Source organism: Porphyrobacter sp. HT-58-2, from assembly GCF_002952215.1.
Taxonomy (GTDB): Bacteria; Pseudomonadota; Alphaproteobacteria; order Sphingomonadales; family Sphingomonadaceae; genus Erythrobacter.
Map to the genome: position 1 here is coordinate 2,198,223 of NZ_CP022600.1, position 112,432 is coordinate 2,310,654.

110 protein-coding genes, 2 tRNA genes and 3 pseudogenes (2 of these 115 only partly in view) are annotated in these 112,432 nt (G+C 64.1%); 44 read left to right on the forward strand and 71 right to left on the reverse strand.

The features are described from left to right. Positions 1-875, forward strand: partial view of a bile acid:sodium symporter family protein gene (locus tag CHX26_RS10325; RefSeq protein ID WP_104942287.1) — the 3' portion only. It extends 103 nt beyond the left edge of the window; 875 of the gene's 978 nt are visible here — the last part of the coding sequence; the start codon falls outside the window, past its left edge; it ends in the stop codon at positions 873-875. On the opposite strand, the gene panB is transcribed toward CHX26_RS10325, so the two are convergent. Further along, a complete protein-coding gene (panB, locus tag CHX26_RS10330) occupies positions 872-1,744 on the reverse strand; it encodes a 3-methyl-2-oxobutanoate hydroxymethyltransferase (RefSeq protein WP_104942288.1) in 873 nt (290 codons plus the stop codon). The two genes, CHX26_RS10325 and panB, sit on opposite strands and share 4 nt — an antisense overlap. Positions 1,745-1,881: 137 nt before the next feature. Between panB and CHX26_RS10335 the strand changes: the two genes are divergently transcribed. From CHX26_RS10335 to CHX26_RS10365, 8 genes are all read left to right on the forward strand, one after another. Next, a complete protein-coding gene (locus CHX26_RS10335; protein ID WP_104943377.1) occupies positions 1,882-3,459 on the forward strand; it encodes an amino acid permease in 1,578 nt (525 codons plus the stop codon). Positions 3,460-3,583: 124 nt separating this feature from the next. Continuing rightward, positions 3,584-3,958 (forward strand): hypothetical protein, encoded by a 375-nt coding sequence (locus CHX26_RS16100; protein ID WP_233997119.1) that lies wholly within the window; start codon positions 3,584-3,586, stop codon positions 3,956-3,958. Then, positions 3,955-4,338 (forward strand): hypothetical protein, encoded by a 384-nt coding sequence (locus CHX26_RS16105; protein ID WP_233997120.1) that lies wholly within the window; start codon positions 3,955-3,957, stop codon positions 4,336-4,338. The genes CHX26_RS16100 and CHX26_RS16105 overlap by 4 nt, the downstream gene beginning before the upstream one ends. Then, complete coding sequence (locus CHX26_RS10345) at positions 4,253-5,845, forward strand: Y-family DNA polymerase (protein ID WP_104942289.1); 1,593 nt, start codon at positions 4,253-4,255, stop codon at positions 5,843-5,845. Before CHX26_RS16105 ends, CHX26_RS10345 begins: the two co-directional genes overlap by 86 nt. Positions 5,846-5,900: 55 nt before the next feature. Then, complete coding sequence (locus CHX26_RS10350) at positions 5,901-6,233, forward strand: PilZ domain-containing protein (protein WP_104942290.1); 333 nt, start codon at positions 5,901-5,903, stop codon at positions 6,231-6,233. A gap of 70 nt (positions 6,234-6,303) precedes the next feature. Then, entirely contained in the window at positions 6,304-7,557 is a 1,254-nt protein-coding gene (locus tag CHX26_RS10355) for a putative DNA modification/repair radical SAM protein (protein WP_104942291.1), read from the forward strand. Next, a complete protein-coding gene (locus CHX26_RS10360; protein ID WP_172449786.1) occupies positions 7,557-8,999 on the forward strand; it encodes a UdgX family uracil-DNA binding protein in 1,443 nt (480 codons plus the stop codon). The genes CHX26_RS10355 and CHX26_RS10360 overlap by 1 nt, the downstream gene beginning before the upstream one ends. Next, positions 8,999-12,460 carry an error-prone DNA polymerase gene (locus tag CHX26_RS10365; protein WP_104942292.1) on the forward strand — a complete coding sequence of 1,154 codons (3,462 nt, stop codon included), beginning with the start codon at positions 8,999-9,001 and terminating at the stop codon, positions 12,458-12,460. Before CHX26_RS10360 ends, CHX26_RS10365 begins: the two co-directional genes overlap by 1 nt. A gap of 16 nt (positions 12,461-12,476) precedes the next feature. Here CHX26_RS10365 and phoB read toward each other — a convergent pair whose 3' ends face one another. The 8 genes from phoB to recJ form a co-directional block, all read right to left on the reverse strand. Next, entirely contained in the window at positions 12,477-13,166 is a 690-nt protein-coding gene (phoB, locus tag CHX26_RS10370; protein ID WP_104942293.1) for a phosphate regulon transcriptional regulator PhoB, read from the reverse strand. Positions 13,167-13,407: 241 nt separating this feature from the next. Then, positions 13,408-14,076 (reverse strand): phosphate signaling complex protein PhoU, encoded by a 669-nt coding sequence (gene phoU / locus CHX26_RS10375; RefSeq protein WP_172449787.1) that lies wholly within the window; start codon positions 14,074-14,076, stop codon positions 13,408-13,410. Then, the gene (pstB, locus tag CHX26_RS10380; protein ID WP_104943379.1) at positions 14,076-14,843 is read right to left on the reverse strand and encodes a phosphate ABC transporter ATP-binding protein PstB; all 768 of its coding nucleotides are present in this window, start codon (positions 14,841-14,843) and stop codon (positions 14,076-14,078) included. Before pstB ends, phoU begins: the two co-directional genes overlap by 1 nt. 17 nt (positions 14,844-14,860) lie before the next feature. After that, complete coding sequence (gene pstA / locus CHX26_RS10385) at positions 14,861-16,135, reverse strand: phosphate ABC transporter permease PstA (protein ID WP_104942295.1); 1,275 nt, start codon at positions 16,133-16,135, stop codon at positions 14,861-14,863. Further along, complete coding sequence (gene pstC / locus CHX26_RS10390) at positions 16,132-17,517, reverse strand: phosphate ABC transporter permease subunit PstC (protein ID WP_104942296.1); 1,386 nt, start codon at positions 17,515-17,517, stop codon at positions 16,132-16,134. Before pstC ends, pstA begins: the two co-directional genes overlap by 4 nt. Positions 17,518-17,627: 110 nt before the next feature. Next, positions 17,628-18,869: a sensor histidine kinase gene (locus CHX26_RS10395; protein ID WP_104942297.1), complete on the reverse strand. Its 1,242-nt coding sequence runs from the start codon at positions 18,867-18,869 to the stop codon at positions 17,628-17,630. Positions 18,870-18,987: 118 nt separating this feature from the next. Further along, positions 18,988-19,062 (reverse strand) — tRNA-Glu (locus CHX26_RS10400). Positions 19,063-19,154: 92 nt separating this feature from the next. After that, complete coding sequence (recJ, locus tag CHX26_RS10405; RefSeq protein WP_104942298.1) at positions 19,155-20,954, reverse strand: single-stranded-DNA-specific exonuclease RecJ; 1,800 nt, start codon at positions 20,952-20,954, stop codon at positions 19,155-19,157. 152 nt (positions 20,955-21,106) lie between these two features. Between recJ and CHX26_RS10410 the strand changes: the two genes are divergently transcribed. The 3 genes from CHX26_RS10410 to CHX26_RS10420 all read left to right on the forward strand — a co-directional run bounded on the left by CHX26_RS10410 (position 21,107) and on the right by CHX26_RS10420 (position 22,953). Beyond that, entirely contained in the window at positions 21,107-21,535 is a 429-nt protein-coding gene (locus CHX26_RS10410; RefSeq protein ID WP_104943380.1) for a flavodoxin family protein, read from the forward strand. A gap of 158 nt (positions 21,536-21,693) precedes the next feature. Then, positions 21,694-22,434, forward strand: a complete 741-nt coding sequence (locus CHX26_RS10415; protein WP_104942299.1) for a hypothetical protein — start codon at positions 21,694-21,696, stop codon at positions 22,432-22,434. Next, positions 22,435-22,953: an AHH domain-containing protein gene (locus CHX26_RS10420; protein ID WP_104942300.1), complete on the forward strand. Its 519-nt coding sequence runs from the start codon at positions 22,435-22,437 to the stop codon at positions 22,951-22,953. It begins immediately after the preceding gene. Between the two features lie 7 nt (positions 22,954-22,960). Here CHX26_RS10420 and CHX26_RS10425 read toward each other — a convergent pair whose 3' ends face one another. From CHX26_RS10425 to CHX26_RS10435, 3 genes are all read right to left on the reverse strand, one after another. Continuing rightward, entirely contained in the window at positions 22,961-23,965 is a 1,005-nt protein-coding gene (locus tag CHX26_RS10425; protein WP_104942301.1) for an NAD(P)H-dependent flavin oxidoreductase, read from the reverse strand. 170 nt (positions 23,966-24,135) lie between these two features. Continuing rightward, a complete protein-coding gene (locus CHX26_RS10430; RefSeq protein ID WP_104942302.1) occupies positions 24,136-25,182 on the reverse strand; it encodes an amidohydrolase family protein in 1,047 nt (348 codons plus the stop codon). A gap of 59 nt (positions 25,183-25,241) precedes the next feature. Continuing rightward, positions 25,242-26,051 (reverse strand): DUF2189 domain-containing protein, encoded by an 810-nt coding sequence (locus CHX26_RS10435; protein WP_233997121.1) that lies wholly within the window; start codon positions 26,049-26,051, stop codon positions 25,242-25,244. A 156-nt stretch (positions 26,052-26,207) separates the two neighbouring features. Here CHX26_RS10435 and CHX26_RS10440 point away from each other — a divergent pair, with 156 nt between their 5' ends. Further along, a complete protein-coding gene (locus tag CHX26_RS10440; RefSeq protein ID WP_104942303.1) occupies positions 26,208-27,065 on the forward strand; it encodes a CPBP family intramembrane glutamic endopeptidase in 858 nt (285 codons plus the stop codon). Here CHX26_RS10440 and leuA read toward each other — a convergent pair. From leuA to miaA, 8 genes are all read right to left on the reverse strand, one after another. Then, entirely contained in the window at positions 27,062-28,741 is a 1,680-nt protein-coding gene (gene leuA / locus CHX26_RS10445; RefSeq protein ID WP_104942304.1) for a 2-isopropylmalate synthase, read from the reverse strand. The genes CHX26_RS10440 and leuA overlap by 4 nt on opposite strands. Before the next feature lie 207 nt (positions 28,742-28,948). Beyond that, a complete protein-coding gene (locus CHX26_RS10450) occupies positions 28,949-29,440 on the reverse strand; it encodes a hypothetical protein (RefSeq protein ID WP_104942305.1) in 492 nt (163 codons plus the stop codon). A gap of 70 nt (positions 29,441-29,510) precedes the next feature. Further along, entirely contained in the window at positions 29,511-30,662 is a 1,152-nt protein-coding gene (locus CHX26_RS10455; RefSeq protein ID WP_104942306.1) for an alpha-hydroxy acid oxidase, read from the reverse strand. 46 nt (positions 30,663-30,708) lie between these two features. Next, a complete protein-coding gene (locus CHX26_RS10460) occupies positions 30,709-31,368 on the reverse strand; it encodes a YceI family protein (RefSeq protein ID WP_104942307.1) in 660 nt (219 codons plus the stop codon). 69 nt (positions 31,369-31,437) lie between these two features. Beyond that, positions 31,438-32,457 carry a ketol-acid reductoisomerase gene (ilvC, locus tag CHX26_RS10465; RefSeq protein ID WP_104942308.1) on the reverse strand — a complete coding sequence of 340 codons (1,020 nt, stop codon included), beginning with the start codon at positions 32,455-32,457 and terminating at the stop codon, positions 31,438-31,440. Positions 32,458-32,558: 101 nt separating this feature from the next. Then, positions 32,559-33,074, reverse strand: a complete 516-nt coding sequence (ilvN, locus tag CHX26_RS10470; protein WP_104942309.1) for an acetolactate synthase small subunit — start codon at positions 33,072-33,074, stop codon at positions 32,559-32,561. A 17-nt stretch (positions 33,075-33,091) separates the two neighbouring features. Then, a complete protein-coding gene (ilvB, locus tag CHX26_RS10475; RefSeq protein ID WP_104943382.1) occupies positions 33,092-34,837 on the reverse strand; it encodes a biosynthetic-type acetolactate synthase large subunit in 1,746 nt (581 codons plus the stop codon). 194 nt (positions 34,838-35,031) lie between these two features. Beyond that, entirely contained in the window at positions 35,032-35,988 is a 957-nt protein-coding gene (gene miaA / locus CHX26_RS10480) for a tRNA (adenosine(37)-N6)-dimethylallyltransferase MiaA (protein WP_104942310.1), read from the reverse strand. Here miaA and serB point away from each other — a divergent pair. Then, positions 35,975-36,865 (forward strand): phosphoserine phosphatase SerB, encoded by an 891-nt coding sequence (serB, locus tag CHX26_RS10485; RefSeq protein WP_442956909.1) that lies wholly within the window; start codon positions 35,975-35,977, stop codon positions 36,863-36,865. The two genes, miaA and serB, sit on opposite strands and share 14 nt — an antisense overlap. Positions 36,866-36,983: 118 nt before the next feature. After that, positions 36,984-37,829 (forward strand): Coq4 family protein, encoded by an 846-nt coding sequence (locus tag CHX26_RS10490; protein ID WP_104942311.1) that lies wholly within the window; start codon positions 36,984-36,986, stop codon positions 37,827-37,829. A 10-nt stretch (positions 37,830-37,839) separates the two neighbouring features. Here CHX26_RS10490 and CHX26_RS10495 read toward each other — a convergent pair whose 3' ends face one another. Continuing rightward, positions 37,840-38,526, reverse strand: a complete 687-nt coding sequence (locus CHX26_RS10495; RefSeq protein WP_104942312.1) for a nitroreductase family protein — start codon at positions 38,524-38,526, stop codon at positions 37,840-37,842. A gap of 101 nt (positions 38,527-38,627) precedes the next feature. Between CHX26_RS10495 and CHX26_RS10500 the strand changes: the two genes are divergently transcribed. Further along, the gene (locus CHX26_RS10500; protein WP_104942313.1) at positions 38,628-39,425 is read left to right on the forward strand and encodes a Coq4 family protein; all 798 of its coding nucleotides are present in this window, start codon (positions 38,628-38,630) and stop codon (positions 39,423-39,425) included. A 6-nt stretch (positions 39,426-39,431) separates the two neighbouring features. Here the strand turns inward: CHX26_RS10500 and purL are convergent, their stop codons facing one another. Genes purL through CHX26_RS10515 form a run of 3 tightly spaced genes read right to left on the reverse strand, consistent with a single transcriptional unit; the run spans position 39,432 to position 42,805 of the window. Beyond that, a complete protein-coding gene (gene purL, locus CHX26_RS10505) occupies positions 39,432-41,678 on the reverse strand; it encodes a phosphoribosylformylglycinamidine synthase subunit PurL (RefSeq protein WP_104942314.1) in 2,247 nt (748 codons plus the stop codon). A 31-nt stretch (positions 41,679-41,709) separates the two neighbouring features. Next, a complete protein-coding gene (locus CHX26_RS10510) occupies positions 41,710-42,384 on the reverse strand; it encodes a hypothetical protein (protein WP_104942315.1) in 675 nt (224 codons plus the stop codon). 1 nt (position 42,385) lies between these two features. Continuing rightward, positions 42,386-42,805: a DUF2177 family protein gene (locus CHX26_RS10515; protein ID WP_104942316.1), complete on the reverse strand. Its 420-nt coding sequence runs from the start codon at positions 42,803-42,805 to the stop codon at positions 42,386-42,388. 84 nt (positions 42,806-42,889) lie between these two features. Between CHX26_RS10515 and CHX26_RS10520 the strand changes: the two genes are divergently transcribed. From CHX26_RS10520 to CHX26_RS10565, 10 genes are all read left to right on the forward strand, one after another. Continuing rightward, positions 42,890-43,162: an exodeoxyribonuclease VII small subunit gene (locus CHX26_RS10520; RefSeq protein ID WP_104942317.1), complete on the forward strand. Its 273-nt coding sequence runs from the start codon at positions 42,890-42,892 to the stop codon at positions 43,160-43,162. A gap of 5 nt (positions 43,163-43,167) precedes the next feature. Then, a complete protein-coding gene (locus CHX26_RS10525; RefSeq protein WP_104942318.1) occupies positions 43,168-44,079 on the forward strand; it encodes a polyprenyl synthetase family protein in 912 nt (303 codons plus the stop codon). A 47-nt stretch (positions 44,080-44,126) separates the two neighbouring features. Next, on the forward strand, positions 44,127-44,639 hold the full coding sequence (gene coaD, locus CHX26_RS10530; protein ID WP_104942319.1) for a pantetheine-phosphate adenylyltransferase: 513 nt from the start codon (positions 44,127-44,129) through the stop codon (positions 44,637-44,639). Between the two features lie 85 nt (positions 44,640-44,724). Beyond that, positions 44,725-45,441: a peptidylprolyl isomerase gene (locus tag CHX26_RS10535; RefSeq protein WP_233997122.1), complete on the forward strand. Its 717-nt coding sequence runs from the start codon at positions 44,725-44,727 to the stop codon at positions 45,439-45,441. Positions 45,442-45,500: 59 nt separating this feature from the next. Then, positions 45,501-46,538, forward strand: a complete 1,038-nt coding sequence (gene queA / locus CHX26_RS10540) for a tRNA preQ1(34) S-adenosylmethionine ribosyltransferase-isomerase QueA (protein ID WP_104942321.1) — start codon at positions 45,501-45,503, stop codon at positions 46,536-46,538. A 9-nt stretch (positions 46,539-46,547) separates the two neighbouring features. Further along, entirely contained in the window at positions 46,548-47,492 is a 945-nt protein-coding gene (locus CHX26_RS10545; protein ID WP_104942322.1) for an ABC transporter ATP-binding protein, read from the forward strand. After that, the gene (locus CHX26_RS10550) at positions 47,492-48,259 is read left to right on the forward strand and encodes an ABC transporter permease (RefSeq protein WP_172449788.1); all 768 of its coding nucleotides are present in this window, start codon (positions 47,492-47,494) and stop codon (positions 48,257-48,259) included. The genes CHX26_RS10545 and CHX26_RS10550 overlap by 1 nt, the downstream gene beginning before the upstream one ends. A gap of 162 nt (positions 48,260-48,421) precedes the next feature. Beyond that, positions 48,422-48,961 (forward strand): outer membrane protein, encoded by a 540-nt coding sequence (locus CHX26_RS10555; protein ID WP_104942324.1) that lies wholly within the window; start codon positions 48,422-48,424, stop codon positions 48,959-48,961. 112 nt (positions 48,962-49,073) lie between these two features. Beyond that, positions 49,074-50,210 (forward strand): tRNA guanosine(34) transglycosylase Tgt, encoded by a 1,137-nt coding sequence (gene tgt / locus CHX26_RS10560; protein WP_104942325.1) that lies wholly within the window; start codon positions 49,074-49,076, stop codon positions 50,208-50,210. Continuing rightward, positions 50,210-50,512: a chorismate mutase gene (locus tag CHX26_RS10565; protein ID WP_104942326.1), complete on the forward strand. Its 303-nt coding sequence runs from the start codon at positions 50,210-50,212 to the stop codon at positions 50,510-50,512. The genes tgt and CHX26_RS10565 overlap by 1 nt, the downstream gene beginning before the upstream one ends. On the opposite strand, the gene CHX26_RS10570 is transcribed toward CHX26_RS10565, so the two are convergent. The 11 genes from CHX26_RS10570 to CHX26_RS10620 all read right to left on the reverse strand — a co-directional run bounded on the left by CHX26_RS10570 (position 50,502) and on the right by CHX26_RS10620 (position 60,277). Then, positions 50,502-51,143 carry an NAD(P)H-dependent oxidoreductase gene (locus tag CHX26_RS10570; RefSeq protein WP_104942327.1) on the reverse strand — a complete coding sequence of 214 codons (642 nt, stop codon included), beginning with the start codon at positions 51,141-51,143 and terminating at the stop codon, positions 50,502-50,504. The genes CHX26_RS10565 and CHX26_RS10570 overlap by 11 nt on opposite strands. Positions 51,144-51,247: 104 nt before the next feature. Further along, positions 51,248-51,862 (reverse strand): 30S ribosomal protein S4, encoded by a 615-nt coding sequence (gene rpsD / locus CHX26_RS10575; RefSeq protein WP_104942328.1) that lies wholly within the window; start codon positions 51,860-51,862, stop codon positions 51,248-51,250. A 166-nt stretch (positions 51,863-52,028) separates the two neighbouring features. Further along, positions 52,029-52,775: an RNA methyltransferase gene (locus CHX26_RS10580; protein ID WP_104942329.1), complete on the reverse strand. Its 747-nt coding sequence runs from the start codon at positions 52,773-52,775 to the stop codon at positions 52,029-52,031. 7 nt (positions 52,776-52,782) lie between these two features. Then, positions 52,783-53,244, reverse strand: a complete 462-nt coding sequence (gene nrdR, locus CHX26_RS10585; protein ID WP_104942330.1) for a transcriptional regulator NrdR — start codon at positions 53,242-53,244, stop codon at positions 52,783-52,785. A gap of 8 nt (positions 53,245-53,252) precedes the next feature. Beyond that, positions 53,253-53,471 carry a hypothetical protein gene (locus tag CHX26_RS10590; RefSeq protein ID WP_104942331.1) on the reverse strand — a complete coding sequence of 73 codons (219 nt, stop codon included), beginning with the start codon at positions 53,469-53,471 and terminating at the stop codon, positions 53,253-53,255. A gap of 10 nt (positions 53,472-53,481) precedes the next feature. Beyond that, the gene (gene glyA, locus CHX26_RS10595) at positions 53,482-54,804 is read right to left on the reverse strand and encodes a serine hydroxymethyltransferase (protein ID WP_269467230.1); all 1,323 of its coding nucleotides are present in this window, start codon (positions 54,802-54,804) and stop codon (positions 53,482-53,484) included. Next, the gene (rpiB, locus tag CHX26_RS10600) at positions 54,801-55,280 is read right to left on the reverse strand and encodes a ribose 5-phosphate isomerase B (protein WP_104942332.1); all 480 of its coding nucleotides are present in this window, start codon (positions 55,278-55,280) and stop codon (positions 54,801-54,803) included. Before rpiB ends, glyA begins: the two co-directional genes overlap by 4 nt. Positions 55,281-55,389: 109 nt before the next feature. Then, entirely contained in the window at positions 55,390-57,420 is a 2,031-nt protein-coding gene (gene rpoD / locus CHX26_RS10605) for an RNA polymerase sigma factor RpoD (RefSeq protein ID WP_104942333.1), read from the reverse strand. Between the two features lie 81 nt (positions 57,421-57,501). Further along, positions 57,502-59,364, reverse strand: a complete 1,863-nt coding sequence (gene dnaG / locus CHX26_RS10610) for a DNA primase (RefSeq protein ID WP_104942334.1) — start codon at positions 59,362-59,364, stop codon at positions 57,502-57,504. A gap of 6 nt (positions 59,365-59,370) precedes the next feature. Further along, positions 59,371-59,721 carry a GIY-YIG nuclease family protein gene (locus CHX26_RS10615; RefSeq protein WP_104942335.1) on the reverse strand — a complete coding sequence of 117 codons (351 nt, stop codon included), beginning with the start codon at positions 59,719-59,721 and terminating at the stop codon, positions 59,371-59,373. A gap of 100 nt (positions 59,722-59,821) precedes the next feature. Beyond that, positions 59,822-60,277, reverse strand: coding sequence for a GatB/YqeY domain-containing protein (locus tag CHX26_RS10620; RefSeq protein ID WP_104942336.1), 456 nt, complete (start codon positions 60,275-60,277; stop codon positions 59,822-59,824). A 145-nt stretch (positions 60,278-60,422) separates the two neighbouring features. Here CHX26_RS10620 and carA point away from each other — a divergent pair, with 145 nt between their 5' ends. From carA to CHX26_RS10640, 4 genes are all read left to right on the forward strand, one after another. Continuing rightward, a complete protein-coding gene (gene carA, locus CHX26_RS10625) occupies positions 60,423-61,688 on the forward strand; it encodes a glutamine-hydrolyzing carbamoyl-phosphate synthase small subunit (RefSeq protein WP_104942337.1) in 1,266 nt (421 codons plus the stop codon). Positions 61,689-61,915: 227 nt separating this feature from the next. Continuing rightward, on the forward strand, positions 61,916-65,242 hold the full coding sequence (gene carB, locus CHX26_RS10630) for a carbamoyl-phosphate synthase large subunit (RefSeq protein WP_104942338.1): 3,327 nt from the start codon (positions 61,916-61,918) through the stop codon (positions 65,240-65,242). A 128-nt stretch (positions 65,243-65,370) separates the two neighbouring features. Next, entirely contained in the window at positions 65,371-65,847 is a 477-nt protein-coding gene (gene greA, locus CHX26_RS10635) for a transcription elongation factor GreA (protein WP_104942339.1), read from the forward strand. 11 nt (positions 65,848-65,858) lie between these two features. Then, complete coding sequence (locus tag CHX26_RS10640) at positions 65,859-66,146, forward strand: hypothetical protein (protein WP_146107719.1); 288 nt, start codon at positions 65,859-65,861, stop codon at positions 66,144-66,146. A gap of 111 nt (positions 66,147-66,257) precedes the next feature. On the opposite strand, the gene CHX26_RS10645 is transcribed toward CHX26_RS10640, so the two are convergent. The 5 genes from CHX26_RS10645 to CHX26_RS10665 form a co-directional block, all read right to left on the reverse strand. Continuing rightward, a complete protein-coding gene (locus CHX26_RS10645; RefSeq protein ID WP_086735430.1) occupies positions 66,258-66,488 on the reverse strand; it encodes a DUF4170 domain-containing protein in 231 nt (76 codons plus the stop codon). A gap of 83 nt (positions 66,489-66,571) precedes the next feature. Next, positions 66,572-67,135, reverse strand: coding sequence for a hypothetical protein (locus CHX26_RS10650; protein WP_104942341.1), 564 nt, complete (start codon positions 67,133-67,135; stop codon positions 66,572-66,574). Then, positions 67,132-67,506 (reverse strand): hypothetical protein, encoded by a 375-nt coding sequence (locus tag CHX26_RS10655; RefSeq protein ID WP_104942342.1) that lies wholly within the window; start codon positions 67,504-67,506, stop codon positions 67,132-67,134. The genes CHX26_RS10650 and CHX26_RS10655 overlap by 4 nt, the downstream gene beginning before the upstream one ends. Continuing rightward, positions 67,503-67,916, reverse strand: coding sequence for a hypothetical protein (locus CHX26_RS10660; RefSeq protein ID WP_104942343.1), 414 nt, complete (start codon positions 67,914-67,916; stop codon positions 67,503-67,505). Before CHX26_RS10660 ends, CHX26_RS10655 begins: the two co-directional genes overlap by 4 nt. A gap of 23 nt (positions 67,917-67,939) precedes the next feature. Beyond that, positions 67,940-68,566 (reverse strand): hypothetical protein, encoded by a 627-nt coding sequence (locus tag CHX26_RS10665; RefSeq protein WP_104942344.1) that lies wholly within the window; start codon positions 68,564-68,566, stop codon positions 67,940-67,942. A gap of 189 nt (positions 68,567-68,755) precedes the next feature. On the opposite strand from CHX26_RS10665, the gene eno reads away from it, so the two are divergent. Continuing rightward, complete coding sequence (gene eno / locus CHX26_RS10670; protein WP_104942345.1) at positions 68,756-70,042, forward strand: phosphopyruvate hydratase; 1,287 nt, start codon at positions 68,756-68,758, stop codon at positions 70,040-70,042. Positions 70,043-70,075: 33 nt separating this feature from the next. Here the strand turns inward: eno and CHX26_RS10675 are convergent, their stop codons facing one another. The 10 genes and pseudogenes from CHX26_RS10675 to CHX26_RS10715 all read right to left on the reverse strand — a co-directional run bounded on the left by CHX26_RS10675 (position 70,076) and on the right by CHX26_RS10715 (position 78,968). Next, a complete protein-coding gene (locus CHX26_RS10675) occupies positions 70,076-70,615 on the reverse strand; it encodes a MarR family winged helix-turn-helix transcriptional regulator (protein WP_199797827.1) in 540 nt (179 codons plus the stop codon). A gap of 154 nt (positions 70,616-70,769) precedes the next feature. Continuing rightward, positions 70,770-70,934 (reverse strand): hypothetical protein, encoded by a 165-nt coding sequence (locus tag CHX26_RS15900; RefSeq protein WP_172449789.1) that lies wholly within the window; start codon positions 70,932-70,934, stop codon positions 70,770-70,772. 163 nt (positions 70,935-71,097) lie between these two features. Continuing rightward, entirely contained in the window at positions 71,098-71,520 is a 423-nt protein-coding gene (gene ribH / locus CHX26_RS10680) for a 6,7-dimethyl-8-ribityllumazine synthase (RefSeq protein ID WP_104942346.1), read from the reverse strand. Positions 71,521-71,525: 5 nt separating this feature from the next. After that, positions 71,526-72,773 (reverse strand): 3,4-dihydroxy-2-butanone-4-phosphate synthase, encoded by a 1,248-nt coding sequence (gene ribB, locus CHX26_RS10685; RefSeq protein ID WP_104942347.1) that lies wholly within the window; start codon positions 72,771-72,773, stop codon positions 71,526-71,528. Positions 72,774-72,889: 116 nt separating this feature from the next. Then, positions 72,890-72,965: transfer RNA gene (locus CHX26_RS10690), tRNA-Lys, on the reverse strand. Positions 72,966-73,084: 119 nt separating this feature from the next. Then, positions 73,085-74,220: pseudogene (gene rodA, locus CHX26_RS10695) on the reverse strand (rod shape-determining protein RodA). Further along, positions 74,217-76,385, reverse strand: coding sequence for a penicillin-binding protein 2 (gene mrdA, locus CHX26_RS10700; RefSeq protein WP_104942348.1), 2,169 nt, complete (start codon positions 76,383-76,385; stop codon positions 74,217-74,219). The pseudogene rodA and the gene mrdA overlap by 4 nt, the downstream one beginning before the upstream one ends. Continuing rightward, positions 76,385-76,942: a rod shape-determining protein MreD gene (gene mreD, locus CHX26_RS10705; protein ID WP_233997123.1), complete on the reverse strand. Its 558-nt coding sequence runs from the start codon at positions 76,940-76,942 to the stop codon at positions 76,385-76,387. Before mreD ends, mrdA begins: the two co-directional genes overlap by 1 nt. After that, the gene (gene mreC / locus CHX26_RS10710) at positions 76,939-77,889 is read right to left on the reverse strand and encodes a rod shape-determining protein MreC (RefSeq protein WP_104942350.1); all 951 of its coding nucleotides are present in this window, start codon (positions 77,887-77,889) and stop codon (positions 76,939-76,941) included. Before mreC ends, mreD begins: the two co-directional genes overlap by 4 nt. Before the next feature lie 35 nt (positions 77,890-77,924). Further along, positions 77,925-78,968, reverse strand: a complete 1,044-nt coding sequence (locus CHX26_RS10715) for a rod shape-determining protein (RefSeq protein WP_104942351.1) — start codon at positions 78,966-78,968, stop codon at positions 77,925-77,927. 204 nt (positions 78,969-79,172) lie between these two features. On the opposite strand from CHX26_RS10715, the gene mutL reads away from it, so the two are divergent. Further along, positions 79,173-81,029, forward strand: a complete 1,857-nt coding sequence (mutL, locus tag CHX26_RS10720; protein ID WP_104942352.1) for a DNA mismatch repair endonuclease MutL — start codon at positions 79,173-79,175, stop codon at positions 81,027-81,029. Positions 81,030-81,032: 3 nt separating this feature from the next. Then, the gene (locus tag CHX26_RS10725; protein WP_104942353.1) at positions 81,033-81,488 is read left to right on the forward strand and encodes a hypothetical protein; all 456 of its coding nucleotides are present in this window, start codon (positions 81,033-81,035) and stop codon (positions 81,486-81,488) included. A 6-nt stretch (positions 81,489-81,494) separates the two neighbouring features. Here the strand turns inward: CHX26_RS10725 and ychF are convergent, their stop codons facing one another. The 11 genes and pseudogenes from ychF to CHX26_RS16135 all read right to left on the reverse strand — a co-directional run. Further along, positions 81,495-82,595 carry a redox-regulated ATPase YchF gene (gene ychF, locus CHX26_RS10730; RefSeq protein WP_104942354.1) on the reverse strand — a complete coding sequence of 367 codons (1,101 nt, stop codon included), beginning with the start codon at positions 82,593-82,595 and terminating at the stop codon, positions 81,495-81,497. Between the two features lie 67 nt (positions 82,596-82,662). Then, positions 82,663-83,655, reverse strand: a complete 993-nt coding sequence (locus CHX26_RS10735; RefSeq protein WP_104942355.1) for an SDR family oxidoreductase — start codon at positions 83,653-83,655, stop codon at positions 82,663-82,665. 73 nt (positions 83,656-83,728) lie between these two features. Next, the gene (locus tag CHX26_RS10740) at positions 83,729-84,250 is read right to left on the reverse strand and encodes a hypothetical protein (protein WP_172449790.1); all 522 of its coding nucleotides are present in this window, start codon (positions 84,248-84,250) and stop codon (positions 83,729-83,731) included. A 4-nt stretch (positions 84,251-84,254) separates the two neighbouring features. Next, entirely contained in the window at positions 84,255-84,824 is a 570-nt protein-coding gene (pth, locus tag CHX26_RS10745; protein ID WP_104942357.1) for an aminoacyl-tRNA hydrolase, read from the reverse strand. 91 nt (positions 84,825-84,915) lie between these two features. After that, on the reverse strand, positions 84,916-85,533 hold the full coding sequence (locus CHX26_RS10750; protein WP_104942358.1) for a 50S ribosomal protein L25/general stress protein Ctc: 618 nt from the start codon (positions 85,531-85,533) through the stop codon (positions 84,916-84,918). A 120-nt stretch (positions 85,534-85,653) separates the two neighbouring features. Next, complete coding sequence (locus tag CHX26_RS10755) at positions 85,654-86,562, reverse strand: TraB/GumN family protein (protein WP_172449792.1); 909 nt, start codon at positions 86,560-86,562, stop codon at positions 85,654-85,656. A gap of 36 nt (positions 86,563-86,598) precedes the next feature. Further along, on the reverse strand, positions 86,599-87,507 hold the full coding sequence (locus tag CHX26_RS10760) for a TraB/GumN family protein (protein ID WP_104942360.1): 909 nt from the start codon (positions 87,505-87,507) through the stop codon (positions 86,599-86,601). 77 nt (positions 87,508-87,584) lie between these two features. Beyond that, positions 87,585-88,052, reverse strand: a complete 468-nt coding sequence (locus CHX26_RS10765) for a hypothetical protein (RefSeq protein ID WP_104942361.1) — start codon at positions 88,050-88,052, stop codon at positions 87,585-87,587. Then, a complete protein-coding gene (locus tag CHX26_RS10770) occupies positions 88,027-88,233 on the reverse strand; it encodes a helix-turn-helix transcriptional regulator (RefSeq protein ID WP_104942362.1) in 207 nt (68 codons plus the stop codon). Before CHX26_RS10770 ends, CHX26_RS10765 begins: the two co-directional genes overlap by 26 nt. A 248-nt stretch (positions 88,234-88,481) precedes the next feature. After that, on the reverse strand, positions 88,482-89,006 hold the full coding sequence (locus CHX26_RS16130; RefSeq protein ID WP_104942363.1) for a TraB/GumN family protein: 525 nt from the start codon (positions 89,004-89,006) through the stop codon (positions 88,482-88,484). A 46-nt stretch (positions 89,007-89,052) separates the two neighbouring features. Beyond that, positions 89,053-89,616, reverse strand: a pseudogene (locus CHX26_RS16135) (TraB/GumN family protein); the annotation flags it as partial. 36 nt (positions 89,617-89,652) lie between these two features. Here CHX26_RS16135 and CHX26_RS10785 point away from each other — a divergent pair. The 3 genes from CHX26_RS10785 (at position 89,653) to ppdK (ending at position 95,770) form a co-directional block, all read left to right on the forward strand. Beyond that, a complete protein-coding gene (locus CHX26_RS10785; protein ID WP_104942365.1) occupies positions 89,653-90,621 on the forward strand; it encodes a glycine--tRNA ligase subunit alpha in 969 nt (322 codons plus the stop codon). After that, positions 90,621-92,975: a glycine--tRNA ligase subunit beta gene (gene glyS, locus CHX26_RS10790; RefSeq protein ID WP_104942366.1), complete on the forward strand. Its 2,355-nt coding sequence runs from the start codon at positions 90,621-90,623 to the stop codon at positions 92,973-92,975. The genes CHX26_RS10785 and glyS overlap by 1 nt, the downstream gene beginning before the upstream one ends. A gap of 122 nt (positions 92,976-93,097) precedes the next feature. Continuing rightward, the gene (ppdK, locus tag CHX26_RS10795; protein ID WP_104942367.1) at positions 93,098-95,770 is read left to right on the forward strand and encodes a pyruvate, phosphate dikinase; all 2,673 of its coding nucleotides are present in this window, start codon (positions 93,098-93,100) and stop codon (positions 95,768-95,770) included. On the opposite strand, the gene CHX26_RS10800 is transcribed toward ppdK, so the two are convergent. Further along, entirely contained in the window at positions 95,767-96,534 is a 768-nt protein-coding gene (locus CHX26_RS10800) for a methyltransferase (protein ID WP_104942368.1), read from the reverse strand. The two genes, ppdK and CHX26_RS10800, sit on opposite strands and share 4 nt — an antisense overlap. A gap of 18 nt (positions 96,535-96,552) precedes the next feature. Between CHX26_RS10800 and CHX26_RS10805 the strand changes: the two genes are divergently transcribed. From CHX26_RS10805 to CHX26_RS10820, 4 genes and pseudogenes are all read left to right on the forward strand, one after another. Then, positions 96,553-97,311, forward strand: coding sequence for a ComF family protein (locus CHX26_RS10805; protein ID WP_233997124.1), 759 nt, complete (start codon positions 96,553-96,555; stop codon positions 97,309-97,311). Positions 97,312-97,672: 361 nt separating this feature from the next. Further along, positions 97,673-98,068: a phosphoribosyl-AMP cyclohydrolase gene (gene hisI, locus CHX26_RS10810; RefSeq protein ID WP_233997125.1), complete on the forward strand. Its 396-nt coding sequence runs from the start codon at positions 97,673-97,675 to the stop codon at positions 98,066-98,068. A gap of 31 nt (positions 98,069-98,099) precedes the next feature. Beyond that, a complete protein-coding gene (locus tag CHX26_RS10815; RefSeq protein ID WP_104942371.1) occupies positions 98,100-98,561 on the forward strand; it encodes a MerR family transcriptional regulator in 462 nt (153 codons plus the stop codon). A gap of 46 nt (positions 98,562-98,607) precedes the next feature. After that, positions 98,608-100,412: pseudogene (locus tag CHX26_RS10820) on the forward strand (acyl-CoA dehydrogenase C-terminal domain-containing protein). A gap of 78 nt (positions 100,413-100,490) precedes the next feature. Here the strand turns inward: CHX26_RS10820 and CHX26_RS10825 are convergent. The 5 genes from CHX26_RS10825 to tyrS form a co-directional block, all read right to left on the reverse strand. After that, positions 100,491-101,081, reverse strand: a complete 591-nt coding sequence (locus CHX26_RS10825; protein ID WP_104942372.1) for a hypothetical protein — start codon at positions 101,079-101,081, stop codon at positions 100,491-100,493. Between the two features lie 78 nt (positions 101,082-101,159). Next, a complete protein-coding gene (gene cysK / locus CHX26_RS10830; RefSeq protein ID WP_104942373.1) occupies positions 101,160-102,080 on the reverse strand; it encodes a cysteine synthase A in 921 nt (306 codons plus the stop codon). Further along, a complete protein-coding gene (locus CHX26_RS10835) occupies positions 102,077-103,357 on the reverse strand; it encodes an MFS transporter (protein ID WP_104942374.1) in 1,281 nt (426 codons plus the stop codon). Before CHX26_RS10835 ends, cysK begins: the two co-directional genes overlap by 4 nt. 67 nt (positions 103,358-103,424) lie before the next feature. Then, the gene (locus CHX26_RS10840; protein WP_172449794.1) at positions 103,425-103,763 is read right to left on the reverse strand and encodes a PilZ domain-containing protein; all 339 of its coding nucleotides are present in this window, start codon (positions 103,761-103,763) and stop codon (positions 103,425-103,427) included. A gap of 135 nt (positions 103,764-103,898) precedes the next feature. Continuing rightward, on the reverse strand, positions 103,899-105,128 hold the full coding sequence (tyrS, locus tag CHX26_RS10845) for a tyrosine--tRNA ligase (RefSeq protein ID WP_104942376.1): 1,230 nt from the start codon (positions 105,126-105,128) through the stop codon (positions 103,899-103,901). A 91-nt stretch (positions 105,129-105,219) separates the two neighbouring features. On the opposite strand from tyrS, the gene CHX26_RS10850 reads away from it, so the two are divergent. Beyond that, on the forward strand, positions 105,220-105,735 hold the full coding sequence (locus CHX26_RS10850; protein ID WP_104942377.1) for a DOMON-like domain-containing protein: 516 nt from the start codon (positions 105,220-105,222) through the stop codon (positions 105,733-105,735). Here CHX26_RS10850 and CHX26_RS10855 read toward each other — a convergent pair. Continuing rightward, positions 105,732-106,208 (reverse strand): TspO/MBR family protein, encoded by a 477-nt coding sequence (locus CHX26_RS10855; RefSeq protein ID WP_104942378.1) that lies wholly within the window; start codon positions 106,206-106,208, stop codon positions 105,732-105,734. The genes CHX26_RS10850 and CHX26_RS10855 overlap by 4 nt on opposite strands. A gap of 71 nt (positions 106,209-106,279) precedes the next feature. On the opposite strand from CHX26_RS10855, the gene CHX26_RS10860 reads away from it, so the two are divergent. Then, positions 106,280-107,479, forward strand: a complete 1,200-nt coding sequence (locus tag CHX26_RS10860; RefSeq protein ID WP_104942379.1) for an exo-beta-N-acetylmuramidase NamZ family protein — start codon at positions 106,280-106,282, stop codon at positions 107,477-107,479. A gap of 69 nt (positions 107,480-107,548) precedes the next feature. Beyond that, complete coding sequence (locus CHX26_RS10865; RefSeq protein ID WP_104943385.1) at positions 107,549-108,841, forward strand: spinster family MFS transporter; 1,293 nt, start codon at positions 107,549-107,551, stop codon at positions 108,839-108,841. 10 nt (positions 108,842-108,851) lie between these two features. Here the strand turns inward: CHX26_RS10865 and CHX26_RS10870 are convergent, their stop codons facing one another. Next, entirely contained in the window at positions 108,852-110,036 is a 1,185-nt protein-coding gene (locus CHX26_RS10870; protein WP_104942380.1) for a vWA domain-containing protein, read from the reverse strand. A gap of 131 nt (positions 110,037-110,167) precedes the next feature. Between CHX26_RS10870 and CHX26_RS10875 the strand changes: the two genes are divergently transcribed. Then, complete coding sequence (locus tag CHX26_RS10875; RefSeq protein ID WP_104942381.1) at positions 110,168-111,568, forward strand: methyl-accepting chemotaxis protein; 1,401 nt, start codon at positions 110,168-110,170, stop codon at positions 111,566-111,568. Between the two features lie 159 nt (positions 111,569-111,727). On the opposite strand, the gene CHX26_RS10880 is transcribed toward CHX26_RS10875, so the two are convergent. Together CHX26_RS10880 and CHX26_RS10885 are read right to left on the reverse strand one after the other, a co-directional pair. Next, positions 111,728-112,210, reverse strand: coding sequence for a TM2 domain-containing protein (locus CHX26_RS10880; protein ID WP_104942382.1), 483 nt, complete (start codon positions 112,208-112,210; stop codon positions 111,728-111,730). Positions 112,211-112,273: 63 nt separating this feature from the next. Then, positions 112,274-112,432 carry the final stretch of an AAA family ATPase gene (locus CHX26_RS10885; protein ID WP_104942383.1) on the reverse strand. 702 nt of this gene lie beyond the right edge of the window, so the window shows 159 of its 861 coding nt (coding positions 703-861); the start codon falls outside the window, past its right edge; it ends in the stop codon at positions 112,274-112,276.

Genomic DNA, 112,432 nt, shown 5'->3' on the forward strand with positions numbered 1-112,432 from the left:
GAGAGGCGCGCGGAATTGCCGGGCTGGTTTCGAACATCGGGATCTTCGTGCTGTTCCTCGTCAACGGGATGCGCATTCGCCGGTCCGAGATTGCACGGGGCCTGACCAACTGGCGCTATTTCGGGCCGCTGATGCTGTTCGTTTTCGGAGGCATGGCACTGACAGGCCTCGGTTTTGCGAGCCTTGCAGAGCATATGCTGCCGCCGCTCGTCGCGCTCGGTTTCATTTATCTTGGCTGCCTGCCTTCCACGGTGCAATCGGCAACCTCCTATACCAGCCTTGCCAACGGCAATGTCGCCCTCGCTGTGGTGGGCGCCGCGTTGATCAATATCGCGGGCGTATTCGTCAGTGCACCGCTATTCGCGGCTTTGGGCGGGAGCGCGGCGGGGGAGATCGGTAGCGAAGCGATCATTCGCATCGGCCTCATTCTCATTCTGCCTTTCGTCGTCGGGCAGGCGGTGCAGGATCGGGTAATCGACCGCGTGGCCAAGCACCGTTCGCGGATTGCCTGGCTTGATCGGGCGGTGATCGGAATTGCAGTCTATGTCGCTTTCTCGGGCGCGGTGGAGCAGGGGCTTGCGACAATGTTCGCGCCGGGCGATTGGGCGGTGCTCGCAGGCCTGGTGCTAGCGATGCTGGCGCTCGCCTTGGGGGCAGCTTGGGGCGTCAGCGCTGTCATGGGATTGCCACGGTCTGACCGCATCGCGTTTCTCTTCGCCGGGTCACAGAAAAGCGTGGCCATCGGCGCTCCGCTGGCCGCGATCCTGTTTCCGCCTTCCAGTGCGGGCTTCGTGATCGCGCCGCTGCTGCTCTACCACCTTGCGCAATTGGTGCTGGCCGCGCCGCTGGCGCTGAGGCTCGCAAGGAACGTCTAGGCCTTGGGCTGATAGGTCTGGTCCGCTGTGGGGAAGCTGCGGGCGCGCACTTCTTCCGCATAGCGGGCCACGGTGCGGTCAATCACGCCGGCGATGTCCTCGTAACGCTTCACGAAGCGCGGCACGCGTTCGAACATGCCGAGCATGTCTTCGGTCACCAGCACCTGCCCGTCGCACTGGGCCGAGGCGCCGATGCCGATGGTGGGGCAGGCCACAGCCTTGGTCGCCGCGATGGCGATGGGTTCAACCACGCCTTCGATGACGATCGCGAAAGCCCCCGCCTCGTCCAGCGCCTTTGCGTCTGAGACGATCTTCTCCGCCTCGGCATCCGAACGCCCGCGTGCGCCATAGCCGCCAAGCACGTTCACCGCCTGCGGGGTAAGGCCGACATGGCCCATCACCGGAATGCCGCGCTGGGAAAGGAAGGCAACGGTCGGCGCCATCGCCGCCCCACCTTCAAGCTTCACCGCCGCAGCGCCGGTCTGCTTGAGCAGATAGGCCGCGCTTTCGAAGGCCTGTTCGGGCGAGGCCTCATAGCTGCCGAAAGGCATGTCAACCACCACCACCGAATGGTAGGAGCCGCGCACCACCGCCGCGCCGTGATTGGCCATCATCTCCAGCGTCACCGGCACGGTCGAAGGCAAGCCGTAGATCACCTGCCCGAGCGAGTCCCCCACCAGCAGCAGGTCGCAATGCGCATCGAGCAACTGCGCCTGCCGCGCCGTGTAGGCGGTGAGCATCACCAAAGGCTCGCCCGTCACCCCGTCGGTCTTGCGGGCGCGGATCGCGGGCACAGTCAGCCGCTTCATTGGCGCCGGGGTCGGGTTGGCGCGACTGGTGGAGGTGTCGAGCTGGAAGGTCGTGGACATGGGCCGGGGTGTAGCGCCTGTGCGCTTCGGGGGAAAGCCCGCGCTTTGGCGCTTGTTTTGCGAGCCTGTTGCGCTAGCGTTGGACAGTGATGATTGCGCCGGGGATTGTCGCGCGATCAATGGGAGACCAATTCCAGATGTTTCTTGATCGGGTAAAGCCGCTCGATGCGATCCTCGCAACAGCGGAAAAGAAATCGCTGCATCGCTCGCTTGGAGCGGTGCAGCTGACCTTGTTCGGCATCGGCTGCATCATCGGCACTGGCATCTTCGTGCTGACGTCTGCCGGGGCGCAGAAGGCCGGGCCGGGATTGATGCTGGCCTTCATCATCGCCGGACTTGTCTGTATCGTGGCTGCGCTCTGCTATGCTGAGATTGCTGCAATGGTGCCGGTGGCAGGCTCTGCCTATACCTATACCTATGCTACAATGGGCGAGTTGCTTGCCTGGACTGTGGGCTGGGCGCTGGTGCTCGAATATGCGATCGCGGCTTCAGCCGTTTCGGTCGGTTGGTCGGGCTATTTCGCAGGGACGATCCTCAACGAGTTTTTCGGGCTCAGTCTGCCAGCCTGGCTCAGCGCCGGGCCGCTGGCGCTCGGCGGGTCGGAAGGCGGACTGATCAACTTGCCCGCCCTCGTCATTGCCTTGCTGGTCACGTGGCTGCTGATGATCGGCACCACTGAAAGCGCGCGGGTCAATGCCGTGCTGGTGGCGATCAAGATCACTGCGCTGACTGCCTTCATCGGCCTCACCCTGACGAGCGCCTATTTCGATCCCGACAAGTTCAATCCTTTTCTGCCGGCCGGGATTTTCGGCGGCTTCGGCAGCGGGGTGGGCGCAGTTGGCGCGGCGGCGACGATTTTCTTTGCCTACGTGGGCTTTGACGCGGTCTCGACCGCGGCGGAAGAGACCAAGAACCCGCAGCGCAACGTGCCTATCGGTCTGGTCGGGTCGCTGCTGATCTGCACGATCTTCTACATCCTCGTGGCGGCAGGCGCGATCGGGACCATCGGCGGGCAGCCGATCATGGGGCCGAACGGCATGCCTTTCCCCGCGGGGTCGGAAGAACTTGCTCGTCAGTGCCTGATGCCTGAACACCGCGATGCGCTGGTGTGTTCGAACGAGGCGCTGGCCCATGTGTTGCGCCAGATCGGCTTTTCCGGCATCGGCAATGTGCTGGGCATCGCGGCGTTCCTTGCGCTGCCTTCGGTGATCCTGATCCTGTTGTTCGGTCAGACCCGCATCTTCTTCGTGATGGCGCGCGACGGGCTGTTCCCGGAGAAGCTCGCCGAGGTGCATCCCAAGTGGAAGACGCCCTATATCGTGACCGGTCTGACCGGCCTGCTGGTCGCGGTCGCCGCGGCCTTCCTTCCGGTGGGGCAGCTGGCCGATATCGCCAATGCCGGGACGCTTTACGCTTTCTTCATGGTGGCTATCGCTGTGATGCTGCTGCGCAAGCAGGCTCCTGATCGCGAGCGTCCCTTTACGGTGCCGGCGCTGTGGCTGGTCGGGCCGCTCACGATTGGCGGTTGCCTTTTCCTGTTCCTCAATCTGCCGACTGAGGCGATGCTGGTGCTGCCGGGCTGGACCATCATCGGCTTTATCATCTACTTCGCCTATAGCCGCCGCAGCAGCCATCTTGGCCGCGGTGTTGTGGTCGTGGTTGACGACATCGAGGGTGAGGAAAAGATGGTGCCGATCGACACCTCGGAGAATTGATCGGGCGAGGTGTTTGAAGAGACGAAGGGCCGCCAGTTTTGGCGGCCCTTCTGCTTTGGGGGAGGGGGATGATTGCCAAGCTGGAAATCTTGGAACATAATGAGAACATATGAGTCGTTCGTCCATGCCTTTCCAACCTTCCAGACCCTCTCCCGCGCGTCTCCTGCCCGCCCGTTTATCCGACGTGCGCTGGCAGCCGGGCCTCACCGCGCAACCGTTCCATTCCGAAATCTTCGCTCCTGCCACCGAGGCGAGCGGGGCAGGGCTGGCGCTTGCGCTGGCGCGTGACGCCTTGACGTCAGTTGAGGCGGGGAGCGACGACACCCGCCAGGTGCTGTGGGTGCAGGATCGCGCGGCGATCCGGCTCGGCGGGCGGCCGTGTCTTGCGGGCCTGCCGCCTGATCTGCGTCATCGCCTGATCCACGTCGCAGCCCACACCCCGAAGACGCGCTGTTCGCGCTGGAGGAGGGGCTCAAGTGCCGTGACCTCGCCTGCGTGATCGGCGAGATCGCGGGCAACCCGCGCGCGCTTTCCTTCACCGCATCACGCCGCTTGAGCCTCACGGCGGAACGCCACGAGGTCAGGCTGTGGCTGGTGCGGCTCGATGCCGTGCCGGACCTCTCCTCCGCCCGGATGCGCTGGCAGGTGCGCGCGGCCCCGTCGCCGCGCCCGCGCTGGAACCTCGCCGCCCCCGGCACTGCCAGCTGGCACGCCGAACTGTTCCGCGCGCGGGCCCATGCTCCGGGTGAATGGATGCTTTGCGATGACGACGGAAACTTGCGCATCTACCGCGATGCCGACCGTGCGGCCGCGACGGATCCTGTCCGTCTGGTTCGCCCGACTGTCGGTCGATCGTTGGCGGCGCGCGTTCGCGCCTGACGCGCCCGAAACCTGCGCGCCCACCGCGCTGATCATCGACACCGCGCATGGCCCGCGCATCATAGCGGCCAATGATGCCGGGCTGGAGGCAGGGGCGAGGGCTGGCATGTTGCTGGCCGACGCGCGCGCGCTGTGCCCTGATCTTGTCGCTGTCCCGGCCGATCCGGCGGGCGATCTGGCAACGCTCGAAAAGCTGGCCCTGTGGGCGCAGCGCTGGGGGCCGTGGAGCGCGCTCGATCCGCCTGACGGGTTGCTGGTCGATGTCACCGGCGCGGCGCATCTGTTTGGAGGTGAGGAGCGGCTGCTGGCCGATGTCGCGCGGGCTTTTGCTGCCCGCGGGCTTGCCACCCGCGCGGCGCTTGCACCGACGGCAGGCGCGGCCTGGGCGCTCGCTCGGTATGGCCCGCCTGCCAGCATCCTTCACCCCGGTGACGACCCGCTCTGCCAGCTCGGCGATCTGCCGGTCGCGGCGCTGCGGCTCGACGATGACGTGCTCACCGTGCTGCGCCGTCTGGGCATCAAGCGGCTCGGCGAACTCGCCGGGGTGAGCGGTACCAGCGACGATCCGGAGGCCGAGGCCGCCGCGCGCGACGCGCTACGCCGCCGGTTTCGCAATCACCGCTCGCCTGCCGCCAACCCGCTGCTGCGATTGGACCAATTGCTGGGCCGCTTGCCCGAACCGCTGCTCCCGGTGATCGATCGGCCCATGCCGATGGTGCAGCGCCGGCTGATGGAGCCCTTGCGTCACCGCGCATCGCTCGACCGGGTGGTGGGCGATCTCGCACAGGACATGGTGCGTGCGCTCGAAGCGCGGGGGGAAGGCGCGCGGCGGCTCGAACTGGCCTTGTGGCGGGTCGATGGCGAGGTGCTGATGCGCCGGATCGAACTCGCCGCTGCAACCCGCGAGCCAGAGCATATGCTGCGGCTGTTCGCGCGGCGGCTTGACGATGTCAACGCGGGGTTCGGGATCGAGATGCTGCAATTGCGCGCCAGCTGGAGCGAGCCGCTGGCGCTGTCGCAGGCCGATCTCGATGCTGCGGCAGAACAGCACGGCACATCGCTGGCAGCCTGCGTTGACCGGCTGACTGTGCGCCTCGGCCAGCAGGCCGTGACCCGCCCAGTCGTGCGTGCCAGTCACATTCCCGAGCGCGCGCAGGGCTGGCAGCCACCGCTCGCCCCGGTACCGCCAATGCAAAGCCAACTCGCTTTCAACACCCGCCCGCTCAAGCTGCTCGACCAGGCCGAGCCGATCGCGGTGCTCTATGCCTCGCCCGATGGCTTCCCCCAGCGTTTCCGCTGGCGCGGTGCGGTACGCGAGGTGGTGCGTGTGGAAGGGCCGGAGCGGATTGCCCCCGAATGGTGGCGCGAGCGATCCAGCGTGCGATTGCGCGACTATTACCGGATCGAGGACGAAGCCGGACGGCGCTACTGGATCTATCGTCAGGGGAGTGTGGGCGATGGGCGCGGGGGGACACCGGACTGGTTCCTGCAAGGGCTTTATACCTGATGTGGTGCCCCCCAGCGCTCAGCATTCCTTTACCGAATTGTGAGAGACTTCACTCATGCACCTCGATTCGATCCCGCGCGCATCCGAACGTCGGCCCATGCATCTCACGGTGAAAAGCCGGGTGCGTTCGCGTGTGGTGTTTGTCGATCTGCTCGACCTGTCCGAAGGCGGCTGCAAGATTCGCGCGAAGGCCGGCTTTGCCGAGGTAGGCGACCGCGTGACGATGAAGGTCAACGGAATCAATACGCCGCTCGGCTCGATCGCCTGGGTGGACGGCGGGTTGGCTGGTGTTGCCTTTGAAGGCGCGATGCATCCGGCTGTAATTGATTATCTGTTCCAGCAGCACGAAGTGCGGGAAAGCCTTCCCAGCTTCCGCCGCATCGTCTGATCGATCTTGCAAGCTTTGCATTTGGCAACAAGAATTGCGGAACATATAAGGAACATCAAAAGGTGTTCCGATGGTTCAGCAGCCCCTCAGAAAGCGCGACTTACGCCAGAAGCTTGAAATCCTTGCCGATGCGGCGAAATATGACGCGTCCTGCGCCTCGTCCGGCACAGCGAAGAAGAATTCGCTGGGCGGGAAGGGAGTGGGTTCGACTGAGGGGATGGGCATCTGCCATGCCTATGCGCCGGACGGGCGCTGTATCTCGCTGCTCAAGATCCTGCTGACCAATCACTGCATCTTCGATTGCCACTACTGCATCAACCGCAAGAGCTCGAACGCCCCCCGCGCGCGGTTCACCCCGCAGGAGGTGGTCGACCTGACGCTGAGCTTCTACCGGCGCAACTACATCGAAGGGCTGTTCCTGTCCTCAGGGATCGTGAAGAGCGCCAATCATACGATGGAGCAGCTGGTCGAGGTCGCCCGCATCCTGCGCGAGGAGCACGATTTTCGCGGCTATATCCACCTCAAGACCATCCCCGAGGCCGATACCGAGATCATCCATCAGGCGGGCCTCTATGCCGACCGCGTCTCGATTAATGTCGAACTGCCAACCGATCAGGGCCTGACCCGGCTCGCGCCCGACAAGAACGCCCGCCAGATCGAGGGCGCGATGGGGCGCACAAAGGAGCGCATCCTCACCGCGAAGGATGAGCGCAAGCGTTTCCGCCATGCGCCGCGCTTTGCCCCGGCGGGACAATCGACGCAGATGATTATCGGCGCGGACGATGCCAGTGATGCGGCGATCATCGGCAAGGCGAGCCGGCTCTATGGCGATTTCGGTCTCAGGCGCGTTTATTACAGCGCCTTCTCGCCGATCCCCGATGCGAGCGCTGTGCTGCCCCTCAAGCGCCCGCCATTGCTGCGCGAGCACCGGCTGTATCAATCCGACTGGCTGATGCGCTTTTACGGCTTTGCCCCTGAGGAGGTGGCCAATGCGGCGGAAGCGGACGGCAACCTGCCGCTCGATATCGACCCCAAGCTCGCTTGGGCGCTGAAGTTCCGTGGGAGCTTCCCGGTCGACGTCAACCGAGCCCCCAGGGAGATGCTGTTGCGGGTGCCGGGGCTGGGCACCAAGGCGGTGGCGCGCATCCTCGCCTCGCGGCGGCACCGGCGGCTGCGATTGGACGATGTCGCGCGGCTGACGGTGTCGGTCGCCAAGGTGCGCCCCTTCATCTGCACGGTGGACTGGCGCCCGACCTTCCTGACTGACCGCGCGGATTTGCGGGGGTTGATCATCCAGAAGTCCGAACAGCTGGAGCTGTTCTGATGCGCGTCATGCCCTACGCCGCAATCGGCGCGCATTACGCCGTCCACTTGCCCGCGCCCGACGATTTTGCCTTCTGGCGCGAGCGGGCGCGGGGGCTCATCCAGTGCGATGTGCCGCCTGACCGGGTATCGTGGATCGAGCCGGGGGCGACCGGCGATCTGTTCGCCGCCGAAGGGCCTTCCCGCGCCGAGCGCCGGATGCCTGCACCGCCTGCCGATGCGCGTCCCGTCCGCGCCAGCCAGCGCTTCCTGACGCTCGCCCGCAGCGCCGCTTTGCATAGCGAACCGACGCGCTTCGCCCTCCTCTACCGCGTGCTGTGGCGGCTTCAGCGCCAGCCCCGGCTGATGGAAGACAAGGCCGATCCCGAGGTTCGTCGCCTCGAAGAGCTCGCCAAGTCGGTGCGGCGTGATGCCCACAAGATGCACGCCTTCGTCCGCTTCCGCGAGGTGCAGGAGGAGGACGGCACCCCTCACTTCGTCGCCTGGTTCGAGCCCGATCATCACATCGTGCGCGCCGAGGCGGCTTTCTTCATGCGCCGCTTTGCCAATATGCGCTGGTCGATCCTCACCCCGCGCGGGAGCATCCACTGGGATGGCACCACGATGCGCGAAGGCCCGCCCGCGCGCCGCGAGGATGCGCCGGGCGGCGATCCGGTCGAGGAACTGTGGCGGTCCTACTATGCCTCGATCTTCAATCCGGCGCGGCTGAAGGTCGGCGCGATGCTCTCGGAGATGCCGAAGAAATACTGGAAGAATCTGCCCGAGGCCGAGCTGATCCCGCAGCTCATCGCCGGCGCGCAGGCGCGCGAGGCGGCGATGGTGGCGGCGGGCGCGCGGGACGAGCGGGCGCGGCCGGAGACGCTTGCCAAAGTCGCGCAAGGCATCGCCGCCTGCCGCGACTGTCCGATTGCCGACTGCGGCACCCGCGCGGTGGCGGGGGAGGGGCCTTCGCAGGCCGCGCTGATGATCGTCGGCGAGCAGCCCGGCGATCAGGAGGACATCGCCGGGCGGCCTTTCGTAGGCCCGGCGGGGCAGCTTCTGGACGAATATCTTGCCGCCGCCGGTATCGAGCGGGGCGCGGCCTATGTCACCAATGCGGTCAAGCACTTCAAGTTCGCATGGAAGGGCAAGCACCGCCTGCACCAGTCGCCTGGTGCGAAGGAGATCGATACCTGTCGCTGGTGGCTCGATGCCGAGCGCGCGCTGGTGCGTCCCCGGATCGTGCTGGCGCTGGGGGCAAGCGCGGCGCGCGGGTTGCTCGGGCGCACGGTCAGCGTCAATCGCGAGCGTGGCCAGGCCATCCTGCTTGGTGACGGCGCGGAATTGTGGGTGACGGTCCACCCCTCCTACCTTCTGCGATTGGACGGCGCGGCGCGCGAAAAGCAGGCGGTGCTGTTCGCTGCGGATCTGGCGATGGTGCGGGAGCGATTGGGGGTGGACTGATGCCCGACGCCCCGCTCACTCCCGACAAGCGCAGGCTCGATATCGACCCCGACGGCATCGCCGCGCCGCCACGCGCAGCCTTCGTCGAACTCGGCCTCGTCAGCTGCTTCAGCTTCCTGCGCGGCGCCTCGGACGCGGTCGATCTGGTGCTCGCTGCCCACGCGGCGGGTTATGACGCGATTGGTATCGCCGACATCAATTCGATGGCAGGCGTGGTGCGCATCCATACCGAGGCGCGGACGCTGAAATTGCGCCCGGTGATCGGTTGCCGGATCGAGACGGTTGAGGGCCTCGCCTTCCTCGCCTACCCTGAGGACCGCGCCGCCTATGGCCGCTTGTGCCGCTTGATCAGCGCGGGCCGGATGCAGACGCTCTCGGGCGAATGGCAGGACAAGGGCGTGTGCGAGATCGACCTTGCGCTGCTGGCCGAGCATTCCGAAGGCGTGCAGTTGATCCTGCTCCCGCCGGATGATCCGGATGCGCGCTTCACCATTCAGGTGCCGAGCAATGTGATCCCCTTTCCCCGTCCCGGCCCCCGAGCCGGGAGCCCGCTCCCTTCCGATAGCGGCCCGCAAGACAGCGGGGCCCCGGATCAGGTCCGGGGTGGGGGGAGCATGGAACTGACTGCCCCGTTCGCCGACCTCCTGCCCCACCTCGTCCGCCAGTTTCCCACGCTGCGCCACATCGCCGCCAGCTACCTTTATCGCGGTGACGATATCGCGCGAATCGAGCGACTGGACGAACTCGCATGCGCTCACGGCCTTGGCCTCCTCGCCACCAACGACGTCCACTATCATGCGCCCGAGCGGCGCGCCTTGCAGGACGTGATGACCGCGATCCGGCACAAGACCACCGTGGCCGCCGCCGGGCACCTGCTCCACCCCAATGCCGAGCGGCACCTCAAGTCCCCGCAGGAGATGCGGCGCCTCTTCGCCCGCTGGCCTCACGCGATCCGCGCCGCGCGCGAAGTCGCCGATCGGTGCAACTTCAGCCTCGATGAACTGCGCTACGAATACCCGGAGGAGATCTACCCCGACGGCCAGACCCCGCAGGCCTTTCTGGAGAGCGAGGTCTGGGCCGGGGCAGGGGGGCGCTATCCCGAAGGGTTGCCCGAAACCGTCCGCGCCACGCTGGAGCGCGAGCTTGCCCTTATCGCCAAGCTTGATCTGGCGCGCTACTTCCTCACCATCAAGGACATCGTCGATTTCGCGCGGGGGCAGGAGCCGCCAATCCTGTGTCAGGGGCGCGGCTCAGCGGCCAACTCCGCCGTGTGTTACGTCCTTGGCATCACCAGCGTCGATCCGGCCAAGCACCAGCTCTTGTTCGATCGCTTCATCTCCGAAGAGCGCAAGGAGCCGCCCGATATCGATGTCGATTTCGAGCATGAACGGCGCGAGGAGGTGATCCAGTACATCTACCGCAAATATGGCCGCCACCGCGCCGGGCTGTGTGCGACCGTGATCCACTACCGCCCGCGCATGGCGATCCGCGAGGTGGGCAAGGCGATGGGCCTGTCGGAGGACGTCACCAGCGCGCTGGCACGCACCGTCTGGGGCGGGTGGGGCCGCGAGATTTCCGAGAAGCACGCCGCCGAAACGGGCCTCGACATAACCGACCCGCACTTGCGCCGCGTGCTCAAGCTCACCGAGCAGATGATCGGCATGCCGCGCCATCTGGGCCAGCATGTCGGCGGCTTCATCCTGACCGAAGGCGCGCTGACCGAGACCGTCCCGATCGGCAATGGCGCCATGCCCGAGCGGAGCTTCATCGAGTGGGACAAGGACGATATCGAGGCGCTGGGCATCCTCAAGGTCGATGTGCTGGCGCTGGGGATGCTGACCTGCATTCGCAAATGCCTCGATCTGCTGGGTGCGCATCACGGCCGCGCTCTGACGCTCGCCACTGTCCCGCGCGAAGATCCGGAGACTTACGCCATGCTGCGCCGGGGCGATTCGCTCGGGGTGTTTCAGGTCGAGAGCCGGGCGCAGATGAACATGCTCCCGCGCCTGCGCCCGCGCGAATTCTACGATCTTGTCATTCAGGTCGCGATTGTCAGGCCCGGCCCGATTCAGGGCGACATGGTGCATCCCTATCTCAAGCGCCGCCGCGGTGCAGAGCCCGTCCAGATCCCCGCGCCCGCGCCCGAACACGGGCCGCCGGATGAGCTCACCAGCATCTTGGGGCGCACGCTGGGCGTGCCGATCTTTCAGGAACAGGCGATGAAGATCGCATTGGATGCGGCGAAGTTCTCCAGCCTCGAAGCCAACCGGCTGAGAAAGGCGATGGCGACCTTCCGCAGCCGGGGGATGGTGGACGAGCTTCAGGACATGATGGTCGAACGCATGGTCGCGCGCGGCTATGATCGCGACTTTGCACAGAGATGCTTCAATCAAATCAGAGGTTTCGGCGAATATGGCTTTCCCGAAAGTCACGCTGCGAGCTTTGCCCAGCTGGTTTACGTGTCGAGCTGGCTCAAGTGCCACTACCCGGCTGCCTTCGCCTGCGCGCTGCTCAATTCGCAGCCGATGGGCTTCTACGCGCCCGCGCAGATCGTGCGCGACGCGGCGGAGCACGGGGTGCGGGTGCTGCCGGTCGATGTGAATGCAAGTCTCTGGGATTGCACGCTGGAGGGCGAAGCCCTGCGCCTTGGCTTGCGCCAGATTGACGGCCTGCCCGAACACGTCGCCGCCGCGCTTGTCTCGGCGCGCGAGGCAGGCGGGGCTTACCGCGATATTGCCGATCTGCGCGCACGGGGCCGGCTGTCGCCGGTGCATATCGAGCGGCTCGCCAGCGCCGATGCTTTCACCTCGCTGGGGCTCACCCGCAGACAGGCCTTGTGGGATGCCCGCAGTCTGATTGCCGCGCCCGACCTGCCTTTGTTCCGCGCCATGGGCGTGCGCGAGGAGGGGGCGGAGCGCCGTGCGATCACACTCCCCGCCATGCCCCTGTCCGAGGAAGTGGTGGCCGATTACCAGACCACCCGCCTCAGCCTGAAGGCGCACCCCATGGCCTTCCTGCGTGCCGATCTGGCCGAGCGCGGTTTCGTGCGCGCCTGCGATTTAAGATCGCGGAAATTCAGGAGCATGGTGCAGGTCGCTGGCGTGGTGCTGATCCGCCAGCGGCCCGGCAGCGCCAAGGGCGTGACCTTCATCACGCTCGAGGACGAGACCGGGGTGGTCAACCTCGTGGTATGGCCCGATCTCAAGGAAAAACAGCGCAAGGTGGTGATGGGGGCACGGCTGATGGAGGTGCGGGGCCGGGTCGAGTATGATGACGAGGTGATCCACGTCATCGCCGCCCATCTGACCGATGCGACCCACCGGCTTCACGCCCTGTCCGACGACCTGCTCGACGCCCCGCTCGCCCGCGCTGACGAGGTCAATCGTCCGATGCCGGAGCGCGGCCCCGGTGGGCATCCACGCGATGCCCGTATCATCCCGAAATCACGCGATTTTCACTAGGCCTGCGCCCTGAATTTCAGGCAGCTTCGAGCGCATAGCCGGCGGAACGCACCGTGCGGATCGGATCTTTCGCACCGTCAATCCCGATCGCCTTGCGCAGCCGCCGGATGTGGACGTCAACCGTGCGCAGTTCGATGTCCGAACCCGTGCCCCACACGCCATCGAGCAGTTGCCCACGGCTGAACACCCGGCCAGGGCTTTCCATGAAGAATTTCAACAGCCTGTATTCGGTCGGCCCCAGTTGCAGCGCGCGGCCGCGGCGCTGGACCTTGTGTGCCACCGGATCAAGCTTGAGATCGCCCACTTCGATCGTCTCGCCTGCCAGCGCAGGACGGATGCGGCGCATCACTGCCGCCACACGCGCCAGCAACTCTCTGGGAGAAAAGGGTTTTGTGAGGTAATCATCAGCCCCGGTCTCAAGCCCGCGCACCCGGTCGTCCTCGGCTTCGCGGGCGGTCAGCATGATGATCGGGACATGGGCCGTCTGCTTGTCGCGGCGCAACCGGCGGCAGACCTCGATCCCGCTAGTGCCTTCGATCATCCAGTCGAGGATGATGAGATCGGGCATTTCCTCGGCGGCGAGCACCAGGGCTTCATCCCCGTCGCCGGTGCAGCGTACGGCGTAACCTTCGTTGCGGAAACGATATTCCAGCAATTCGGAGAGCGATGGATCGTCTTCGACCAGCAGCAATTTGGCAGCGGACATGCGCGATATGCCTCCTCAGACCCGCCAATGCGGGGAACCGCCGACCCTATGTGTCACTTGCGCGACAGTTTGATGAAACCGCGCCGGAATTCAACCGCGGCCTGCCCGAACCCGCCATGTTTCACGTGAAACCGCCTGTTCAAGGCGCAGCAAGATCCCCGCGAAGCGAGGCTAAGGGTGGTCTAAAGCGGGGCAAGCAGCAGGCGAGACCGGTTCAAAACCGGCCTGCCGCAGGCACGCTTCAGCGGTCGCCTTCGGGCGGGTAGACGCCGGTGGCCGCGAAATGCACCATCTCGGCCACGTTGGTCGCATGATCGCCGATGCGTTCGATGTTGCGGGCCACGAACAGCAATTGCGCCGCGCTCGAAATGGTCGAAGGATTTTCCACCATGTGGCTGACAAGGTTGCGGAAGATCGAGTTATAGAACCCGTCGACCTTGGCATCAGTGGCAATCACTTCGCGGGCAAGGTCAGGATCGCGCGCGGCATAGGCGGTCAGCACATCATGCACCATCTCGCCCGCCAGTTCGCCCATCGTCGGCAGCAGCGTCAGCGGTTCGAACCGGGCGCGTCCTTCGATCATCCCGGTGCGCTTGGCGATGTTCTTCGAATAGTCGCCGATGCGTTCCAGCACCCCGCCGATCTTGAGCGCGGCGATCACTTCGCGCAGGTCATCCGCCATCGGGGCGCGCAGCGCGATGATCCGCACGGCGAGCTTGTCGACTTCCATTTCCAGCGCGTCCATGCGCTTGTCACGGGCGACAACCTGTTCGGCCAGCACTTCGTCGCCGCGCACCAGCGCATCGAGCGATTCGGCGATGGCAACCTCGGCGAGGCCACCCATCTCCGCGATCAACCCGCGCAGACGGGTGATGTCTTCATCAAATGCCTTGACGGTGTGTTCAGCCATCAGCCGTACCTTCCGGTGATATAGTCTTTGGTACGCTCTTCGATCGGATTGGTGAAGATCTCCGAGGTCGGGCCATATTCCACCATCTTGCCGAGGTGAAAGAAGGCGGTGCGCTGGCTGACGCGGGCGGCCTGCTGCATCGAGTGCGTGACGATCACGATGGCGTAGCGCCCGGAGAGTTCATCGATCAGTTCCTCGATCTTGGCGGTCGCGATCGGATCGAGCGCGCTTGCCGGTTCGTCCATCAGGATAACCTCCGGGTCAACGGCTATCGCCCGCGCGATGCACAGGCGCTGCTGCTGACCCCCGGAAAGCGCGGTGCCGGAATCATCGAGCCGGTCCTTGACCTCGTCCCACAGGCCCGCGCGGGTGAGCGAGCGTTCCACGATCACGTCGAGATCGGCCTTCTTTTCCGCCAGCCCGTGGATCTTGGGGCCATAGGCGATGTTTTCGTAGATCGACTTGGGGAAGGGGTTGGGCTTTTGGAACACCATGCCGACGCGGGCGCGCAGTTGCACAACGTCCATGCGGCTACCGTGAATATCCTCCCCGTCGAGTTCGATCAGGCCTGTCACCTTGGCCGCGCCGATGGTGTCGTTCATGCGGTTGAAGCACCGCAGGAAGGTCGATTTCCCGCAGCCCGACGGGCCGATGAAGGCGGTGACGTAATTGGGCGAAATGTCGATCGAGACGTGATCGATCGCTTTCTTCTCGCCGTAGAAGACACAGACGTCCTGCGCGCGGATCTTGGCGCCTTCGTCAGCCATGTTGGGATGAATCACAGTCACCAGCGTTTCTCGAACTTGTTGCGGAGGTAGATGGCAAGGCCGTTCATGACGAGCAGGAACACCAGCAGCACGATGATAGCCGCGCTGGTGCGCTCCACAAAGCCGCGATCGATCTCGTCGGACCACAGGAAGATCTGCATCGGCAGCACCGTGGCGGGCGAGGTAAAGCCGTCGGGCGGGGTGGCCACGAAGGCGCGCATCCCGATCAGCAGCAGCGGGGCGGTTTCGCCCAGCGCACGGGCCATGCCGATAATGGTGCCGGTCAGCATCCCCGGCAGCGCCAGCGGCAGGACATGGTGGAACACGACCTGCACCGGCGAGGCGCCGATGGCGAGCGCACCGTCACGGATCGAGGGCGGCACCGCCTTGATCGCGTTTCGCCCGGAAATGACGATCACCGGCATGGTCATCAGCGCCAGCGTCATGCCCCCGATCAGCGGGGCGGAACGTAGGTTGGGGAACAGCCACAGGAACACCGACAGGCCCAGCAGGCCGAAGATGATCGACGGCACCGCCGCAAGATTGCTGATCGAAACCTCGATGATGTCGGTCCAGCGGTTCTTGGGGGCATATTCCTCAAGGTAGAGGGCCGAGAGCACGCCGATCGGGAAAGCCAGCACCAGCGTGACCAGCATCGTCAGCATCGAGCCCTTGAGCGCGGCCCAGATGCCTACCGCCTGCGGGCTGGTGGCGTCCGAACGGGCAAGGAAGCCCCAGTCCCAATTGTTCGCCAGCTTGCCTTCATCGGCAAGGCGCTGTGCCAGCGCGCGTGTTTCGGGCGGGCCATCACCGCGCAGCGCAGCGGCCATCGCCGAGGTTGCGGGCAGATCGAAGCTGGCCGTGCGCCCGAGCAGCGTGGGGTCATCAATGATCGCGGCGGCGACATCGCGCCAGGCATCAGGCGAAAGCTGCGCGGCACCCGCCTTGCCAAGCTGCATTTCCGCTTCGAGCTGCACGGCTTCGGCGAGGTTCTGCTTCTTGAGCCACAGCATCGCTTCGGGCGTATCGAGCTGGGCTGCATCGGCGCTGATCTGCGTTGCGGGAAGATTGATGCTCACCGTCATTTCGGCGCGCTGGAACCCGGCAATGCCGTTGATCGCCATATTGCCGAGCAGGAACACCAGCACCGCGACCGAGAAGACCACGGCAGACAGGCCCAGCAGGCGGAAATTGCGTTCGGCGCGGTAACGCTTGGCCAGCCGCTTTTCGAAGGCAGGCGTACGGGTCGGCCCGACATTCGGTGTGGTATCGGGGAGGGCTGCGGTGCTCATTCGTAGGCCTCGCGGAAACGCTTGACGACGCGCAGGGCGATGAAGTTGAGCGCCAGCGTCACCATGAACAGCACAAAGCCCAGCGCAAAGGCGCTGAGTGTGGCGGGGTGATCGGTGCTCTGTTCGCCGGTCAGCAGCTTGACGATCTGCACCGTCACGGTGGACATCGGCTCAAGCGGGTTGGCGGTCAGATTGGCGGCAGGCGATGCGGCCATCACCACGATCATCGTCTCGCCAATGGCGCGGCTGACCGCGAGCATGATCCCGGCGACGATGCCGGGCAGGGCAGCGGGGAACAGCACCTTGCGGATTGTCTCTGACTTGGTCGCACCCATTGCCAGGCTGCCGTCGCGCATCGCGCCGGGGACAGCGGCCATCGAATCGTCCGCCATCGATGACACGAAGGGAATGATCATCACTCCCATCACGATGCCAGCGGCCAGCGCGCTTTCAGTCGAGGCACTGGCGATGCCGAGGGAAACCGCCGCATTGCGGATCGCAGGGGCGATGGTGAGCGCGGCGAAATAGCCATAGACCACGGTCGGCACGCCGGCGAGAATCTCCAGCAGCGGCTTGATCCAGGTGCGCACGCGCGGGTCGGCATATTGGGTGAGATAGATCGCGCTCATCAGGCCGAGCGGAATGGCAACGATCATGGCGATGATCGCGCCGATGAAGATCGTCCCCCAGAACAGCGGCACCGCCCCGTAACGGGTGGGATCGACGGCGTCCGGGCTGGCGGTGGTGTCCGGCCCCCATTTGGTGCCAAACAGGAAATCGACCGGCGAGACGATGCCGAAGAAGCGCACCGTTTCGAACACCAGGCTGGCGAAGATGCCGAAGGTCGTCAGGATCGCCACCAGCGAAGCGACCAGCAGCACCGCCATTACCGTGCGTTCGACCCGCGTTCGGGCGCCGAATTGCGGCTTCAGCCGAAGGAATGCGAGCGCGCCGCCTGCCAGCGCGATCAGCACCGTCACCATCACGCCGACCGAATTGTAATGGGCGATCGCTTCACGGAACGGAGCGATCAGCGCCTCGGCATCGTCGTTGAATACGCCCGGTGCCTGCCCCAGCGCGACGGCGCGGGCCTCGCCGAGAAAGGCGTCACGTTCGAACGCCATCGCGGGCAGATCCTGCGCCGCCGGGGAGGCCAGCACGGCCTGCATCACCAGCTGCGGCGAAAGCACCGACCACACCACCACGAAGCCGAGCACCGGCAGCACGACCCACAGCGCGACATACCAGGCGTGATAGACCGGCCGCGATGCGGGCCGCTCAGCCGCATCGCCCGTCTGGAAACCCCACGCTTTTGCCCGGCCGGCCAGCCAGCCGACAAGGCCAAGGCCCAGCGCAATGAGGATCAACGTGATCGGCGACATCGATATGACCTGTGCTTCCTGCAGACAATGCGTTTGCGGTCAGGCCGCCAGCGGCCACGCATTCCCGCAAACCCGCCATGGCGGGCCGATGTTGAATAAATAAGACACTACTATGACAATTGTTGGGTTTCTGACGGGTTCTGGTCGAATTCGGCAGCTTCGGGCGGGGGCGCTTCGGCTTCGGCCAGCGGAAACCGCACCACCACGCGTGTTCCCTTACCCAGCTCGCTGGTTATGTCGAGCCGTCCGCGATGGCGTTCCACGATATGTTTGACGATCGCAAGCCCGAGCCCTGTCCCGCCCGAAGCGCGGCTGCGCCCGGGATCGGTGCGATAGAAGCGGCGGGTGAGATGCGGGATCTGTTCGGGTGCAATGCCTTCGCCCTGATCGGCCACGGTCACCCGGGCCAGATCGCCCTGCGCCAGATCCAGCGACACACTGACCGGCGTGTCGGGCGCGCCATATTTGAGCGCATTGTCGACCAGATTGCGCACGACCTGTTCAAGCTGCTGGCGATCGCCGTGCACCACCGGCTGTGCGGCCAGATCGAACAGGAGGCGCTCGGCCCGTGCCGAACCGGCCGCATCACGCGCCGCGCGTTCGACCAGCGCGGCAAGATCGATCCGCTCGGTCGGCAGTTCGTGCTTTTCCGCTTCGACCCGCGACAGGCTCATCAGATCGCTTACCAATGATTGCATGCGCTTGGCTTCACGTTCGATGATTCCGAGGAACTTGGTGGCAGTGGGCGTGTCGAGCTGCGCATCGCCTTCCTGCAAGGTTTCGACATAGCCGAGGATCGCAGCCAGCGGCGTGCGCAGTTCGTGGCTGGCATTGGCGACGAAATCGGTATGCGCGCGGCTGATGTCGGCCTCGGCGGTCTGGTTGATGAATTCGAGCATCGCCAGCCGGTCATCGATCATCTGGCGATTGATCTGCCAGATATCTCCGCGCCGCACGAGCCCGCGCACGATCGCCTCGCGCTGGCCATTCTCGCCCAGCAGCGACACGGCTTCGGGTTGGCGCAAGGCAACGCGGGTGTCCTGTCCGATCACGTGCGGCCCCAGCATCCGGCGCGCGGCATGATTGGCCAGCGCAATGGTGTTGCGGTCCGTTATGACCAGCGGGATCGAGGAATTCTCGATCAGATCGCTGATCGATTCGAGGGTCAGTCGCTGCCTGGTCTTGGCCCGGGGCGGTTCCGGCGGACGCCCCGCCGCCACCAGCAGCGATCCGACCCACACGGTCAGCACCGCCACGGCAATCACCACGTCCACGCCCAGCAACAGCAGCGCCACGAAGGTCACCGCCGCAAGGCTGACGCCGGCGATGGGAAAGTTCTGGCCGCTGCCCATGGCCCAGCGCCTTACAGCCAAGCGCAAGGGCTGGAAAGAGGTGCAAGGCGCACGCCAACCGGAAATGAAAAAGGCGGCGAGGCCGAAGCCTGCCGCCTTGTTCCAGCCTCGTGAGAGGTGGTGACCCCTACGGGAATCGAACCCGTGTTTCAGCCGTGAAAGGGCCGCGTCCTAACCGCTAGACGAAGGGGCCGTCGCGATTGCGAGAGCGCGCCAATAGGGGGGTGTTTCAGGGTGGTCAACCCCCGTTTGCGCTGCCGCCGGGAAATTTTGTGCGCCGCGGCCTCAATCGGCGAAAGCTGCGTCTTCCAGTTGCAGTTCAGCCGTCGGGCGATTGCCCCAGTCATCAATCTTCGCGCGCCCTGCAAGGTGAAAGCGCCGCCCATTGCTGCGGTGCAGCAGGGTCTGGCCCAATTCGGTCTCTGCCGCGCGAAAGGCGATGGCCTTGAAGCTCTTCCCGTCATTGCCGCTTGCGATCAGGCGCACGTGATCCTTGCCAACGATATCGGCCTTCACAATCCGTACCGGGCCAACCGCAACCCGCGGCGCTGGCCAGCCCACGCCATAGGGGCCAGCGGCCTCCAGCGTTTCGACCAGATCGGGGGTCAGGCCTCCCGGTGCCAGCGCGAGATCGAGCAGCATCGCTGCGCCCGCCCGCGCGCGCTCGACATCGCGGGCCAGGCGTTCATCAAGAAAGCCTGCGAAATCAGCGAGCCGCGCCGGGTCGATCGTCAGCCCCGCGGCCATTGCGTGACCACCGCCTGCGACCAGCAGTCCCGCCTCGCGTGCGGCAATGATCGCGGCGCCCAGATCAACGCCGCTGATCGAACGTCCGGAGCCTTTGCCCTGCGATTCGTCCAGTGCGATCACGACTGCGGGCTTTCCGGTCTTTTCCTTGATGCGCCCGGCAACGATCCCGATCACGCCGGGGTGCCAGCCGTGGCCGGACAAGACCTGCACCGCCATGTTGTGCTGGCCCGCCAGCTGCGCCTCGGCCGCTTCCTGCACTTCCGCTTCGATCGCGCGGCGTTCGTCATTCAGCTGGGAAAGCTGCGCGGCGATGGCGCGGGCTTCTTCGGGGTCGTTCGTGGTCAGGAGGCGCACGCCCAGAGTCGATTCGCCGATCCGCCCGCCGGCATTGATGCGCGGGCCAAGCGCGAAGCCGAGATCGCTGCATTGCGGCGCGCGGGCGAGACGGCTTGCATCCATCAGCGCCGCCATCCCGATCCGGTCGCGTCGGGCCAGCACTTTCAGCCCCTGCGCAACAAATGCACGGTTCAGGCCGTGCAGCGCGGCAACGTCGGCCACCGTGCCGAGCGCGACAAGATCGAGCAGGCCCATCAGGTCAGGCTCCGACCGTCCGCCCGCAAACCAGCCCCGGCCTCGCAATGTCCGCACCAGCGCAACGCCGAGTAGGAAGGCGACGCCGACCGCCGCGAGGTGGCCATGCGCCGCGCCCAGATCGCTTTCGTCGAGCCGGTTGGGATTGACCAGAGCGACAGCGGGCGGAAGCTCGGGCGCGCATTTGTGGTGATCGACCACGATGACATCCACCCCCGCATCGCGCGCCATGCCCAGCGCCTCGTGCGCCATCGCGCCGCAATCGACCGTGACGATCAGCTGCGATCCGGTCTCCGCCAGCCTGACCAGCGCCTCTCCGCTTGGGCCATAACCTTCCAGCAGGCGGTCGGGGATGTAGTAACCTGCCTCCAGCCCCAGCTGGCGCAGCAGTTCCACCAACAGCGCGGCACTGGTGGCCCCGTCCACATCATAGTCGCCATAGATCGTCACTCGCTCGCCGGTGGTGACGGCATCGGCCAGACGCTCTGCGGCGGTGTCCATGTCGCGAAGGCACGAAGGGTCGGGCAGGAAGGCGCGCAAGGTTGGTTGGGCGTGGCGGGCAAGATCATCCTCGGCCACGCCACGTGTCAGCAGCAACTGCTCAAGGATCGAATGGTCAAGGCCTTGGGCGGCATCGCCCAGTTCCATGTTCCCGCCGCGCCAGCGCCAGGCCTTGCCCGAAAGCGAGGTGGCAACGCCCAGCACGGGCGCAAAAGCAGGCGGGGGCAGGGGGCTGGCAGGCATGGCGCGCGTTCTAGCGCAAAGCGCGCGGTGCCGACAGGTGGGCGTGGTTGACAATCGACAGGTGCGCGGGGAAGCTTTCGCCAATGGCCTCCGTCTCTTCCCCGCCTCGCGTGTTGATCATCTGGCACAGCCGCACCGGGGCCAGCGCCGCGATGGCGACGGCCGCTGCCGCAGGGGCCGGCGATGCCGGGTGGCTTGTCGCGGCGGCTGATGCTGCGCCCGAGATGCTGCTGGGTGCAGATGGCTACATCTTCTGCTGCCCGGAAAACCTCGCCAGCATGAGCGGTCTGATGAAGGAGATGTTCGACCGCGCCTATTACCCTGTGCTCGGCCGGATCGAAGGGCGGCCCTATGCCACGATCATCGCTGCCGGTTCGGACGGGGAGGGTGCGCAGCGGCAGATTGACCGCATCGCCACCGGATGGCGGCTCAGGCGGGTGGCCGAGCCGCTGATCGTCAATTTCGCGGCGCAGACTGCCGAAGCCATTGCCGCGCCCAAGCAGGTACCCGCAGCGATGATTGCCCGGTGTCGTGAATTGGGCGCTGGCATGGCAGAGGGGCTGCGGCTCGGCGTGTTCTAGAGATTGACCCATTTTGGAACAGCCAAGGCCTTTGGGGACTCGACGATGGCTCGCAAACACGTCAATGATATCTTGGGAGTTTTGCTGAGCCCAGGCACGATATCAGGGGGGCCTGAACCATTTCACAGTCGCAGCGCGCCGATGCCGCAGAGCTGCATTTGCTGTTTGCACCCGGCAAGCGGCCTGATCGGCTCGCGATCGGGGCATTTGCGGCCAATCAGCACGTGGCGGGTATCAGCCATGATCCCTTCCATGATGAAAAGCCGCACGCCGAAGCGGTCTGGCCTGGTCAGCAGCTTTGGGTCGAACTGCTGCGTGACGGATTGACCTTTGATCTCAGCGGCCTTGCTCCGGGCCCGGCGAGCGAATTTCCGGTGGTCGAGCATCGCTTCGATCTGCCAGCGCTGCCTACGGCTGAACGCTTCGAATCGATGGTGCTGCGGGTCGGGCCGCACCTTGCGGCAAGCGGAAACAGCCTGCCGGTGATGCGGGCGCTGTTTGCGCTCGCCGGAGACCTGACCCGCCACTTCGGCGATCTTGCCGCCGTTTGCTGGGGGCCGGCGCGCAGTGCAATCGGGCGACAGTTTTTTGAATCCGTCACTTCCGCATGGCTCGATGGTGGTCCCTTTCCCGCGCTTGGGCTTACCGCCTTTTCACAGGCCGATGATGGCGCGCTGCAAAGCGTGGGACTGACGTTCTGGACCGGGCAGGAACTGCGGATAGAGCCGCCCCTGTGCGGTGATCGGGTGGCAGCGACGCGGCTTGGCATCCGTCTCGTCAATCATCTCGTCATCGCCGGAACACTGACGAATGATGAGCGGATCATCGCGCCGGATGGCACGCGGCTTGTCCTTCGGCCCTCGCGCAATCGCGCCCTTGTCAGCGTGTGGCGGGAATAGATGCAGGTTTGGGGTCGTCGCAATCGCATCACTGTCATCGCCTTCCGCTCGGTCAATGTGCCGGGTTCGCGGGCCTATGACCCCGGTCTGCAACGTCACCACCTGCTGCCCCGGCAATTGCTTTCCCAGCGATGCTTCGGCGCGATGTTTGCCGATATCGGACGCGCGCGGGTAGGATTTGACGATTTCCGCCGCAACGGCCTGCTGCTGCCCGCAAACGAGGTCGCCAGCCTGCGCACCGGGATGCCGCTCCACCGCGGGCCGCACCGGCGTTACAACGAGGTCGTGATCGCCCGCGTCGGCCAGATCGAGGCGCGCTGGTCGCTGCTGCGCCGTCATGACGAGGACGCAGCGCTGGCTGAGGCGCTGATGCGCCTGCATCTGCTGCAAGGTGCGCTGCGCCGCCAGTTGCTGGCGGAGCGTCGGCGGATCCTGCTCAACCGCAATGACCCGCTTGGCACCGGCTTCGACTTTACCGAGCTGGACGCGATGGCCGAGGCTTTGTGGTCAGCGCAGTAACGCGCGGTTACTCTGCTGCCTGCGCCATCGCGGCCCACGAGGCATAGCCCGAATTGCCCGCCAGCCGCGCCTTGGCCTCGTGATATTCACGCTCGAACCGGGCGACGAGGTCTTCGACCGTGCCGACTTCCTTGATCGTGCCGATCCCCTGGCCCGAGCCCCAGATGTCCTTCCACGCCTTGGCCTTGGTGTTGCCGCCGCTGCCGAAGTTCATCTTGCTCGGATCGCTTTCGGGCAGATCGTCGGGATCAAGCCCCGCTGCCTCGATCGAGGAGCGCAGGTAATTGCCATGCACCCCGGTGAACAGGTTGGTGTAGACGATCCCTTCCGACGAACCTTCGACGATGCCCTGCTTGTAGCCTTCGGTCGCGTTGGCTTCCTTGGTCGCGATGAAGGCGCTTCCGGCATAGGCGAAATCGGCGCGCAGGGCCTGCGCTGCAAGGATCGAGGCCCCGTGGCCGATCGAACCCGACAGCGCCACCAGCCCGTCGAACCATTCGCGGATTTCCTGCATCAGCGCAAAGGGCGAAAGCGCGCCTGCATGGCCGCCCGCACCCGCTGCGACCGGGATCAGGCCGGTTGCGCCCTTTTCGATCGCCTTCATGGCGAAGCGGTTGTTGATTACATCGTGCATCGTCACGCCGCCCCAGTTGCGCACGGCGGTGTAGATGTCCTCGCGCGCGCCCAATGAGGTGATGATCATCGGCACCTGCCACTTTGCGCAGGTCGCCATGTCGGCATCGACACGGTCGTTGGTCTTGTGGACGATCTGGTTGACCGCAAAGGGCGCCGCCGGGCGATCCGGATTGGCGCGGTTGTGCGCGGCCAGTTCTTCGGTGATCTGGTGGAGCCACTCGTCAAGCTGCGACTGCGGCCGCGCGTTCAGCGCCGGAAAGCTGCCGATGATCCCCGCCTTGCACTGCGCGATCACCAGTTCGGGGCCGGATACGATGAACAGCGGCGAGCCGATCAGCGGCAGGCGCAAACGATCGAACGGGGCGGGAAGGGGCATGGGTTTCTCCTGAAAACTGTGTTCTTAACCCGCGTCTCTAGCGCCGGTTCCTGATGTGCCAAGCGTGATTTTCGGCAGTGTGCAAACCCGCACCGTTCGTGTCGAGCGCAGTCGAGACACCTGCGTCGAAGCCTCTCGACTTCGCTCGAGGCGAACTGAACCAGGAAGTTCTAGCCGAGCAGATCCTCCAGTCCGTAGAACCGCGCTGCCGTGCCTGCGAACAGGGCCGACTTTTCATCGGCGCTGGCCGAGCGGGTCAGGCGCTTGAAGGCGTTCCACAGCACGGCGTAATCCGCGCCCCAATAATCGACCGGGTAGTTGCTTTCGAACATGGCGCGGCGCGGCCCAAAGGCCTCGATGGAGGTTTCGATATAGGGTCGCCACAGCGCGGCCAGGTGTTCCGATCCGTGACCAGCGGCAGGGCCATCTTCGGGCAGGGCGCAGAACGCCATCGCCAGCCCGCCGAGTTTGACCACCACGTTCTCGCAAGCGGCAAGCTCCTTGATATTGTGCCGCCAGATATCGAACCGCTCATGCAGCTTGCCTCTGTAGCGCGCGACCCCCAGCGGGGTACCGCAGTGGTCAAGGCAGATCGGCTGATCGGGAAAGGCGCGGGCAAGGTCGATCACGTCCGGCAGTTGCGGTTCGAGCAGCCACGCGTCGAAGGTCAGCCCGCGCTTGCCAAGCTCGGCGAAACCCTCGCGAAAAGCGGCATCGCGGTAGAGGCCTTCGGGGTGGTGGAACGGCGGGCCGAGCACGTCTGCGTCAGCATCCCATGCGGCGGCATGGCGAATACCTCTGAAACGTCCGGGCGCGGCGGCTTGCAGTGCATCGAGCACTTCGCCAGCGTGGCTGCCGCGGGTCAGATCGGCATGGCCGACGATCCCGGCACAATACCGCGATGGGCCGTACAGCCCGCTCGCCGATTGCGCGGCAACGCCGTTCACGAATTCGACCTCGCCCACCACCTTCAGCGCATCGCCATAGACGCCATTGTAGAAGGCGCCGCATTCCATGAAGACCGTGCCGATGATGTTGTGCCCGCTACCCGACAAATGCGCGTGGAGCTGGTCGAAGGTGTAATGCGCATTATCGACCAGCGCAGCGATGAAGTGGTGATGCGGCTCGGGGAACATCGGCAGCATCGGCCGCAGGTCCCACAGGTGATGATGCGGATCGATGATCGGCAGATCGGGTTCCAGGATGGCTTCGGTCATGTCTCTCTCCCTCGCGCCTTCCTAGGCAGGGACCCTTGCGCGGAAAAGCGCAAAAAGCGTCAGGCGATGGCCCGGTGATAGAGGTGCCAGGTCGCATGGCCCAGCACCGGCAGGGCCACCAGCAGACCGAGAAAACCCGGCAACATCGCCACGAACAGCAGCGCCGCAATTACCGCCGCCCAGGTGAGCATCACCACGAAATTGCGGCGCACTACCGCGAAGCTGGCGATGATTGCGGTCAGGAAATCGACCTTGCGATCAACCAGCAGCGGCAGGCTGATGACGGTCATGGCGTAGAAGGCGAAGGCCATCACGCCGCCGACTGCGCCGCCAACGCCAAGCATCGCAAGGCCTTCGGGCGTCAGCAGTGCGGCGAGGGGATCGCGCCCCATGCCGCTTTCGCCGACGAACACCGCGAAAATCGCATGCGCCACGATCATCCAGAAGGAAAAGGCAACGAATACGATCACCCCCATCGACAGGATCTGGTCATCGCCATGGCCCTTGAGCGCGCCCAGCACTGCACCCCATGTCAGCGGCGCACCGGCCGCGCGCCGCCTGCTTGCCTCATAAAGGCCCACTGCCACAAAGGGCGCGACCAGAGGGAAGCCCGCTATGGCCGGGATCAGCCAGGTGAGATTGCCGCCTGTCACCGTCACCCAGCCGATCAGAAGGCCAGCCAGCACATAGACACCGCCGAAGAACAGGCCAAAGCGCGGCATCGCAAGAAAATCGCGCCAGCCGGTACCGAGCGCCTTGGCGAGATCGCCCAGCGTCAGGTCGCTGGCCACCCGCGGGGGCGACAGAGGCGTGTTCAGGGCGCTGTCCTGTCCGGTCGTTTCCATCTGCGCCTTGCCCTCCCTTGCCACGCTGGCATGAGATTGCGCGCAAATAGCGCGGGCCGCAAGCGGGACTACGGCTACGTCCCCGCCGGACAAGGGTGCTGCCCTGTTTTGCCTCTGGCTTTGGCAGAGCTGCAGGGGCATCTTGCACCCCACATCGAGGAATTTAGCAGGGGATAGCAAATGGCCGATCTGATCTTGCCGGTGCGCATCGACAAGCGGCATCGACTGGCGGCGATCATCCTTGTCGCAAGCATTACTGTGGCCGCGACTAATTTTTTCCTGTTCGGACGCGAGGATTCGGTCCTGTGGGCCATCCACAAGGCGACTGATGGCTGGATCAACGAAAATCTGACCCTGTTCGTGCCGCTGACTCTGGCGATCATCGGCGGGATGGTGATGGCATGGGGCCGCCAGAGCCTTGCCGATCTCGGCCTCGGCGCGGGCTGGGCGGTGCGACTGGTGTTGTTGCTGCTGACCGGATGGACGGTGATGCAGGCCATCGCGCTGGCGGCCGCGCTGGCCAGCGGGATGGGGATCGCGCTCCACCCGGCGTGGGCCAAGTATGGCGCTGGCACGGTGCTGGGCCTGCTGATCGCAATGGTGCTGGGCACGGCGCCGTTCGAGGACGGGCTGTTCCGCGGCTATGTGCTCCCGCAGCTTTATTTTCAGTCGGGTAAGCGCATCGCCAACGAGACTGCCCGCGCAATCGCGGCGCTGCTGCTGTGCGCGGTGATCTTTGCCTTGTGGCACCTGCCGACGATCCTGCTCAACCGCGAGGTAACTGCGGGTGCTGTCGTCGGGGCGCTGGCCTACATGCTACTGGGCGGAGTGATGCTGGGTCTGCTGTACCTGCGCACCGGGCGGTTGGAGATCGTGATCGCCCTGCACGCACTGGTCAATGCGCCGACGATGCTGGTCGCAAGCCCGCTCCCCGGATCGGCACTGGCCGGTCTTGTGGGTGTGGCGGCGATCATTGCCGGGCCATTTCTTGCCGGCCAGCGCTGGTCGCCCGGGCTGGTGCGCTTCGTGCCGCGCTAACCGGCAACCGCGCTGTTCGCCGCCGAAAGCACCGCACGCACGCTGGCGGTGGCCACGTCTTCGTCGATCCCGCAGCCCCAGATGGTGCGACCGTCAGGGGAGCGGCATTCCAGGTAGGCCGCCGCGCGCGCGTCCGTCCCGGTGCCAAGCGCGTGTTCGGTGTAGTCGACCACATCGAGCGTCACACCGAAGGCCTCGCGCAAGGTCCCCATCACGCTGGAAATCAACCCGTTGCCGCGTCCCGAGACGCTCTGCTCCACGCCGTCCACTGCGATGGTGCCGGCAAAGATCCGGGTGCCGTCGGACGCGCGGCTTTCTTCATAGCGGACCAGCTGGAAGTGCTTGGGGTGGGTCTTGACGTGGTAGGCGCGGCGGAAGGCGTCCCAGATGTCGGCGGCGTTCAGTTCCCGGCCCAACGCGTCGGCCATGTGCTGGACGTGCTTCGAGAAATCGGCCTGCATCTTCTTGGGCAGCTTGAGGCCCTGATCCTTCTCCAGCACCCAGGCGAACCCGCCCTTGCCGGATTGCGAATTGACCCGGATCACCGCTTCGTACGAGCGGCCAAGGTCGGCCGGATCGATCGGCAGATAGGGCACGCGCCATGCCTCGTCATTCTGCGTCTCGCGCGCCTCGAAGCCCTTCTTGATCGCGTCCTGATGGCTGCCCGAAAAGGCGGTGTAGACCAGCTCCCCGCCATAGGGGTGGCGCTGGTGGACGGGGATGTCGTTGCAATATTCCACCGTCTCGATCACCCGGTCGATGTCCGAGAAATCGAGGCCCGGATCGACCCCTTGCGTGTAGAGATTGAGCGCCATCGTCACGAGGCAGCAATTGCCGGTGCGCTCGCCATTGCCGAACAGGCAGCCCTCGACCCGGTCAGCGCCCGCCATCAGGCCGAGCTCTGCCGCCGCAACGCCGGTGCCGCGGTCGTTGTGGGTGTGCAGGGACAGGATCGCACTCTCGCGGTTTGGCAGGTGACGGCAGAAATATTCGATCTGGTCGGCGTAGATATTGGGCGTCGCTGCCTCGACTGTGGCGGGCAGGTTGAGGATGATCGGGTGTTCGGGGGTGGGTGCAAGCACCTCCATCACCGCCGCGCAGACCTCGATGCTGAAGTCGAGTTCGGCGGTGGAGAAGGTTTCCGGCGAGTACTGGAAGTGCCAGTCCGTGCCGGGATAGCGCGCGGCCTCATCCCGCATCACCTTGGCGCCCGCGATGGCGATGGCCTTCACCTCGTCCTTGCTCATGCGGAACACGATGTCGCGCCATGCGGGGCTGACCGCGTTGTAGAGGTGGACGATCGCCGCGCGGGCGCCCTCAAGGCTGGCAAAGCTGGTGCGGATCAGGTCTTCGCGGCTTTGGGTCAGCACCTGCACGATCACGTCGTCGGGGATCGCATCGGCTTTGACGAGGCCGGAGATGAAATCGAACTCGGTTGCGCCGGCGCTGGGGAAACCGATCTCGATTTCCTTGAGGCCGACCTCAACCAGCAGGTCAAAGAAGCGGCGCTTCTTCACCGCGTCCATCGGATCGATAATCGACTGGTTGCCGTCGCGCAGATCGGTCGAAAGCCAGCGCGGGGCTTGCTCGATCAGCTTTGAGGGCCATTGGCGGTTCGGCAGATCGATCTGGCCGAAAGGACGATACTTGGCGGCAGGATGCTTGAGCATGGGCATGAAAGAAGGCTCGTCGCGGAAAGGGAAGGGACAGTGCGGCGGTTCACCCTTGGGAGCGGGCCGCTCGCGTCCGAGGCGCGCGGCTTCCTACGCCCAAGGGCGCATAAGTCGAAGCAGCAGCGCAAGTCCGTTTCCAGCCATGGTGGCTCTCATTGCCGATAATTGCGCCATATGCAAGCCGGGAATGGGACTGATTGCGTCGATGCCTCAGCCGCAGCGCGCATCGCGGATGATGTTCTGCGCATCGAGCATGATCGACAGGCGCGGGTTGGTGGGATCGGGGTTGACGTAGCCGCCGCTGCCATGTGCGACGAAGCGCAGGTTGTCGGTCCGGCCCAGAACCTGCGCAATCTGCGCACGCGTGGCTTGATCGGCCTGTCGACCGATGAACGGCCCCATCAAGGGTGCGCCGCAGGTTCGGGAAGCCGGATCGGTCAGGGTTCCGCGCGCAAAGGGGCCGGGTGCTGCGCCGGGCAGGGGAGCGGCAACCTGTGGCGTGGCCGTTGCAGCGGGGGCCGGGGCAGGGGTCTCACCCGAAACGGCCCCCGGTGTTGCTGCCGCAGTGCCTTGCCCGATCCGGGCGGCAAAGCTGTCTGCATCATTGCCCGGCCCCTTGGCCGGCTCGCTCCCGCAAGCCGCCAGCGCGAGCGCAAGAGCAGACAGCGCGAGAGGAAAGGCGCGTTTGGCTGTGGTGGTCATGGTCACTGGTCCCTGTTATCCGGCACGTCCAAAACGCGCCCAGCGTTACCGGTTTATGACAGGACTGGTTTTAGTTGCGACTGCGAAGCCTGTCCGGAGTGAGCTGCTCGATCCGCGTCACACCCATCAGCCGCATTCCGCGCTCGATTTCGTCCTTGAGAATGCCGAGCGCGCGCTCGACGCCCTCCTGACCTGCTGCCGCCAGTGCATAGAGATAGAGCCGCCCGCCCGAAGCCGCGGTCGCGCCGCTGCACAGCGCCTTGAGCACATGGGTGCCGCGCCGCACGCCGCCGTCGCAGATGATCTCGATCTGCCCGCCGACCGCGTCAACAATCTCGGGCAACTGGTCGAAGGGCGCGCGGCTACCGTCGAGTTGCCGCCCGCCATGGTTCGAGATCATGATCGCATCCGCGCCGATCTCCATCGCGCGGCGTGCGTCGGCTACGCTCATCACGCCCTTGAGCACGAAAGTCCCGCCCCAATCCTGGCGGATGCGCGCGGCGGTGTCCCAGTCCATCGCGGTGTCGAGCATGGTGTTGAAATATTCAGCGATGCTCACCGCCTTGCCGCTGCCTTCGGTGACATGGGTATCGAGATTGGGCAGGCGGAACTTTTCGCGCAGCACATAGTCGAGTGTCCAGCGCGGGCGGGTGGCGTAGCTCCAGATGCTTGCCGGGGTAAAGCGCGGCGGGGTGGTGAAGCCGCTCCGCAGGCACCGCTCACGCTTGCCGGAAACGATGGTGTCGACCGTCAGCGCCAGCGCATCGAACTTCGCCGCCTGACAGCGTTCGATCATGTGGGTGTTCAGGCCGGAGTCCTTGTGGACATAGAGCTGGAACAGCTTGGGGCCGCTTGTCAGCGCAGCGATCTCCTCGATCGAGCGGGTGGCGAGGCTGGAGATGCCGAACCACAAGCCGAATTTCTCCGCCGCCTTCGCCACTGCCGTCTCGCCCTGCCAGTGGAAGGCGCGCTGCACGGCGGTGGGCGAGAGCATCAGCGGGAGCGCGGATTTCCTGCCCAGAATCGTGCAGGAGGTGTCGATCTTTTCCACGCCCGCCAGCACATCCGGCACCAGATCGACGCCCGCGAAAGCGGCGGTGTTCCTCGCCTTGGTCAGTTCATCATCGGCCGCCCCGTCGATATAGTCGAACACGGGGAAGGGCAGGCGGGCTTTGGCCAGCCGCCGGAAATCATCGATATTGTGGCAATCGGACAGACGCATCGTGGTTCGCGGCCTGCCCGATTGATGGGGGTGTGTCGAGAGGGACTTACTGCTTCTCGAAGGCGACGCTGATGTCCAGTTCCACCTCGTCGCTGACGAAGGGGATGCCATAGTTTACGCCGAAGTCAGAACGCTTGATTTCGGTTTCGGCTTCGAAGCCCACGGTTTCCTTCTTGTTGAAGGGGTTGATGCCTGCACCGGTGAATTCTGCCTCGAAGGTGACCTCTTTGGTCACGCCATTAAGCGTTAGATCGCCGGTGATTTCCGCCATCATCCCGTCGGCCTTGACCGCGGTCGAGACAAAGCGGGCTGCGGCAGGCGAGGGGCCGAAGAAATCGGGCTTGCCGCCATCCTTGCCCGCGCGCAGCAGGTGCTCAGTCAGGCCCTTGCTGGCGGTGGTCACGCTGGCGACCGGGATCGTCACATCGACCTTGGAGGCGGAAAGATTCGCCGGATCCAGCTCCAGCGTACCAGCCACATCGCCGAAGATGCCATAGTAATCGTTGAAGCCGAAGTGATTGACTTCAAACGCGATCAGCGAATGGCCCGGATCAGCGGCATAGGTTCCGGCAGTGACGCGCGAGGCGTCCTGAACGCCAGGCACTTCGGGCGCGCCTTGCGCAAAAAGAGAAGGGGCAAGGCTGATGCCGCCAGTGACGGCAGCCAGAGTGGCGACGGCAGCAGCAGCAAAGGCGAAGCGGTTCATCGGGGATGGCCTCCTGTTGGTACAGTCAGCCAACCCCCGATCCCCTTGTAAGTTCCTCGGCCTGCCGCCTCAGTTCTTCGCCTTGTCGACGAGCTTATTGGCGCTGATCCACGGCATCATCGCGCGCAGCTTTGCGCCGGTCTGTTCGATCGGGTGAGCCTCGGCCTGCTTGCGTGCGGCCTTGAGTTCGGGCTGCCCTGCGCGGTTGTCGAGCACGAAATTCTTCACGAAGCGGCCCGACTGGATGTCGGCCAGCACGCGCTTCATTTCGGCCTTGGTTTCCGCCGTTATGATGCGCGGCCCGGTGGTGATGTCGCCATATTCGGCGGTGTTGCTGATCGAATAGCGCATGTTGGCGATGCCGCCTTCATAGAGCAGGTCGACGATCAGCTTGGTTTCGTGAAGGCACTCGAAATAGGCCATTTCTGGGGCGTAGCCGGCCTCGACCAGGGTTTCGAAACCGGCCTGGATCAGGTGGGTGATCCCGCCGCACAGCACCGCCTGCTCGCCGAACAGGTCGGTTTCGCATTCCTCGCGGAAGTTGGTTTCGATGATCCCCGAACGCCCGCCGCCGACGGCGCTGGCATAGGCGAGCGCCACGTCATGCGCGCTGCCGGTGGCGTCCTGGTGGATCGCGATCAGGCACGGCACGCCGCCGCCCTTCACATATTCGCTGCGGACGGTGTGGCCCGGGCCCTTGGGCGCAATCATGATGACGTCGATGTCGGCGGGCGCTTCGATCAGGCCGAAATGGATGTTGAGCCCGTGGGCAAAGGCGAGCGCCGCGCCGGGCTTCATGTGGCCCTTGAGGTCGTTCTCCCAGATCGCGGCCTGATGTTCATCGGGCGCGAGGATCATGATGATGTCGGCCCACTGCGCGGCCGCCGTGTTGGAGAGCACCTTGAAGCCCGCGGCTTCCGCCTTCTTGGCGGTCGCCGAACCTTCGCGCAGAGCAATGGCGACTTCGGCCACGCCGGAATCGCGCAGGTTCTGGGCGTGGGCGTGGCCTTGCGAACCATAGCCTACAATCGCGACCTTCTTGGGCTTGATCAGATTGAGATCGGCGTCGGCGTCGTAATAGACTTTCATTTCTTCTTTCCTCGTCATTCCGGCGAAGGCCGGAACCCAGTCCCGGCGATAGTGAAAATGGATCCCGGCCTGCGCCGGGAAGACGGTAACTTGCGAAAACACTAGGCCCCCTGCGCCCCGCGCATCATGCCCACGATTCCCGTGCGCCCCACCTCGACCAGCCCCAGCTCGCGCATCAATGCGATGAAGCTGTCGACCTTGTCCGGCGGCCCGGTGATCTCGAAGATGAAGCTTTCGGTGGTGGTATCGACGGGCCGGGCGCGGAAGATGTCGGCGAGGCGCAGCGCCTCGACCCGCTTTTCGCCTGTGCCGGTGACCTTGATCAGCGCCAGCTCGCGCTCGACATGCGGCCCGGCGGTGGTGAGGTCGGTGACCTTGTGCACCGGCACCAGCCGTTCAAGCTGCGCCTCGATCTGGTCGATCACCTGCGGCGGGCCGTTGGTGACGATGGTGATGCGGCTGACGGCGTGGTCCTCGGTGATGTCGGCCACGGTCAGGCTGTCGATATTGTATCCGCGCGCGGTGAACAGCCCGGTGATCTTGGCGAGGATCCCCGGCTCGTTGTCGACGGTGACCGCCAGAACATGGCGCTCGGAGGCGGCTTCAGCGATTTTCATGGGCATGGAGGGTGTCCTTAGACCAGCGCCTTGGCTTCGTCGTCCATCGTGCCGTCGACCTTGTCGCCGTAGAGCAGCATCTCGGTGTGCGCGGCGCCGCTCGGGATCATCGGCAGGCAGTTGGCATCCTGCGCGACGAGGCAATCGACGATCACCGGGCCGTCGTGGTCGAGCATCCGCATGATGCCATCGTCCAGATCGCGTTCTTCCGTGATGCGGATGCCCTTCCAGCCATAGGCTTCCGCCAGCTTCACGAAGTCGGGCAGGCTGTCCGAATAGCTGTTGGAATAGCGGCTCTCATAGGTCAGTTCCTGCCACTGGCGGACCATGCCCATATATTCGTTGTTGAGGATGAAGATCTTGACCGGCAGGCGGTATTGCGACGCGGTGCCGAGTTCCTGGATGTTCATCTGGATCGAGGCTTCGCCCGCGATGTCGATCACCAGCGCGTCTGGGTGGCCCAATTGTGCGCCGATCGCGGCGGGCAGACCATAGCCCATCGTCCCGAGCCCGCCTGACGTGAGCCACTTGTTCGGGTCTTCAAAGCCGAAATACTGCGCCGCCCACATCTGATGCTGACCGACTTCGGTGGTGATGATCGGCTTCCTGGCGTGCGTAAGGGCATGGAGCCGCTCGACCGCCTTTTGCGGCATGATCATGCCGGGGTTCTTGGTGCTGCGCTCCGGATAGGCGAGGCATTCACGCGCGCGCCAGCCGGCGATCCGCGCCTTCCACTCGCCGAGGTTTTTCGGCTCTCGGCTGCCCCATGTCTCGATCAGCTGTGCCAACACCGTGCCGCAGTCGCCGACAATGCCCATGTCCACCGGCACTGTCTTGTTGATCGAGGACCGGTCGATATCGATGTGGATCTTTTTGGAATTGGGCGAGAAGGCATCCAGCCGCCCCGTCACCCGGTCATCGAAACGCGCGCCGATGCACACCATCACATCGCACTGGTTCATCGCCATATTGGCTTCATAGGTGCCGTGCATCCCCAGCATCCCGAGCCAATCGGGGTGCTGCGAGGGAAAGGCACCAAGGCCCATCAGGGTCGAGGTGACGGGTGCGCCGGTGATGTCCTGAAACCGGCGCAGCAGCGCGCTGGCCTCAGGCCCGGAATTGATCACCCCGCCGCCGGTGTAGAAAATCGGGCGCTGGGCTGCGGCGATCATTTCGACCGCTTCGATGATCTGTTCGGGCGGCGCGACGGTCTGCGGGGCGTAGCGATGCGATCCGGCCCGCACCAGCGCGCGGCGTTCCGAAGGCACGGCAATCTGGACGTTCTTGGGAATGTCGATCACGACCGGACCGGGCCTGCCGGTGGTCGCGATCAGGAAGGCCTCCTTGATCGTCGCGGCGAGATCGGCCGGGTCCTTCACCAGATAATTATGCTTGGTGCAGTGCCGCGTGATGCCGATGGTGTCGGCTTCCTGAAAAGCGTCGGTGCCAATCAGCGCAGTCGGAACCTGTCCGGTGATGACCACCATCGGGATCGAATCCATCCATGCGTCCGCAATGCCGGTGATCGCGTTGGTCGCCCCCGGACCGCTGGTGACGAGCACCACGCCCGGCTTGCCGGTCGCGCGCGCATAGCCTTCGGCGGCATGGGCCGCGCCTGCTTCGTGGCGTACGAGAATATGGCGGATGCGTTCATCGCCGAACAATTCGTCGTAGATCGGCAGCACCGCGCCGCCCGGATAGCCGAACACGAATTCGACACCCTGTTCGATCAGGCACTGAACAAGGATCGCCGCGCCGCTCATCGCGGTTTCGTTCGCCGGGACGGCGGTGTTCGGGGTAGGGGCCGGCTTGTCGGGCACAAGGCACTCCATCTGACGGAACCCTCGGGGCCGCAGTGGGCCGCAGGGGCGTGAATAAACAAAACCGGCCCGACGCATGGGGGCGCATCGGGCCGAGAGAGACGCCCGCTATCTGTTATAATCTGATAGGTCAAGCCTTAATTGCGCAATAATGATGCGAAAAGAGCCTTAAGGTCGATATTTTCATGCCCCTGTCCGATGGTCGCCCGAGGCCATTCGGGTGGCGGCTGCCGTCGGAACCAGGTGAACTGGCGCTTGGCATAGTTGCGCGTGGCCTGACTGCCGGCTGCAATCACCCCATCCTTGTCCAGCACGCCTTCCAGCATCGCGGCAATTTCCGGCACACCGATGGCATGCATCACCGGCAGATCGGGATCGAGCCCGCGCGCCAGAAGGCTCTCGACCTCCTCTACGGCGCCGTTTTCGAGCATCGCGGCGAAGCGATGGTTGCAGCGGTCGTAAAGCCATGTGCGATCGGGTTCTATTACCAGCGGGTGCAGCGCGATCTCCTCGGCGATCCCACCTGACTTGGCGAGCTGCCAATCGGCCAGGGTCACGCCGGTCGAGCGTTTGACTTCCAGCGCGCGGGCGATGCGCTGGCGGTCGCCCGGATCAAGTTCGGCAGCGCGCAGCGGGTCTTCGATCTGAAGGAGCTTGTAGGCCGCGTCATCGGGCAGGGCGCGCACAGCGGCGCGGATATCGGGGTCGATGGCGGGGATCGGCGCAATGCCCTCCAGCAGCACTTTCAGATACAACCCCGTGCCGCCGACAAGGATCGGTACGGCCCCGGATGCGTGAACATCGGCAATCTCGGCCTTGGCCCTTTCCGCCCAGGCGGCAGCGGAACATGCCTCGTTGCCGTCCCACGCGCCGAACAGGCGGTGTTCGACGCCTTCCATCTCCGCCTCGGAGGGGCGGGCAGAAAGCACCTGTAAATCGGCATAGACCTGTGCGGAATCGGCATTGATGATCACGCCGCGCTGCCCGGCCTTTGCCAGACGATGGGCGAGGGCTAGCGCAAACGCGCTCTTGCCGCTAGCGGTCGGCCCTGCAATGAGCGCGACCGGCAAGGCTGGAGAAATGGAAATGCTCATCGCGCGGCTGATAGCAGACACGGCGACAAGTGAAACGCGTCTCGATACGCTTTCGGGCGCTTTGCAGGCGGCAGGGATGCCGTTGACCGCTGCTGCCATGCCCGAAGACGATGACGGCTTGCTGGAACTGCATATTGCTGCCGACGATCCGGCGGCGGTGCTGGCGCTGATCGACAAGGTGTTCGATCCGACTGATATGCTGGCGGCGCGCGGGGCCATCGAAGTGCCGCGTCTGTTCGTATCGGACATGGATTCGACCATGATCGGGCAGGAATGCATTGATGAGCTGGCCGACTACGCGGGGATCAAGCCCGAGATTGCCGAAATCACCGAACGCGCCATGCAAGGCGAACTCGATTTCGAAGCGGCCTTGCGCGAACGCGTGGCCCTGCTTGCCGGACTCGATGAAACCGCGATTGCGACCTGTCTGGCTGAACGGATCCGCGCAACACCGGGCGCAGCGACGCTGGTGGCCACGCTGGCCGGACTGGGAACACGCACCGTACTGGTGACGGGAGGCTTCCACCACTTTGCGGACCCAGTCGCAGAAATGCTCGGCTTCCACCGTGTCGTCGGCAACCGGCTCGCGGTCGAGGGTGGTAAGCTCACCGGCGGACTGGTTGGTCCGGTCACGGACAGCGCCGTAAAGGCGGCGGTCCTCAAGGAGGAAGCCGCTCAGCTAGGCGAGGGCGCCCACAGCCTTGCAACCGGAGACGGCGCCAATGACATTCCCATGATCGAGGCGGCAACCTATGGCTTTGCTTATCGCGCCAAGCCCAAGGCGCGCGCGGCCGCCAATGGACGGATCGATGCCGGTGATCTTACTGCGGTGCTTCGTCTTTTGGGTGTTCCGCGGTCGCAGTGGCGGGAGGTTTGATGACAGGCGCGGAACGTGCGGCTGAAAAATGGGTTTTCTTTTATGACCCGAATCGGCTATTAACATTGATGTAAGCAAGTAAGGCTAGGCTCAGCCCGTCTTGAAGGATCAATTAGTGATGAAACGTTCCGCCCGCGATGCCTACACCCGGCTGCATGCCTCTGATGGCACGGTGCTGCTGCATCCCGAACGTCCGGCCGCACGTTATCGCCCCTTGCGCGCCGTCAAGGCGTTTCAGGCGCTGATCAAGGACAAGGAAGACACTTCGCTGGTCTTCAAGATCTTCGAATCGCTGCCGTCGAACGACTTCATGCCCCGCGTGCGCGATCTGGCGCTGTCTGAGCAGGGCGAGATGCTGCGTTCCACCGAACCCAGCCTGCCCGAAATTCTCGATGACCACGCCGCCCTGCGCCGCACGCCCAAAGGTAGTCTTGCGCACGCCTATTGCGATTTCATGGAGAGCGAAGGGCTGAGCGCCGCCGGTCTTGTGGCCGAGGCAGAGCGCCTTGGCCGCGCCAAGTACCCGGATCTCGTGCAATGGTTCATGGAACGCTCGCGCGATACGCATGATCTGTTTCATGTCCTGACCGGCTATGGCCGCGATGCGCTGGGCGAACAATGCGTCCTGCTGTTCACGCACGGCCAGTCCCCCAGTCAGGGGCATCTGCTGATCGGTTATGCCGGGGCAGCGAACATCGCCAAGATGATCAAGGGCAGCAAGGCGCCGGTGTTCGGTGCTGTGCGCCAGGCCCATCGGACCGGCAAGGGCGCGCCGCAACTGATGGCGCAGCCGATCCGCGAACTGCTTGCGCGCCCGATCGATGAAGTGCGGGCCGAACTGCGCATCCCCGAACCGAGCCAGTATCGCGAATGCCACCGCGTCTGGCAGGCCGAAGGGATTGATCCCTACGACCTGCTGGCCACAAAGGCCAAGACTGACGAACCTGCGTTGCTGGCGGCCTGAGCGCGCATGATCAAAGCCAGCTGGCGATCTGCTCCAGCGGCTTTTTGATCAGGGCGTGGGTAGGCACGGTTGCGTCCGCTGCCGGATGACCGGCGACGATGATCATCACCGGCTTTTCCCATTCGGGCCGTCCACAAATTTCGCGCAGGAACCCCATCGGCGAGGGCGTGTGGGTGAGTGTCGCCAGCCCCGCTTCGTGCAACGTAGCCAGCAGCATCCCGCAAGCAATGCCGACGCTTTCGTTCACGTAGTAGTTCTGAGTAACGCCATCCTCGGCAATCCCGCCTTTGCGTTGCGCAAAGACGATGATCAACCAAGGTGCCGTCTCCAGAAAGGGCTTGTCGGCATCGGTGCCAAGCGGGCCGAGTGCCTCCAGCCATTCGGCGCTGGCCTTGGGGTCACCGCCCGCCGCGCCATAGAAGCGCCGCTCCTCAGCCTCGGCGGCCTCTCTGATCGCGCGTTTCCTTTCCGGGGAGGCAATGGCCGTGAAGTGCCAGGGCTGGTGATTGGCGCCGGATGGTGCGCTGCCCGCCGCGTCGATTGCCGCCTCGATCACCGCACGCGGCACCGGTCCATCGGAAAACGACCGGCAGGTCCGGCGCTGGCGAAGCCTTGCGGCCATCAAGCGGGCGCGGGCGATAGCTTCTTCGTCCGGCAAAGCGGGCAGGCTGTAGGGCAGGGTCTCGGGATCGTGCATCGGCCTGACCTTTCAGGAAGGGTAATGGACTATCAACTGACACGCATGTTAATTGTTGACCCTGGCGCGCATTCGCGACTCGAACCAAGGATGTTACAGGCATGGCTGTCACCGATCTTCCGCTGATCGCGCCCGACCGCAAGCTATCGGGCTTTCGCCCGCTCAAGGTGCTGCATCACTTCGGCAAGCTGGTCGAGGACAAGGAAGACACCGAGCAGGTGTTCCACATCATCGAGGCGACCAAAGGGCGGCGCAGCCATGCGCAGGCCCATGCTTTCATCTGCTCGCCGGAAGGCCAGCGGTTCCTGCGGGAAGGCGTCGATATCCCCGCGATGCTCGACGATCACGACCGCTGGGCCGATTGCGGCCCGAACACGGTCGCCGCGCATTATATCGCCTTCATGAAGCGCGAAGGGCTTTCGGCGGCGGGTCTGGTGGCGGAAAGCCACAAGTGGGCGCCGCCCGAAACCCTGCCGAAAGACCAGACCCAGTGGTATTTCGATCGCCTGCGCGACACGCATGATCTGTTTCATGTCCTGACCGGCTATGGCCGCGATGCGCTGGGCGAGGCCAGTCTGCTCGCCTTCAGCTACGAGCAGAACCACAACAAGGGCATCCTGTTCATCGCCTATGCCGGCGCGCGCCAGATCAGGAAGGTGAGCGGCACCAAGGCGCCGGTGTTCGCCGCGATCAAGGAAGGGCGCAGGCTCGGCAAGGCTGCGGCGAAGATCGCGCATCAGGACATCGCCGCGCTGATGCGCGAGGATATCGACGCGGCGCGGGCGCGGCTCGGTATCGGCAAGCCGGAGGTTTACCGCCAGTGCCTCGCTATCCTTCAGGACGAAGGTGTGGCGCGCGATGAGCTGACGCTGGGCGGGGCGGGGGCGCAGGCGGCCTAGGCCACCTTACCCTTCCATCCATTCGTCAAAGAAACGCTGGTTGGCAGCGCGCAGCTCGCTAAGCGGCACGCCCAGCACCTTGTCTCCGCCCACAGTGCCGATCCGCTGGAAGCCGATCTGCGCGGTCTCGTCGTTGCGGGTGCCCTTGGCGAGCGCCGCGTTGAGCGCGGCGACGTCCGGCACAGTCACCAGATAGCGTCCCTGATCCTCGCCGAACCACCACTGGGCGGGGGTATAGGCGGGGTTCCCCGGTTCGACCTCGGCGCCAATGTTGCCAGCCAGCGCCATCTCCGCGAGCGCGACCGCAAGGCCGCCATCGGAAAGGTCATGAACCGCGTTGACGAGGCCATCGGCTATCAACTCGTGGATGATTTCGCCCGCGTTCTTTTCCACGGTGAGGTCGGTCGGCGGGGTGCGTCCTGCCTCCATCCCCTTGACCACGCGCAGCCACAGAGACTGGCCGAGGTGCGAGCGGGTGGGATCGGGCTTGGCCCAGAACTCCGGGCCGACGAGGTAGATCGCATCGCCCGCCTGTTTGAAGTGCATGGTCATCATTTTCGCAAGGTCAGTGATGATGCCGACGCCGCCGATGGCCGGGGTGGGCAGAATTGCCGAGCCGCCCCCGGTCGCCTTGGATTCGTTGTAAAGGCTGACGTTCCCCGACACGATGGGGAAGTCCAATGCCCGGCAGGCATCGCCCATGCCGTCGAGGGCGTGGACGATCTGCGCCATGATTTCGGGGCGCTGCGGATTGGCGAAGTTGAGGCAGTTGGTCACCGCCAAGGGCCGTGCGCCCACGGCACACAGGTTGCGATAGGCCTCGGCAATCGCTTGCTTGCCACCCTCATAGGGGTCGGCGAAGACATAGCGCGGCGTGCAATCAGTGGTGATGGCGAGCGCCTTGCCCGTTCCATGCACCCGCACCACACCCGCATCGCCGCCGGTCTGAAGCGTGTCGGCACCGACCTGCGAATCATACTGCTCGGCAATCCAGCCGCGCGAGGCGAGATCGGGCGAGGCCATCAGCTTGAGGAGGTCCGCCGCCACGTCGTCAGTCGCAGGCACTTCGCCCAGCGGCTTGACGCCCGCCCATGCGGCATATTCCTCCTTCGACAGATAAGGCCGGTCATAGAGCGGGGCTTCATCGGCCAGCGGGGCCAGCGGAATGTCGCACACCACTTCGCCATTGAATTCTAGTACCATGTGGCCGGTATCAGTGACTTCGCCGATCACCGCGAAGTCCAGCTCCCACTTCTTGAAGATCGCTTCGGCCATGGCTTCCTTGCCGGGCTTCAGCACCATGAGCATCCGCTCCTGGCTTTCGGAAAGCATCATTTCGTAAGGCGTCATGCCGGTTTCGCGGCACGGCACCTTGTTCATGTCGAGCCGGATGCCCGCGCCGCCCTTCGACGCCATCTCGACGCTGGAGGAGGTCAGGCCTGCTGCGCCCATATCCTGAATCGCGACGATGGCATCGGTCGCCATCAGTTCGAGGCAGGCTTCGATCAGCAGCTTTTCGGTGAAGGGATCGCCGACCTGCACCGTCGGGCGCTTGGCCTCGGCATCCTCGCCGAAATCGGCGCTCGCCATGGTTGCGCCGTGAATCCCGTCGCGCCCGGTCTTGGAGCCGACATAGACAATCGGGTTTCCGAGGCCGGTGGCGGCGGAATAGAAGATCTTGTCCTGATCGGCGACGCCCACGGTCATGGCGTTCACAAGGATGTTGCCATCGTAAGCCGGGTGGAAATTGGTCTCCCCCGCAACGGTCGGCACGCCGACGCAATTGCCATAGCCGCCAATCCCAGCGACCACACCTTGCACCAGATGCTTCATCTTGGGGTGTTCCGGCCGACCGAAGCGCAGCGCATTGGCATTCGCCATCGGCCGCGCCCCCATGGTGAAGACATCGCGCAGGATGCCGCCGACGCCGGTGGCCGCGCCCTGATAGGGCTCAATGTAACTCGGGTGGTTGTGGCTCTCCATCTTGAAGATCGCCGCCTGACCGTCACCGATGTCGATCACGCCCGCGTTCTCGCCCGGACCGCAGATCACCCACGGCGCCTCGGTCGGCAGCTTCTTGAGGTGCAGGCGCGAGGACTTGTAGCTGCAATGCTCTGACCACATCACCGAAAAGATGCCGAGCTCCACCAGATTCGGCTCGCGGCCCAGAGCGTGAAGGACGCGCTCGTATTCCTCGGGAGAAAGGCCGTGCTGTTCGACGATTTCGGGGGTGATGGTGGGCGTCTGGGACATGGGCAAGGGACTCCTTGCGCCGCCCCCTAGATCACTGCGCCGACAAGGCCAAGCCGCCGCGTTTCCTGAACCAGCGATTCTCCCCGACCCACGCGGCCATCACTGTCAGGACGGCAAAGGCGACCAAAGCCTGAAGATACAGGAACAGCCCTGCGCTTTGGGGGTGCGGCGCGAACCAGTTGACGAGCTGGAACAGCAGCATCACCCCCAGCAGCACCAAGGGCGGCCCCGCAGGCCCACGCGTCCGGCGGATATAGAACGCGAAGGCACCCAGCGTCAGCAGCAGTTCGAGCGGCATGGCCACCGTGGGATAATTCCACAGCCCCAGACCGAACTTGGGCGGCGTGCCATCAATGGTCAGATCGGGGACATGTACGAGCCAGTCGAGCAGCCAGTGCGACAGCACGACCAGTCCGGCCAGCAGCCCTACGGCGAGATCGCGGCGATGAATGCCCACTATGCCCAGGAACGCCGCAGCCCAGATACCCGCGCCGACAAGGCTATGGGTGTAGGGCATGTGATAGAGATCGAATGGCACCATCACACTTGCCGCCGGATCAATCCGCATCCGTTCAACGCCGATGGCAGCAAGAGCAAAGAACCCCCAATCGACCAGCTGCGCCGCGATGAACATCGCCCCAAGCCGCGGCCGATCAGGGGTGACGGCAGCGGCGATAAAGGCCGGGGCGAAGTGGCCGATGAACATTTCAGGCGGCAGGCGCTGTCGGGACGAAGCGCAGCACTGCCCAGCACGCGATCGCGCTCGCCGCGCCGGTCACAAAGGCACCCCACAGGATATCGAGCACGCTGACATGGGTCGCCCACACCTTCATCACCGCCTGCGAGGTGAGGTCAAAGGTGGCATAGCACAGTGCGCCGAGCAGAATTCCGTTGAGCATGGCCGCCTGAACGCCGCCGCCTGCAAGGCCGGGCTTGATCGCGAACCAGCAGATCCCGGCAATGTAGATGAGGTAGAAGGCAACCGCTGCCGGCAGGTTGAAATCCTTGGCCATGATCTCGCCGATCACCGGCCGGTAGAGATTGACCGAGGCCCAGCGCAGCCACACCGCGTCAAGCGCCAGAAACGACACTGCTGCAACGCCATAGGCGATGATCCATTTCAACATTCGCAGAATATCCCTGTGTTTCCTGAGCCCGCCCGTCACCGCCAGCCTTGACCGCACCGCTGCGCCCCGTCAATGCTTGCCGCCATGGACGAGGGCACAGCATCACCGGCGACCAGCGCGCCGGACATTTCGCGTATGAGCTTCGAGGAGGCGCTCGCTGCGCTCGAAGGGATCGTGCAGCAGCTTGAACGCGGCGACGTGCCGCTTGATCAGTCGATCGGGCTGTATGAACGCGGCGAGGCGCTGCGGGCGGCGTGTCAGCAGCGACTCGATGCAGCGCAGGCGCGGATCGAGCGGATCGTCACCGCCGCCGATGGCCGGGCGACCGGCACGGCCGCGTTCGACACGGAAAGTTGAACGCCATGCTCGCCGATACCCAGAGCACGGTGCTTAGCGATGCGATCAAGCGGGTCCAGTCCGAGATCGATTCGCTGTTCGATGCGTTGCTGCCCGTGCCGGACGATACCAGCGCGCGCCTGATCGAGGCCATGCGCTATGCCGCGATCGGCGGGGGCAAGCGGGTGCGCCCGCTGCTGGTGGTCAGCACCGCCGCCCTGTTCGGCGTCTCGCGCGATGCGGCACTGCGCGCGGGCGCGGCGATCGAGGCGATCCATGTCTATTCGCTGATCCACGATGATTTGCCCTGCATGGACAATGACGATCTGCGTCACGGCAAGCCTACGCTGCACAAGGTCTATGACGAGGCGACAGCCGTGCTGGCTGGCGATGCGCTCCACGCGCTGGCGTTTGAAATCCTCGCCGATGATGCCACCAGCGAAGACCCCTTCACCCGCAGCGAGTTGATCCTGACGCTGGGCAAGGCCAGCGGCATGCACGGCATGGCGGGCGGCCAGATGATGGACATGGTCGCCGATGAAGAGGGCGTTCAGTACGATCTCCACACCATCACCCGCCTGCAACAGCTGAAAACCGGCGCGTTGCTGGCCGCCAGTGTCGAGATGGGGGCGGTTCTCGGCAAGGTTTCCCCGCCAGGCCGCGCGCATCTGCGGGCCTATGCCCGCGATATTGGCCTCGCATTCCAGATTGCCGACGATCTGCTGGATGTGGAGGGCGATCAGGACAAGGCGGGCAAGGCGCTGCGCAAGGATGACGAGCAGGGCAAGCAGACCTTCGTTACCTTGCTTGGCGTGGACCGGGCGCGGGAACAGGCGCGTGCGCTGGTCGACCAGGCAATCCAGCGGCTGTCTTCCTACGGCAGCGAGGCGGACGTGCTGCGCGCGCTGGCTCGCTATATCGTCGAACGCGACCACTGACCCGGACGCAACCACCGGGCGCCGCGCCGAAAGAGAGGATACCTGCCATGACACGCCGCGTCGGGATCTATCCCGGGACTTTCGACCCCATCACCCTTGGCCATGCCGACATTATCCGGCGCGGCTCCAAGCTGGTCGATCACCTGATCATCGGTGTCACCACCAACATCGCGAAAAGCCCGATGTTCTCGGACGCTGAACGCATTGCCATGGTCGAGCGTGAAGTCGCCAGCCTCGGTCTCGCCAATGTCGAGGTCGTTGGGTTCAATGCCTTGCTGGTTGACTTTGCCGATGCGCAAGGCGCCTCGGTCGTGGTGCGCGGTATTCGCGGGGTGACCGACTTCGAATATGAATATCAGCTCACCGGCATGAACCGGCAGCTCAACGACAAGGTGGAAACGATCTTCCTGATGGCGGATGTCAGCCTCCAGCCGATCGCCAGCCGATTGGTCAAGGAAATCGCGCTTTATGGCGGCGATATTGCCAAGTTTGTCAGCCCTGCGGTGTGCGCGGACGTTATGGCCCGGGTTCGCCAACAGGGGCTCAAGGGCGGTCGTTAGGCGTTGTCCCTGTCGGTAAGGGCGCTTCATTCATTGAAGTGTCAGCCGGGCAGGGCTAAACGGCCTCGCGAAACCGGATGGAACGATGATCACAGTGAAGCTCTCGCCTGCTCTTGCCGCTCTTCTCATGATGGCCGCGCCTCACGCTGCGAGCGCGCAGGCACAGCGCGACGATACGCCGCCTGTGGCCTTCGGCGACGATGCCGACAAGGACGGGGACGAGGACGAGGCCGCACCAGCGGCCATGCGCACCTATGCACCGATCAATTACGATGTTTCCGCCGATCCCGAAAACATCTGGGTGCTCGACCTATCAAATGGCCAGAGGGTCAAGATCCGGCTTCAGGCTGACTGGGCGCCGGGCCATGTCGAACGCATCAAGACGCTGACGCGCCGCGGCTTTTATGATGGCGTGGTGTTCCACCGCGTAATCGATGGCTTCATGGCGCAGGGCGGCGATCCGACCGGCACCGGCCAGGGCGGCAGCGAGCTTCCCGACCTCAAGGCGGAATTCAATCCCATGCCGCATGTGCGCGGCACGCTGTCGATGGCCCGTGCATCCGAAGAAGACAGCGCCAACAGCCAGTTCTTCATCGTCTTCTATCCGCGCTTCAGCCTCGACAAGAAATATACCAATTTCGGCCGGGTGATCGAGAACATGGAAGCGGTCGATGCGATCAACCGGGGCGAGCCGCCGAGCGAGCCGACCTATATCGTGCAGGCCTCTATCGCAGCCGACAACAAGGCACCGCCGCCCCCCCTGCGCCGGTGGATGATGCCCCGATCTCGGCCGACATGTTGAGCGCGCCGCTGTCCTAAAGGGCTTTCGCGCTGCCGGGCAACCGGCTAGGGGCGCGCGCCATGAAGGTAGACCTGTTCGATTTCGAATTGCCGTCAGAGCGCATTGCGCTGCGGCCGGTGCGCCCGCGCGATGCAGCGCGGATGCTGGTGGTGCGCGGAGCTGATGCGCCGTTCGAGGATCGGGGCGTGCGCGATCTGCCGCAATTGCTCAACCCCGGCGATGTGCTGGTTTTCAACGACACCCGCGTGATCCCCGCCCAGCTCGAAGGCCGCCGCGCCGACGGGGAGGCGAAGATCGGCGCGACGCTGCACAAGCGCCTCGACCTCAGGCGCTGGCAGGCGTTTCTCAAGAATGCCAAGCGCGTGAAGATCGGCGACAGCCTCGTGTTCGGCGGCGGTGTCACCGCCATTGCCGAGGAACGCCACGCCGATGGCTCGCTCACCCTGTTCTTCGAAGGCGAGGAACCCGTCGAAGTCTTGCTCGACCGTGCCGGCACCATGCCGCTGCCGCCCTATATCGCGTCGAAGCGCGGGGTCGATGCACAGGATCTCGAAGACTACCAGACGATGTTCGCGCGCGAGGAAGGCGCGGTTGCGGCGCCGACCGCCTCGCTGCACTTCACGCAAAGGCTGGTCGATGCCATTGACGCCGCCGGGGTTGGCCGGGCGATCCTGACGCTGCATGTGGGGGCAGGGACGTTTCTGCCGGTAAAGGCCGAGGACACCGACGACCACCAGATGCACGCCGAATTCGGGCGTATCTCCCAGACGACCGCCGCTCAGCTCAACGAAGCGCGTGCGAGGGGTGGCCGGATCATCGCGGTCGGCACCACGGTGCTGCGTCTGCTCGAAAGCGCGGTGGACGAAAATGGCGTGATCCAGCCCTTCGCCGGAGACACCAGCATCTTCATTACGCCGGGCTACAAGCTGAAGGCGGTGGATGGGCTCATGACCAATTTCCACCTGCCCAAATCGACCTTGATGATGCTCGTCAGCGCGCTGATGGGGCGTGATCGCATGATGGCCGCCTATGCCCATGCGATCGCAAATGAATACCGCTTCTATTCCTATGGTGACTCCTCGCTACTGCTCCCGTAACGCCGGGGCATGAACGAACCGATCCTGTCGATCCGCGGCCTGACCAAGACCTATAAGGGCGGCACCCGCGCGCTGGACGGGGTCGATCTCGACATCCGCAAGGGCGAGATCTTCGCGCTGCTCGGGCCCAATGGCGCGGGCAAGACGACGCTGATCGGGGCGGTGTGCGGACTGGTACGGCCCACCGGCGGCACGATGCACGCCTTCGGGCACGATCTCGCACATGACTGGCGCCGGGCGCGGGCGCGGATCGGGCTGGTGCCGCAGGAACTCAGCACCGACATGTTCGAAACCGTGCGCCGCGCGGTGACCTATTCCCAGGGCCTGTTCGGAAAGGCCCACGATCCGGCGCGGATCGAAGAAATCCTGCACAGCCTCTCGCTGTGGGACAAGCGCGACACGCAGATTCGCGCGCTCTCCGGCGGGATGAAGCGCCGCGTGCTGATCGCCAAGGCGCTCGCGCATGAGCCCGAACTACTGTTCCTCGATGAGCCCACTGCTGGCGTGGATGTGGAATTGCGCAAGGGGATGTGGGAACAGATCGCGGCGCTGAAAGAACGCGGCGTCACCATCATCCTCACCACCCATTACATCGAGGAAGCCGAGGAAATGGCCGACCGCGTCGGAATCATCCGCGGCGGGCGCATCCTGATGGTGGATGACAAGCACGCGATGATGGAGCGGCTCGGCACGACCGAAGCGGTGATCGATCTCGCCGCGCCATTACCCGCGCTGCCGCCAGCGATTGCCGCCTTCCCGGTTGAGCTCGGCAAGGGCGGTATGCGCCTCATCTATCGCGGCGGTAGCGGCGCGGGCGGGGGCGGGGCCGAGGTCGCGCAATTGGTGCAGGCCCTAACGCGAGCGGAAATTGCCTTCACCAGCATCGACATCCACGATTCGTCGCTGGAGGACATATTCGTCGGCCTGCTGGGCGCGCAGGGGGAGGCGGCGTGATGCATTTCAATCTCCGCAGCGCCTATGCCATTTACCGCCGCGAAATGGCCCGCGCGTTCCGCACCGCGTTCCAGTCGATCCTGTCGCCAGTGCTGACAACCTCGCTCTATTTCGTGGTGTTTGGCAGCGTGATCGGCGCGCGGATGGAGCCTATCGGCGGTGTGCCTTACGGCGCCTTCATCATTCCCGGCCTGCTGATGCTGACGCTGCTGGGCGAGACGACCTCCAACGCCAGCTTCGGCATCTACATGCCGCGCTTTACCGGCACGATCTACGAACTGCTTTCCGCTCCTGTGGGTGTGGCCGAGACACTGGCAGGCTTCGTTGGCGCGGCGATGACCAAGGGGCTGATCCTTGCCGCGATCATCCTCGCCACGGCGACCTTTTTCGTCGATTACGAAATCGCCCATCCGGTTTTCGCCGCCGGTTACATCATGCTGGTGGCGTCGAGCTTCGCGCTGTTCGGATTTATCCTCGGCATCTGGGCTGACAGTTTCGAAAAGCTGGGCATCATCCCGTTGCTGATTCTCACGCCGCTGACATTCCTTGGCGGCACCTTCTATTCGATCGGCGATTTGCCGGCACCGTGGGACGGACTTGCGCTCGCCAACCCCATCGCCTTTCTGGTGAGCGGGTTGCGCTGGACCTTCTACGGCACATCGGACGTGCCGATTGCGCTGTCGCTGGGACTGACGCTGGGCTTTCTTGCGCTTTGTACCATCATCATCGCGGTGATCTTCCGCACCGGATGGCGGCTGCGCGAATGAGCGGGGCGCGTCCGGCCAATGCTATTGGTCGGACAGAATGCACCTCCAAACGGACATGAACGGCAACTTGTCCGTTCATTCATTGCGCAGAAAGCGTCGGATTCCTAACTGCTTGGCCACCGCCGCAACTTTTGCGGCAGGTCAAGAAAAGGACATACACGCATGAGGAAAATCGCATTCACCACGCCCGCAGTTCTCGGCGCAGCGATGGCCGCGATCGCTCTCCCGGCTGCCGCACAGGCGCAGACCAATGACAACCAGCCTGAATTCTTCATCGGCGCATCGGCCGGTATCCACGATCTGGGCAGCGGCATTCCGGACGATGATGGCGGCATCTACGGCGTCGTCGCCGGGGTCGACATTCCCGTCGGCAATACCGTCTTCATCGGGGCCGAGGGCAATTTCCACTTCGGTGACGGTGCGATCGACAATGAATACGGCATTGCGGCCCGCCTTGGCGCGCGCGTCGGCGACAATGCCAAGGTGTTCGTGCGCGGTGGCTATCAGGAAGTCGATATCGACGTGTTCAACCTCGTCGGTGTGAACCCGCCGCCGGGCTTCGATACCACTGCGGGTGATTACCTCGTGGGTGCCGGCGTCGAATTCGGTCTTGGCGACAGCCCGATTGCCTTCCGCGCCGGGATCGACACCATCGCCTTCGATTCGACCCGCGCCACGGTAGGCGTGCTCTACAAGTTCTGAGCCATCCGTTCAGGCTGATATCGCAAGGGGCAGGGGACGCGAGGCACGGTTCCCTGCCCCTTCTTGCATCTGCGTGACAGGGCGTCGCCGGGGCGCTAGGGGCGCGGACGACATGACCTCTCCCCGATTTGCCTTCACCCTTCATGCGACCGACGGCAAGGCGCGCACCGGCACGATCCAGATGCAGCGCGGCGAAATCCGCACGCCTGCTTTCATGCCGGTCGGCACGGCGGCGACGGTCAAGGCCATGAAGCCCGAGGCGGTGCGCCAGACGGGGGCCGACATCATCCTCGGCAACACCTATCACCTGATGCTGCGCCCCGGCGCCGAGCGCGTCGCGCGGCTTGGCGGCTTGCACCGCTTCATGAACTGGCAGCGCCCGATCCTGACCGACAGCGGTGGCTATCAGGTCATGAGCCTGTCCGAACTGCGCAAGCTGACCGAACAGGGAGTCGAATTCCGCAGCCATCTCGACGGGTCGAAGCACATGCTGACCCCCGAACGCTCGATGGAAATCCAGCGCCTGCTCGGCTCCGACATTGTCATGGCCTTCGACGAATGCCCCCGCGCCGACCGTCCGCGCGACGAGATCGCCGCGAGCATGGAACTCTCGATGCGCTGGGCAAGACGCAGCCGCGAGGGCTTTGATGCGGGTGAGGAACACGCCGCCCGCGCCGCCCTGTTCGGTATCCAGCAGGGCGCGCTGCACGAAGACCTCAGGCGGATCAGCGCCGACAAGCTGGTCGACGTGGGCTTCGATGGCTATGCGGTCGGAGGCCTTGCCGTGGGCGAGGGGCAGGAGGCGATGTTCGGCGTGCTCGATTATGCCCCTGACATGCTCCCGGCAGATCGACCGCGCTATCTGATGGGCGTGGGCAAGCCTGACGATCTGGTCGGCGCGGTGGAACGCGGGATCGACATGTTCGATTGCGTGCTGCCGACCCGGTCAGGCCGAAACGGACAGGCCTTCACCTGGAACGGGCCGCTGAACCTCAGGAACGCCCGCTTTGCCGAGGACACTGGCCCGCTGGACGAACGCTGCACCTGCCCGGTCTGCACCACCTATTCCCGCGCCTACATCCACCACCTCGTGAAGTCGGGCGAAATGCTCGGCGCGATGCTGGTGACCGAACACAATCTCAGCTTCTATCAGGCCTTGATGCAAGGGATGCGGACTGCCATTGCGGCAGGCACATTTGCCGATTTTGCCGCCACGTTTCGGCGCGATTACCTTGGAAGTTCCGATTGATGCCCAAACTGCCTGAAGACTGTCAGACCATGGTCGAGGTGCGCGAGGGCGTCGATGCGCTCGATCGCGAACTGGTGGCGCTGCTGGCGAAGCGCTTCGGCTACATGCGCGCAGCAGCCCGGATCAAGTCAAGCCGCGATGCGGTACGCGACGAAGCCCGCAAGGCCAGTGTGATCGCCGCTGCCGTCGCCGAGGCCGAGGGGCAGGGCCTGCCCGCCGATGTCATTGCGGACATCTGGGAGCGCCTCGTCGAAGGCTCCATCGCCTATGAATTCACCGAGTGGGACCGGATCAGGGATTAACCGCGTCCTGCCCAAGAAAGGCGGCAAGCCGCGCCTGCTTCTTTTCTGGCGCTTTCTGCCGCACTGTCCGCGCCAGCTTCGCCACCCGCGCTTCCCACTTCGCAAGATTGCGCGGCGGGGTGTTCTCGCCCACCGGGCCGAGCGATATTGTGCGCACTGGCGCAAAGCCGCAAAAGCCGAGGATCTGTCCCTTCCAGCGCCGGATCAGCGGGTTGCCGTAATACCACCTGAGCACGAAGGGCGGGGTGTCCATCGTCGCGATCAGATCGGCTGAACGGCCCTGCATCAGCTTGTCCCACCACGGATCGCCGACATGGTAGGCGAAGGTGAATTTGGGCAGGAACAGGCGGTCGACCAAACCCTTGAGCGCCGCGGGCTCCGCGCCCCACCACATCGGGAAGGCGACCACGAGATGATCGCAGGCGTCGAGCAATTCGGCGAGACGCTGGATATCGGGTTCCCAGGCCGTGCGCTGCTTGTAGCCATGACGCAGCACCGGCGAAAAGGCGAGATCGCGCACCGCCACCCGCGTCACCTGCGCTGTCGCGGGCAGAGTGCCGGCGTAGACATCAAGCAGATGCGTGGTCAGCCGACCTTCATCGGGATGGCCATCAAGCAGCAGCACCTTCATCGCAATCGCTCCCGTTTGGGCCAGAATTGCAGCGCGCAAGGCAAAAGAAAAGGGCGACCCCGCAGGATCGCCCTCTTGCTTGGCTGTTCAGCGGAGAAACCGGATCAGCGCGAGTAGAATTCCACCACCAGGTTCGGTTCCATCGTCACCGGGTAGGGGACTTCGTCAAGCTTCGGCACGCGGGTGAAGGTCACCTTGTCGTTGCCGTCGGGCATGACGTAATCGGGAATGTCGCGCTCGGCGAGGCCCTGCGCTTCGATCACCAGCGCCATTTCCTTGGCCTTGGCACCCAGGCTGACGACATCGCCCACCATGACGCGGCGCGAGGCGATGTTGCACTTCTGGCCGTTGACATAGATGTGGCCGTGGCTGACGAGCTGACGAGCCGCGAAGATCGTCGGCGCGAACTTGGCGCGGTAAACGACCATGTCCAGACGCTGTTCGAGCAGGCCGATGAGGTTCTGGCTCGTGTCGCCCTTCATGCGCGAGGCTTCAAGGTAGTTGCGCTTGAACTGCTTTTCGGTGACGTCGCCGTAATAGCCCTTGAGCTTCTGCTTGGCGCGCAGCTGCAGGCCATAATCGCTCATCTTGCCCTTGCGGCGCTGACCGTGTTGGCCGGGGCCGTAGGAACGCTTGTTCACCGGGGAATTGGGACGGCCCCAGATGTTCTCGCCCATACGGCGATCAAGCTTGTGCTTGGCGCTCTTGCGCTTCGACATAAGTCGTATCCTTCAAATTGCTGAGCGACCCCATTGGTCGCCTTCAACCCGGCATCGCTCCATCGGGACGTGTGTCCTGATGCGGCCGCCGCTTCACCGGGGTGCGGAGCCCATTTGCGAAGGCGCGCGCCTAGCAGGACTGGGCGCGAAGTCAAGCATGGATGGCCTAGTCGCGCCGCTCGCGCTCCAGCGTACTGAGAATGCCGCGCAGCGTGCGCACCTCAAGGTGGTTCCAGCCCGGTTTGGTCAGCAATGTGCGCAAGGTGCGCCGTGACGCTTCGGCGCGGCTTTCCGGAAAGAAATAGTCACGCGGTTCCAGCAGTCTTTCGAAATGGGCGATCATCGCCTCAAGTTCTTCCTGCGGGGCAGGGGGCAGGGTGTCCTCCAGCGTCGGCTGCACCAGCGAACCACCTGCATCGGCGATCTCGCGTCCCATGCGCGACCATTCATAGGCGACCAGGATGACCGCCTGCGCCAGATTGAGCGAGCCGAACTCGGGATTGATCGGGATTGTCAGGATGTTGCGGGCCAGAGCCACATCCTCGGTTTCGAGCCCGGAACGCTCCGGCCCGAAGATGATCGCGTGGCGACCGGGCAGGGTGTGGACTTGCCGCCCCGCCTCGTCAGCACCGATCACCGGCTTGGTCACGCCGCGCTTTCTGACCGTGGTGGCATGGACATGAGCGCAGTCGGCGACCGCTTCGGCGGTGGTCTCGAACACCCTGGCCTGTTCCAGCACAATGTCCGCGCCTGCCGCCGCTGGCCCTGCCGAGGGGTTGGGCCAACCATCGCGCGGCGCCACAAGCCGCATTTCGGTCAGCCCGAAGTTGAGCATCGCGCGCGCCGCCTTGCCGATATTCTCCCCCAGCTGCGGGCGCACCAGCACAATCACAGGTCTGTTGAGATCAGACATTTAAGTATTATTCTTTCGCGGCTTGCTGGACAGTGCTGGCAAATTCTTCGAAGTCGCGCGCTTCGGAGAAATCGCGATACACCGAGGCGAAGCGAATATAGGCGACCGAGTCGATCTGCCTGAGCCCTTCCATCACCAGCTCGCCGATATGGGAGGATGCGACTTCGGCCTCGCCCGAGGTTTCAACCTGCCGCTGGATCCCGGAAATCAGCTGGTCGAGCCGCTCCTGTTCGATTTCCCGCTTGCGACAGGCGAGAGCGACCGACTGTTCAAGCTTGGAGCGCTCGAACGGCTCACGCCGGTCCCCGGACTTCACCACCACGACCTCACGCAGTTGGACGCGTTCAAAGGTGGTGAACCGCGCCCCGCAGGACGAACACTGGCGCCGTCGCCGGATCGAGGTGCCATCCTCGGTCGGGCGGCTATCCTTCACCTGAGAATCATCATGGGCGCAGAAGGGGCAGCGCATTAAGGGGGTTACTTTCTGATCCTCTGATACAGCGCGAAGCTCGCTCCGACGAGACCGCCAAGGATCGGGCCACCGACGATGAGCGCCCCGGCGAGCGCGCCGATTCCGGTGCCGATCAGCACCGGCTTGGTCGAAGGGTGGTTCAAACCTTCCCTTGCCATGCCGGTGACCTCGACTGTCACATCCTCAACCCATTCGGGGGTCTGGCGGGGGCCCTGATCGCTCATGATGGCTGCCTTACATGCCCGGATAGACCGGGAAGGCCGCGCACAGTTCGGACACCCGCGCACGCACGCTTTCCTCGATCTGTGCATCGCCCTCGGGGCCATTTTTCGACAGACCTTCAACCACTTCGGCGATGAGCTTGCCAACCGTGCGGAACTCCTCCGGGCCGAAGCCGCGGGTGGTGCCGGCCGGCGTGCCGAGGCGGATGCCGCTGGTCACGAAGGGCGAACGGGTGTCGTAGGGGATGCCGTTCTTGTTGCAAGTGAGGAAGGCGCGATCGAGGCCCTTCTCGGCGTCCTTGCCGGTCACGTCCTTGCTCGTCAGGTCGACCAGCATCGAGTGGTTGTCCGTGCCGCCCGAAACGATCCGCAGTCCGTTTTCCTCAAGGCTCGCCGCCAGCGCACGGGCGTTTTCGACGATGCGATGCGCGTAATCGCGGAAAGAGGGATCAAGCGCTTCCTTGAACGCCACCGCCTTGGCCGCGACGATGTGCATCAGCGGGCCGCCCTGCAGGCCGGGGAACACCGCCATGTTGAGCGGCTTGGTATACTTTTCGTCATTCCACAGGATGATGCCCGAACGCGGACCGCGCAAGCTCTTGTGCGTGGTCGAGGTGACGATGTCGCAATGCGGGAAGGGCGAGGGGTGCGCGCCGCCCGCGACGAGGCCGGAGATGTGACTCATGTCGCACAGCAGCACCGCGCCCACTTCATCGGCGATGGCGCGGAAGGCGGGGAAATCCCAGGTGCGCGAATAGGCGGTGCCGCCGCAGATAATAATCTTGGGCTTGTGCTCGCGCGCCTTGGTCGCGACTTCTTCCATGTCGATGGTCTCAGTTTCGCGCGACACGCCGTAGGAGACCACGTTGAACCACTTGCCGCTCATGTTCACGGGCGAGCCGTGCGTGAGATGACCGCCGGAGTTCAGATCCAGCCCCATGAAGGTGTCGCCCGGGTTCAGCAGGGCGAGGAACACCGCCTGATTCATCTGCGAGCCAGAGTTGGGCTGCACATTGGCAAAGTTGCACCCGAACAGCTGCTTGGCGCGCTCGATGGCAAGCGTCTCGACCACGTCGGCATAGTCGCAGCCGCCATAGTAGCGCTTGCCCGGATAGCCCTCGGCATACTTGTTGGTGAACACGCTGCCGGCGGCTTCCAGCACTGCGCGCGAGGCGATGTTTTCGGACGCGATCAGCTCGATCTTGTCGCGCTGGCGAGCGAGTTCCTTGGCGATGGCCGCCGCGATTTCGGGGTCGGCGTGGGCAAGGTCATCGTGCCAGAACCCGTCCATGGGGGAACCGGCGCGGGCGGCGAAGTCAATCGGGGCGGTGCTCATTGATGGGTCTCGATATGATCGGGGAAGAACGGGGGCTGGCCAAGCTTGCCGACCCGGCGCTGGTGACGCCCGGCGGGGTCACCGGCATCGGCGAATTCGGTGTCAAGGAAAGTGGCGATGCAGGACTTGGCCATCTCAATCCCTACGAGCCGCGCGCCCATTGCGATGCAATTGGCATCATTATGTTCGCGGGCGAGGGCGGCAGAGAGCGGTTCGGAGACCAAAGCGCAGCGCACATCAGGGTGACGGTTGACGCTGATCGAGATGCCGATGCCCGAGCCGCACAGCGCGATCCCGTATTCGACCGTGCCTTCGGCGATGATCTCGGCGAGGCGGTAGCCGTAATCGGGGTAGTCGACGCTCTGGCCGGGTTCCGGCCCGAGATCGGCGACCTCATGGCCTTCTTCAACCAGCCATTCGGCAAGTTCGGCTTTCAATTCCACGGCGGCGTGGTCGGAGGAGATGGCAATGCGCATGGCAGCCCCATACGCGCTGGGGGAGAGATTCTCCACCCCTTCGCGCAGGCTTTTCGACCGCAGGCAGATGGCGCGTGAAAAACCCCGCCGAAGCGGGGTCTTTCGACACTTACTGATCGAGGAACGACCGCATCTTGCGGCTGCGTGAGGGATGCTTGAGCTTCCGCAGCGCCTTGGCTTCGATCTGCCGGATACGCTCGCGCGTCACCGAGAACTGCTGGCCCACCTCTTCCAGCGTGTGATCGGTGTTCATCCCGATCCCGAAGCGCATCCGGAGCACGCGCTCCTCGCGGGGAGTCAGCGAAGCCAGCACGCGGGTCACGGTTTCCTTGAGGTTTGCCTGGATCGCCGCGTCCACGGGGATGATCGCGTTCTTGTCTTCGATGAAATCGCCGAGGTGGCTGTCTTCCTCGTCCCCGATGGGGGTTTCGAGGCTGATCGGCTCCTTGGCGATCTTCATCACCTTGCGCACCTTTTCGAGCGGCATCGAAAGCCGCGCGGCCATTTCCTCCGGCGTCGGCTCGCGGCCTTCTTCATGGAGGAACTGGCGCGAGGTGCGCACCAGTTTGTTGATCGTCTCGATCATGTGCACCGGAATGCGGATGGTGCGCGCCTGATCGGCGATTGAACGCGTGATCGCCTGCCGTATCCACCATGTCGCATAGGTGCTGAACTTGTAACCGCGGCGATATTCGAACTTGTCGACCGCCTTCATCAGGCCGATGTTACCTTCCTGAATGAGATCAAGGAATTGCAACCCGCGGTTGGTGTATTTCTTGGCAATCGAAATCACCAGACGCAGGTTTGCCTCGACCATTTCCTTCTTGGCAATGCGTGCCTCGCGCTCGCCCTTCTGCACCATGTTCACGATGCGGCGGAACTCGTTGAGGCTCATGCCGGTCTGTGCGGCAATATCGGCGATTTCGGCGCGGATGCGCTCGATCGCGTCTTCCTCGCGTTCGAGGAAGGCGGCCCACTTCTTGTCCTTCTTCGCGCGCTCCTTGATCCAGGCGTCATCCATTTCGTTGCCGACATAGGCCCCGAGGAAATCGACGCGCTTGATCTTGTGACGCTCGGCCAGACGCAGCATCTGACCGCCCAGCGTCGTCAGCCGGCGGTTGAACGCGTAGAGATTGTCGACCAGAAATTCGATCTTGGTCGCGTGGAACTGCACGCTTTCGACTTCGGCGGTGAGTTCTTCACTGAGCGATTCGTACTTCTTTTCCTTGGCAGCCGGGAAATCATTGCCCGCCGCAAGGGTTTCGACCCGTTCGGCCTGAAGCTTTTCAAAGGCATTGAACAGCGTGGTAATGCGCGCGAAACGTTCGAGCGCCTCGGGCTTCAGCGCGGCTTCCATCTGGGCAAGGGAAAGGGTGTTGTCCTCTTCCTCGTCCTCTTCGCGCTTGGCGCGGGGCTCGCCGTCCTCGTCCTCGTCATTTTCTTCGGGCTCTTCCTCGACCTCGTCATCCTCGCGGATGGTCGGCCCGGCGGTGGCTTCGGAGATTTCGTCGTCGTCGTCATCCTCGGCGCCTTCGGCCATTTTCTCGGCCGGCGGTTCCTTGGAGAGCATCGCATCCAGATCGAGGATCTCGCGCAGCTGCATGTCGCCATTGTTGAGCGCTTCGGACCACTGGATGATGGCGTGGAAGGTGATCGGGCTTTCGCACAGCCCCATGATCATCATGTCGCGCCCGGCCTCGATCCGCTTGGCGATGGCGATTTCGCCCTCGCGGCTAAGCAGTTCGACAGCGCCCATCTCGCGCAGGTACATGCGCACCGGATCATCGGTCCGCTCACCCGTGGCGAGCTTCTTGTTGCCGGCGCGGGCATCCTTGGCGGGCCCCTTCTTTTCGCCGTCATCATCCTCGTCATCGTCATCGTCGGAGCCAAGCTCCTCGGCTTCCGATTCCTCGCCCTCCGCCTCGGCCTCGGCCTCCTCGTCGCTTTCGACGATCTGCACGCCCATTTCGGACAGGGCAGTCTGGATGTCTTCGATCTGGTCGGGGCTCATCTCGCCGGAGGGCAGGGCCTCGTTCAGCTCGTCGTAGGTGACATAGCCGCGCTTTTTCGCCTTGCTGATCAGCTTCTTGATCGAAGCCTCATTGAGGTCGATCAGCGGGGCATCTTCCTTCTCGGCCATAAATTCTCGTCAATCCGTTTCAGGGGTCGCCTGCCGCATTGCGCACCGCAGCAGGCCACCCGTTAATCCCATCTCCGCCGCTCAGGCGGCGTCTTCACCCGTGGCGGCGGCCGCCTTGCGGCGCCCGAAAGCTTTCAGGCGTTCTTCGACTGCCATGAGCTGCGCGCGCAGACGCGTCTGTTCGGCAAACGATCCTTCCGGATCGCTATCGAAACGCGCAATGGTGGCCGCAAGCGCAGCCTCCAGCGCTGGCCGTTCGACCAGCAGCGACACAGCTTCAGCCAGTTCCTCGCACGCAGCGTCGGGATCGGTGCCTTCATCAAGAAAGGCGTATCGGATATCTGCCGACGGGACGGGTTGGCCTTGCTCGCTGCATATGGCGGTTGGCGGCTGCGAATCAAGCATTTCTGCAAGTTCGAACAGCGATTCGATCATCGGGGCCGCATCAGGGGTGGCTCGCGCCAGGGCGGAGAGGGCTTCAGTGTGGCGCGCAATGGCCTGCGGAAAACGGGCAAACCCGGCAATCACCGCCTGCAACAACCCTTGCCGCTGGGCGCCTGGCCTGAACCCTGAAAGCTGCGCGCGGGCCCCTTCGCTGAGCCCCTGCGGCTGAACCTGCCCGCTGCGACCTCGCGTGAAGGGCGCGCCGCGCTGGCTCGTTAGCGGGCGCTGCGGGCGCGGGGGATAGGCGAAGGCGGAGAAGCGGTCGGACAGCTCGCGGCGGTAGAGGCTCTTGACTTCCGGGTCGGCGATGGTCTCGACATGGGCCATCAGCCGCGCCTTCAATCCCGCCTTGGCCTCCGGGGTGGTGAGGGGCTGGGCATCGCGTTCGAATTCCCACAGCGTGTCGATGAGGGTGGCAGGCGAGGCAAGGAGTTTCTCCATCGCGCTCTTGCCCTGCGCCTTGATCAGATCATCGGGATCGAGCCCGGCGGGCAGGCGCACAATCGAAAGCGAGCGCATCGGGGCGAGCAGCGGCAGCGCCCGCGCAATCGCCCGCATCGCCGCCCGCTGGCCTGCCGCATCGCCGTCGAAGCACAAGACCGGCACCTCGACCATGCGCCACAGCAGTTCGAGCTGCATCTCGGTGAGCGCCGTGCCGAGCGGGGCGACCGCATCGGCAATCCCCGCGTTGGCGAGCGCGATCACGTCCATATAGCCTTCAACCACCACCACGCGGCCAGACTGGCGCGCGGCAGGCGCGGCGCGGTGGAGGTTGTAGAGTGTGCGGCCCTTATCGAAGAGTTCGGTGTCGGGCGAATTCAGATATTTCGCCACCCCCTCACGCTTGTCGAGGATGCGCCCTCCGAAAGCGATTACCCGCCCGCGCGCGTCCTGGATCGGCAGCATCACCCGCCCGCGGAAGCGGTCGTAACGTTCGCCCTGTTCATTGTGGGCGCGCATCCCTGCGCCTTCGAGCATCTCCTCGCCGAATTGCGAAAGCGCGCGTGGCAGCGCCTGCCGGTCATCGGGCGCCCAGCCGAAGCCGAATTCCGCCATGATCTGCGCTGAGAAGCCGCGCCGCGTCAGGTATTCGCGCGCCGCTCCGCCCGACGGGCCGCCGAGAGCGTCCACAAAGAACCGCTGCGCTGCCTCGGTCACGTCGATCAGGCTGGCCCGCTGTTCGGCCTTCTTTGCCTGCACCGGATCGGGCGCGGGAACCTCCATCCCGGCCATGCCCGCCAGCTCCTTGATGGCGTCCATGAATTGCAGGCCTTGTTGGTCCACCATCCACGAAATCGCATCGCCATGCGCGCCGCAGCCGAAGCAGTGGTAGAACTGCTTTTGGTCGTTGACGTAGAAACTCGGCGTCTTTTCCTCATGGAACGGGCAGCACCCCTTCCACTCGCGCCCCGCGCGGGTCAGCTTGACCGACCGCTGGACGAGCGAAGACAGCGTGATCCGCGCACGCAGTTCGTCCTTCCATTGCGGGGTGATGGCCATAGGCCTTTACTGCCCCCCATCTCCGTTCGTGTCGAGCGAAGTCGAGACATCTAGTCGTGGAGTGCCTGTGGATCGTTCGGCGGGCGGCTTGGCGAAGTGTGAGAGGGCTTGCCAATCCGACCGTGCAAGCGCCTCCTTCTTCGCGCGATACCACTTCTTGATGGTCAACTCGCTTTGGAGCGCTTCGACGCGTGAAGGGAAATCCTGCGCCCATATGAGCGTGACGGGGCGTCGCTTCGACGTGAACCCGCAATAGCCGCCGTGCTGATGCTCGGCCATGCGTAGCTCCAGGTTGTCCGTGTGTCCGGTGTAATATTTGCCGTCGGAACAGCGCAGAATGTAGCACCAGAAGGCCATGTCACACTCATACGCGTTCGCCTCGAGCGAAGTCGAGAGGCCACCACTGAACGGCCAGGGGTGTCTCGACTTCGCTCGACACGAACGGAAGGTGAGGGTGTTAGCTCAGCGCCGCCTTCACCAGCCCGCTGGCCAGCTTGCCGTCGAGCACCGCGCCGTGGCGATTGCGCAGTTCGGTCATCACGGCGCCCATGTCCTTCATGCTCGATGCGCCAAGCTCCGCCTTGATCGCTTCGATCGCGGCGCGGGTGGCGGCCTCGTCCATCATCTGGGGGAGGAATTCCTCGATCACGGCCAGCTCCGCGCGCTCGACGGCTGCCAGCTCCACGCGCCCGCCCGCATCGTACATCTCGATCGATTCGCGGCGCTGCTTGGCCATCTTCTGGAGGACGCTTGTCACCAGCACATCATCATCGCTCACGGGCGAAGCGGCGGTGCGTTCCTCGATGTCGCGGTCCTTGATCTTGGCGCTGATCTGGCGGAGCGCGGCGGTGCGGTCCTTTTCGCCCGCCTTCATCGCGGCGATGGTGGCGGCCTTGATATCGTCACGGATCATTTTCGGTCATTTCCTGTGGATGGGTTTCGTGGGCGGGCCTCTAACGCAAATAGTGGGCCAAGCCTAGGTTGACGCGCGGGGTGCATGTCCCTAGCGGACGAAACTTAGCAACATCGCTGGCAACACCCGCAAACGGAGCGCCCCAATGGCCGACCCCGCAACTTTTCGTGCGCAACCTTCAGGGGCAACCGGCGTTCTGGTTCTGGCTGATGGCACGGTGATCTGGGGGCGCGGCTTCGGTGCCGTGGGCAGCGCGGTGGGCGAGGTGTGCTTCAACACCGCGATGACCGGCTATCAGGAGGTGATGACCGATCCCAGCTACGCCGCGCAGATCGTCACCTTCACCTTCCCGCACATCGGCAATGTCGGCGCCAATGCCGAGGACGTGGAAAGCCGCGTGGAAGGCGCAGTCGGTTGCATCGTGCGCGAGGATGTGACCGAGCCTTCGAGCTTCCGTTCGATCGAGCGGTTCGCCGACTGGATGGCGCGCAACGGCAAGATCGGCCTTTCGGGCGTCGACACCCGCGCGCTCACCCGCCGCATCCGCCAGTCCGGCGCGCCCAATGCGGTGATCGCCCATGCGCCGGACGGCAAGTTCGACCTGCCTGCGCTGCTCAAGCGGGCGCAGGAGTGGCCGGGCCTTGAGGGCATGGATCTTGCGGTGCGGGTGACGCGCGGCGCTGATGAACGATGGGACGGCGGTGCTTGGCAGTTGGGCAAGGGCTATGGGCGCGCGCCTTGGCCCAAGCCAGTTCCGTTCGCCTCGAGCGAAGTCGAGAGGCCGGAGAGCGGTGTCTCGACTACGCTCGACACGAACGGAGGTGGGAAACTCCCTCACGTGGTCGCGATCGATTACGGCGCGAAGGACAACATCTTCCGCAATCTGGTGAAGGCCGGGGCGCGGGTGACGGTGGTGCCGGCGAAGACCTCGTTCGACGAGATCATGGCCTTGCAGCCCGACGGCGTGTTCCTGTCCAACGGCCCGGGCGATCCGGCGGCGACCGGCGAATATGCCGTGCCGGTGATCAAGGCGCTGCTCGATGCCGATGTGCCGCTGTTCGGCATCTGCCTCGGCCACCAGATGCTCGCGCTGGCGGCGGGGGCGAAGACGATCAAGATGCACCAGGGCCACCGCGGCGCGAACCACCCCGTCCAGCGCGTCGGGGAAGGGTGGGGCGAGACCACCGGCCTCGTCGAGATCACCTCGATGAACCACGGCTTCGCGGTGGACGCCGCAACCCTGCCGGAGAACGTCGAGCAGACCCACGTCTCGCTGTTCGACGGGACGAATTGCGGGATCGCGATCAAGGGCAAGAAGGCCTTCGCGGTGCAGTATCATCCGGAGGCGTCACCGGGGCCACAGGATAGCTTCTACCTGTTCGAGAAGTTCGTGGGGGGGCTGGGAGACTAAGCAATGGCAGTCGTAAAACAGTTTTCGGTCGAACCTCAAAACTCTCGGATTGGCCATACTGAGTGCTCTGGAGTGATAAGGGCAATCGAGGTGGATGGAGAGAAGTTCATCCAGATCGACACGTACGGCTCCAAAGATCGAGAATTCCAGAACAAACTCTCTCAATCGCTAAGGCTCACTGAGGGCGCGTTTAACCAACTGATGAAGCTAGGCGAAAAGCACTTCTAATGCCCAAAAGAACCGACATTTCCTCGATCCTCGTCATTGGCGCTGGCCCCATCATCATCGGGCAGGCGTGCGAGTTCGATTACTCCGGCACGCAGGCGATCAAGGCGTTGAAGGAGGAGGGCTACCGCGTCATCCTCGTCAATTCCAACCCGGCGACGATCATGACCGATCCGGAATTCGCCGACGCGACCTATATCGAGCCGATCACGCCCGAAATCGTCGCCAAGATCATCGCCAAGGAACGCCCCGATGCGCTGCTCCCCACGATGGGCGGGCAGACCGCGCTGAACTGCGCGCTGAAGCTCGACGAGATGGGCGTGCTCGCCGAATACGGCGTCGAGATGATCGGGGCCAAGGCCGACGCCATCGACAAGGCCGAGAACCGCCAGCGGTTCCGCGATGCGATGGACAAGATCGGGCTGGAAAGCGCCCGCTCCGGCGTTGCCAACACGCTCGAACAGGCGCGCGAGATTCTTGAGCGCACGGGCCTGCCGAGCATCATCCGCCCTTCCTTCACGCTCGGCGGCACCGGTGGCGGGATTGCCTACAACAAGGCCGAATTCGACCAGATCGTGCGCGAAGGCCTCGACGCCTCGCCCACCACCGAAGTCCTGATCGAGGAATCGCTCCTCGGGTGGAAGGAGTTCGAGATGGAGGTGGTGCGTGACCGCAAGGATAACGCGATCATTGTCTGCTCGATCGAGAATGTCGATCCGATGGGCGTCCACACGGGCGACAGCATCACCGTCGCCCCGGCGCTGACGCTGACCGACAAGGAATACCAGATCATGCGCAACGCGAGCATCGCGTGCCTGCGTGAAATCGGGGTGGAGACGGGCGGTTCCAACGTCCAGTTCGCGGTCAATCCCAAGGATGGCCGCCTGATCGTGATCGAGATGAACCCGCGCGTCAGCCGCTCCTCGGCGCTGGCGTCCAAGGCGACGGGCTTCCCGATTGCCCGGGTCGCGGCCAAGCTGGCGGTCGGCTACACGCTCGACGAGCTGACCAACGAGATCACCGGCGCGACGCCCGCCAGCTTCGAACCCACCATCGATTACGTCGTCACCAAGATCCCGCGCTTCGCCTTCGAGAAGTTCAAGGGCGCCGCGAACGACCTGTCGACTGCAATGAAATCGGTCGGCGAAGTCATGGCCATCGGCCGCAATTTCCAGGAATCGATGCAGAAGGCGCTGCGGGGGCTGGAAACGGGCCTCGACGGGTTCAACCGTGTGCCGGAACTGGAAGGCCAGCCCCGCGATGTCATCAACGCCGCCCTGTCGCGCCGCACGCCCGACCGGCTGCTGAAAGTCGGACAAGCCTTCCGCGAGGGGCTGAGTGTCGAGGATATCGCCGCGGTCACTCACTACGACCCATGGTTCCTGCGCCATATCGAAGCGATCATCATCGCGGAACGGGAGGTGCAGAAGGATGGCCTGCCGCGCGATGCTGCCGGCCTCAGGCGGCTGAAGGCCATGGGCTTTTCCGACAAGCGCCTCGCCACCCTTGCGGTGCGTTCGGTGGGCGTTGCGGGCGGCCTGGCCGAGACGCAGGCCAAGCGTTCGGGGCTGCTCCACGATGCGCTCGTGGCCATGGCGGGCGCGACCAGCGCCGACGAAGTGCGCGCGCTGCGCCACAAGCTCGGCGTCACCCCGGTGTTCAAGCGCATCGATTCCTGCGCGGCCGAGTTCGAGGCGATCACGCCCTACATGTATTCGACCTATGAAGCGCCCAGCTTCGGCGAACCCGAGTGCGAGGCAGCCCCTTCGGACCGGAAAAAGATCGTGATCCTCGGCGGCGGGCCGAACCGGATCGGGCAGGGGATCGAGTTCGACTATTGCTGCGTCCACGCCTGCTTCGCGCTCGCGGAACAAGGCTTCGAGACGATCATGGTCAACTGCAACCCGGAAACCGTCTCGACCGATTACGACACCTCCGACCGTCTCTATTTCGAGCCGCTGACCGCTGAAGACGTGCTGGAAATCCTGCGGGTGGAACAGTCGCGGGGCGAATTGCTTGGCGTGATCGTGCAGTTCGGCGGGCAGACCCCGCTGAAGCTGGCCCAGGCGCTGGAGGATGCGGGGATCCCCATCCTCGGCACCTCGCCCGACGCGATCGACCTTGCCGAAGACCGCGAACGCTTTGCCAAGCTGGTGAGCCAGCTGAAATTGAAGCAGCCCGACAATGGCATCGCCCGCAGCCGCGATGAGGCCGCCGCGGTGGCCGCGCGGATCGGCTATCCGGTGCTGCTGCGCCCGTCCTATGTGCTGGGCGGCCGGGCGATGGAGATTGTCGATTCCGAAGCGCAGCTCGACAATTACATTGCGACCGCCGTGAACGTCTCGGGCGACAGCCCGGTGCTGATCGACCAGTATCTGCGCGATGCGATCGAATGCGACGTCGATGCACTGTGCGATGGCACCGAGGTGCGGATCGCCGGCGTGATGCAGCATATCGAGGAAGCGGGCGTCCATTCGGGCGATTCCGCCTGCACCCTCCCGCCCTATTCGCTGCCGCCCGAGATCATCGCGGAAATGGAGCGGCAGGCCGAAGCGCTGGCCTTTGCGCTGGGCGTCAAAGGATTGATGAACATCCAGTTCGCGGTGAAGGATGGCACGGTCTACCTGATCGAAGTCAACCCGCGCGCCAGCCGCACCGTGCCTTTCGTCGCCAAGGCCATCGGGCAACCCGTGGCCAAGATCGCCGCGCGGGTCATGGCGGGCGAACCGCTTGCCAATTTCGAGCCGTTCAAGCGCGATCTGCCTTACATGGCCGTGAAAGAGGCCGTGTTCCCCTTCGCGCGTTTCCCCGGTGCCGACCCGGTGCTGTCGCCCGAAATGAAGTCCACCGGCGAGGTCATGGGGATTGATGCAAGCTTCGAGGCGGCCTTCCTCAAGTCGCAGCTGGGGGCAGGGATGGTGCCGCCGCAATCGGGGACAGTGTTCGTCAGCGTCAAGAACACCGACAAGGCAGCGATCGTGCCGGGTGTGCGGCGCCTGATCGAACATGGCTTCACCATCGTCGCCACTGGCGGCACGCAGAGCTACCTTGCCGAACAGGGGCTCAGGGTGGAGCGGGTCAACAAGGTCGCCGAAGGCCAGCCGCATATCGTCGACAAGATCATCGACGGGGACATCGCCCTGATCTTCAACACCACCGAAGGCTGGCAGTCGCTGCTGGACAGCAAGTCGATCCGCCAGGCGGCGCTGGCGGGCAGGGTGCCGTATTACACCACCGCCGCCGCATCGGTGGCAGCAGCGGCGGCGATTTCGGCGATCCGGCCCGACCAGCTTGAAGTCCGCAGCTTGCAGGACTATTATGCAAGCTGACTTGCAGTCTCTGAGCCTTGCCCCCTGAAATCGAAAGTGCCTGACGTCGTGCCACTTGGTCGGCGTTGAACCCTTTCTTTTCCTTGGGCCGGCAGGGCAGGACACAACGGACGGAAAGACGATAAGCTATGGCGACGATGGAAAAGGTCCCGATGCTGGCCGAGGGTTACGAGCGGCTGACCGCTGACCTCAAGGTGCTGCGCGAGGAACGCCCGAAAATCGTCGAGGCGATCGAGGAAGCGCGGGCGCATGGTGATCTGTCGGAAAATGCCGAATATCACGCCGCCAAGGAGCGTCAGGGCCAGGTCGAAGCGCAGATCGCCGAGCTTGAGGACAAGGTCAGCCGCGCGCAGATCATCGATCCCACCACGCTGTCGGGTGACAAGATCATCTTCGGCGCCACCGTTACCCTGCTTGACGAGAACGACAAGCCGATCCGCTACCAGATCGTCGGCCAGACCGAGGCGGATGCGAACAAGGGGCGGATTTCGTACAATTCGCCGCTGGCGCGCGCGCTGATCGGCAAGATCGTCGGCGACGAGATCGAGGTGACGGTGCCTTCGGGCGAAAAGTTCTACCTCGTCGAAAAGATCGAGTTCATCTGAGGCGCAGGGGCGTGGCTGTCCCGCCCGTCAGACCGCTGGCCGAACGCCGCTTGGTACAGCACTTTCGCGATGCTGGCGCGGTCAGCATGGCCGACGCCATTCCCTTTGCCCCAGCCACACCAAGCCGTCAGCGCGCCTTCGATCGGCTGAAGGGCGCAGACGTGCTCAGGACGGACGGGCAAGGGCGCTGGTGGCTGGAAGAGGAGCGCTGGCACGACAGGCGCTCCGATCGCCGGGCAAGGGTGGTGCTGACCATGCTGGCGGTCGCTGCCGCAGGGGCCTTTGCAGCCCTGCGCTGATCGGCCTTGCTCACCGCCAGACCGGTGTCAGGCCGCAGTCAGACCCGTGCCAGACCCCCTCTTGCCCGGCTTTGCGGGCGTGTTTCATGTGAAACAAGGGGGCAGGCGCGCTCAGTCTTCCGGGGTCAGCAGCTTGTGGATGTGGACCACCACATACTTCATTTCGGCATCATCAACCGTGCGCTGCGCCTGCGCGCGCCAGGCGTCGACCGCGGCGTCGTAGGAGCTGAAGACGCCGACGACGTGGATGCTTTCAGGATCCTGGAATTCGATGCCGCGCGGATCTTTCACGCGGCCGCCCATCACGAGGTGGAGGCGCTGGGTGGGGGTGGTTTCTGCCATGTCTGCAAAGTCCTTGGGGAGGAACGATGCGCGCCCCTTAGCGCCTGCCACGCCAAGGGCAACCCTTGGCACGTTGCAAAAACCTAACCCTTTGTTCCGCGTGTCAGATTGCTGGCGGAACTGACCGCCTTGCGGGCGAGGGCGCGGGTGCCATCCGCTGCTGAACTGGCCGCCTCCGATGCACTGGCAGAAAGCTTACGCGCCTGTGCGCCGGCGGCATCGCCCAACTCTTCGGCACGCTCCTGCCCCGCACGAGCCGTCTCGACAAGATCGTCGATCAGCGAGAGGACATAGGCCACCGCCGCCTCGCCCAGCATCGTCCCGATCCGCGAACCCCCGCGTGCCGCGACATTCTTGACGCCAGAGGTTGCGCTTGAAGCAGCACCGGAAATTGCCTCGCCTGCGTTACCGATTGCACGCCCTGCGACCCTGCGACCGGGGCGGGTGAGCAGGCCGATCACCAGACCCGCCGCAAGCGCACCGCCGATCACCGTCAAGGGATTGGCGCGGGTGTAATCCACCGCTGCCGCAGCGACATCGCGGGCCTGCTCGGCAATGCTGCGTTCGGCATTGCGGCGTTCGGCCGCCTCGATCCGCGCGCGCAGGGCATCGCGGCTATCGACAGTGGGGCGGGGCAGGGTGCTCATTCGTCGTCTCCTCCAGCGGCTTCTGCATCGGGCGCGGCCTCGCCCGGGTTGTCTTCTACGTCTTCGTCCAGACCGAGCGTTTCGATCCAGTCGAGGATCGGGCCGCGCGCCAGAAACAGGATGATCGCGCCGACCAGCAAGGCCAGCACGCCCTTGTAATCATTGGCCTGAGCCATCGCCTGCGCCAGCACGTCGCGTGCGCCGGTGCGGATGCGTGTGGAGATCGTGCCGGTCACACCCGATGACACGCGCGATGCGATCCCTTCCTCGGCAAGGCTCGCACGCAGATGCTCGATGTCCTCGATCAGCACGGCGCGGGCCGCATCGCGCAGAGCGCGGTCTTCGATGAAGCGGGCGGGCAGACGGGTCATGCCTCGTCCTCAGACCCGAACATCGCCGCCAGCAGCTTGCCGTCGGACACCGCGCCCATCACCAGCAGCGCCACACCCAGCAGCATCACGCCCACCACAAGTCCGATTGCCCCCCAGATCGTTATCAGCGGCGCCAGTGCGATCACCGCACCCACCGCCAATGCGATGAGCGCAATGTGAAGCAGCACCACCGCCAGCACCAGCAGCACCAGCGCCCGCGCACCGCGCTTTCCCGCTATCCCGGCGCGGGTCTTCTGGAACGCGATTTCAGCTTCGGCATAGGTGCGCGCGTCTTCGACCAGTGTCGTGATGTCATCGCGCAGACTGTCAAAGGCATTCCCGGCCTCCTCGTCCAGCGAGGATGGGTCTGCCTGAGGCGCATCCGCAAGGCCGGGGGTGCTGTCATGCATGGGCTGGGTTCCGCGCGGCAGGTTCAGCGCTTCCTGCCGCCCAGCATCCGCGCAAGGAAAAAGCCGAACACTGCGGCAATCCCGACAGCCATGCCCGGGCTCTTGCGCACCATTTCACGCGCGTCCTCGCCCAGTTCCTCGACGCTCTTGGATTCGAGCTTGGCGGAGGTTTCCTGCAAACTGCGCGAAGCCTTGCGGGCATAATCGCCATATTGTTCGCCGAGCTTTTCGTCGATCTGTGCCGCGCTTTCACCAATCGCCTTGCCGACCGAGGCAATCGCATCGCTGGCGACCTGCTTGCCTTCGACCGCAAGCTCGCTGGCCTTGCCCTTGGCCTGTTCGCCATAGGCCTTGGCATCGGCGACAAGATCGCTGCCCTTGCCCTTGGCCTGTCCGCTGACAGTGGTGAGACGGTTTTCCGCCTCTGCGCGCAGGGCGGCCGCTCCAGCCTTGGCTTCTTCCAGCGCGGCGTTGAACCGGCTCTTGGTTTCAACGGCCGGCGGCGTCGGTGCATCGGGCGCCTTTGCGGTCGCACCGGTCTTGCGCGGAGCCGCCTTGGCCGGGCCTGTGGTCTTGGCGGTTGCACCTTTTGCCGATTTGGCAGGGGTCTTCTTCGCCGGGGTTTTCTGCGGTTCGGGTGTCTGTGCCATTGCCGTCCTCCTTGTCCTTGTTCGCGTTCCCATGGGCCGTGCGTCATCCGCTTGCACAGGGAACCTCCCGCGCATAGGGACATGTCGCAAGCGCCCCATGCCGGAATCATACGCCAGAATCGTGCGACATCCTTAGCACAGGGCCTGAGTGTCTTAACAACCTAAACCACATTACAGCCGGAGCCAAACATGACCGCGATCATCGACATCCACGGCCGCGAGATTCTCGACAGTCGCGGCAATCCGACCGTTGAGGTCGACGTATTGCTGGAAGATGGCAGCTTCGGCCGCGCGGCGGTACCCTCCGGGGCGTCGACTGGCGCGCATGAGGCGGTGGAACTGCGCGACGGGGACGCTGCCCGCTATCTCGGCAAGGGCGTGCTGAAGGCGGTAGAAGCGGTCAACACCGAGATCCGCGATCTGCTGATCGACAATTTCGACGCCGAGGATCAGCGCGACATCGACCTTGCACTGATCGCGCTCGATGACACGCCCAACAAGGCGCGTCTGGGCGCGAATGCGATCCTCGGCACCTCGCTGGCGGTTGCCAAGGCAGCGGCCAATGCGCGCGGGTTGCCGCTCTATTCCTATCTCGGCGGGGTGTCGGCGCACATGCTGCCGGTGCCGATGATGAACATCATCAATGGCGGCGAACATGCCGACAACCCGATCGACATTCAGGAATTCATGATCATGCCAGTGGGCGCGGATTCCATCGCCGAGGCCGTGCGCTGGGGCGCGGAGGTGTTCCATACGCTGAAAAAGGGCCTCGCGCAGAAGGGCCTTGCCACCAGCGTCGGCGACGAGGGCGGCTTCGCGCCGGACCTTGCCAGCACCCGCGCCGCGCTCGACTTCATCATGGAGAGCATCGCCAAGGCCGGGTTCAAGCCCGGCGATGACATCGTGCTGGCGCTCGACTGCGCGGCGACCGAGTTCTTCAAGGGCGGCAAGTACGAAATCAGCGGCGAAGGCCTCAGCCTCACCCCGCACGAAATGGCCGATTACCTCGGCAAGCTGTGCACCGACTACCCGATCCGCTCGATCGAGGACGGCATGAGCGAGGACGATTTCGAGGGCTGGGCCGCGCTGACCGGCCTGCTCGGTGACAAGGTGCAGCTGGTGGGCGACGATCTGTTCGTCACCAACCCTGCGCGCCTGTCGGACGGGATCGGGCGCGGGCTGGCCAATTCGCTGCTGGTGAAGGTCAACCAGATCGGCACGCTCACCGAAACCCTTGCCGCGGTCGATATGGCGCACCGTGCGCGCTACACCTGTGTGATGAGCCACCGCTCTGGCGAGACCGAGGATGCGACCATTGCCGATCTCGCAGTTGCGACGAATTGCGGGCAGATCAAGACCGGCAGCCTCGCGCGCAGCGACCGGCTTGCCAAGTACAACCAGCTGATCCGCATCGAGGAGGAGCTGGGCGACAGCGCCAGCTTTGCCGGCAAAGCCTGCTTCGGCGCGCGGAGCTGACCGGGGCAGGGCAGTAGCGCGGGGGGCGCGGTTCTAGTATCCCGGCCCCTGCACTTCGTCGAAGAAGCGCTCCATCGCCGACAACCCCGTCGCAGTCAGGCGAACAAGCACGCGGCGCTGATCGGAGGCATCGCCCTCACGCACGACCAGTCCCTCATCGGCAAGCACGCCGAGCCAGCGCAGACCCGTTGTGGCGGGCGCGGCTGAGCCAATGCACGCGCTTGATACCGAGACAGGCTTGCCCTCGGCATGGGCGATGAACAGGTCGAGCAAGATGTCCCATGCCGGTTCACCGAACAGATCGGGATTGCCGAAGATCGCCGCACGCTTGCGCCGCAAGGCATAGGCCCGCCGGGCCAGTGCAAGGTGGCTTGCCGATGATCGCGGCAGGCGCTGGCGCGTCGCTGGCGGCTGTTCCGGAGTGGCCTTGGGCGGATCGCTCGCGGTAGCGGCGCTCCGCAGTCGCTCCGCAATCGCCATCAGCTCATCAGCGAGGGGCTGGAGTAGCGTCTCCTGCGCGAAAGAGGTGTCGGCCTCAGTCGATTCTGCGGTCTCGCCTGACGAATTTTCCATTGTCCCGACCTCAGGAAAGCCACGGACTTGCGGCCCACGGGTTTGTCTGCCTGCATGATAGGTGGGCCGGGGCGGGAAGGCTTTACGTGCCAATACTGATGTTTGGTTAGTCGTAGCGGAAAGGCGCCTTGCTGCTCAAGGCTAAATTAGGCTGTCAGCGACGGGCGAGATCGAGCCGCAACTGCTGGATTGCCGCATCCAGATGTGCGGCAGCGATATGTGCGCCTAGCTTGTCCAACGCCAGCAGCTGTTGTTCGAGCAGCATAAGAACATGCTGACCACCGCTATTGTCCGGCGCGCCTGATGAACGGTTTTCCAATGTCAGATCCCACCCTGTCGATCTTCATCCCCGATACCCCAGACAAGGCGGTGGTAACAGCGGAAGCTGGTTGGATATCGCGTTAATGCCTTAAGCGAATCTACAGAGGGAAACTACGTAGTTGAGTTCAAGTTTCAGAATGAAACAGATTGCGCGGGAGCCCTCAATTTCCGAAGCGGCCCTGCAAGGCCAGCAGCGCAAGCGCCGCCTTGGCGGCTTCTCCACCCTTGTCCTTCTGCGCCGGGTCGGCTCTGACCAGCGCCTGTGCCTCGTTCTCAGTGGTGAGGATACCGTTGCCGATCGCAATACCGTCCATGGTCAAGGCCATGATTGCACGCGCACTTTCACCCGCGACGATCTCGAAATGATAGGTCTCCCCGCGGATCACCACGCCGATGGCGACGAAGGCATCATAGCGGTCAGCCTCGGCCGCCAGCGCGATGGCGCCCGGGATTTCCAGCGCGCCCGGAACGGTAAGAACCTCGACATTGTGCCCTTCGGCTTCCAGTGCAGCACGCGCGCCGGCGATCAGCATGTCGTTGAGATGGGCATAGAAGCGCGCTTCGACGATGAGGATATCGGCCATGGTGATTACTCCGGAATGGGGTGGAAGTCGGTAATGGTCAGGCCATAGCCTTCGAGCGCGACCAGATCGGGACGGCTGTTCGACAGCAGCGCCATTTCGGTCACGCCGAGATCGACAAGGATCTGAGAGCCGATGCCGATGTTGCGCAGTTCCTCGTCACGCCGCCATTCGCCGGTGCCGACGCGGCCTGTCAGGATCACGATCACGCCTGAGCCATGATCGCCGATCGCCTGCATGGCCCGCTGCAAGGTGCGCTTGCGCGGCCCCGGTGCGCCGAGGACGTCGTCGAACACCGAAATCGGGTGAACGCGGGCAAGGGTCGGCTCGCCCGGGATGACATGGCCCTTCTGGAGCACATAGGCCTCGTTGCCTTCAACCCTGTTGCGATAGGTGATCATCCGCCATTGGCCACCATAGTCGCTTTCGAAGCTGCGTTCGCCGACCCGCTCGACCAGGTGATCGTTCCGCATCCGATAGGCAATAAGGTCGCGGATCGTGCCGATCTTGAGGTCGTGCTTGCGGGCAAAGGCGATAAGATCGTCGAGCCGGGCCATGGTCCCGTCCTCATTCATGATCTCGCAGATCACCCCCGAGGGGTTGAGGCCGGCAAGGCGCGAGATATCGACGGCCGCTTCGGTATGCCCCGCGCGCACCAGCGTGCCGCCGTCACGTGCCATGAGCGGGAAGACGTGGCCCGGCGTGACGAGGTCGTCGGCGCCCTTGGCCGCATCGATCGCGACCGAGATGGTACGCGCGCGGTCTGCGGCGGAAATGCCCGTGGTGACGCCTTCCTTTGCCTCGATCGAGATGGTGAAGGCGGTCTGCATCGATTCCTTGTTGTTGCGGCTCATCGGCTGCAATCCGAGGTGGTCGACGCGCTCCTTGGTCAGTGCCAGGCAGATCAGTCCGCGCCCGTGCATCGCCATGAAGTTGATGGCCTGCGGGGTCGCCATCTGCGCGGGAATGATGAGATCGCCCTCGTTTTCGCGATCTTCATCATCGACAAGGATGTACATCCGCCCATTGCGGGCCTCGTCGATGATTTCCTCGATCGTGGCGAGCACCGGCTTGTCGTCATTTGCCGCGAGGAAGGCCTCAAGCTTGGCGAGCGTTTCTGCCGTCGGGTTCCAGCCCGCGTCGGCGCAGTCGCGCAAGGTGTTGGCGTGGAGGCCCGCAGCACGCGCAAGGCCGGCGCGCGTCATGGTGCCTGATGTGACGAGATCGCGAACCCGTGTGATCAGTGATGTGCTCATGCGGCCGCTCTATCACATCGAAATGTGATTACAAGCGATGAGTATATGGCAAATATGGCAGGATAGCCCGCAAAAGCGGTTGCACGCGGTCTGATCAGACATCGAAATTGGGGGGGTGGTGGACGCACTAGGGCTCGAACCTAGGACCCGCTGATTAAGAGTCAGCTGCTCTACCAACTGAGCTATGCGTCCGTTCCGATCCGCTCGGAACCGCGATCCGGAAGGGCCTGAGCCATGTCCCGATTCGCGTGAGGCGCTGCATTTAGCGCGTCAGTCCCCGATGGCAAGGGCCTTTTCGCAACTGCGGGAAATCAGACCATCAGTCCCCGCCGCGGAGCCTCGCGGTTCCAGCGATTGACCATCATCAGCAGGCCAATGCAGATCATGTTCGTCATCATCGAGGAGCCGCCGTGGCTCATCCACGGCAGAGGAATGCCCTTGGCAGGGGCCATGCCCATCACCATCAGCAGGTTGATCGCGATGTAGAAGAAGATCGTCGCCGTCGCCCCGGCGGCGAGCAAGGCGCAGAAACGATCGCGTGCCTCGCTCGCTACTTTCCAGCCCCAGCGCAGGATGAGGGTGTACATCAACAGCACGAACAACCCGCCCATCAGACCCCATTCCTCTGCCATCGTTGCAAACACGAAATCCGTGTGCGGTTCAGGCAGATAGTTCAAATGGCTTTGGGTGCCCTCGTTGAAGCCCTTGCCGAACAATCCGCCCGATCCGATGGCAATCTTGGACTGGGCGATGTGGTAGCCCGCACCAAGCGGGTCGCTTTCCGGATCAAGAAACGTCGTCACGCGCGCGCGCTGGTAATCGTGGAGCGCGAAGAAATAGATAAGGGGAAGGGCCGCCACGCCGACCCCGCCGGCGGCCAGAAACCACCACAGGGGCAGGCCGGCGAGGAACATGACGACCACACCGCCGAAAGCAATTGCCACCGACGTCCCGAGATCGGGTTGCAGCAACACGAGCGAAATCGGCAGCACGATCAGCATTCCCGATGGCAGGAGGGAACGCCAGGAACCGATCAGTCCGGCAGGCAAGGTTTCGTAGAAGCGCGCCATCGCCAGCACCACGGCAGGCTTCATCAGTTCCGAAGGCTGGATGCGGATCGGCCCGAATTCGAGCCAGCGCTGGCTTCCCACCCACCGACCTGACCGACAATCTCCACCGCCAGCAGCAACAGCAAGACGGCGAGATAGGCAGGATAGGTCAGCACGCGCACTGCATCGCGCGGCATGGAGGCGATGATTGCCGCCATCACCGAAAACACGCCGAAGCGGATGAAGTGCGACAGCGCAAAGGGCTGCATCGCCCCGCCGCCTGCCGAATAGAGCACCAGGCCACCGAAGCAGGTGAGCAGCACCAGCGGGATCAGCATGTCCCATGGCTGACGCGCGATCGGTTCGGGAACGATCCCGCGTGAAGCAAGCGTGTTCATTGGCTCGCCTCGCTGGGGTTCGCAGGCGTGACAGACGCCGCCGGACCAGTGTCGCCCGCTGGCGGAGCGGCTGTCGCCTGGGCCTGCGGGACATCGGGGGCCGGAGCCCCGGGGGCAGCAGAGGGATTGGCTTCAGGGCGCGGTGCGATCACGTCATCAGCGATGGCTTCGGTGCGCGCGGCCGCAAGGCGCGCCTCAGCCTCGACCCGTTCAAGGATGTCCTCGTCGCGGCGTGGCGGGCGACTTACGGTCGCACCGCGTTCGGCGGCATAGGCAGCATAGCGCGCATCGAGCCGCTGCTGCGCCGTTCCGCCCCACTGCTTTTCGAGGGCCGTCAAGGCTTCCATGCCCTTGGCCGGATCGAACATGAACGTCATCACATCGCGGGCGATCGGATATGCTGCGCCTGATCCGCCGCCGTGTTCGATCACCACCGCCCCGGCATAGCGCGGTTTGTCGTAGGGGGCGAAAAAGATGAACAAGCCGTGGTCACGGTACTTCCATGGCCCCGACTTGCCGTTCGAAATCGAGAGCGAGACGACCTGTGCGGTTCCCGTCTTGCCAGCCATTTGCACGCCTTCAATGGGGAGCCTGGCGCGGCCTGCAGTACCGGGGCCATTGACCACGTCGCTCATTGCGCGCTGGACATAATCGACCTGTTCGGCGGGGAAGTCGATGGTCTCGAAGCCCTTTGGTTTGGTGTCGAGGGTCAGGCGCGGCATCACATGGCGTCCGGTGGCAAGGCGCGAGGCCATGACCGCCAGCTGCAAGGGACTGGAGAGCATGTAACCCTGGCCAATGGTGGCGTTGACCGTGTCGAAGGCCTGCCACTCACGCCCCCACTTCTTCATCTTCCATTCGGGGTCAGGCACAGTGCCGTAGAACTGGCTGGTGACGGGCAGGGGGAATTCCTGACCCATCCCGCAGCGCCGCGCCATCGCTGCAATCGGGTCCATGCCGGTGCGCTGCGCCATGGCGTAGAAATAGACATCGCAGCTCTGGTAGATGGCCTTCGCCATATCGACCGCGCCATGCCCGCGCCGGTTCCAGCAGCCAAAGACGCGGTTGCCCACTCTGAGCCCACCGCCGCAGTAGACCGTCTCGTTCGGGTCGATGCCCTGTTCCATCAGCGCCATCGAAACCATCGGCTTGACGGTGGAGCCCGGCGGATAAAGGCCTTTGAGCACCTTGTTGCGCAGCGGCACGCGTTCGTCCTCGCGCAGCATGGCATATTCCACGCCGCCGATTCCGTCCGAAAAGGAATTGGGATCAAAGCTCGGCATGGAGGCCATGCACAGAAGGTCGCCGGTGCGGCAGTCCATCACCACGACAGATCCGCTCTCCAGCCCGATCCGGCGCGCGGCGTAATCCTGAAGCGGGCCGTCGATGGTCAGGCGGACGGGCGCACCTTGCACATCCTCGCGCGTTTCAAGATCGCGTACAATGCGGCCTCTCGCGGTCACTTCCACGCGCCGCGCACCGGGAATGCCACGCAGTTCCTTCTCGAACTGTTTTTCCAGACCATCCTTGCCGATCTTGTAGCCCGGCGTGATCAGAATGGGATTGGGGTCTTTCTCATACTCCTCGGCCGATGCCGGGCCGACATAGCCGATGAGATGACCGACGCTGGAGGCGGTCGGGTAGAAGCGCGAAAAGCCGCGCTGCGGCACCACGCCGGGCAGATCGGGCAGCCGCACGCTAAGGGCCGCGAATTGTTCGTATCGCAGGCCACTTGCCACCTCGACCGGCTGAAACCCGCGCGAAGTGCTGATCTTGTCCTTGATGTCGGCAATCCGCGTGGGCTTGAGATCGAGCAACACGCCAAGCTGTTCGATCGTCGCTTCGGGGTTGATCATCCGTTCCGGGATGACATCAACGCGAAAATCGGCGCGGTTCGAGGCAAGCGGCGCACCATTGCGATCGAGGATCCAGCCCCGGCGCGGCGGGATCAGCGTGAGATTGACGCGGTTGCTTTCGGATTCGAGCCGGTATTTCTCGTTCTCGGCAATCGCGAGATAGCCAAGGCGCAGGGCCAGCAACACCCCGATCCCGCCTTGCACCGCTCCGATCACAACCGCCCTGCGCTCGAAACTGCTGCGCAGGATCGATGCATTGATCATCCGGGAAGGGCGTTCTGGCCCATCGCGCAGGAAGGGGATTTTCATCAGTCGAGCTTCCGCGCCCGGGCAAGACGGAACCGATCAAGACCAGCGACCATGCGTGCCAGTATCGGATAGAGCAGCACCGACAGCAAGGCCTGCGGCCCTGCGACCATCAGCATTTCCGGCGTCACGCTGGCACCTGATAGCAACAGTGCCGCCAGCCAATAGGCAACCGCAAGCGTGCTGGCGGTAACCCAGTCGTGCCAGAAATCGCGCCAGGGAAAGCGGGTTTCGGCAAGTTCGATCGCGATCATCGCCAGCGACCAGAGAAGGATTGCACTGCCGAAAGGCTGACCACTTACCAGATCATCGAACGCCCCTAGCGGCGCACCTGCCCACAGGGGGAGCAGACCGGGCCGCACCATGCGCCAGGCCAGCAGCATCATGAAGCCGAGGGATGGCAAAAGCGGCATCAGATCAGCGACCAGCAGCACGGGCAGCAATGAACCCAGCATGATCGACAGATAAGGCACGCTGCGAACCCGCCAGGGGTAGGGCGCACGGTTGATGCGCCGTCCATAGATATCGGAGCGGGCGCGAGGATCGAGCCGCTCCATCATTCGCTGCCGGCAGTTGCTGCGCCAGGTTCAGCCGTTGCCGATGTCGAGGCCGATGCTGCGGATGACGGGAAGCTTTCCGAGGGATCGGCCAGATCGGCAACAGCTGCCGGCTGATGTACCGGCTCGACCGCGACGAAGTTGGTTGCTGCGGGCTCTGCCACGAGGCGGGCAATTCCGCCATCGGGGGTGAGCTTGGCAATCACCGCGACAGCGACCCCTGGCCGATAATACCCCCCTGCGCCGCTGGTCACCATCAGATCACCGACCTTGAGCGGATTGATCCCGAGATTGACCAGTCGGACACGCAGCAACCCGTCGCCGCGCCCTTCGGCAAAGGCAATCACATCGTCCTTGGCGCGGCGAACCGGCAGGACGCTCTCACTATCAGTGAGCAGCAACACGCGGGCAGAGCTGCGCCCGGTCTCCAGCACCCGGCCGATCACGCCGCGTTCGGACAACACCGGCATTCCTGCCGCCACACCATTTCGGCTTCCCACACCGATATAGGCAAGACGCCGCGCGCTGGTTGCGGTTGAACCGACGAGCCGTGCAACGGCAACCGGCGTGGTTTCATCATCGCGCAGGCCAAGCAGCCCTTTGAGGCGGCGATTTTCGGCCTTGATCGCGTCAGCCTCAGCCAGCTTGATCCGGGCAAGCTCCATTTCGCGCCGCAGGTCGGCGTTCTGCTGTCCGGCTCTGAAATAGCCGGTGATGCTCGCAAACACCCCTTGCGAGCCAGACCGGGTCACGGCGGCAGCCTCGCCCGCAGGCGCCACCGCATCGCTCGCCACACCGCGCACCGGCGCAAAGGCCGCAGGCTGCCACAAGGACAGCGCCAGCAACGCTACCCCAGCGACTGCCCCGACCGCAGCCAGCAGGTAGCCGGTGAAGACCGAGTATTGTGCCTTCTTCGAAAAGCCCGAGCGGCGCGAAGAGGGAGGCGCCATGGCTTAAAACCCCTTCCGGCTTACATCGAGCAGCGTCACGCGGTCATCAGCACGCCGCGGTAGACCGGATCTTCCATCGCCCGGCCAGTTCCGATGGCAACGCAAGTCAGCGGGTCTTCAGCGACCGAAACCGGGAGGCCCGTTTCCTCGCGCAGATGCTCGTCCAGTCGGCGGATCAACGCGCCGCCGCCAGTCAGCACGATGCCCTGATCGACAATATCGGCCGCGAGTTCAGGCGCGGTGTTTTCCAGCGCGATGCGGACGCCTTCCACGATGGCGCCAATCGGTTCGGACAGGGCCCCGGCAACGTGGGCCTGGTTGATCGTGATTTCCTTCGGCACCCCATTGACGAGGTCACGGCCCTTGAGGGTGATCGTCTCGCCAACGCCATCTTCGGGGATCATGGCGATGCCGTAATCCTTCTTGATGCGCTCGGCCGTGGCATCGCCGATCAGCAGGTTGTGGTGACGGCGGACATAGCTGACGATGGCTTCGTCCATCTTGTCGCCCCCGGTGCGCACCGAGGTGGTGTAGGCGAGACCGCGCAAGGAGAGCACGGCGACTTCGGTGGTGCCGCCGCCGATATCGACCACCATCGAGCCGACCGGCTCGGTCACCGGCATGTCTGCGCCGATCGCCGCGGCCATCGGTTCGAGGATCAGGTGCACATCCGATGCGCCCGCGTTCGAGGCCGCATCGCGGATCGCGCGGCGTTCGACCGAGGTCGAGCCCGAAGGCACGCAGATCACGATTTCGGGGTACCGGAACATCGACTTCTTGCCATGCACCTTCTGGATGAAGTGCTTGATCATCTGTTCGGCCACTTCGATGTCCGCGATCACGCCATCGCGCAGAGGCCGGATCGCCTCGATGCTGTCCGGGGTCTTGCCCATCATCATCTTTGCATCATCGCCCACGGCCTTGACCCGGCGGATCCCGTTGATCGTCTCGATCGCCACCACCGAAGGCTCATTCAGCACGATGCCCTGATCCTGCACATAGACCAGGGTATTGGCCGTGCCGAGATCGATCGCCATGTTCTGCGAACCGAATTTGAAGAGATTGGACAGGAAGCTCATCTGCGTTGGTGTTCCAGTGATGGCGGGGCGGAGCCGCCGGCCGTCTTTGGGGGGATCGGCTGCGGGGAATTCGACCCGGTTATGACATGACAGCGCGCGCCTAGCGAATCCCCGCGCAAAAGGCCAAAATATTTGTCCACCGCTACGGTGTTTTCTGTGCGCATCCCCTCGAAATTGCGACTGCTGACGGCTAGCGTGCGACAAATGCCCGAAATCCGCCGCCTCCCGTCCGTTCTGGTGAACCGCATCGCCGCAGGCGAGGTGGTCGAACGCCCGGCGGCGGCGCTCAAGGAACTGGTCGAGAACGCGATTGATGCAGGCGCGCGGCGAATCGGTGTGGTGCTGGCGGATGGGGGGCTGGCGCGCATCGAGGTCGTGGACGACGGCTGCGGCATGAGCGCGGACGGACTCGCGCTGGCGCTCGAACGCCACGCCACTTCCAAACTGCCTGATTCGCTGATCGGCCCGGATGGCGCCATCGAGCTGGTAACAACGCTGGGCTTTCGGGGCGAGGCGTTACCCAGCATTGCCAGCGTTGCGCGCCTTACGATCGAAAGCCGCGAACAAGGTGCGTCAGAAGGCTGGCGCCGGGTGGTTGATCACGGCGTGGTGCTGGCAGACGAACCCGCCGCGCTTCCCCCCGGCACGCGCGTACGGGTGGAGGAACTGTTCGCCAAGGTGCCGGCGCGCCGCAAGTTCCTGCGCACGGCGCGCAGCGAATATGCCGCCTGCCTCGATGTGGTGCGCCGCCTTGCGATGGCGCGGCCCGACATTGCCTTTACGCTTGAAACCTCGGGGGAGGGGGCGAAGCGCACCGTGTTCTCCCTGCAAGCGGGCGAGGAACTGGCGACCCGCGTGGCGCGGATCATTGCGCATGAACTGAAAGACAATTCTGTCCCGATCGAACTCACCCGCGACACGCCGCACGGGGTGATGCGCCTGACCGGGGTGGCGGGCCTGCCGACCTGGAACCGCGGGGTCGCCGATCACCAATATCTCTTCGTCAATGGACGCCCGGTAAAGGACCGGCTGCTGGTGGGTGCGGTGCGCGGGGCCTATGCCGACATGCTGGCGCGGGATCGCCACGCGGTGCTGGCGCTGTTCCTCGACCTGCCGCCGCAGGATGTCGATGTGAACGTGCATCCGGCCAAGACCGAGGTGCGGTTCCGGGATTCGGCGGGGGTGCGCGGGTTTATCGTCTCCGGGCTGCGGCAGGCGCTGGCGACAGGGGATCGCCGGAGCGCGCAGGGGCCGGATCGCGGCGCAATGGCGCGGTGGGTGAGCGAACCGACCGCCTCTGCTCCTGCGCCCGCAGCGCCTATGCTGGAGAGCATTTTCTCCGGCCGTGACTGGACAGCGCCGCAAGCCCGGCTTGGCGAGGCGCGTCCTGAATGGAGCGCGCCGCTGGCCGGGCCCCAAGGCCGCGCCGAGGAAGCCGCGCCGATTCCCGAGCAGGCGCAAGCCTACCCCCTGGGCATCGCGCGGGGGCAGGTCGCCAACACCTATATCGTCGCCGAGGCGGCGGACGGTCTGGTGCTGGTCGATCAGCACGCCGCGCACGAACGCCTCGTGCTCGAACGCTTGCGCGCGGCGGGGGCGGAGGAAGGCGTGCGCCGCAGCCAAGCCCTGCTGGTGCCTGACGTGGTCGAGATGGACGAGGTCGATTGCGACCGGTTGGAAGACGCCGCCGAGGGCCTTGCGCGCTACGGTCTCGTCATCGAACGCTTCGGGCCATCGGCAATGCTGGTGCGCGCTGTGCCTTCTGCTATCGCCAAGGCGGACACGGCCAAGCTGCTGACCGACCTTGCCGACGATATCGCCAAGCATGGGCGTCAGGAAGACAGCGGCGCGCTGCTCTTGGCCGAGCGGCTCGAACTGGTGCTGGCGACGATGGCCTGCCACGGATCGGTGCGGGCAGGGCGGGTGCTCAGCGTTGCCGAGATGAACGCCCTGCTGCGCGAAATGGAAGCGACGCCCCGATCAGGCCAGTGCAACCACGGGCGGCCGACCTGGGTGAAGCTCAGCATGGAAGACGTCGAAAAGCTGTTCGGGCGGCATTGATAAATGGCAACAACGGACGAAATCATGACTGCTCTTGGTGAAGCAGTATTCGCAGCACAGGGCTTCGAGATGAATGTCGGTAGCCTACTTCTGTTTCTCACAGTTGAGGCCGGCGACCCCGCGCAATTTCAGAATCCTGATGGAGATAGGGACGAGGCTGCGGTTCGGGCATTTTTAGAACAAGTTGATCGACTTACCCTCGGTCAATTGAAGGGGAAATTAGAAGCGCTGGGGGCCTTGGATGAGGAAACAATCAGCCAAATCTCATTGTTGAACGAGAAGCGAAAGCGTCTCATCCACTACTTCGTCGCAGATTATGTTGACTGCATGGATACGGTTGAAGGCAGGCAAAGCGTTCTTGAGGAGCTTAAAGGTATCAATGCGACCCTGACCGAAGCATGGCATAACCTTCAGGCCTTCTTAGCCGAGAAAGCCTTGGAGCATAGAGCGCGGCAATAAGTCCCCTCAAACGTTGAACTTGAACAGCAGCACGTCCCCGTCCTGCACCACGTATTCCTTGCCTTCCTGCCGCAGCTTGCCCGCTTCCTTCGCGCCCGCTTCGCCGCCCAGCGCGATGTAATCCTCGTAAGCGATCGTCTCGGCGCGGATGAAGCCGCGCTCGAAATCGGAATGGATCTCGCCCGCGGCCTGCGGGGCCTTGGCGCCATCGGGGAAGGTCCAGGCGCGGGCTTCCTTGGGGCCGGCGGTGAAGAAGGTTTTCAGCCCCAGGAGCTTATACCCGGCGCGGATCACGCGGGCGAGGCCGCTCTCCTCAAGACCCAGCGCTTCGAGAAATTCGCCCCGGTCTTCCACCGGCATGGCCACCAGTTCGGCTTCGATCGCGGCGGAGACGACCACGGCCTGTGCGCCCTCAGCCGCGGCCTTTTCGAACACCTTGGCGGACAGGGCATTGCCGGTGGCGGCGTCTTCTTCGGCGACGTTGCACACGTAAAGCACGGGCTTGGCGGTGAGCAGTTGCGCCTGCTTGAACAGGCGCGCTTCCTCGTCGTCGTTCGGCACGGTGAGGCGCGCGGGCTTGCCGTCGCGAAGCAGTTCGAGCGCCTGCCCCAGCACGCTCGCCATTGCCTTGGCTTCCTTGTCGCCGCCGGTGGCGCGCTTGGCCGCCGCGGGGACGCGCTTTTCGAGGCTTTCGAGATCGGAGAGCATCAGCTCGGTCTCGACCACTTCGGCATCGGCGATCGGATCGACCTTGTTGGCGACGTGCTGGATGTCGTCATCCTCGAAGCAGCGCAGCACGTGGACGATGGCGTCCACCTCGCGGATATTGCCGAGGAACTGGTTGCCGAGGCCTTCGCCCTTGCTCGCGCCCTTCACGAGGCCCGCGATGTCGACGAAGCCCAACTGCGTTTCGATGATCTTGGCGCTCTTGGCGATGGCGGCGATCTTCTGCAGGCGTTCATCCGGCACCGCGACCTGCCCGACATTGGGCTCGATGGTGCAGAAGGGATAGTTCGCCGCCTGCGCCGCCTGCGTCTCGGTGAGCGCATTGAACAGAGTGGACTTGCCCACATTGGGCAGGCCGACGATCCCGCAACGGAAACCCATGATGATTGTGCCTTGGCTATCTGGAAAGCGCGGCCCTTAGCGGGCAGGCGCGGCGCTGGCTAGAGCCTCACCGCTCATGCACGGCGCGCACCAGCGGCCCGGCGCGCGAATTGCCGAGCCAGTCGACTTGCACCCGCGCCGTCACTTCGTTGATCGGCACCTGCGGCTTGTTGCCGGGCGCAACGGGCAGTCGCAGCGGGCGGGTGCCGGGGGGCAGGGCGATCAGGCCCGCAATGGCCTTCGCCACATCAGCCGGATCATTGCTGCGGCCCGATCCGTCCTCGGTTCCCATGGCGGCGACCTGCTGCGGATAGCCGTCGGTGTGCTGCGCCTCGGCGCGCTCTTTCAGAGCCTGCGAATAGGCGTTGCGGTTGACCCAGACCTTGGTGGGATAGCCGCCGGGCTCGATGATCGAAACGTCGATCTTGTGCGGCACCAGTTCGTAGGCGAGCTGCTCGCTCATCGCCTCCAGCGCGAACTTGGTCGCTGAGTAATGCCCCGAATAGGGCGAGATGACGCGCCCCAGCTGGCTGGAAATCTGGATGATCTGGCCGGCGCCCTTCTTGCGCATCCCCGGCAGCACCGCGCGCGCCATGCGGTGGGGGCCGAAGACGTTGGTCTCGAACATCAGGCGGGTGGCCTCCATGTCCTGCACCTCGACCGGCGAGGTGATGCCGATCCCGGCATTGTTGACGAGGACATCGATCGCGCCGCCCGCCGCCAGTTCGGCCTGCGCGACGCCTTCTGCTACCTGCTGGTCTGAAGTCACGTCAATTTCGATCACATGGAGATCAAGCCGGTCCTTCAAGGCCATCATCCGCAGGCTATCCGCCTCAGCGCGGGGGAGGCCTCGCATCGTGGCGAAGACCTTCGCCCCCTGCCGTGCCAGCAGTTCCGCCGCGATCCGTCCGAAACCTGACGAGCAGCCGGTGATCAGCACGCTCTTGCCCTTGAAGTTCAGCTGCGGCGTGTAGACCGGCTCTACGGCTTGGGCGCGCTGGGCGGCGAGGGCAGCGGTGGCGGCGGCTCCGGCTAGCAGGGCACGGCGGTCGAGGCTCATGGGGTGGTCCTTGGCTGAAACGCGGGTCGAGCGCAGACTATTGGCTCTGCGCCATTGTGCAAGGCCTGCAGGTTCAGCCGTCGATGCTTGCCGGGTTCGCTTGCGCGCGCTTCAGATATTCGCGCCGCTTGCGCTTGAGATAAGCGTTCAGCTCAGTCGGGCCTTTCTCCATCGGGGTGGGGATTTGATAGCCTCCTGCTCCCAGGTGGGTCCAGTGTCGGCGCGGCAGGTGCGAGCCATCAACCTCGATCAGAACGTGATAGCCCAGCGCGCGATAGTTGAGACGCTTTCTAATGCCCGTGATTTCCTGCCATGTGAAATGGTGAGTCCAGAAATTTCCCACCATGTGCACGCCGCTGGCGCCAATCTCCAGGCGGTAGGTGAACAGCACATTGAGATGGAGCAGCACAATAAACAGCATGAAGGCGGCGGAAAAGATCAGCAGCAGCCCCCTCCAGGAACCATCTGGCGCGGCCAACAAACTGGTGCCGGCCCAGCCCATCGCGGCGGCAAGAGTGCCGACTACCGCCACAATGCAAATTACCCCAAGATGCCCCCACCAGCGCATCTTGATGACGGTCACCTTGCCGTCCACCACCTCAGCCCTGCATCCTCAAAGCCACATCATTCATGAAGCGCACGTCGTCGCCCTTGGCGAGCCATTCGGCCTCAGCGCCAATCGCGCCGAGCATGGCCACAAGATCGTCCTGTTCGTCCTTGGCGAAATTGCCGAGGACGTGGCCGGTGACGCGATCCTTGTGGCCGGGATGGCCGATGCCGAGACGGATGCGGCGGAACTCGGCTCCGCAATGCTGGTCAATGGAGCGCAGGCCATTATGCCCCGCATGGCCGCCGCCCTGCTTCACCTTCACCTTGAAGGGGGCAAGGTCGAGCTCGTCATGGAACACCGTGAGCGCCTCAGTGCCAAGCTTGTAGAAGCGCAGCGCCTCCCCCACCGCGCGGCCGCTTTCGTTCATGAAGGTGGCGGGCTTCAGCAGCAGCACCTTCTGGCTGCCGATCCGGCCTTCCTGCACCCAGCCTTGAAACTTGGTCTGCACCGGCCCGAAGCCGTGCATGTCCGCGATCACGTCCACGGCCATGAAGCCGACATTGTGCCGGTGGAGCGCATAGCGCGGTCCGGGATTTCCGAGGCCGACCCATATTTGCATGACGTGTTACCTATCGTTCCTCTGCACAAAACGAAACGCCGGACTTCCCGCGAAGGAAGCCCGGCGTTCAAAAGCCGTCGGTGACGCGCAATTACTCGGCGTCAGCTGCTTCTGTAGTGGTGTCACCTTCGCTGCTCTTGAGCGCCGAGGGGGCGACAAGCGTGGCGATGGTGAAATCGCGGTCGGTGATCGCGCTGGTGACGCCCTTGGGCAGGGTCACTTCGCTGATGTGGATTGCATCGCCCACGTCCTTGCCGGTCACATCGACGTGGATTTCGTCGGGGATCGCGTCGCTGGCACAGACCAGTTCAAGCTCGTGCCGAACGATGTTGAGCACGCCGCCCTTCTTGAGGCCGGGCGACTTTTCTTCGTTGATGAACACCACCGGCACCGCAACTTCGACCTTGGCATCGCCGGTCAGGCGCAGGAAATCGACATGGGTCGGACGGTCGGTCACCGGGTGGAACGCGACATCCTTGGGCAGGGTGCGAACGGTCTTGCCACCGATCTCGATGTTGACGATCGAGTTCATGAAGTGGCCGGTCATCAGCTGACGCACCAGTTCCTTCTGCTCGACGTGGATCAGGGTGGGTTCTTCCTTGCCGCCATAGATGACAGCAGGGGTCCGACCATCGCGGCGAAGTGCTCGGGAGGCTCCCTTGCCAGCCCGTTCGCGCGCTTCGGCCGGCAGGTTCAGAGCTTCGCTCATAATCGTGCCTTTCGAATGCGTGTTTGAAGAGTAGTCACACGGCGCAAGCCGCCTCCAGGGATGACCGGAAAGCGCCGAAGCGCGGCCCCTTAGAGAGAGAAGGCCGGTTTGGCAACCGCTTTAGGGCAGGCGGCGTATCCGATAACCCTGCGCTTCAAGCAGCGCGGCCAGACCATCAGGGCCAACCAGATGCGCCGCGCCGACTGCGATGAGAGGGCGAGGGCGTTCGGCCAGCATCGGCACGATCGCCTCTGCCCAGCGCTGGTTGCGCCCGGTCAGCAGCGCCTCGCGCAAGGCTGGCACAGCAAGAAAACCCTCGTGCGTCGCGGTCTCGATGATCACTGCATCCCCCGCCAGCCAGGCCCGCTGCAGCCGGGCAGGATCCCTGCGCGTGCGCTCGCTTTCGCTCACGACGGCAGCCAGCATGGCACGTTGATCGAGCTCGGGCAGGCGGTCGAAGATCGCAAGCTGTCCGCGCATTCCCTCAAGCTCGCGCACGGGGCGATCGGCGAAATCGGCCATCAGCGCGCGGTCAACCCCGTTCGCAGGATTGCCGGTGGCATCCCCCCGCGCAAGCGTGATCGCCGCGGCCCATGTTTCAAGCTGCAAGAAGTCGCGATCATCAAGGTCGCCGCGCTTCATCATGCCGGCAAGCATTGGACGCAAGTGCGCCGGAAGCCGGGAGCCGATTTCCGGCTGATCCGGGCTCTGCGCAAGGCCGAGATAGATCGAAGTCCTTTCGTCAGGCCCCCTTGGTTCGCTGATTTCGACCACAAGGAAATCGGCCGCGTCGATGACACGGCCGATCTCGGTTGTGCGCCAGCGGGTGCCATCGGGAAGGGCGTGGATGGTGCCAAGCATCCAGCCTTCGACCGTGCCATCGGCACTGGCGATTTCATAGAACAGCGGGTTTGCTGGGGGGCCTTCTGCTCCCACCTCGCCGGGACCATTGCTGCACCCGGCGAGGCTGAGGGCAAGGGCCAGGCCAATGATCGCGGCGGCGACAGTTCGCCAACCATCAGCGATCATTGCCCTGATGCCGCCTGTCATTGCTGCGCGCCGCGCTTATTTGACCCGCGTGACCACGATGCCCTTTTCGGCAAGGTAGTCCTGCACGCTCTTGGGGCCGGCAAGGTGGCCTGCGCCGACGGCGATGAACACCGAGCCGGGCTGGTCAAGCCGTGCGTCGATCCATTCGGCCCAGTTGGCATTGCGCGTGTAGAGCAGGGCTTCAGCGACGGCCGGATCGGTCATGCCTTCGTTCATCACCTCGGCAAGCCCTTCGGCATCGCCCGCGGCCCACTCGGCCACCATGCGGTCAAGCATCGGCTTGGCCTCATCGATGCCCTCTGCCGCTTCCATCATGAAGGCAACCTGGGCTTCCTGGGTCATGCCGTCGAAAATCCCGAGCTGAAACTCGGCGGTTTCAAGCGCGCCGGTTTCCTTGCCGGGAACCTTCGAAAGAAGCACCTTCTCGACCCCGCTGCTGGGATCATAGCCCTGCTGCATCAGCGGGACGAGTGACATGGTCAGGCCGACGAGCCAGGGCTTGAGGGGATCGAACGCCTCAGCCGGCACGCCGATCTTGCCCAGCGCGGTGCTGTAAGTCTCGGTCTGCTCCGGCGTCAGCAGCGACCGCAGCGTGGTACCGGCAGGAAGCATCCCCTTGGCCATGGTCAGCTGCTGCAGTTCGGCTTCGGCAGCGGGATCCATGGGGATTTCGGTCACGATCATGTCCGATCCGGTCAGCGCCGTCTCGATGGTGGTGTCGTACCAGTCGATCCCCTGCGGCAGCACGTGAACCGTTCCGAACAGGTAGATGGTGGTGTCCTCATCCGCGACCTTCCACAGCGCCGGGCCGGTTGCGGCAGCGGCAACAGTGGCGGGGGCCGCCTGTTCTTCAGCCAGCGCCGGATTGGCTGCCAGCAAGGCGAAAGGGGCAACGGTCAGGCCAAGAAATGCAGCAAGTTTCATCGGTATTCCTTTCAGGAAAAAGAGGTTTTCGGGGTATTCAGGGGATTGTGCAAGGGGTGCTGGCTTGGGAGTGGGAATTACAGCCGCCAGCGGGCAAACAGGAAACTCACGAACATCGAGACATAGGCGATGGCAAACACGCCGAAGGCATGGGGCGCAGGCAGGAAGCCGCCAGCGTGGAGCACGGCCCACACGGGAAAGCCCGCCAACACGCCCAGACATCCGCCGGTAAAGGCGACGAGGTTCTGCTCGCGCTTGTAATCATCAATCATGCGGAAGCCGTAGAGCGGCAGGGCGAGGAACCCTGCCAGCAGCAGTAGCGCAAGGCCTGCCGCCAGCGCCGGGGGCAGCTTGAGCTTTTCCCAATCGCCCGCAAACAGGTTGCCCTGGCCTTCGTCGAAAAAGCCGGTGCCAAAGCCGATCACGCCGCCGATCACGCCTGCGACAACGAGGAACACGATCTGGTTGCGTCGACGCTGGCGGGTGCGTTCCTCGCCGGGGCCCAGCGGGCGGGTTTTCTCAAGCGTCATGATGGTCTCCATCATCGAAAATCTCCTCGATCCGCATGTCGAACAGGCGGGCAATACGAAAGGCGAGGGGCAGTGAAGGATCGTGCTTGCCGGTCTCGATGGCATTGACCGCCTGGCGCGAGACATCCAGCCGCCCGGCAAGTTCCGCCTGCGACCAATCGCGTTCGGCGCGCAGCACTTTGAGGCGGTTTTTCACCAGGTCAAAACCCCAGCGCGTTGCTGATCTTGGCTGCCAGAGTGCCGGCCGCAAAGCCCGAAGCCCCGAGCATCACGAATACCAGCCACTGCTTCACGCAGACAGTCTTGGAAAGAAAATCCATGGCGTGCCTCCATCAGGTTAGCCTGACCATATGTCAGGTATGCATGACTATATGTCGCGATTCGCTGACTATGTCAAGATAACCTGACTTTAAGTCATGATAGCAGGACACATCCCAAGGAAACCTACTGAATCCGTTCGGCTTTCAACCCGCGCGCCTCGATCATCGTCAGAACCGAATCCGGCCCCGCCATATGGCCCGCGCCAACCGCCAGCAGCACATTGCCCGGCCGGGTCATCCGCTCTGCCAGCCAGTCGCTCCAGGCGCGGTTGCGGTCGACCAGCAGGATATCGTAGAGCGCCCGCGAGAACGGGTCCTCCATCATTTCCGCGAGTTCTTCCTCGCCAAGCTGGCCCTTGGCCCAGCCATGTTCGCTGCTCCAGTCGGTCTGTCCTGCCTGCACCAGCCCGCAGCCATTCCATTCATCAAGCGCCTGATCGAGCAAGGTGACCATCTGGGCTTCATCGATGGTGAACAGCTTGGCCATCACCGCCACCGGATCCTCGATCGCGGTGACGGGGCGGCCAGTGGCCCGGTATTCCTGCTCGATCACTGTTTCGACCCCGAGGCTGCGCTGCGAGCCTTCGGCTTCCGAACTCGCCAGCGAGATGGCAAACAGCGTGACCAGTGCGGCGCGCGCGCTCGACATCGGCAAGCGTTACACCGGCCAGATCGAGCATCCGCTGAAGCTTGCCGCGGTTGCGTTCGGCGATGCGCTGGCTGAGCGGAATGTCGCTGCGAAATTGCTCGAACAGGGCGGCAAAGGCGACCTCCTCTGCTGTCGGGGTAGCGTCATCCGCTCTAGGTTCCTCCACGGATTCAAACACGACCTCGTCCGTCTCGGCGATCAGCTTGTCGAGCAGCGCAGTGCGCCAGCGAAAGCCTTCGGGCAGGATATGAAACGTCCCAAAGATGTAGATCGTGGTGTCCTCGTCAGACAGTTTCCACAGCGCTGGTGCAGGCTCGTAGTCCTGAACCGGCAGCACCACCGCGCCGGGTTGTTGCCGTACAGCGTGAATGGTGCGGCAGACCGGAGCCGGGGCGGCATCGTCGGGAGCGGCCTGCGTGGCCGCGGCGGGCGCCATCGGCAAGCCCAGCAGCGAGAGGGCGGCGACAAGCCCGGTTGCCTCGCGGATAAACGATCTCACAGCCGGTTCCTTGTCCGATTCATGCAGGATTTCAATGCAGACGGCCTGACGCACGGAGTCAAGCGCGCCGTGATCTTGCGGTCCACTGGGGACCATGCTGCGCTGCGGCATTGACGCTGCCGGGGTGTTCGGCCATGGCGAGCCGCCATGAGTGCCGCTCCCACCTTCACGCCGTCTCAGCGCGATCCTTCGCGCTCGTTTCAGGACATGATCCTGACGCTTCACGACTTCTGGAGCGAGCACGGCTCCTGCGTGATCCTTCAGCCCTATGACATGCGCATGGGGGCAGGGACGTTCCACACCGCGACCACCCTGCGCGCGCTCGGGCCGGAGCCGTGGAACGCGGCCTTCGTCCAGCCCTGCCGCCGCCCGACCGACGGGCGCTATGGCGAGAACCCGAACCGGCTGCAGCATTACTACCAGTATCAGGTGATCCTGAAGCCGTCCCCGCCCGACATCCAGGCGCTCTATCTCAAGAGCCTCGCCGCGATCGGCATCGACCCGCTGGCGCACGACATCCGCTTTGTCGAGGACGACTGGGAATCGCCCACGCTCGGCGCCTGGGGGCTGGGCTGGGAAGTGTGGTGCGACGGGATGGAAGTCACCCAGTTCACCTATTTCCAGCAGATGGGCGGCTTCGACTGCAAGCCGGTCGCGGGCGAGCTCACCTACGGGCTCGAGCGCCTCGCAATGTACATCCAGGGCGTCGACAACGTCTATGATCTTGTTTTTAATAGCCCCCCGGCCTCAAGTAGCGAAGCGGTAGGCCAACAAGGAATCGTCACCTATGGCGAGGTGTTTCTCGAAAACGAGCGCCAGATGTCGAAGTGGAACTTCGAGGTCGCGGATACCGAAACCCTGTTCGAAGGCTTCCGCCGCGCCGAGGCCGAGTGCCTGCGCTCGCTCGAAGCCGGGGTGCCGATTGCCGCCTATGAACAGGCGATCGAGGCCAGCCACCTGTTCAACCTGTTGCAGGCGCGCGGCGTGATCTCGGTGCAGGAACGCGCCAGCTACATGGGCCGGGTGCGCGACTTGGCGCGCTCGTCCTGCGAGGCCTATGCGACCAAGATGACGCCCGAATGGCAGGCGAAATATCCCGGGTGGAGTCTCGTCTGATGGCCGACTTCCTGCTCGAACTGCTGTGCGAGGAAATCCCCGCCCGGATGCAGCCCAAGGCCAAGGAGGATCTGGCGCGGCTGTTCACCGATGCGCTGGCCAAGGCCGGATTGCAGGCGGAGAGCGTCGAGGCCTTCGCCACGCCGCGCCGCCTTGCCCTGATCGCGAAGAGCCTGCCGCTGGCGACCGAGGCTGTCAGCGAAGAGACCAAGGGGCCCAAGGTTGGTGCGCCGCCGCAGGCGCTGGAGGGCTTCCTGCGCAAGCTTGGCTTGTCGGAAGATCAACTGACCCAGCGCGACGGCGTATACTTCGCCGTGGTCGAAAAGCCGGGGCGCGATACGGCAGAGGTGCTGGCCGAAGCCATCCCGGCGATCATCCGTGCCTTCCCCTGGCCCAAGTCGATGCGCTGGGGCGCCGCTTCGATCACCACTGAATCCTTGCGCTGGGTGCGCCCGCTCTCGGGGATCATTGCGCTGCTCGATGGCGAAGTTGTACCGTTCGCGGTGGACGGGATCGCAAGCGGCCGCACCACCATGGGCCACCGTTTCCACCATTCCGGCCCGGTCGAAATCGCCGACGCCGGTTCCTATGTCGAAACCCTGCGCGCCGCGCACGTGATCGTCCATTTCTCCGAACGATGCCGGATTATCCGCGAAGGCGCGGCCAAGGCTGCGGCTGATGCTGGGCTGACGCTGGTCGCCGATGAAGGCCTGGTGATCGAGAACGCCGGGCTGACCGAATGGCCCGTGCCGCTGCTCGGCCGCTTCGACGAGGCGTTTCTGGATGTCCCCCCCGAAGTCATCCAGCTCACCGCGCGGGTGAACCAGAAGTATTTCGTGTGCGAAGGGCCGGACGGCAAGCTCGCCAACGCCTTTGTCTGCACCGCGAATATCGACCCGCGTGACCCCGCCGTGGTGGTCGACGGCAACCGCAAGGTCCTCGCCGCGCGGCTGTCGGATGCGCGCTTCTTCTGGGAACAGGACCAGAAGACGCCGCTGGCGGTTCATGCCGAAAAGCTGTCGCGCATCACCTTCCACGAGAAGCTCGGCACCGTCGCCGACAAGGTCGAGCGGGTGGCCAAGCTGGCGCGGTGGTTGTGCGAGGAGGGGGTTGTTAGCCCCGCCTCCGTTCGTGTCGAGCGTAATCGAGACACCGAGAGCGGCCTCTCGACTACGCTCGAGGCGAACGGGGATGAGGTGCGCAAGCTGGCCGACATGGCCGAGCAGGCCGCACGCCTGTGCAAGGCCGATCTCGTCACCGAAATGGTCGGCGAGTTCCCCGAATTGCAGGGCCTGATGGGCGGCTACTACGCCGCCAAGGAAGGCCTGCCGGTCGAAGTCGCCGAGGCGATCCGCGATCACTACAAGCCGGTCGGGCAGGGCGACGATGTGCCGACGGCGCCGGTGACGGTGGCGGTGTCGCTGGCGGACAAGCTGGATACGCTGGCTTGCTTCTTTTATGCCGATATGGCGCCGACCGGCTCGAAAGACCCATTTGCTCTTCGACGCGCGGCGATTGGGCTGCTTGCTCTCTTGGTGGCGAATGGCATTCGTTTGCCGCTTTTGCTTCCGATGGCGATTGCGACGGGCGCAGCGACAGGACGGGTTCGCCATCTGGAGTTTATTTACAAGGTTGAGAACCTTGCAAAGGCTCGGGCGGAAGCTGGTGACCCGATGTCCGACGATGATAAGCGCGACAGCTATCAGAAGATGGTCGATCAAGTTTCTTCCGATCTTAAAACAGGAAAGTTTGACGAGAAGGTTTTGGGCGCTGTTACTGACCTCCTCGACTTCCTCGCCGACCGCCTCAAGGTCCAGCAGCGCGAGGCGGGCGTCCGCCACGATCTGATCGACGCGGTGTTTGCGCTCGGCGGGGAGGACGATCTCGTCCGCCTGCTCGCCCGTGTCCATGCGCTCCAGGCCTTCGTCACCACCGAGGACGGCGCCAACCTCCTTGCAGGCTACAAGCGGGCGGCGAATATCCTCAAGAAGGAAGGTGTCGAACCCACCTCCGTTCGTCTCGAGCGTAGTCGAGAGACCGGTGGTGAGGACGTCTCGACTGCGCTCGACGCGAACGGGATGGGAGCGCTTTCCTACACCCCCGAACCGGCGGAAAAGGCGCTGATCGACGCGCTCGCCGCCGCTGCCCCTCGCGCTGCCGAGGCCGTGGAAGCGGAGAAGTTCGCCGATGCGATGGCTGCGCTGGCCACCTTGCGCGCACCCATCGACCGGTTCTTTGAAGAGGTGACCGTCAACGATGCCGATGCGAACAAGCGCGCGAGCCGCCTTGCCCTGCTGGCGGCGTTCCGCGATGCCGTCCACCGGGTCGCCGATTTCAGCCGGATCGAGGGATGAAGGCCCCCTCTCCCCTGTCCGTCAAGCAGATGAATAGTTATGTATTTCAAGGGAATACTGTCGAATAGTCGCTTGACACCCTGTCAAGTTTGTCAAGCTGATCACATCAAGCGGGAAGAACCATGACATTGAAGACGGTCTATGTATTCGGGGGCGCTGCCGACCACTCCGATCCGCGCCAGAAGGACAAGACCGTCGTCGGGGGCAAGGGCGCGAACCTTGCCGAAATGGCGAGCATCGGCCTGCCGGTGCCACCGGGCTTCACCATCACCACCGAGGAATGCATTGCCTATCTGAAGGATGGGGCAGACTTCTCCGAAGCCTTGCGAAGTGCGGTGTCCGCCGCGCTCGCCCATGTCGAAGCCACGGTGGGCAAGGCTTTCGGTGATGCGGCTGACCCGCTGCTGGTCTCGGTGCGCTCGGGCGCGCGGGTGTCGATGCCCGGGATGATGGACACTGTCCTCAACCTCGGCCTTAACGATGCGACGGTAGAAGGTCTGGCAACCTCGAGCGGCGATGCGCGCTTTGCCTGGGACAGCTACCGCCGGTTCATCCAGATGTACTCGGACGTGGTGCTGGGGCTCGATCACGGGCTGTTCGAAGAAGCGCTCGAAATCGCCAAGGAAGACAAGGACTACTACAACGACACCGAGATGAACGCGGCCGACTGGCAGGCGCTCGTCAAGGAATACAAGGCGATCGTCGCCGACGAGCTGGGCAAGCCGTTCCCGCAGGACGTCCACGAACAGTTGTGGGGCGCGATCCGGGCGGTGTTCGACAGCTGGGATTCGGACCGCGCCAAGGTCTATCGCCGCTTGAACGATATTCCGGGGGACTGGGGCACGGCGGTCAATGTGCAGGCGATGGTGTTCGGCAATATGGGCGAAACGAGCGCCACCGGCGTCGCCTTCACCCGCGATCCGGCGACGGGCAACCGCGCCTACTACGGCGAATACCTGATCAACGCGCAGGGCGAGGACGTGGTCGCGGGGATCCGCACCCCGCAATACCTCACCAAGGCCGCGCGCGAGGCGGCGGGGGCCAAACCGCTGTCGATGGAAGAGGCACTGCCGGATGCCTACGCCGAGCTGGCCCGCGTGTTCGACCTGCTGGAGCTCCACTACAAGGACATGCAGGACATTGAATTCACGGTGGAACGCGGCAAGCTGTGGATGCTCCAGACCCGCTCGGGCAAGCGCACCGCCAAGGCCGCGCTCAAGATGGCAGTGGACATGGTCGGCGAAGGGCTGATCGATGAGCGCGAGGCGGTGCGGCGGGTCGATCCGATGGCGCTCGACCAGTTGCTCCACCCGACGCTCGATCCCAAGGCCGAGCGGCATGTGCTGACGACGGGCCTTCCGGCTTCGCCAGGGGCGGCTGCGGGCAAGATCGTGCTCGATGCCGACACCGCCGAACAATGGGCGGGTCGAGGCGAGAAGGTCATTCTGGTGCGGGTTGAGACCTCGCCGGAGGACATCCACGGGATGCACGCAGCGCAGGGCATCCTTACCGCCCGCGGCGGGATGACCAGCCACGCTGCGGTCGTGGCGCGCGGGATGGGGCGGCCTTGCGTCTCGGGTGCCGGAGCGGTGTCGATTGACCGCAACAGCCGCACGCTGCGGATCGGCTCGACCGAACTGAAGGAAGGCGATGCGATCACCCTCGATGGAGCGACCGGACAGGTGATGCTCGGCATCGTCCCCACGGTCGAGCCGGAGCTGGCGGGTGATTTCGGGACGCTGATGGTGTGGGCCGACAAGCTGCGCAGGATGCGCGTGCGCACCAATGCCGAAACGCCCGACGACTGCCGCATGGCGCGCCAGTTCGGGGCCGAGGGCATCGGGCTCTGCCGTACCGAACACATGTTCTTCGAAGCCTCGCGCATCTCGCTGGTTCGCCAGATGATTCTTGCCGACGACGAGACCGGACGCCGCCGTGCGCTCGACAAGCTGCTGCCGGAACAGCGCGCCGATTTCACCGCGATCTTCGAGGTGATGGCCGGCCTGCCGTGCACCATCCGCCTGCTCGATCCGCCGCTCCACGAATTCCTGCCGCACGCGGACGAGGAATTCGCCGAGTTGGCGGACGCGACCGGCCTCGGGGTCGACCATTTGAAGCGCCGCGCGGGCGAGCTGCACGAGTTCAACCCGATGCTCGGACACCGTGGCTGCCGATTGGGGATTACCTTCCCGGAAATCTACGAGATGCAGGCGCGCGCGATCTTCGAGGCGGCCTGCGCGGTCAAGCAGGCGTCAGGCGAAGCGCCGCTGCCGGAAATCATGATCCCTCTGGTCGCCACCAAACGCGAACTGGCTATCCTGCGCGCGCTGGTCGACCGGACGGCCGACGCGGTGTTTCTCGAAACCGGGGTGCGGGTTGATTACCTCGTCGGCACGATGATCGAGCTGCCGCGCGCCGCGTTGATGGCGGGTGAGATTGCCGAGGAAGGCGCGTTCTTCTCCTTCGGCACGAACGACCTGACCCAGACCACGCTGGGCGTCAGCCGCGACGATGCGGCGCGGTTCCTCAGCGTCTATGTCGACAAGGGCATCTTCCCGCGTGATCCCTTCGTCAGCCTCGATATCGAGGGCGTCGGCCAGCTGGTGGAACTGGCTGCGGAGCGGGGCAGGGCGACCCGGCCCGACATCAAGCTCGGCATCTGCGGCGAGCATGGCGGCGATCCGGCGAGCATTGCCTTCTGCGAGGGTGTGGGCCTCGATTACGTCAGCGCCTCGCCCTACCGCGTGCCGATTGCGCGTTTGGCCGCGGCGCAGGCCGCGCTGGCGCGAGGCTAGGTTCCGGCGAGCGAGCGTCGCCCCGTAAGGGTGACGATCTCGAAAGTCTCGGGGGTCTTGCCGTCATCTTCGGCGCGCGCGGCAAAGGCGGCGCGGGCGCGGGCGAGGGCGGCTCTGCCGAGCGGCGGGGCGGCGCGCGCCAGCACATTGCCGAGACCCTGGTCGCGCAGATCGGAAATCAACCGGTCGAGCGATCCATAGCGCACACTTAGCGTGTGGGTGTCGACCACTGGGTCCTTCCACCCGGCACGCTGCATCAGGCCGGGGGCGGCGCGGGCATCGACCAGCGGGTGGATGCGCGCTGCGGGCCGGTCGGGCTCGGCAGCGAGCATCGCGGCACGCAGCGCGAACAGGCTCTGGCCGCCAATGAAGCTCGCAATAACGAGGCCACCGGGCTTCAGAGCATGGCGCAGGTGGATCAGCGCGCCCGGGAGATCGTTGACGGCGTCGAGCTGTCCGATAACTCCGATGAAGTCGTAAGGCCCACCGATCAGAGGCTCGGCCGGGTTTGCTGTGGCGCTTACCGAAAGGGACGCGCCATCTTGCCTGAGATAGCTCGCCAGAGGCGGGGGGCAGTCGCCGATCATCAGCGAGATTTGCGGTCTGTGTCGGACGAAAGACAGGCGGTCGATCATGTCATCCGCCATGTCCTCAATCAGAAAGCTTGCCGCGTCGGCACTGTCTTTCCTGCGTGCCGCCGATCGAAATGCACGCGCCACGCGCCGCGCTTCGGAGAATATCGTGGGAACCTGATTGACGGTCATGCGGCTCCCCTGCCGTGCTTGCTTGAAGAGAGCAAGCCGTGCGACAAGCAGGTTATGGCAGTGGTCGCTCAACTTGCCCGACAGCTCGCGCCCGTGGTGGATGTGCTCTATCCGCCGCGCTGTCCGGCGTGCGGGATCGCGATTGCACGTCAAGCCGGCTTGTGCGGGGAATGCTGGAGTACGCTGGAAGTGCCGGCGGTGGCTATGACCGATGACGCCGGAATTCCGGTTTACGCAGCAAGCCTGTACGGTGACACATCACGCAAGCTGGTTCTGGCATTCAAGCATGGTGGACGCATCGCGCTCGCTAAACTTCTGGCCCAATTGATCGCAGCGCGGCTACCCGGGGTTCCTGCTGGAGACGCACCGCCGTTGCTGGTTCCGGTTCCGCTGCATCCCTGGCGATTGTGGAGCCGCGGTTTCAATCAGGCTGCCTTGCTGGCCAAGGAACTGGAGCGACTTGGGTGCGGAGAGGCGCTTGTCGACGGCTTGCGGCGCAATCGCCGCACGCCAAGCCTGGGGGGGCTGGGGCGGGAGGCGCGTGAACACGTGCTCAGGGGTTCGATCACCCTTCATGCGGCAAAAGCAGAACGGCTGGCTGGTCGACACGTGATACTGGTCGATGATGTGCTAACCAGCGGTGCGACGAGCCGTGCCTGCCTTGCCGCCATGGCTGCGGCACGACCGCTATCTCTCGCGGTCGCGTGCTTCGCGCAGGTCAGTAATGCCGAAGGGTTGGAGAGCCTTGTAAAGGAGAAGGCTTCGCCAAAAACATAACGCCCGAGGCCTTTTGAGCCCCGGGGGCCACGTGACGAAACGGTGAGGATCCACCCAATCAGGCTATGGCAGCGACCCCCTAACTTCGCTGCCGGGATCCAGTCCCTATCGTTCAACCGGTCGCGCTGGCACCCCGCTGCCAGTTACGCGGGCCGGTCACCCCCTGAACCTGACACCGGGCGGTGCCACTGTTCGAGTGTTGAACCCCTTGCGAGAGCTCTGGAGCTTATGTTCCACGCTCGCCTTCAACTCGAAAGGCTGAACCTGCAAATTCCGTATTTTTTGCATGGTGCTGTTGTGTGCTTGCAACAATCGTCGCATGGGCCGCTACCTTGCGACACGATCTGACAGGAGTTTTGACGTGGCCGATCACTCTATTACCCCTCAGGAACGCGAGGGCGGGACCGTTTTCGCGCCCAAGTATGATGCGAGCGGTTTGGTGACGGCGGTGGTGGTCGATCATGCCACCGGCGAGGTTCTGGTCGTCGCTCACATGAACGCCGAAGCTCTGGCTGCGACACTTTCGAGCGGCAAGGTCCACTTCTGGTCCCGTTCCCGCGGCAAGCTCTGGATGAAGGGAGAGACCTCGGGGAACATCCTCAATGTCTCGGCGATCCTTGTTGACTGCGATCAAGACGCACTGCTCATCCGAGCCGTCCCCGCCGGGCCGACATGCCATACCGGGGCGACCAGCTGCTTCTATCGACAGATTGATGCAAGCCAGGGCGAGCCGGTTCTGAAGCGGATCGACACTTGACGCTCACGTAAACGTAAGGTAGGTGGCGGTCATGGCTACCGCTCCTGCAAACCCCGCTGGCACCGACATGGCGAGCGAATCCCGCCGCAACGGCGCTCATCTGGATCGCCCTGACGTTCACGAACGCGAACAGTTCACCATTTCCGATCTCACGTCGGAATTCGGCTGCACCGCCCGTGCGCTGCGCTTCTACGAAGACGAAGGGCTGATCAGCCCGGCCCGGGTCGGCCTGACCCGTGTCTATTCAAAGCGCGACCGCGCCCGGCTCGCGTGGATCATGCGCGCCAAGAATGTCGGCTTCTCGCTCATCGAAATCCGCGAGATGATCGACCTTTACGACCTTGACGACGGCCGCGTTGAACAGCGTCGCGTGACGATCGAAAAGTGCCGCGCGCATATTGCCAAGCTCAAGGCACAGCGCGACGATATCGATTCGTCGATCAAGGAACTCACTGATTTCGTGTCCGAGATCGAAAAGCTCGAACTCGGCTGAGCCAGATATCCGCTCGACCAAGATTACAGACCAAAGGGATCACGCAATGCCGACCTACACCGCGCCCACCCGCGACACCCGCTTCATCGTCAACGAACTTCTCGACCTTGCCAGCTACGGCAATCTGCCGGGCTTCGAGAATGCGACGCCGGACATGATCGACACCGTCATCAACGAGGCTGGCAAGTTCTGCGCTGAAGTGCTGGCGCCGATCAATCAGGCGGGTGACGAGCATGGCTGCACGCGTCACGAAGATGGTTCTGTGACGACGCCTCCGGGCTTCAAGGAGGCCTATCAGGCCTATGTCGAAAGCGGTTGGGGTACGCTTGCACAACCAGAGGAATTTGGCGGACAGGGCCTGCCTCACGTTCTCGGTTTCGTGCTTGAGGAGTTTACCGGCACCGCCAATCAGGCCTTCGCGATGTATCCCGGCCTTACCAATGGCGCGATTGCGGCGATCATCGCCAAGGGTTCGGACGAACAGAAGGCGACCTTCGTTCCCAAGATGATCTCGGGCGAATGGTCGGGTACGATGAACCTGACCGAGCCCCATTGCGGCACCGATCTCGGCATGATCCGCACCAAGGCCGTGCCGAACGGTGATGGTACCTATGCGATCACCGGCACCAAGATTTTCATCTCGGCCGGCGAGCATGACCTCACCAGCAACATCATCCATCTGGTGCTGGCCAAGACCCCGGGCGCGCCCGACAGCACCAAGGGCATTTCGCTGTTCATTGTGCCCAAGTTCCTGCTCGACGAGAATGGCAATCCGGCTGCGCGCAACGGCGTCAGCTGCGGCTCGATCGAGAAGAAGATGGGCATTCATGGCAATGCCACCTGCCTGCTCAACTATGACGGTGCGACCGGCTACATGGTGGGCGAGGAGAACAAGGGCCTCGCGGCCATGTTCATCATGATGAACGCGGCGCGCCTCGGCGTCGGCATTCAGGGCTATGCCCAGGCCGAAGTCGCCTACCAGAACGCGGTCACCTATGCGCTCGACCGTCGTCAGGGCCGCGCGCTCACCGGCCCGGCTGATCCGGCGGCCAAGGCCGATCCGATCTTCGTCCACCCCGATGTGCGCCGCATGCTGATGGATGCCAAGGTCTTCACCGAAGCCATGCGCGCCCTGTGCCTGTGGGGTGCGTTGCAGGTCGATCTCACCCACAAGGCCCAGACCGCCGAAGAGCGCGAGATGGCCGATATGCTGATCGGGCTGATGACCCCCGTCATCAAGGGCTACGGCACCGACAAGGGCTATGACATCGCCAACAACATGCAGCAGGTCTATGGCGGGCACGGCTATGTCAAGGAATGGGGCATGGAGCAGTTCGTGCGCGATAGCCGCATCGCCATGATCTACGAAGGCGCCAACGGCGTGCAGGCGATGGACCTGTGCGGCCGCAAGCTGGCCGCGGGCGGGGCAAGGCGATCCAGGCCTTCTTTGCCATGATCGACGAGGAAATCGCCGCCGCCAAGCAGGACGAAACCCTGAAGCCCGTCGCCGAACGGCTCGAAAAGGCGCTGGGCGAGCAGAAGGCGGCGACCATGTGGTTCATGCAGAACGCGATGGCCAACCCCAACCACCTCGGCGCAGGCGCGCACCATTACATGCACATCATGGGCATCGTGACGCTCGGCTTCTTCTGGCTGAAGATGGCCAAGGTTGCGGCGGCCAAGCTCGCGGGCGAGCCGGAGGACAAGGCGTTCTACGAAGCCAAACTGGTCTCGGCCAATTACTACGCCGAGCGCTTCCTCCCCGATGCGGGCGCGCTGCGGCGCAAGCTCGAAGCGGGCAGCGAATACATGATGAAGCTTCCCGCAGAGGCCTTCGCCACCGCCGCTTAAGCACCGTCTTTACACAGCTTGCACCGGGCCGTCACGCATCCCGCGTGGCGGCCCGCTTGGCATATGGTGGATCCCGCTCTAGTCGAAGCGCCCCATCATCCGCTGCGATCCGGCCTTGATCTTGAGGCCACCTGCGGGCTTGGCCGGACGCTCCCAGGTCGGAGCAGGCTTGACGCTCGGAGCGGGACGAGGCGGAGCCGATGCGGCAGGCTTGGCAACGGCGACAACGGCAGGTGGCGGCGCGCGCTCAGATGCCGTTTCCGGTTCTGGCTGAGATCCGGCAGGCACGCTGTCATTGGCCGGTTCGGGAGCTATGGCTTCGCACACGGGTTCAGTAGGTGCCAAAGGCGGCGGGGCAACCAAGGCAGGCTCTGGTCCTGGTTCTGGTTCAAGGACTGGCTCAGGCACTGGCGGTGCCGGAGCAGCAGCCGTAACCACCGGGGGCGAGAGTTCAGCCACTTGCGCTGGAGAGGCAGCAGGCTCTTCCTGCGCTGCCGTGGCGGAGAGGATCTTCTCTGCCACCTCTTCGATCGACCCGACAACAAGCAATGGCTGGCCACCGATAATCCCGACACTGGTCTGCCCGTTCTCCGCAGTGCGAAGCCACGCAACGTTTTCGGCCACGACAAGATAATTGCCGCCGCGCGATTCGAGCTTGATGAACTTCATGGGCGCCGTTTCCCGAGCAATGACGCTCTTGCTGGTCTGTCTGCCGGGAACCTAGCGCAGGCGGGTTAAGGAAAACCCCTATTCCACAGGAAGGAAATCGGGGACCGAAAGATAGCGCTCGCCGGTGTCGTAATTGAAGCCCAGCACGCGTGATCCGGCGGGAAGTGACGAAAGCTTCGAAGCAATCGCGGCAAGCGTAGCGCCTGACGAAATGCCGACCAGCATGCCTTCCTCGCGCGCGGCGCGGCGGGCCATGTCCTTGGCTTCCTCCGCATCGACAGCGATTGCGCCGTCGATGGCGTTGGTGTGGAGGTTGCCGGGGATGAAGCCTGCGCCAATGCCCTGGATCGGGTGCGGGCCGGGCTGGCCGCCGTTAATGACAGGCGAAAGCGCAGGTTCGACGCCATAGGCCTTCATGTTCGGCCAGTGCTGCTTCAATGCCTCCGCGCAGCCGGTAAGATGGCCGCCTGTACCGACCCCTGTGATCATCACGTCAATCGGGCTGTCGGCGAAATCCGCGAGGATTTCCTGCGCAGTGGTACGCGCATGGACGGCCGGGTTGGCGCCATTGTCAAACTGGCTCGGCATCCACGCTCCGGGAGTCTCGTCAACCAGTTGTTGCGCACGCTCGATCGCGCCCTTCATGCCCTTTTCGCGCGGAGTAAGATCAAAGCTCGCGCCATAGGCCAGCATCAACCGGCGCCGTTCGACCGACATGGATTCGGGCATCACCAGAACTAGGCGGTAACCCTTGACCGCTGCGACCATCGCCAGCCCGATCCCGGTGTTGCCACTGGTCGGTTCGACAATCGTGCCGCCGGGCTGCAACGCACCGCGCGCTTCGGCATCTTCGACCATCGCCAGCGCAATGCGATCCTTGATCGAGCCGCCCGGGTTGGCGCGCTCGGACTTTATCCACACCTCGTGATCGGGAAACAGCCGGTTCAGGCGAATATGCGGCGTACCGCCGATGGTGGCGAGGATGTTGTCAGCCTTCATGTCGATACCTCTCTTTTGAGTTCCTGCGGCTCGAAGCTGCGGGCGCGGCGCAGCTCTGGGAATTGCCACGCCCAGACCAAGGTCACGACTATCGCACCAGCCCCGCCGAATACAACTGCGCCGACAGCGCCCAGCAGCGCCGCTGCCAGCCCCGACTGCATTTCGCCCAATTCATTCGAGGCCGAGATCGCCAGACCCGAGATCGCCGATACCCTTCCGCGCCTGTCATCGGGTGTGAACAATTGCACCAGCGATGATCGGATAAAGACCGAGATCATGTCCACCGCGCCCATGAGGCTCAGGATCGCCAGCGACAGCATCAGGCAGCGCGAAAAGGCAAAGGCGATGGTCAGGGCGCCGAAGGCTGCAACAGCCCAGAGCATCTTGACCCCCACCTCTCGCTGAAGCGGCCGGAATGACAGCCACAGGGCAACACTGGCCGCGCCGAGCGCCGGCGCTGCGCGCATCAGCCCAAGTCCCTCTGGCCCGACAAACAGGATATCACGGGCGAACACCGGGAGCAGGGCGGTTGCTCCGGCCAGCAGCACCGCAAACAGATCAAGCGTGATGCAGCCCAGCAGAAATCGCTCCCGCCAGACATAGACCATGCCTTCGACGATCTGCCGCAGCGGTCTCAGCGGTGGGCCCTCGTGCCGTGCCTTGATCGGGCGCACAGTCAGGATCAGCACCATCGCCGCAACCATCAAAGCGGCCGAGATCGTGTGCGGCAGCCATGTTACCCCGGCATAGATCAGCCCGCCCACCGCTGGACCCGCGACGCTGGCGGCCTGCCAGGCGATCGAGGACAGGGCAATGGCGCGCGGCAGCAGAGGAGGGGGCACGATATTAGGCGCGATGGCGCTCATCGACGGGCCGACAAAGACCCGCGCTGCGCCATGGGCAGCGGCGAGAGTGAACAGGATCGGCAGGTTCAGCGCGTCAGCCCAAGTCAGCACCGCCAGCACCACGGCCACGCACCCATCAATCCCATTGGCAAAGGCGGCAACATGGCGACGATCGAAGCGATCTGCGGCGAGGCCCGCCAACGGGGTCAGCACGAACAACGGGATGAATTGCGCAAGACCCAGCAGACCGAGCTGAAATGAGGCCTCGGCGACGCTCATGCCGTAGTCGTCGCGCGCCACCTCGTAGAGCTGGTAACCGAGCAGCACCACCATCGACATCGTGGCGAACACCGCCATGAAGCGGGCCAGCCAGTAACGCCGATAATCGCCGATCTGGAGGGGGGAGGTTGGTGCGGTCACGCCAGCGCCCATGGCAGGCGATCACGCTGCTGCCAAGCAGGCGAAACTTGAACGGTTGAAGGCTGGTCTTTGTGCGGGCTCAGCGCGGACGGCGCAGGCGCGGGTTGGGCTGCAGCTGATCAATGATCGCCACGAAATCATCAAGCCGGATGATCCGTTCGAACTGAAATCCCGCACGGCTGTCACGGGTCCAGATCACATAGGCTTCAATCCGACCGACAATGGGCAGACGGATAATGATGCGATCACCGCGCACAAGTTGCCGCGCATCATCGACCATGAAGCCGTGCGCTGAAAGGTTGCAGACATGCAGGTGAAGATCACCGTGCTCGAAGTGCTCGACGATAGCCGGGAAATCGACCGGATGCCGCGCAGCGCGACGCAGATCGGTGACACTCAGATTTGCTCCACCAGCCACGCTTTGCGATCCTTCTTTACGTGCAGGTCCAAGACCAGGAAGGTGCCGCATAAAGCCTGATAATTGGTAAAGGCCCTTAGCCCCGGTCAAGCGCCAAGACCGGGAACCAAGACGGGCAGGTTTCCCTCCTTGGGGTCAGCGATGGATCAATGCGTGCCGCTTCTTCCCGAGGCTCAGTCGCAAGGTCTGTCCTTCGTCCGGCAGCACCAGATGGGCCGGATCGGTGATCGTCTCGCCCTCCAGCTTGACAGCCCCTTCCGCCAGCTTGCGTTTGGCCTCGCCCCCCGATGCGGTGAGGCCAACGGCGGTCAGCAAGGTCGCGATTCGCATCCCCTCCGGCCCAGTTGCCTGACGCGGCAGATCCTCGCCAACGCCGCTGCCCGCAAAGGTCTCGCGCGCGGTCGCCTCGGCCCGGCTCGCGGCATCCTCGCCCCTCACAAGCTTCGTCACTTCATTGGCGAGGACAACCTTGGCCGCGTTGATTTCGGCACCTTGCAAGGCTTCGAGCCGCGATATCTCGTCGAGTGGTAGGTCGGTGAACAAGCGCAGGAACCGACCCACGTCGGCATCGTCGACATTGCGCCAATATTGCCAGAAATCGTAAGCGGGTAGCTGTTCCTCGTTAAGCCACACCGCGCCTGATGCAGTCTTGCCCATCTTGGCGCCGCTAGCGGTGGTAAGCAATGGTGTGGTGAGACCGTAAAGTTCGGCACCGTCCATCCGGCGGCCAAGTTCTATCCCGTTGACGATATTGCCCCACTGATCGCTACCACCCATCTGCAAGCGAACATCAAGTTCACGTGACAAGTGCCTGAAATCATATCCCTGAAGGATCATGTAGTTGAATTCAAGGAAGGTCATCGGCTGTTCGCGTTCCAGCCTGAGGCGCACTGAATCGAAGGTCAGCATCCGATTGATCGTGAAGTGCGTCCCAACCTCTTGCAGCAACTGGATATAGCCCAGCTGGCCCAGCCAGTCGTGGTTATTGACCATCACTGCATCAGTCGGCCCATCACCGAATTTCAACAGCTTGTCGAAGACTGTAAAGATCGAGTCGATGTTTGCTTCGATCGTTTCGTCCGACAGCATCTTGCGGCTTTCGTCCCGACCCGTCGGGTCGCCGATCCGCGTGGTGCCGCCGCCCATCAACACGATCGGCTTGTGACCGGTCTGCTGCAGGCGGCGCAGCATCATGATCTGGACGAGGCTGCCAATGTGCAAGGAAGGCGCGGTCGCATCGAAGCCGATGTAACCGGGCACGATCTGCTTGGCCGCAAGCGCATCAAGCCCCGCAGCGTCGGTCAGCTGGTGGATATAGCCGCGCTCATCAAGCAGGCGCAGGAGATCTGACTGGTAGGTGCTCATGTGTGTCCTGTCGTTTCCGGCGCGCTTAACAGGGGGGAAGGGCGACGGGAAGCCTCTTGCCCGCCGTATTGGGGCAAGGCATGAACGGCCAATGCAGCCACTCATGCTTCACCAGACCTGCGCTCTCGGACCGATCCGCGCTGTAACCGCCTCTGTCACTGCAACGCCGCAAGGCTGCGAAGCCCGGTTCCGGCTCGACGGCCATATTCCCGCGATCAATCTCCCGGAGCCTGCAACGCCAGCGCGCCGTGACAATCTCTGGAAGACGACCTGCTTCGAGATTTTCTGGCAGCCCCTCGGCGATACCTGGTACCGCGAATTCAACCTCTCGCCTTCGGGCCAGTGGGCGGCCTATGACTTCGATTCCTTCCGCGAAGGGATGCGAGATGCACCGGTTGATGCCATCGCGATCGCCTGTTCGCATGATGACAGAGGTCTGGTGCTGGAAGCCAGCATCGCAGCCGCGCTGCCTGATCCCGCGCAGGTCGCATTGAACGCTATTGTCGAGCATCCCGATGGAATCCTGCAATTCTGGGCGCTCGCCTTTGCTCCCGGCAAGCCTGAGTTTCACTCCGAAGCCTGCCGGGCGATCATCGTCGAACGCTAGAACGGGCGGTTGAGCTGCACGATTTTCGCATTGAGGATGAAGGCGAAACTCACCCAGACAAAATAGGGCACGTTGAGCCAGCCCGCCAAACTGTCACCCGCAAGACGGGGCAATACCGTCAGTAGCGCGGTAACCGAGCACCACAGCAAAACGTTCTCTGCGAGTGCCAAGTCGGGCCGCTTCAGCTTGAAAAACAGCGGCGACCAAAGGAAGTGCAGCACGAAATTGGCGGCGAACAACGCCCACACGCCGATACGTGCCTGCGGCGTGGGTGCCTCGGCCAGGCCGATGTAGAAACTCCACCCAGCAAGCCCGAGGATCAGCGTCCAGGCTGGGCCGAACAGCCAGTCAGGCGGTTGCCAGGAAGGCTTCTTCAAGTCCCGATACCATTGGCCGATATCGGTCAGCGCACCGCCTGCGCCGCCGAGGATGATCGCCCATCCGGCGGCGATAAGGGCTGTGGTCCAATCCATGCACCGACATATAGGCACTGCACGTGCAAATGCCATTGCCTTTGCCGCAAGCCTGCTCCACGCCTTGCGCCATGAAGACTGGAATTGACCGGCTGCTGACCGACCCCGAATTGCTCCGCCAACTCAAGGGGCGCCGTGTCGCGCTGGTGGCGCACCCTGCCAGCGTGGCGTCAGATCTCACGCACAGTCTCGATGCCCTGATTGCCGCCGGGGTAGAGGTGAACAGCGCCTTCGGCCCGCAGCATGGTCTGAAGGGCGACAAGCAGGACAACATGGTCGAGACCGCGGACGAGATGGATCCGCGGTATGGCATCCCGATCTTCTCGCTCTATGGCGAGGTGCGCCGCCCGACCGGACAGATGATGTCGAGCGCGGATGTATTCCTGTTCGACCTTCAGGACCTGGGCTGCCGGATCTACACCTTCGTCACGACCCTGCTGTATCTGCTGGAGGAGGCGGCCAAGGCGGGCAAGGAGGTGTGGGTGCTTGACCGGCCCAATCCTGCCGGGCGACCGGTCGAAGGCACGCTGCTGGTGCCGGGGCAGGAAAGCTTTGTCGGTGCCGCCCCGATGACCATGCGGCACGGCCTCACCATGGGAGAAATGGGCCACTGGTTCATCGAGCATTTCGCCCTCGACGTCGCCTACAAGGTGGTGGAAATGGAGGGCTGGCGTCCCGACGAAGATGGCGGCTGGGGTTGGCCGACGTCACGCCTGTGGATCAATCCTTCGCCCAACGCCGCCAACGTCAATATGGCGCGCTGCTATGCTGGCACCGTGATGCTGGAAGGCACGACCCTGTCAGAAGGGCGCGGCACCACGCGACCGCTGGAGGTGCTGTTCGGCGCGCCCGATGTGGACGCGGGCGGGGTGCTGAAGGTGATGCGCAAGCTTGCGCCTGATTGGATGGAGGGCTGTGCGATCCGCGAATGCTGGTTCGAACCAACTTTCCACAAGCACAAAGGTATGCTCTGCAATGCATTGATGATTCATGCAGAACATAGTTTCTACGATCACCACACCTTCAAACCATGGCGGCTTCAGGCGCTGGCTTTCAAGGCGATCAGGCTGCTTTATCCCGATTATCCGCTGTGGCGCGACTTTCCTTATGAGTACGAGCTCACCCGCCTTGCGATTGACGTCATTAATGGCGGTCCGTCCCTGCGCGAATGGGTCGATGATCCTGCCGCGACGCCGCATGATCTTGACGTCATGACGTCACATGACGAGGCGGCATGGGTTGCCGCAGTCCGACCACACCTGCTTTACTGATTGGCGTCACTCCGGCACCGACCGGAGAAACGGATGGCGGCAAACGCCACCGATGGGAGAGAACAGACAATGGCAACCACGGCGGACAAGGTGTCCGGATCGCAATCGGTCCGACTGACCCTGTGGATCCTGCTTACGGTCTACATCTTCAATTTCATCGACCGGCAGATCGTCAACATCCTGGCTGAGCCTATCGCCCGCGACCTTGACCTTTCGGATACCCAGATCGGGCTGATGACGGGGCTCGCGTTTGCGCTGTTCTACACGGTGCTCGGGATTCCCATCGCCCGCTTTGCCGATCGCCCCAGTACCAATCGCCCGCGCCTGATCGCCGTTGCGCTGGCCTTGTGGTCAGCCATGACAGCCTTGTGCGGGCTGGCGCAGAACTTCTGGCAATTGCTGCTGGCTCGCATCGGTGTGGGTGTGGGCGAGGCGGGCTGCACGCCGCCTGCGCATTCGCTGATCAGCGACATTGTGCCGCCTGAACGACGTTCGTCCGCACTGGCGTTCTATTCTCTCGGGATCCCGGTGGGGACATTGCTAGGCATGATCATCGGCGGCACACTGGCGGATTATGTGGGTTGGCGCGAGGCTTTCGTGATCGTCGGACTTCCGGGCGTTGCGCTGGCAATGGTGGTTTGGTTCGTGCTGAAAGACCCGCGCCGCGCCGATGCTGCCGCTGTTCTGCGCGGCCAGAGCCAGCCCGCCGCTCTGCCTTTGGGGCAGGCTGTGGCAGAGGTGATGAAATCGCGGGCCTTTGTGCTGCTGCTGTTTGCAGGGTCAGCTGCGTCGTTCCTCGCTTATGGGAAGACCACCTGGACGACGATCTTCTTCCAGCGCACCCATGATCTGTCACCGGGGCAGGTGGGGCTGTGGTTCGGGCTGCTCGGCGGGCTTGGCGGAATGCTTGGCACCTGGCTGGGTGGCTATCTGGCCGACAAGTTCGGCGCGAAGAACCGTCGCCATGTCCTGACCGCCCCTGCAATCGGCATGGCGCTGGCCGTGCCGCTGGCGATAGCCGCCTATCACGCGCCAAGCTGGCCGCTGGCGCTGGCGCTGCTGTTTCTCCCGACCGTGTTCAATTCCTTTTACTACGGCCCGACCTACTCCGCCGCGCAGGGGCTGGTACCCCTGAGGGCGCGGGCGATTGCAGCGGCGACAATGCTGTTCTTCCAGAACCTCATTGGGCTCGGCCTTGGCCCGCTGTTCTTCGGGATGCTGTCGGACTGGCTTCAGCCGACCTTTGGCGCGGATTCAGTGCGCTATGTGCTTTACGGCGCGGCAGTGCTGGGGTTGGTGCCGGCGTTCTTCTTCTGGCGCTGCGGGCTCAGACTGAATGAGGAACTCGACCGAAAGGGGTAAGGGGTAAGGCTCAAGCCCCGTGCTTCCGCGACAGCTCCCGCATCGCATCGTCCAGCCCTTCGAGCGTCAGCGGGTACATCCGGTCGCCCACCAACTGCTTGATCATCTTGGTCGACTGCGAATAGTTCCACTGCTTTTCCGGCACCGGATTGAGCCAGACGGTCGCGGGGTAAGTGTTGACCACGCGCTGGAGCCACACTGCGCCGGCTTCCTCGTTCATGTGCTCGACGCTGCCGCCCGGATGGGTGATCTCGTAGGGGCTCATCGCCGCATCGCCCACGAACACGATCTTGTAGTCGTGGCCATATTTGTGGAGCACGTCCCAGGTCTTGGTGCGCTCCTGCCAGCGGCGCTTGTTGTCCTTCCACACGCCTTCATAGAGGCAGTTGTGGAAGTAGAAGAATTCGAGGTTCTTGAACTCCGCCGTGGCGGCGCTGAACAGCTCCTCGACCAGTTTGATGAAGGGGTCCATCGACCCGCCGACATCGAGGAACAGCAGCAGCTTGACGGCATTGCGCCGCTCGGGCCGCATCCGGATGTCGAGCCAGCCCTGCTTGGCGGTGCCTTCGATGGTGCCGGGAATGTCGAGCTCGTCCGCCGCGCCTTCGCGGGCGAAACGGCGCAGACGGCGCAGCGCCATCTTGATGTTGCGGGTGCCGAGTTCCTTGGTGTTGTCGAGGTTCTTGAACTCGCGCTTTTCCCACACCTTGATCGCGCGGCCATGCTTGGCTTCCCCGCCGATGCGCACGCCTTCGGGATTGTAGCCCGAATTGCCGAAGGGCGAGGTGCCCCCGGTGCCAATCCACTTGTTGCCGCCCTGATGGCGCTTTTCCTGTTCTTCCAGACGCTTCTTGAGCGTCTCCATGATTTCGTCCCAGTCTCCGAGGGATTTGATCTTCTCCATTTCCTCAGGGCTGAGGAACTTCTCGGCAACCGCCTTCAGCCAGTCTTCGGGAATGTCGACCGGGTTCTGGCCGTAATCGGTCATGATCCCCTTGAAGACCTTGTGGAACACCTGATCGAAGCGGTCGAGCAGGCCTTCATCCTTCACGAAGGTGGCGCGCGAGAGATAGTAGAACGCCTCGGGCGTCTGCTCGATAACGTCCTTGTCGAGCGCCTCCAGCAGCGTGAGGTGCTCCTTGAAGGACGCGCCGATCCCAGCGGCTCTCAGCTCGTCGACGAAATTGAAGAACATGGATGCGTGCTTACCGCGCGTCTCGGGGCCTGACCAGTCCCCATTCTTGAGGGGGGACGGGATGGGTAACTTAACCCTTCGCTTACCATCACTGGCTAGGGTCGCGGCCACAAACCAAAGGGCCGCGCCAAATGCATGAAATTGCGATCGATACCGCTAATGCTCACGCCTTGGGGATGATCCCGGAAAGCTGCGGTGCGGTGACCGTCGGCTGCACCGACGTGGCCGGCGTGGTCGAAGCAGTGATCGCCTCGTCCAAGACCTTGCGTTCCGAACACGAGGCGCTGGCCGAAACCGTGCGTGCGCTGGAGGCAGATCAGAACAAGGTTTCCGAAGCCAGTGACGAGGCGCGGCTGCTGTCCGAACGCGCGATCGAGCGGCTCAATGAAGGCACGGCGCTGATCCAGTCCTCGCTCGGCCAGATCGCCTCGCTGATCGAGCTGGTCGACACCCTCGGCCAGCACGTCACCAGCTTTTCCGCAGCAATGGAGCAGGTGCGCCGCTCTGCGCAAGACATTGGCGAGATTGCCGAAACCACCAACATTCTCGCCCTCAACGCCACGATTGAGGCGATGCGGGCAGGGGACGCAGGCCGCACCTTTGCTGTGGTCGCGAGCGAGGTGAAAAGCCTTGCGAGTGACACCCGTAAGGCGACCGAAGAAATCGCCCAGACGATCGATGCCTTGGGCGGCGAAGCGGAGGTCATGATTGGCCGGATCGAAAGCGGTGCCAAGGCCAGCGGCGAGGCCCGCGCTTCCGTAGCGAGGATCGAAAACACCATCACCAATGTCGGCGCGCTGGTGGAGGAAGTCGACAAGCAGAACGATGTCATCGCCCGATCGACCGGCACGATCTCCGGCCATGTCGACAAGGTGCAGCGCGTGCTGACCAGCTTTGATGCTGCATCACGATCCAACGAGGATCGTCTCCACGGCGCCCATCGCAAGATGGAAGAGCTTGAAATCACGGCCTCGGAGATGTTCGATCGCATCGTCCATGCAGGATTGTCGCCGCAGGACAGCGCCATGGTCGCGCAGGCGCAGGCGATGATGCAGGAGCTGACCGCCCATACCGAGGCCGCATTGGCCAAGGGCGACATCACGATGGCGGCGCTGTTCGATACCGACTATCAGCCCGTCCCCGGCACCAATCCGCCGCTGTTCCGCACGCGGTTGACCGATTGGGCTCACGCCGAATGGCGCCCCTTCCTCGACCGGGCGAAATCGAGCGACTCCCGTGTTTTGGCCGCTGCCTGCACCGACATGAACGGCTTTCTGCCGACCCACCTTACCGAACGGTCCCGCCAACCCACCGGAGATATCGCGCACGATACCCAGTTCTGCCGCAACGGTCGGATCATGCTGGAGCCGATCGACCGCAAGGCCAAGGCCTCGAACGCGCCTTACATGATGGCGGTCTACCGGCAGGAGGGTGACGGCACCACCTATCGCGTGGTTCGCAATGTCTATGTCCCGCTGGTCATCGGCGGACGGCGCTGGGGTTCGTTCGAGCTGGCCTACAGTTTCGATTGACCCGGCCGTGCTGCGCCATGTTTCACGCGAAACATTCGCGCAAAGCCCCTGCAAAACCCCTCTAGAGGGGGGCTGACAGGAGGCTAAGCCCGGTCAGGCAGGCGCTGCAAGCCGGATAAAGACCGCATGGGCGCGGCTAATTCTGCGCCGCGCGACCGTTCAGAACCAGGGCTTCTGGTTCTGAACGTAGGTTGCGTTAAAATCGGCTTCCGACTTGGTAAGGTAGATGATCGCCTCGATCAGGCAGATCAGGCCGATGATCATCAGCGGGATGATCCCGATCAGAACCAGCGTCAGCAGATAGCTCATGAAGGTGCTGACCAGCAGGATCACCCCTTGCGTGGTGTAGCCCAGATAGAACTTGTGGATGCCGAGCGAGCCGAGAAAGAGCGCCAGCAGGCCGGCAACGATCGGTGACTTGTGTCCCGGCCCGAAGGCCTCTGCAATCGGGTTGGCGCCAAGCATCGGGAACACCTCTGCAGCAGCCGATCCGGAGGCCGCGAAGTCGACCTGCTGCCCCGCACGAGGAGGCCCTGCCTCACCGCGCCAGTCACTCCCCTGAAAGCTGTAACGCTCGCCATCCTGCCCGCTGATGATGCCTTCGCCCTTCAGCGGATCGAAAACCAGAACCTGCCCCTTCATGTGATCCCCCACACTGTTGATCTGCAGGGGCTATCGCAAAAAGGACAGGGGGACAAGAACCGCTTACGACGGATTGCGCCGCGCCATGAAGGCGAGGCGTTCGAACAGCATGATGTCCTGCTCGTTCTTGAGCAGCGCACCGTGCAGCGGCGGGATCGCGCTGGCCGGGTTCTTGTCCTGCAACACCTCGAGCGGCATGTCCTCGTTCAGGAGCAGCTTGAG

Bases quoted from the DNA above. Each gene is read 5' to 3' on its own strand.
- panB (WP_104942288.1), bottom strand. From the start codon at position 1,744: ATGTCCACGACCTTCCAGCTCGACACCTCCACCAGTCGCGCCAACCCG.
- CHX26_RS10335 (WP_104943377.1), top strand. From the start codon at position 1,882: ATGTTTCTTGATCGGGTAAAGCCGCTCGATGCGATCCTCGCAACAGCG.
- CHX26_RS16100 (WP_233997119.1), top strand. From the start codon at position 3,584: ATGCCTTTCCAACCTTCCAGACCCTCTCCCGCGCGTCTCCTGCCCGCC.
- CHX26_RS10345 (WP_104942289.1), top strand. From the start codon at position 4,253: ATGCCGACCGTGCGGCCGCGACGGATCCTGTCCGTCTGGTTCGCCCGA.
- CHX26_RS10350 (WP_104942290.1), top strand. From the start codon at position 5,901: ATGCACCTCGATTCGATCCCGCGCGCATCCGAACGTCGGCCCATGCAT.
- CHX26_RS10355 (WP_104942291.1), top strand. From the start codon at position 6,304: ATGGTTCAGCAGCCCCTCAGAAAGCGCGACTTACGCCAGAAGCTTGAA.
- CHX26_RS10360 (WP_172449786.1), top strand. From the start codon at position 7,557: ATGCGCGTCATGCCCTACGCCGCAATCGGCGCGCATTACGCCGTCCAC.
- CHX26_RS10365 (WP_104942292.1), top strand. From the start codon at position 8,999: ATGCCCGACGCCCCGCTCACTCCCGACAAGCGCAGGCTCGATATCGAC.
- phoB (WP_104942293.1), bottom strand. From the start codon at position 13,166: ATGTCCGCTGCCAAATTGCTGCTGGTCGAAGACGATCCATCGCTCTCC.
- phoU (WP_172449787.1), bottom strand. From the start codon at position 14,076: ATGGCTGAACACACCGTCAAGGCATTTGATGAAGACATCACCCGTCTG.
- pstB (WP_104943379.1), bottom strand. From the start codon at position 14,843: ATGGCTGACGAAGGCGCCAAGATCCGCGCGCAGGACGTCTGTGTCTTC.
- pstA (WP_104942295.1), bottom strand. From the start codon at position 16,135: ATGAGCACCGCAGCCCTCCCCGATACCACACCGAATGTCGGGCCGACC.
- pstC (WP_104942296.1), bottom strand. From the start codon at position 17,517: ATGTCGCCGATCACGTTGATCCTCATTGCGCTGGGCCTTGGCCTTGTC.
- CHX26_RS10395 (WP_104942297.1), bottom strand. From the start codon at position 18,869: ATGGGCAGCGGCCAGAACTTTCCCATCGCCGGCGTCAGCCTTGCGGCG.
- recJ (WP_104942298.1), bottom strand. From the start codon at position 20,954: ATGCCTGCCAGCCCCCTGCCCCCGCCTGCTTTTGCGCCCGTGCTGGGC.
- CHX26_RS10410 (WP_104943380.1), top strand. From the start codon at position 21,107: ATGGCGACGGCCGCTGCCGCAGGGGCCGGCGATGCCGGGTGGCTTGTC.
- CHX26_RS10420 (WP_104942300.1), top strand. From the start codon at position 22,435: ATGCAGGTTTGGGGTCGTCGCAATCGCATCACTGTCATCGCCTTCCGC.
- CHX26_RS10425 (WP_104942301.1), bottom strand. From the start codon at position 23,965: ATGCCCCTTCCCGCCCCGTTCGATCGTTTGCGCCTGCCGCTGATCGGC.
- CHX26_RS10430 (WP_104942302.1), bottom strand. From the start codon at position 25,182: ATGACCGAAGCCATCCTGGAACCCGATCTGCCGATCATCGATCCGCAT.
- CHX26_RS10440 (WP_104942303.1), top strand. From the start codon at position 26,208: ATGGCCGATCTGATCTTGCCGGTGCGCATCGACAAGCGGCATCGACTG.
- leuA (WP_104942304.1), bottom strand. From the start codon at position 28,741: ATGCCCATGCTCAAGCATCCTGCCGCCAAGTATCGTCCTTTCGGCCAG.
- CHX26_RS10450 (WP_104942305.1), bottom strand. From the start codon at position 29,440: ATGACCACCACAGCCAAACGCGCCTTTCCTCTCGCGCTGTCTGCTCTT.
- CHX26_RS10455 (WP_104942306.1), bottom strand. From the start codon at position 30,662: ATGCGTCTGTCCGATTGCCACAATATCGATGATTTCCGGCGGCTGGCC.
- CHX26_RS10460 (WP_104942307.1), bottom strand. From the start codon at position 31,368: ATGAACCGCTTCGCCTTTGCTGCTGCTGCCGTCGCCACTCTGGCTGCC.
- ilvC (WP_104942308.1), bottom strand. From the start codon at position 32,457: ATGAAAGTCTATTACGACGCCGACGCCGATCTCAATCTGATCAAGCCC.
- ilvN (WP_104942309.1), bottom strand. From the start codon at position 33,074: ATGAAAATCGCTGAAGCCGCCTCCGAGCGCCATGTTCTGGCGGTCACC.
- ilvB (WP_104943382.1), bottom strand. From the start codon at position 34,837: ATGAGCGGCGCGGCGATCCTTGTTCAGTGCCTGATCGAACAGGGTGTC.
- serB (WP_442956909.1), top strand. From the start codon at position 35,975: ATGGAAATGCTCATCGCGCGGCTGATAGCAGACACGGCGACAAGTGAA.
- miaA (WP_104942310.1), bottom strand. From the start codon at position 35,988: ATGAGCATTTCCATTTCTCCAGCCTTGCCGGTCGCGCTCATTGCAGGG.
- CHX26_RS10490 (WP_104942311.1), top strand. From the start codon at position 36,984: ATGAAACGTTCCGCCCGCGATGCCTACACCCGGCTGCATGCCTCTGAT.
- CHX26_RS10495 (WP_104942312.1), bottom strand. From the start codon at position 38,526: ATGCACGATCCCGAGACCCTGCCCTACAGCCTGCCCGCTTTGCCGGAC.
- CHX26_RS10500 (WP_104942313.1), top strand. From the start codon at position 38,628: ATGGCTGTCACCGATCTTCCGCTGATCGCGCCCGACCGCAAGCTATCG.
- purL (WP_104942314.1), bottom strand. From the start codon at position 41,678: ATGTCCCAGACGCCCACCATCACCCCCGAAATCGTCGAACAGCACGGC.
- CHX26_RS10510 (WP_104942315.1), bottom strand. From the start codon at position 42,384: ATGTTCATCGGCCACTTCGCCCCGGCCTTTATCGCCGCTGCCGTCACC.
- CHX26_RS10515 (WP_104942316.1), bottom strand. From the start codon at position 42,805: ATGTTGAAATGGATCATCGCCTATGGCGTTGCAGCAGTGTCGTTTCTG.
- CHX26_RS10520 (WP_104942317.1), top strand. From the start codon at position 42,890: ATGGACGAGGGCACAGCATCACCGGCGACCAGCGCGCCGGACATTTCG.
- CHX26_RS10525 (WP_104942318.1), top strand. From the start codon at position 43,168: ATGCTCGCCGATACCCAGAGCACGGTGCTTAGCGATGCGATCAAGCGG.
- coaD (WP_104942319.1), top strand. From the start codon at position 44,127: ATGACACGCCGCGTCGGGATCTATCCCGGGACTTTCGACCCCATCACC.
- CHX26_RS10535 (WP_233997122.1), top strand. From the start codon at position 44,725: ATGATCACAGTGAAGCTCTCGCCTGCTCTTGCCGCTCTTCTCATGATG.
- queA (WP_104942321.1), top strand. From the start codon at position 45,501: ATGAAGGTAGACCTGTTCGATTTCGAATTGCCGTCAGAGCGCATTGCG.
- CHX26_RS10545 (WP_104942322.1), top strand. From the start codon at position 46,548: ATGAACGAACCGATCCTGTCGATCCGCGGCCTGACCAAGACCTATAAG.
- CHX26_RS10550 (WP_172449788.1), top strand. From the start codon at position 47,492: ATGCATTTCAATCTCCGCAGCGCCTATGCCATTTACCGCCGCGAAATG.
- CHX26_RS10555 (WP_104942324.1), top strand. From the start codon at position 48,422: ATGAGGAAAATCGCATTCACCACGCCCGCAGTTCTCGGCGCAGCGATG.
- tgt (WP_104942325.1), top strand. From the start codon at position 49,074: ATGACCTCTCCCCGATTTGCCTTCACCCTTCATGCGACCGACGGCAAG.
- CHX26_RS10565 (WP_104942326.1), top strand. From the start codon at position 50,210: ATGCCCAAACTGCCTGAAGACTGTCAGACCATGGTCGAGGTGCGCGAG.
- CHX26_RS10570 (WP_104942327.1), bottom strand. From the start codon at position 51,143: ATGAAGGTGCTGCTGCTTGATGGCCATCCCGATGAAGGTCGGCTGACC.
- rpsD (WP_104942328.1), bottom strand. From the start codon at position 51,862: ATGTCGAAGCGCAAGAGCGCCAAGCACAAGCTTGATCGCCGTATGGGC.
- CHX26_RS10580 (WP_104942329.1), bottom strand. From the start codon at position 52,775: ATGTCTGATCTCAACAGACCTGTGATTGTGCTGGTGCGCCCGCAGCTG.
- nrdR (WP_104942330.1), bottom strand. From the start codon at position 53,244: ATGCGCTGCCCCTTCTGCGCCCATGATGATTCTCAGGTGAAGGATAGC.
- CHX26_RS10590 (WP_104942331.1), bottom strand. From the start codon at position 53,471: ATGAGCGATCAGGGCCCCCGCCAGACCCCCGAATGGGTTGAGGATGTG.
- glyA (WP_269467230.1), bottom strand. From the start codon at position 54,804: ATGAGCACCGCCCCGATTGACTTCGCCGCCCGCGCCGGTTCCCCCATG.
- rpiB (WP_104942332.1), bottom strand. From the start codon at position 55,280: ATGCGCATTGCCATCTCCTCCGACCACGCCGCCGTGGAATTGAAAGCC.
- rpoD (WP_104942333.1), bottom strand. From the start codon at position 57,420: ATGGCCGAGAAGGAAGATGCCCCGCTGATCGACCTCAATGAGGCTTCG.
- dnaG (WP_104942334.1), bottom strand. From the start codon at position 59,364: ATGGCCATCACCCCGCAATGGAAGGACGAACTGCGTGCGCGGATCACG.
- CHX26_RS10615 (WP_104942335.1), bottom strand. From the start codon at position 59,721: ATGGCCTTCTGGTGCTACATTCTGCGCTGTTCCGACGGCAAATATTAC.
- CHX26_RS10620 (WP_104942336.1), bottom strand. From the start codon at position 60,277: ATGATCCGTGACGATATCAAGGCCGCCACCATCGCCGCGATGAAGGCG.
- carA (WP_104942337.1), top strand. From the start codon at position 60,423: ATGGCCGACCCCGCAACTTTTCGTGCGCAACCTTCAGGGGCAACCGGC.
- carB (WP_104942338.1), top strand. From the start codon at position 61,916: ATGCCCAAAAGAACCGACATTTCCTCGATCCTCGTCATTGGCGCTGGC.
- greA (WP_104942339.1), top strand. From the start codon at position 65,371: ATGGCGACGATGGAAAAGGTCCCGATGCTGGCCGAGGGTTACGAGCGG.
- CHX26_RS10645 (WP_086735430.1), bottom strand. From the start codon at position 66,488: ATGGCAGAAACCACCCCCACCCAGCGCCTCCACCTCGTGATGGGCGGC.
- CHX26_RS10650 (WP_104942341.1), bottom strand. From the start codon at position 67,135: ATGAGCACCCTGCCCCGCCCCACTGTCGATAGCCGCGATGCCCTGCGC.
- CHX26_RS10655 (WP_104942342.1), bottom strand. From the start codon at position 67,506: ATGACCCGTCTGCCCGCCCGCTTCATCGAAGACCGCGCTCTGCGCGAT.
- CHX26_RS10660 (WP_104942343.1), bottom strand. From the start codon at position 67,916: ATGCATGACAGCACCCCCGGCCTTGCGGATGCGCCTCAGGCAGACCCA.
- CHX26_RS10665 (WP_104942344.1), bottom strand. From the start codon at position 68,566: ATGGCACAGACACCCGAACCGCAGAAAACCCCGGCGAAGAAGACCCCT.
- eno (WP_104942345.1), top strand. From the start codon at position 68,756: ATGACCGCGATCATCGACATCCACGGCCGCGAGATTCTCGACAGTCGC.
- CHX26_RS10675 (WP_199797827.1), bottom strand. From the start codon at position 70,615: ATGGAAAATTCGTCAGGCGAGACCGCAGAATCGACTGAGGCCGACACC.
- ribH (WP_104942346.1), bottom strand. From the start codon at position 71,520: ATGGCCGATATCCTCATCGTCGAAGCGCGCTTCTATGCCCATCTCAAC.
- ribB (WP_104942347.1), bottom strand. From the start codon at position 72,773: ATGAGCACATCACTGATCACACGGGTTCGCGATCTCGTCACATCAGGC.
- mrdA (WP_104942348.1), bottom strand. From the start codon at position 76,385: ATGAAAATCCCCTTCCTGCGCGATGGGCCAGAACGCCCTTCCCGGATG.
- mreD (WP_233997123.1), bottom strand. From the start codon at position 76,942: ATGATGGAGCGGCTCGATCCTCGCGCCCGCTCCGATATCTATGGACGG.
- mreC (WP_104942350.1), bottom strand. From the start codon at position 77,889: ATGGCGCCTCCCTCTTCGCGCCGCTCGGGCTTTTCGAAGAAGGCACAA.
- CHX26_RS10715 (WP_104942351.1), bottom strand. From the start codon at position 78,968: ATGAGCTTCCTGTCCAATCTCTTCAAATTCGGTTCGCAGAACATGGCG.
- mutL (WP_104942352.1), top strand. From the start codon at position 79,173: ATGCCCGAAATCCGCCGCCTCCCGTCCGTTCTGGTGAACCGCATCGCC.
- CHX26_RS10725 (WP_104942353.1), top strand. From the start codon at position 81,033: ATGGCAACAACGGACGAAATCATGACTGCTCTTGGTGAAGCAGTATTC.
- ychF (WP_104942354.1), bottom strand. From the start codon at position 82,595: ATGGGTTTCCGTTGCGGGATCGTCGGCCTGCCCAATGTGGGCAAGTCC.
- CHX26_RS10735 (WP_104942355.1), bottom strand. From the start codon at position 83,655: ATGAGCCTCGACCGCCGTGCCCTGCTAGCCGGAGCCGCCGCCACCGCT.
- pth (WP_104942357.1), bottom strand. From the start codon at position 84,824: ATGCAAATATGGGTCGGCCTCGGAAATCCCGGACCGCGCTATGCGCTC.
- CHX26_RS10750 (WP_104942358.1), bottom strand. From the start codon at position 85,533: ATGAGCGAAGCTCTGAACCTGCCGGCCGAAGCGCGCGAACGGGCTGGC.
- CHX26_RS10755 (WP_172449792.1), bottom strand. From the start codon at position 86,562: ATGATCGCTGATGGTTGGCGAACTGTCGCCGCCGCGATCATTGGCCTG.
- CHX26_RS10760 (WP_104942360.1), bottom strand. From the start codon at position 87,507: ATGAAACTTGCTGCATTTCTTGGCCTGACCGTTGCCCCTTTCGCCTTG.
- CHX26_RS10765 (WP_104942361.1), bottom strand. From the start codon at position 88,052: ATGATGGAGACCATCATGACGCTTGAGAAAACCCGCCCGCTGGGCCCC.
- CHX26_RS16130 (WP_104942363.1), bottom strand. From the start codon at position 89,006: ATGTCGAGCGCGCGCGCCGCACTGGTCACGCTGTTTGCCATCTCGCTG.
- CHX26_RS10785 (WP_104942365.1), top strand. From the start codon at position 89,653: ATGAGTGCCGCTCCCACCTTCACGCCGTCTCAGCGCGATCCTTCGCGC.
- glyS (WP_104942366.1), top strand. From the start codon at position 90,621: ATGGCCGACTTCCTGCTCGAACTGCTGTGCGAGGAAATCCCCGCCCGG.
- ppdK (WP_104942367.1), top strand. From the start codon at position 93,098: ATGACATTGAAGACGGTCTATGTATTCGGGGGCGCTGCCGACCACTCC.
- CHX26_RS10800 (WP_104942368.1), bottom strand. From the start codon at position 96,534: ATGACCGTCAATCAGGTTCCCACGATATTCTCCGAAGCGCGGCGCGTG.
- CHX26_RS10815 (WP_104942371.1), top strand. From the start codon at position 98,100: ATGGCTACCGCTCCTGCAAACCCCGCTGGCACCGACATGGCGAGCGAA.
- CHX26_RS10825 (WP_104942372.1), bottom strand. From the start codon at position 101,081: ATGAAGTTCATCAAGCTCGAATCGCGCGGCGGCAATTATCTTGTCGTG.
- cysK (WP_104942373.1), bottom strand. From the start codon at position 102,080: ATGAAGGCTGACAACATCCTCGCCACCATCGGCGGTACGCCGCATATT.
- CHX26_RS10835 (WP_104942374.1), bottom strand. From the start codon at position 103,357: ATGGGCGCTGGCGTGACCGCACCAACCTCCCCCCTCCAGATCGGCGAT.
- tyrS (WP_104942376.1), bottom strand. From the start codon at position 105,128: ATGAGCACCTACCAGTCAGATCTCCTGCGCCTGCTTGATGAGCGCGGC.
- CHX26_RS10850 (WP_104942377.1), top strand. From the start codon at position 105,220: ATGCAGCCACTCATGCTTCACCAGACCTGCGCTCTCGGACCGATCCGC.
- CHX26_RS10855 (WP_104942378.1), bottom strand. From the start codon at position 106,208: ATGGATTGGACCACAGCCCTTATCGCCGCCGGATGGGCGATCATCCTC.
- CHX26_RS10860 (WP_104942379.1), top strand. From the start codon at position 106,280: ATGAAGACTGGAATTGACCGGCTGCTGACCGACCCCGAATTGCTCCGC.
- CHX26_RS10865 (WP_104943385.1), top strand. From the start codon at position 107,549: ATGGCAACCACGGCGGACAAGGTGTCCGGATCGCAATCGGTCCGACTG.
- CHX26_RS10870 (WP_104942380.1), bottom strand. From the start codon at position 110,036: ATGTTCTTCAATTTCGTCGACGAGCTGAGAGCCGCTGGGATCGGCGCG.
- CHX26_RS10875 (WP_104942381.1), top strand. From the start codon at position 110,168: ATGCATGAAATTGCGATCGATACCGCTAATGCTCACGCCTTGGGGATG.
- CHX26_RS10880 (WP_104942382.1), bottom strand. From the start codon at position 112,210: ATGAAGGGGCAGGTTCTGGTTTTCGATCCGCTGAAGGGCGAAGGCATC.